The sequence below is a fragment of the Desulfitobacterium sp. PCE1 genome, assembly GCF_000384015.1.
Taxonomy (GTDB): Bacteria; Bacillota; Desulfitobacteriia; order Desulfitobacteriales; family Desulfitobacteriaceae; genus Desulfitobacterium; species Desulfitobacterium dehalogenans.
This window is the reverse complement of the sequence record NZ_KB913023.1, coordinates 2409515-2523328: the sequence shown is the minus strand read 5'-3', so window position 1 is coordinate 2523328 and position 113814 is coordinate 2409515. Positions and strand designations below refer to the sequence as shown.

Sequence of the window (113814 nt, the reverse complement as noted above, 5' to 3'; positions counted from 1 at the left end):
AACTTCAAGGAGAATCCATTGAGGTTCTTGACCGCTCTTATCTGGAAAAAGGCTGTCGGAAAACAGGTCAAATACTCCAAGCAGAGAAGGTCCGTTTGTTGTCACCCGTTGAACCCACCAAGATAGTGTGCATTGGTTTGAATTATGCCAAACATATAGAAGAATTGGGACATACCTTACATGATGACCCGGTCATCTTTCTGAAACCCGTTACTTCCTTAGTGGGGCCGGAGGACGAGATCATCCTTCCTCCCATGAGCCAACAGGTCGAATATGAAGCAGAGCTTGTGGTGGTTATGGGTAAAACGGCTAAGGATATTACTGAAGATCAGGCTGAAGACTATATCTTCGGCTTTACCTGCGGTAATGACGTCACTGCCAGGGATCTACAAAAGAAAGATGGTCAATGGACCCGCAGTAAAAGCTTTGATACTTTTTGTCCCATCGGACCCTGGGTTGTTACAGACCTGGACCATAGAGATGTGAAGATCAGCTCAGTGCTGAATGGGGAGGTAAAGCAGTCTGCCGGGACGAGCAATTTAATTAATTCAGTTCCTAAACTGGTGAGCTATATTTCCCAGATTATGACTCTTAATCCTGGAGATCTGATCATGACTGGGACTCCTGAGGGAGTAGGGCCGATGAAAGCCGGTGATGTGATTGACGTTGAAATCGAAGGCATAGGTCGGCTGCGGAACCTTGTCCGTTAGAAACGCCATGTATTGGGTTTATATTCTTTACTGTGCTGACAATACACTTTACACCGGATCGACTCCAAGGCTGGAACGTAGACTTCAGGAACATAATGAGGGTAAAGGGGCGAAATACACTCGGGGGCGGCGGCCGATATTCCTTAGGCAAGCATGGACTGTCGAGAATCGGAGCCAAGCTCTGCAGCTGGAAGCCTTTATAAAAAGGTTTACCCGTAAAGAAAAGGAACGCTTCATCGACGATCCTCAATGCCTTTTGAGCCTGGCTAAAGAGAAGGGCTATGACTTTGTTATAAAGATCGGGGATAGAATCGATTGAGGATAAAATCCGTATTACACACTACTATAATACAAATTCAGGCATTTTGAAAAGAGTGTTTCCGAGATCATTGCTGGGACAGGAAAGAGAATAGTAAACTGACAAAGATTAAAGGCTGACCGTAGAATTCGCGGTCAGCCTTACTTTTTAACTGCTCTGACAAGCTCCGAAAGCTGATTCTCCAGGATTTTGCTTTAGGCGTTCACTCTATAAGCTGCGCGGAGCAATCTAATCGCTCAAGTCCTCCGCTACGTCGGGTGCCCGGCTAAATCGGCTCCTGCCTCATAGCCGGTTGGAAACGTCCTGTTTCCAACCCGACTCCGCTGCAGTCTTTTCGCGAAGATTGCTTACCTGCTCGATTAGAATCCGTTCTCTGCCTTAAAGCAAAATCCTTGGGCTGCTTTTTGGGCTTGAGCGGCGCGATGTGGGATAAAGTCACACGTCCCGGTCAACCGAGCAGCTTTTTCATCCTCTGCCGCTGCCAGCCCTAGTAGATCCCACCGCCAATAAATTCTCTTAAGATAGAATTAAAGGGTACTTTAGCTATATCCAAGGTTTCAAAATGGTAAAGCAGCCTTAAGAGATGGGAGGCAGTAGAGTAATAGGGGTGATCCTTGGGGATATTGATGAGAAGAGGTTCAGCATAGGCCTTAAGAGCGTTCAATTCATAGAGCAGGCTGGAATTAAACATAATGTCCGCTTCTTCTTGGTAAGGAAAAATATTATTGTTCTCCCCGCGCCGAACGCTGGACCATTGATTGAGGGTTTTTTCCGGGTTGATTCCACGGTATTTGTTATCGCGAACCAAGCGGCGAATCAGCCGTACATCCGTGGTGGAGATGCGGTTATGGGTATCAATATTGGGTTGAAAAAGGGCGCTGATATAGATTTTGAAGAGATGGGAGCGTTCCAAGGAAGGCAAAAGCCGGGGATTGAGAGCATGAATCCCTTCCATGACCAATATTTCATCAGGTTCTAATTTCATCCGCGTTCCTTCGGGTTTACGGCGGCCTTCAACAAAGTCGAAAACAGGGCACTCAATCTCCTGGCCGTGGATTAAAGCATTGACATGCTGGTTCAACAAGGGAAGATCAAGAGCTTCGAGAGCTTCAAAGTCATATTGCCCATTCTCATCAAGAGGAGTGTGTTCCCGATCGAAGAAATAATTATCCAAGGATAAGGCAATAGGTCGGATTCCGTTGACCCGAAGCTGTGTGGATAGACGTTGGGCGAAGGTAGTTTTCCCGGAGGAAGATGGACCGGAAATGAGAATAATGCGGGTATTCTTTCGCTGTTCTAGAATGCGATCAGCGATTAAGGAAATTTTTTTCTCATGCAACGCCTCGGCTAAAGAGATCAATTCAGTGGTCTTGCCTTTCTGGATATTGCGGTTAATAGACTCTACCTTATCCAAATGCAGATTTTCTACCCATCGCTGCGATTCCAAGAAAGTAGCGGTTAATTTTTCCGGCGGCACGAAATTTGGTAACTCACAGGGATGCTCAGGATTAGAAAAGAGCAAAATAAAGCCGGGATGATAGAAGATGAGCATAAAAGGGTAATGGGTTCCAGTCGGGCGCATAGCAGGATAAAGGGACTTGACAAAAGTATGATTGACCTTGGTGTGAAAGAAACCATCCTCTTCTTCACAGGACATGATCTCTGGCTTAGAGTTCACCCAGTGATGAAGCTTTTCCTCGATTTGAGCCACTTCCCGGGGAGAAAGAGGTGAGTTCTCTAATTCGCAATAGATGCCATCCAAAATGGAGTATTGAATCTTTATTTCTTCTTGAGGAAAAAGCTCCTCCACAATCCTAATCAACCCAAAAATAAGGGTCTGACGATATTGACGATGGGTAGTTTCCGTTATACTCATGCGAATCCCTCTTTTCTAGATACTCTGTCTTAAGATTAATTCTACGGAGGAATGACACCTTCCTTTTACCTTTGATTATGATGTTTAAAAAGTATAGTACACTGAAGAAGGAGAAATGTCTATCACTGGCGAATACAAACCGGATAATGTCTTGGGGAGTGAAGCATATTGTACGAAAGCACGAGAGGAAATTATCCTGATCAAACAGGAAGAGAAGCAATTGCCTTGGGCATGGTTCCGGTAGGGGGATTATTTGTTCCGAAAGAGTTTCCAAAAATCCACTGGGAAGAAATCCGCGGAATCTCCTATCCTGAACTAGCTCAATTAATTTTTAAACACTATCTTCCTGATTTTCCGGAGGAGAAATGTGTTGAGACTTCAGAAATATATACGAATAAAGTCTTCGATACGGATAATCCTGCCCCCTTGGTGAAGGTGGGGGACATGGGAGTACTTGAGTTATGGCATGGTCCCACTGCTGCCTTTAAAGATATGGCTTTGCAGGCCTTGCCGCACCTTTTAGGAGAAAGCATGCAGGTTCTCACCCACACCGATAAGGTTCTGATTTTAGTCGCTACTTCAGGGGATACCGGCAAGGCTGCGCTGGAAGGCTTTAAGAATGTTAAGGGTACGGAGATCATGGTCTTTTATCCGGAGCATGGCGTGAGCACCGTTCAGGAACAACAGATGACCACCACCGATGGAGCCAATACTAAAGTCGTTCCTGTCACCGGTAATTTTGATCAGTGTCAATCCGCTGTGAAAGAGATTTTTGGTAATCCTGACTTAAGAGACAAGTTTAAGGAACAGAGAATCGCCTTTTCTTCGGCGAACTCCATTAACTGGGGCAGACTTTTACCGCAGATTATCTACTATTATTGGGCTTATTTACAGGGAATGGACTCCCAAAGGATTCGTCCCGGAGAAAAAATGAACGTGGTGGTGCCCACTGGGAACTTTGGCAATATTCTTGCTGCCTATTATGCCAAGGAGATGGGATTACCCATTAATAACCTCATTTGTGCCTCCAATGAGAATAATGTCCTGACGGATTTCTTTAACCAAGGGGTGTATAACCGCAATCGTCCCTTTTTCGTGACATCTTCTCCTTCTATGGATATTCTGATATCCAGTAATTTTGAACGCTTCCTTTACGAAGTTTCCGGAAGGGATGGGGCAAAGATTGGGAAGTGGTATCATGATTTGCAAGACCTTGGGGAATTTACGGTGGATGCGGATACATTAGCCAAAGCCAGAAAGGCAGTCACTGCCGGGTGGGCCGGTGAGGCGGATGTTCTGAGGGTCATACAATCAGTATATAAAGAGTATTCCTATGTTTTGGATCCTCATACTGCCGTAGCGGTGAAAGTCTATCAAGATTATGTTAAGGAATCAGGAGACAACACTTTCACAGTGATTGCTTCTACAGCCAGCCCCTTTAAATTTGCCAAAACTGTTTTAGAGGGCATTGAGCCAAGTGCTATAACCGATGACGAATGGACGAATTTACGAAAACTAAAGGAAATTACCGGCTGGAGTATACCCAAAGGACTTCAAGGGTTAGAGGATAAAGAGACATTCGGCTTGGAACCTGTACGGCCTGAGGAGATTCCAGGGCTCATTCAGAAGGTTTATACTTCCAAGAGATAGGATCCTCCATACAATAAAAGATTCTCGTTAAAGTAAAAACTCTTTGCTTATCGTGAAGATTTCGTATATTGGCATCTTCGGGGTTTATCACCAGATAAGCCCTTTTCTTTTTTTGCACCAACTCTGGTTTTTCGTTGAAAGAAGAATTCAGGGAATAACACTTGGCGATAAAAAGAAAGAGTTTTCAGAAAAAAGGAGATGCTCAATTCATATCGAACAAAGTGATTTGACATAGGAGAAAATCTTAAAAAGGAGAAAGTGGTGATAATATGGGTCCAGCTTTCCAGTTTGTCCTAATCATCATTGCTATTAATATAACATACGTAACGTTAACGACAATACGCTTTATTTTAATGATTAAAGGAATGCGGATCTACGCTTCCCTTTTGTCCGTGATAGAAGTCTTCATCTATATCATGGGACTGTCCATTATTCTGGACAACCTTGATAGCTATTGGAATATTGCGGCCTATTGCTTTGGTTATGGAATGGGAGTATATCTTGGCAGCAGAATCGAAGAACGGCTGGCACTCGGATATATTATGGCGCAGGTCATCGTTGAATGCGAATATCAGGGGCTGGCAGAGGAACTGAGAAACGCTGGCTTTGGTGTGACAAGCTGGCTGGGAGAAGGGAAATCCGGGCCGCGTATGGTCATGATGGTGTTGGCCAAGCGCAATCGCCAGAAAGAACTGTTAAAGCTGATAGACAAATTGTGCGCAAATGCATTTGTAATTTTTGAAGAACCGAAGAATTTCCGCGGGGGATTCTGGGCGAATAAGGTTTTACACTAAATAAAGCACCAACCATGCGTGTAGTTGGTGCTCAAGATGCTAATCAGACGGCTGGGTTATTCCTTCGCAAAAGGCTGTGCTTTGGGATAGGATCCCAGGAGTTTAGTACTGACCCCTTTGTCTTTGAGAGCCCATAAAGCCTCTTGGAGAGATGGAGAGAAGACATATCCATCAATGTCCACGAAGAACACATACTCTCCCAGTTTTTTCTTGGAGGGGCGAGACTCAATACGGCTCAAGTTAATGTTCCTCAGGGCAAATTCCTGAAGGGCACTGGCCAAGGCTCCGGGGGTATCTCCGGTAATGACTAAAAGTGAAGTTTTATCCTCCTCATTCATTTCCGCAAGATGATGACCTACGAAAATGAAACGGGTCGCATTGAGCATGGAGTCCTGGATTCTTTCCGCTTCACAGTGTAAATTATAGATTTCTGCGGCCCGGCGCGGTCCGAGAGCAGCCCAATGCTTACCGGGGCTATTGGCGATTTTCATAACGGCTTCAGCAGTACTGGGACAGGGTAATTGCTCCGCCTGAGGCAGATGAGCTTCAAGAAAATCACGGCATTGTCCTAAGGCTTGCTCATGGGAAAAGACTTGCTCTATCTGACCTAAATCAAGGGGCTTCGCAGTAATCAGGCATTGATCCACAGGGAAAATAAATTCTCTCATGATATATAGACTTTCCGTCTGACCTAACATATCCATGGTTACCCCTACTTGACCTTCGGTGGAATTTTCCAGAGGGACAAAGGCTCCTTCAATCTCGAGGTCTTGGCAGGCCGTTAAGAGTTTGGGAATTGTCGTAAAGGGGACAAGGGTTAGCGGTGGCTCCAATAGATCGGATTGAGTAGTCAGAAAGAGTTGAAGTGCTTCCTCAGAAAAACTGCCCTTAGGCCCCAGATAGCCAATGTTCATAGTCTTATCCTCCTCATCTTGTTCTGATTCTAAATGAAAAAAGACTTAACTCACCCCTAAATAAGGGACGAGCTAAGTCACGCGGTACCACCCTTTTTGCTGTATCTAAAACAGCCTCTTACATGATCATAGAATGAATCAAGGCTCTTAACGGAAGCCGCCGACGCTCCCTACTTTGAGTTCAGGAACGCAACTCCAGAGTGAATCTCTGTTACCAGCAACCACTAAAGCTTCCAGTCTCTGACTTTAGTTCCCTGAAGGTCTGGGCTAACAGATGCTCTCTTTCATCGTTATTAATTAATTTTTGAATTCAATTTTATCAATTATATCAGGAACTTTGCCAATTGAAAAGGAAAACTTTTTAACCAATACATGCTGAGGGGAAAATCTTGCGCCCAGGGGGAATCGTCTTAGTAAATTCTTGATATTTAAGATATTTGTATACTTTGAACTTGCAGAAACCTTACAAGCACGTTAAAATATGTGTGGAAGGTTGGGGAACCTTCCTGGGAGATAGGTGGACGAGGTGGCAGAAACAGGCAGTGGAACGTACGCTGCCTGTTTCACTTTTTATTGCACTATCTGAAAGTATAAACTTGCGTTATATACTTTCTAAGCATAAGGGCAACCAACGACTTCGCCTCACTGGAGGTATGGATCAAAGGCACGGCGAAGCCGGGTTTTCTTTAACAATAATTTTGCTAAATTTTCCCCATCCTGTGTATAATAAGCAGGTAGGGTAAGTCAGTAAGGAGGGAATGATTATGGAACAAGCTAAACTAAAAACACGTTCGGAAATCCCTGAGCAATATAAATGGCATCTTGAGGATATTTTCCCTAGTGATCAAGCTTGGGAAGAAGAATTTCTTAAAGCAGAGAAGCTCTTAGAACGGGCTGAAGCCTTCCAAGGACATTTGGGAGATAGTGTAGAAACTTTGTTGGCCTGCTTTGAATGGATGAATGAAGTGGGGCAAAGTGTAGGTGAAATCTATACCTATGCAAGGATGCGCCGGGATGAAGACAATCGAAACTCTCGTTATCAGGCTTTAACGGATCGGGCCGGTGCTCTTTCTGTCCGAGTGGGGAGCGCCTTAGCTTTTGTCGTTCCGGAAATTCTCGCTTTACCGGAAGGAAGGCTGGAAGGATTTCGTAAAACCAATGAAAAAATAACTCTTTATGACCACGCCTTAGAGGATATCTTGCGTAAACGTGAACATGTATTAAGCTCTCAAGAGGAAAAGTTGCTGGCTGAAATGGGGGAAATAGCTGAAGGTCCCAGCACTATTTTTGGTATGGCCAATAATGCTGACCTTAAATTTCCCAGTATTAAAAATGAGAAGGGTGAGGAAGTCGAACTCACCAAGGGAAATTATATTCAGTTCATGGAAAGCGAAGATCGACGAGTACGTCAGGAAGCTTTCGAAACCTTATATGGCACTTACCAAAAACAAATTAATACCTGGGCAGCTATACTTAATTCCAATATTAAAGGGGACGCCTTTTTTGCCAAGGCCAGACGGTACCCCTCGGCTATAGAGGCTTCCTTACATGATGATAAGGTTCCCCTGACGGTCTATGATGCCTTGATTGATACAGTCCGTGAGTTTTTACCGGAAATGCATCGTTATGTGAAGCTGAGAAAGAAAGCATTGGGGCTGGACGACTTACATATGTATGATATTTATGTTCCCATTGTCTCTGAAGCCAAGATGACGATCCCTTATCAAGAGGCTGTGGATATGTGTTTGGAAGGGCTCAAACCCTTAGGATCTGAATATCGCAAGGTTTTAGAAGAAGGGTTCACTTCTCACTGGATTGATGTCTATGAAAACCAGGGAAAAACCAGTGGCGCTTATTCCTGGGGGACCTACCGCTCCCACCCTTATGTACTGCTTAATCATCAGGATACTTTGGATTCGATGTTTACGATTGCCCATGAGATGGGGCATTCACTCCACACTTATTTTTCCAACCGTACTCAGCCTCATATCTATGCCGGTTACAAGATCTTTGTAGCGGAAGTGGCATCTACTCTCAATGAAGCCTTAGTTATGGAGCACTTGCTCAAAACCACGGAAGATCCCAAATTGCTGGCTTATTTGCTCAATCATTATCTGGAGCAATTCAGAGGTACTGTTTTCCGTCAGACCATGTTTGCTGAATTTGAAAAGAAGACCCATGCCATGGTTGAACAGGGGGAAGCTCTGACTGCTGAATTACTCTCCAGTATATATCTTCAGCTCAATACGGATTACTATGGACCGGATGTGGTGATGGACCCGCAAATTGCGATGGAATGGGCAAGAATTCCTCATTTTTACAATGCATTTTATGTCTATAAATACGCTACAGGATTCTCTGCAGCCACAGCTTTAGCGAGAAAAATTCTTGATGAAGGAGAACCGGCAGTGGAGCGTTACCTTAAATTTCTATCCAGTGGCAGCTCCGACTACCCGATTGAGCTGCTGCGCAAGGCAGGCGTCGATATGGAGACTCCGGTTCCGGTAAGGGAGGCTCTTCAGGTCTTCACCAGTCTGCTGGATCGCTTAGAGGCGCTGCTTTGAGCTGATCTCCAGAGTCTCCAGGATTTTGCTTTCGGCGTTCACTCCATAAGCTGCGCGGAGCAATCTAATCGCTCAAGACCTTCGCTCTGTCGGGTCCACCTGCGCCGCTAAGTAGTCTCTGTGGCAATGGCGGCTTGGGCGAAACCCTCGCCCGGGTTTCGTGGCCAAATCGCTCCTCGAAAGCACTGCTTTCGCACTTGTTCTCAATGGCCGGTTGGAAACGTCCTGTTTCCAACCCGACTCCGCTGCAGTCTTTTCGCGAAGATTGCTTACCTGCTCGCTTAGAATCCGTTCTCTGCCTTAAAGCAAAATCCTTGGGCTGTCTTTCGGGTTTGAGCGGCGCGGATGTAGGATAAGTTACCTGACCTTAGCAGCTTTTTTCATCCTCTGCTGGTGCCGCTCCACGGTATGACCGGCTACTCCGAAAAGACCCCAAAAGGCCTAAAAATAGAGCTGAAAAAGACCCGCAAGCGTAGCTTTGCGCACAAGAGCGAACGGATTTAGCGGAGGGGCGTTCGGGTTAACGAGGCTTTCTTAATATAGCGGAGCCACGGTTCACATCAGGTATTACCCTGAGGTTTGGCGTCGAAAGTGTCCGGTGGACAGTTTCGCTCAAGGCGGCACTCCCCAAAGCATACGCATCCGCCGCAGATGCTGTTAAGAAAGCGAGTTGACCAGCCCTGGAGCTATGGAGAACGTGAGCTCCGATGAAGAAAGCCTCCAGTGGAGGGTTTCAGGAGATCACGCCCGAAGGTGCGTTGTGCGTAAAGCTACACGACCTGGACAAGACTGTCACCCACTGTCGGTGCCACCCATAGGCACGAACGCCCTCTCCAAAATCTATGCTATAATCAAAACCTCAACATATATGCTTATTCTCAGAAAGAAAGGAAGAAAAGATCATGAGTGACGCCTGCGGATCCTGCCCATCGGCAAGTTCCTGTACTACGGGAAGCTGCCCCACACAACCGGAAAAAACAAAAGCCCAACAAGCCAGCAATATCAAAAATGTCATAGCGGTCATGAGTGGCAAAGGAGGAGTGGGGAAATCCTCCGTTACCTCTATGCTTGCGGTGAGTTTAATGCGACAAGGCTTTAAAGTGGGGATATTGGACGCGGATATAACCGGACCCAGCATTCCGAGAATTTTCGGACTGAAGGATAAGGCCAATATGAATGAAGTAGGGGTTATTCCAGGTGAAACCTCACATGGAATTAAAGTGATGTCCCTCAATCTAATGATTCCTAACGAAGATGATCCGGTGATCTGGCGTGGTTCAATCATTACCCAATTGGTGCAGCAGTTCTGGACGGATGTCGTTTGGGGGGAGTTGGATTATCTGCTCATCGATCTACCACCCGGAACAGGAGATGTCCCCATTACTGTCATGCAATCCTTGCCGGTATCCGGAGTGGTTATCGTAACCAGCCCTCAACAGCTGGCGGGAATGATTGTTCGTAAGGCTATCAATATGGTCAAAAAATACGACGCAACCTTATATGGCTTGGTAGAAAATATGGCCTATGTTGCTTGCCCGCAGTGTGAGGAGCAAATTGAGATTTTTGGAAAACCCCATGGGGAAGAGGAAGCCGCCCAAAATGAGATTCCCTATCTCGGTCAATTACCCATTGACCCTGTTTTGGCCACAATGTCGGATCTGGGCAAGATAGAGGATTATGAATCCGCTAACTTTACGCAAATTGCCAGGAATTTGGCTGAGGTTATACAGAAAATACAAAAGTGAAAATGAAAGTAAAAGAGGGGGTGACCTGGCCTAGCCAGGACAATATGGAATCAACGATTCGGGACATAGGATTGGCACCGCAAGGACAATTAAAAATTGATTGGGTACAAGCTCATATGCCGGTTCTCAACACCTTAAGAGAAGAGTTTGAGAAAACGCTGCCCTTTAAGGGTAAAAAAGTGACCATTTGCCTGCATTTAGAAGCAAAGACTGCTTATCTGGCTAAAGTGATTCAAGCTGGCGGAGCGGAAGTTACCGTGGCGGCGAGCAATCCTTTATCCACCCAGGATGATGTGGTCGCTGCCTTGGTAGCCGGCGGTGTTCATGCCCATGCTTGGTATGGTGCCACCGATGAAGAGTACCATCAACATCTTCACAAGGCTTTGGATTTTGAGCCGGATTATATTATTGATGATGGTGGAGATTTGGTATCTACCCTCCACAAAGAGCGCCGGGAATTATTGCCTAAGGTACAGGGAGGCGCTGAAGAGACTACTACAGGCATCCTAAGGTTACGAGCCATGGAGAAGAACGGAGAATTGGCCTTTCCCATGATTGCGGTCAATGATGCTGAGATGAAATACCTTTTTGACAATCGCTATGGCACAGGTCAATCGGTTTGGGATGGTATTATGCGCACAACGAATCTGGTGGTTGCCGGAAAGACCGTTTGTGTGGTGGGCTATGGCTGGTGTGGAAAAGGTGTAGCTTTACGCGCTAAGGGCCTAGGCGCCCGAGTCGTTATCTGTGAAGTGAACCCTATTAAAGCCAATGAAGCTTGGATGGATGGTTTTGAAGTGATGCCCATGTTAGATGCCGCTCCTTTAGGTGATTTTTTCGTCACCGTAACAGGAAATAAGAATGTCATCTCAGGTGAACATTTCCTGGTCATGAAGGACGGGGCAATACTCTCCAATGCAGGTCACTTCGATGTAGAAGTGAACAAAGTTCAATTGGCGGCAATGGCCCAGAGTCACCGTGAGGTTCGTCGCAATATTCAAGAATACTTGCTTCAGGATGGACGAAAGATATACCTTTTAGCAGAAGGCCGCTTGGTCAATTTAGCGGCAGGAGACGGTCATCCCGCAGAAGTTATGGATATGACCTTTGCTTTACAAGCCCTAGCATTGCATTATCTCGCCACAGTTAAAACTCCCTTGGAGCCAAAAGTCTATTCTGTTCCTTCCGAAATGGACACTAGAGTGGCTGAGCTTAAATTAAAAACCCTGGGTTTAAGTATTGATCAACTATCTGAGGAACAAGAACGCTACCTTGCCAGCTGGCAGCACAGTTAAGCAAGACTCTTAAAAATAATAATCTGGTATCAGGGTCCTGATGATAAATAGTCATTAGGACCTTTTTATTATTTAAAAACATTATTAAACAGTGAAAAATATCTTTTGTTCTATTCTGTTATAGTATACAATAGAAAGGATAAATTGTATTAGTATCAGATAAGTCTTTGGTGACTGTAAGGGGGATAGATATACCGATGTTTCTCGTTTATTCCTTAAGCCAAGATATCATCGGAGAGAGCAAAGGATTACGGCAGGCCATTGAGGGATGCCGAAAGGCGGCTAAAGAAAATGATCCGGTTATGTTTCAGGGTGAAGTCAGTACGGGTAAACTACTTTTAGCCGGTTTTCTGCATAAAGAGAGTGAACGCTCCCACCAGCCCTTGCTTATAGTGGATTGTATTAAAGACGAAGATATGATTCGCGAAATACTTGCTCCAGGTTTTGATATCAACCAACTATGTCCTTATGAGGGGGGAAGTATTTATTTTCGTGAAGTGGCGAGTCTCAGCCTTGAAGAGCAGAATCTGCTTTATAGAGCTCTTGAACGAATAGAGAAGAAAAAGTTTAGAATATTTCTTAGTTCATCACAAAATATTCATTTAATGAGATTGGAGAAAGCCTTTGATCCGGATTTATATGACTATGTCAGTCAGTGGGAGATTTCTATTCCACCCCTACGTCTAAGAAAAGAGGATATACTTCCCTTAGTCCATCATTATATCAGGGTATTTAATTTGGAATTGAGAAAGTCTATTCAAGGGCTAACACCGCAGGCCGAGGAAGTTCTCTTATCCTATCGCTGGCCGGGCAATGTAGAAGAATTAAAACAAATTATCAACAGAGCCATGCATGTAGCTAACGAATCCCATATCTCTCAGCGTCATCTTAGCGACAATTTGGGGATATCTAAAGAAGATGGGTTTGGCCATGGAGTGATGCCTTTAGAGCGAATGGAGGAAATTCTTTTACGAAGTGCTTTGGAGCGCTATGGATTTACACTGGAAGGAAAGAAAAGAGCGGCAAGAGCCCTTAACATTTCCTTAGCAACACTGTACAATAAGCTTAAGCGTTATAATCTTAATCCATAACCAAAGTTCCGTAAGGAGGATATAGGGTGAAACAGACCTTTCCGACCCATAAAGGGGAGCTTATTGTTGAAGGGCCGGTTACGGCGGAGAGCTTAAGCCAACTGACTTTAGACGATGATTTGCGGGCATTCCGCCCTCCGAAGCGCCAAAAAGAGGCCTTGATAGAAATCAGTCAAATTCCTAATGGCCGAATTGTTATTGCACGGATCGGGACCGATGTCGTGGGCTACGTGACCTTTCATCCTCCGGATGCTTTTGAACGATGGGCTGAGGGCCCTCCAGAACTCTTGGAATTAGGAGCCATTGAGGTTTCCCCAAAAGTTCGGGGTCTTGGAGTGGGAAAAAAACTGCTTGAAGTAGCTTTTTTAGATCCCACCATGGAGAATCATCTCGTCATAGCCACAGAATATTATTGGCACTGGGACCTGGAAAGGACAGGACTTCGGGTTTGGGAGTACCGTGAGGTGATGGATCGTCTTATGTCAAGCGCAGGTCTGCTCATAAGGGAGACAGATGACGACGAGATATGCTCCCATCCGGCCAATATGCTTACGGCACGCTATGGAAAAAACCTTTCTCAAAAGAGTATCGAGCATTTTGAAAGAATTTTGTTCTTGAATTCTGATCGGGGGTGATTGCCTTGCTGGAGATGAATCAAGACCCTTTAAGCCCGGTAATTAACGCTGTGCAGGGGATTTACGGGCGTAAAGACCAAGCCCATGATCTGGAACATGCCCTTCGGGTCAGAGAATGGGGAAAGAAGATTGGAATACAGGAGAGTGCTGATCTAGTGATTGTGGAGCTGGCAGCTATTCTTCATGATATCGGCCGCTCCGGAACTTTATCGAGAACTCATGCTGAAAGCGGATCGGCTTTGGCAGGTGGAATACTTCAAAAATGCGGTTACCCTGAAAACATTATCGAAGCCGTTAAAACAGCCGTTCTTTCCCACTCACGGGAAGGTTATGAACCGGAAACTTTGGAAGCGAAGATTCTTTATGATGCCGATAAATTGGACTTTGTAGGCCCTATAGGTATAGCAAGGCTTTTTGCGTGGGCAGGAAAAGAAGGAAAACCCTTTTTTGGGCCGGATTCCTGTGAATCCTTTTACCGTGAAAGAATTAGTCACTATCATAAGCATCTCTATACCGAGACAGCCCGGGTACTTTTCGAGCCCCTCTTTTTGTATTCCGAGAATTTTTGGTCCGAATTAGAAAAAATGAGACTTAAAAAGGACTAAGCTGGTTAAACTATGGATATATCTTCTTGGGAAAGGACGGTATATCCATTGCGTTGGTTGAAACGTATTTTAGTCATTCTCATTGTCCTTTTGGTTGCTAAAGGCTTATTTACTCCGGAACAGCCCCAAGCCTATATTTCCTCGCCACGAACCCAACTCTTATTAGAGGAAATTGAATGGCGGTCTGTTCAGATTAAACAAGCTGCACAGGATTTGCCCGGCAGTATCGAAGTGTTGCTGCGGAAGTTTTTTTCTGACGGAAAACCTGGATCTCAAGCGAAATCGGTTTAAATCCGGCAGGAAAAATATATTAAAACATCATTTTATTTGAAAATTTAACGATAAAATGATTTTGATTTTGTTAAATTGTTTTAATAAGGCAAAAGAGAGCGCAAAGCTCTCTTTTTTTGAGTTTGCTCCTTCTTTTCATTCATTATCAAAGAGAATCGTGAATATGAATAGGCAAAGGTTGTTTTAAAAATTGTTCATTTCGGTGTACAATAATCGATGTAATCTTCTTTGAGCTATGGTGCGCAATTCTAGTGCGTAAAATGACAGTCGAAGGCGGGCCTAAGAATCCGCTAAGGGCATACCGATGAAGTTCCTGGTGGTGGCTTTCGACGCCCAGTCGAGGGTTGCTGCTGGGAGTTAAGGATGAGGGGGATCTGCAATGGCATGCGGGCGATACCCTCTTCCGTGGAGGCCTAAGTTCGTGGCTGTTTTCTGGTTATGGCTTAGGGTATGAACCTGCATTAGGAAGGAACTTAGTGCAGTGTAGCCTGCCTTGAGGTGGAGAAGTTGGGAGGGCTGAAGGAACTTCTGTCTATTGGCCGATGGACTTAAGTTGCCTGAAATTCTTTTCTGCAAAAGAGGCTAGACTGTCACGGAGCGTTAAGGAAAACTTCTAGAGCGAAAACTAACGAGGATTAAAGTGCGTTCTTAGTGGCGATCAAGTGCTGGAGCTGGCAACATTCTAGACTGAGGGAAAAGGGAAACCGCCTAACAGGAAACTGAAGGAGCTCAGTGGGAAAACCTACTTGACCTATGGCGCAATATTTATTCGTTGGTGTCCTAAGGCTCAAAGGGCAACACCTCTCGTAAGAGAGGTGTTTTTTGTATAGTATACTTCATGTGCACAGAAAAAAAGCTGTTGAATAGATATAAATAACATCAGTTTCCAAGATTATAGGCTTTTGCCATTATTTACGTGGAGGAATAAGGAAATTTTCGGCGAATACTACATAAGAAATGTGGGCTGAATCTAAACCATATGTTTAGAGCGGGGGACTATCTTTTGGGGTGAATCGCAGTCATGCGTAGGGCTTACACCTTGTTGCCCGAATCCGTCAACTAACCTCGTAAGCGACGAAAGGTGGAAAATTCATGGACTCTTCCTCTAAGAGGGGGTGGATTGCCAGTGTGGTGTTGTCCGGCACCTTATTGGTTAGCAGCCTCCCGGGAACCTATGTGCCGGGAAATGCTGCTGAGCTTGTTACAGGTTCAGAATCTATTCTCTTAAGGAATGCTTCATCGTTTAAGGCACAAATGGTCTCCAGTACATTACTATCCGATATCATCCAAGTAGAGAAAGAGGATATGATCCTGCAGCCTAGGCTAGCAGCGACCTTAGCTTTTTCTTCAGAGCCTATAGTAGCCGATACAGATAACCAAAAGGAATCACTGCAATTTTCAAAGGCGGAGAGTGAAGATACCGTCACGACACCTGAGGAAATGACGATAACGGCCTTAAGAGATCAGGTCTCGAAACAGGCCGCAGCGGCTCCCTCCCAGGAAATCTCTCGTGGCGGCAGTTCCAAAGCTGAGGAGATTGTCAGCAATGCCCAAAGACTTATCGGTATCCCCTATGTGTTTGGAGGAACTACTCCAAATGGTTTTGATTGTTCCGGCTTTACCCAATACGTCTTTGAGGGGTCGGAGATCGACTTGCCACGAACCTCATATTCACAATATGAAATTGGAACAGCCGTCAAGAAAGATGAGCTTCAGATTGGGGATTTGGTATTCTTCTCTACCTATGATAGCGGGGCATCTCATGTGGGAATCTACATAGGTGGTGGAAGCTTTATCCATGCCTCCAGCACCGGCATTAAGACCACAGGCTTATCGGATAGTTATTACGCCGGTCGTTACCTTGGAGCCAGGAGAGTTTTTTAATTCATGGTCTTGTTATAGGGACAAAAGAAGTATCGCATAACTGCTTTCTTTAAAGTAGTTTGCGATACTTCTTTTTACTCTAAGGACCATCTTTTCGGATCTGAACTAAATTACCAACCGATTGGTAATTTAGCTTTAATAAGGTAGCCAAGGCACCAGTCTATAACTCTTGCATTCCCCTCCCGGTTCCGCCGGTGTCCGATTATGGATATAGAGGTCGGTCTTTCCGCATTGTTTCGTCCGCTTATAATAGCATTGACGGCATAGTTCGACACGGTAATTAAGAATCATGGTTTTCCTCCTTATGAGGGTTGAAATGTTCATATACCGCGAGAGCTGCCGGGGAAGGAAGACCGGATTTTTGAAGTTCCTCCACAGTGGCTAGGCGGATAGTATCCATGGATTTAAAATATCTCAAGAGCTGTTGCCTTCTCTTGGGACCGACACCCGGTATTCCATCCAACTCGGAAAGGGTCATGCTTTTAGCCCGTTGTTGCCGATGGAAAGTAATAGCGAATCGATGGACTTCATTTTGAATCCGTTCCATCAAACGAAAACCGGCTGAACGGCGATCCAAGGAATGGATTCGGCCAGCGGAGTCGATTAAAGCCGAAGTTTGATGCTTGTCGTTTTTGACCATGCCGGCAACAGGAATCGCGGCCTTTAAGTTGCGGAGAGCATCCAGGGCTGCATTAATCTGTCCCTTGCCCCCATCCACCAGGATAAGATCAGGAAGAGGAAGGCACTCCTGCTGAAGACGGGCATAGCGGCGCTCAATCACTTGGTGCATGGATGCGGTATCATCTATATTGGGCATGGGTTGAATCTTAAATTTGCGATATTGACTGCGGTTGGGTTTGCCATCAAGAAACTGAATCATTCCGGCCACACTATGGGTGCCGGCGATATTGGAAATATCAAAGGACTCGATGGTGCGGAGGGAAGGAATGCCTAAGGCATTGCCGATTTCCTCCAAAGCTTGTGTGCATTCGGTCAAGTTTCGTATTTCGATGGAAATCTGCTCATGTAAGGTGGTTTGAGCATTTTCCATAGCCATTTGCACCAGATCTCGCTTTTGTCCTTTTTGCGGCACGATCATCGGAAAAAGCTTTGCTAATACACTAATATCCAGAGGAGGGAGGAGAATTTCTTGAGGGAGAGCAGAACTTTCTGTGTAGAACTGAGCCAGAAAGGAGACAAAAGCTTCTTCCGGTTCTTCGTAATAAGGGAAAATGAAATTGTCACGAGACAGAAGTTTTCCCTGGCGCAAATAAAAGATCTGAATACAGAGTTGATCTCGGGTATAAGCATACCCTACCACATCCCGATCCACAAAGTCGTTTAAGGTGATGTTTTGTTTCTCGCCTACTTTTTTGAGATCCTCGATAAGGTCGCGGTATTCTTTTGCCCTTTCAAATTCCAGGTTTTCCGAAGCGTCTTTCATTTTTTTCTCCAGGGACCTAAGAATTGCTCCCTGATCACCTTTAAGAAAAGTAGCCGCTTCTTTACGTATTTTGTCATAAGATTCTTTGGGGACATCCTCCTGACAGGGGCCTAAGCATTGCCCAAGATGGTAATAGAGACAAGGTTTGCCCGGAATCTGCCGGCATTTACGAAAGGGAAAGAGGCGATTGAGCAGTCGGGCAGCTTCTTTAGCCGCTGTAGCATTGGGGTAGGGGCCATAGTATTTCCCCATCCCTTTTTTTACTTGCCGTGTCACCAAAATCCGAGGATGTGCTTCATCGGTAATGGTTATAAAAGGGTATGTTTTATCATCGCGTAATAGAATATTATACTTTGGATTATGCTTTTTAATAAGGTTGCACTCTAAGAGTAAAGCTTCCACCTCAGAATCGGTAATAATCGTTTCAAAACCCGCAATCAAGCTAATCATAAGCTGGGTTTTTCCATTATGGGACCCGGTAAAGTAGGAGCGGACTCTGTTTTTGAGAATCTTCGCTTTCCCTACATATATAATTTGGCCGGATGCATCTTTCATTAGATAGACACCTGGCTTATCCGGTAATAAACTAAGTTTTTCCCGAAGTATCTCCATTTTTTGAACACCTCGGTATTATTCTAGTCGGAGATCACCGGTAATGCAAGTCATCCTTAACAGTATGGGAGCTATCTTTGAACTTTAGTAATCTATCCTGCCCTGGGACAAACATATCGGACATCGTTCATTCGTATAGTTATTAATAAGGTCATGATAAGATAAGGAGGGGTATATATGCCGAATTCTTGGGGGCGGCCTCCGCGGAATGAGCAATGGCAGGATATACAGGCTTTGGCCTTTTGGGTACTCCTTATTGGAGTAGGAGCGTTTATTCTTTTCCCCAATTTTTTTAGTGACGTTTATTCACGTCTTACCGATCCTGCAGCCCAGTTGGTAGATACAACCACTGGAACTTATGATCCCGGTTATGATGGATACACTACGGGTGATTCCTATTCCACAGACCGCTACACGGATACACCCTCCAATTACCTCTATTCCACGGGGAATGCTTACGGGTCTTATGGTTCTTCGACTACGTCACTTTATCTCGGCAATGAAGTTGCCACAGGCTATTGGGTACTTTTTGTGGCGGATGGGGATTTTAAACAACTTTCAGTGACCAGCGAGGCGTATACTTTTCTTTTACGTTTGATCGAAAGAGATCAAACCGGAGAGGGGAAGAATACTCTGATTTTAGCCGCCAATGGTCAGATCCGGAAGTTCACCGTGACCAATGAAATTTATCAGATCGTGACCAATATGGCGGCTATTGAGACACGAGCAAAATCAGGATAAGAGCATGGAAACTCTAATTATTGGGTTAATTAAAAAGAAGTTTTGCTCCAACGGCAAAGAGCAATAACCCAAGAAATTGCCAGGGGTTCAAGGCGAGACGTTCTGCACCAAAAAGTCCTAAATGATCGATAATTAGTGCGGCCCCTACTTGACCTATGATGATAGCTGTAGTTGCATTACTTACCCCAATCTTTGGAATGCTTAAGGCGACTAAACCTACAATGACTACACTAAGAACCCCACCGAGGTAAAAGTACCAAGGAATGGATAGCCAGTTATAATCTAGTAGGGGGACTCTAGTGACCATTACGGCAATTAGCCCGATCACTGTGCCGATGATATGTACAACCAAAGTAGCGGCTAAAATGGAAGTTTTTTGGTAAAGTCCGGAATTCAAAGTGCCTTGAATAGCCATTGCAATGCCGGAAAGTGCAGCTATAACTGCCGGTAGAGATATAAATTTATTCATGAAAACCTCCAAATTTAAATTTTGATGGAAATGGTCATCTTCACCAAGTTCGACAAGAAGTAGTTCGTATTTCAAATTAAGCTCAAGGGGAAAATGAAGTTGTAAAGAAAAATGAAAAGAGGTGGCGTCGTGGAAATCGACTATAATTTGGTACAACGGGCCCAGATGCTGCTTACTCTTGATCATCCTCTTTCTCAAGTACGGGACATTTTACTTAGGGAAGGATATCCTCAAGAACAAGTGATAGAACTGATAGATGCCACTGAAGAGGTGCTCAATTATCTAATTCCTCCGGAATATGATGAAAATAAAATAGGTATTGATATTTTGCACCCCGGTGAAACTAGGTCGGGAAGAAAGCCCGGTGTCGATATCCTGATAGATAAACATACAGGTAAATTAAGCTTAATTACCCCGCAATATCAAGAGACTTGGAAGGTGGCCAATGAAGTACGTAAAGCCATCAAAAAACAACAATCTCTAGGTCGATACTACCACTAGACTTCCTTTAAAGGGCGAGCAAATTGCTACGCCTTTTTTAATATCCTTAGTTAATGTTATTGTTTTCTGTAACTCATTAAATTATGTTATAATTTTTATTAAAGATATGTATCCGGCTGTAAGTACTTCTTGGGGCATCTGCGGCGATGCTCTTTATTTGGTTGAAGTATAATTAGGGTTAATCGAGGTCAGACATGAGAAATTTACCTAGGCATAATTCCTTATATCGAGTATTTCCAGCACTCAGTCATAGCTCATTCCGTTGGTTTTGGGGTGGACAGATTATTTCACTGATTGGGACATGGACCCAAAATATAGGTCAAGCCTGGTTGGTATTGCAGTTAACCAATTCACCTTTTTTGCTTGGGTTGGTAGCCGCCATGCAATTCGTACCTACCATGTTGTTCTCCCTACATGCCGGAGCTTGGATTGATCATTTACCTAAACGTAAAGTACTGATTGCAACACAGACCATTATGATGATTTTAGCCTTTGCTTTAGCTTTTTTAGTGGGTTCGGGTTCGCTTCAATATTGGATGCTTCTAATTATGGCGTTCATTCTTGGCGTGTCCAACACAGTGGATGTTCCAACGCGCCAATCCTTTATTATTGAATTGGTAGGGAGGGAACATTTAGCCAACGCTATTGCCCTGAATTCCGCGATTTTTAATGCTGCTCGTTTAGTAGGCCCTGCCATAGCCGGAGTGATCATGGGAGTATGGGGACCGATGTGGTGTTTCTTGATTAATGGTTTTAGTTTTATTGGGGTTTTAGGAATTTTAATCTTTGTTCCCTCCATTCCTCATCAAGAAAAGGTCGCTCCTAAAAAAGAAACCTTGGGGAAAGATATTCTTAATGGGTTGAACTATATAAGAAAAACCCCCTCTATTTTTATGGTTATCATTATGATGGGCTTTTTGAGCACCGTTGCCATGAATTTCAATGTACTTGTTCCTGTTTTGGCCAAAATTGATTTACAAGAAGGGGCCTTGGGATATGGACTCTTAATGAGCACTTTGGGATTTGGTGCCCTTATCGGCGCTTTAACTGTGGTCATAAAAAGTGCGGAAGGCCCACAACCTCTTTTACTTTTAGTGGGAGCTTTTGGACTGGGGATTTTCAATGTGGTTGTAGGATTGCAGAATACTTATCTTTTAAGTGCATTTTTCTTAGCCTTTCTCGGTTGGTCCATGATTGTTTTTTCTGCTTCAGCTAATTCAATAATCCAAATTACAGTGGACGGTGAATATCGAGGGAGAGTAATGAGTGTTTATAGCCTGGTTTTTGGAGGTATGGTTCCCATAGGAAGTGTTTACGCCGGGACATTATCCGATTTTTGGGGAGCGAAGGTCACCTTTGTAATTAGTGGAATTCTCACATTATTATTTATGTGTGGGATTGTCTTTTTACTAAGGCGTAATCGAAAGGATGAAGGTCATGAGAATAGCGGTCTTATCTGATACCCATCTAAGGGCAGGTCAGACCTTGCCAAGATGGGTATGGGAACAATGTGATGGGGTGGACCTTATTATCCACGCCGGAGATGTAGTGTGCCCAAGTCTCCTGAGTGATTTGGAGCAGATTGCTCCTTTGGAGGCAGTTCAGGGAAATTGTGATGGATGGGAGTTGGCACGCTTACCACATAATAAGATCATCACCTGTGGAGAGATTACTATAGGCGTGACCCATGGAGTGTATGGGCCGGGACGTTCGACTCCAGAGAGAGCTATGCGGACCTTTGATCAGGATAAGGTGGACCTTATAATCTTTGGGCACAGCCATATCCCTTATCAGGAAAAGCAAGGGAGGATATTACTGTTTAATCCTGGATCTCCCACGGATAAACGAAGGCAGCCTAAGTATTCTATGGGAATGATTTGTATTGAAGACAAAGTGATTAAAGCCCAACATATTTATTTTTAAGGAACTAAACCAATGCCTACAAGTTGCCGATATACTATCTGGGGTAATAAAAAAATTCAACGACGGGAAGAAGGACTAATTCATTTGGGAGTGGGATAATTCGTGGAACTACAAGGTCTAGGGTCAATTAATCTACCACTGAAAAATCAAGGGATTCAACCTGGTCAGAGATTTTTTATCGAAGTAATCCAGAAAGATCCCAGTGGAAAAGCACAGATTCGCATTGCAGGACAAGTTGTCCCAGCTTTATTGGAAATCTCTGTTCAACCCGGAGAGAAATTTTGGGCAACAGTACATAAGATTGACGAAAGTGGTATTGTACTTGCAAGGGACAAAAGCACTAATACGGATAAAGCTACCCTACTAGATTCTCAAGGAATAGGGCGCTTATATATTGAGTTCGGACAAAACAAAGAGAATTCACTATCGAATTTGTTGCGCCAATTTCTTAGTGATGGGAAAGGTGTCCCTTCGTCCAGCGATGGAAAGGGCGCTCCGGTGCCCAGCGATGGAAAGGGTGTCCCAGTATCCAGCGATGGAAAGGGCGCTCCGGTGCCCAGCGACGGGAAAGGTGCACCAGTGCCCAGTGATGGGAAGAGTGTCCCAGTGTCCAGTGATGGAAAGGGTGTCCCCGTAGCCAGCGACAAGGGCGCTCCAGTGCCCAGCGATGGGAAGAGTGTCCCCGTATCCAGCGACGGAAAGGGTGCTCCGGTGCCCGGCGATGGAAAGGGTACTTCAGTGCCCAGCGATGGGAAAGGTGTCCCCGTGTCCAGTGATGGAAAGGGGAACCCTATGTCCAATGAGGTAAAGATCATACAGACAAACGAAGGTAAAAGCGTAAATACTCTTGATAGTGCTCAAAATGATTCTAATGACGAGAGAATAAGCCTTACAGGCAAAGAACTCATTACCTCGTTTGTAAATAACACCGTCCCGCAGTGGTCTAATTTAAGCAAAGATGGTTTTATGCAGCTCTTTCTCCTGTTTAGGGGGCTGGGTTTGGATTATGAACGCAGACTTAAGAATTTAGATACTACTAAAGAAAATGAAAAAAGCAATTTACAAGCAGACCTTAAGAAAAGCCTTAAAGGGATTCTCCTTTCCTTACTTACAGGGGATTCCGATGGTGATGAAAAGTCTCATGCCTCCAATCTTCTTGAACGCTTAACCGGGCAGCAGATCCTTTTGCAGAGGGGGAGTTCAGAAGCTCCCTTCTATCTAATGGAAATTCCTCTTCAATCCGACGGAGAACTCTATAATCAAACTTTAGCCATTAAAGCCTCTCGAAAGGGTAAAAAACTGGATTTGGATCATTGCCGCCTGGCCCTTCGTGCCGAGACTCCTACATTGGGTGAACTAGGCATTGAAGGATGGATATATGAAACCCAACTAACTCTTAAAGTGCTGAGTGATAATCCAGACTATCTGCAGTCTTTAGTGGGAGAAAATTTCGCCCATACCCGTGAAATTTTTAGTCAGATGGGAATGAGTCTGCAGCCTATCACCGTGGGACCGCTCAAGACAGCGGATGAATTCCATCGTTTCCTTAAGGGAGAACTGCGTGAGGGGGTGGATTATCAAGTATGAGAGAGAAAGCCGCTGCTCTCGCCTATGACCAAAGTGGTGCACCTAAAGTGGTTGCGAAAGGTACTGGAGAAGTTGCTCGCAAAATTATTGAACAAGCTATCGAACATGGAATTCCTATCCAAAAGGATGAGGTTCTTGTGGAGACTCTCATGAGGGTGGAATATGGTGAAGAAATTCCCCCTCAGCTCTACCAAGTTGTGGCTGAACTTTTAGCTTTCGTTTACCGTCTTGATAAGCTTGCCAGGGGGCATGTAAAGAGTTGACTAGATAAATAATTAAGGCATTCAACCAGTTCATAATCCTGATTGAATGCCTTAATTATTTACACGCCTTAACTTGTTGAGAGTTGGAATTATAATTTTTCTGTATGCAAACTATGCATCGATCGGTTGCTTTTTGAGGTTTAATTGTCGCCTGGCTAAGACGGCAGCTACTTGCTCAGTATCCCCAAGTTGGACTCCGTTAAGACGCCATTCCCGAAATGTTTGCCAAAATTGTTGTTCGGAAATGCGCCGGGTATAACGCTCAGATTCATCATCATATGGCCAAAAAACATCAACCCAAAGGGTTCCCCGATTGGTAAGTACGAGTACAAAATGATTTAATTCAGGGGTTTGGGACTCAGTATTGCGCATGAGGATATGGGATCGACCGTTAGGGAAGTCTGTTTTTAAATAAACTAACTTCATCAGGATCCTCCTTGTCACACATTGATGTGATTCACAAATCAAGTATAGCACTTTAAGAAGCAAAAAACGATGACTGCAAGAATTTTCTTCACCATAATTGAAAACCTTGCAAAATAGTCTATGTGGAACAAGGAAAAAAGTGAAGTGTTCGTAATTTTTTGTATGATCGATTAGGAGTTGGGATAAAATAAAAAATGAATAAAACGTTTGTTCAGGGAGGTACCACCATGCTTACTATCGTTCATACTTTTGATGCCCCCGATCGTGATCGGTTATTATCGGATATTCGCAGCGGTCTGGATACTTTAGAACAAGTCGGAGGATTTAAATACGCCAGCATCAATGAACAAACCAATTCCAATGAGATTATGGTGATGACCAAATGGGAGAATCTCAGTGCCTACGAAAAATGGGCGGCCACAGTTGGAGAAAACAAAGCCTTTAAACAGGCCACCCCGCAGCTGTTTGATATTATTGATGAGAAATCTTAAAAGAATGATGTGAGAATATATCAAAGTAGAAAAGGAGACAAAGCTGGTTCTCCTTTTCTTGATATATAGATAGCCTTCTAAACTTATGGCAATAAAAAAGTAGAATAGGCAGATACGAGCACAAAAATTTTGTAGCAAATTTTTTAAAAATTTAAAATATTATGAGGATTTTTCTTTGGGATTTGTGTATAATATGGATAGACTAGATAGAAAAAATATGGGGGTGTTTAGGTTGAGGATAGCCTTAGATGTCAATCCGGTAAAAGAATGTCAAAGCTGTACCCAACGTGATGAGCGGGAGGTATCAGCTCATATTCTTGCCTACCAAATCGCGCACCAGCTTCTGTCAAGTGTACCGGGACAAATTCAAGTGGATGGAAGTCGGCTCATTCTTAATCTCCAGGAACACGACCCCCTCCATTTTGATTTGCGCTCGGGATCTTTACATGCAAGAAATTTGAATATTCCACTTGAACAACGGTACCGCAATGAAAAAAGTCTTGAAGAATTAGCAAGGCAGATCAAGGAAGAAATTCAAATTACTCCCCTTGATACAAAGCATCAAATCGACCCTTTGGCAACTTTAATCGTCAAACTTATTGAAATTTACCATGCTCGATGTGGACTGCATATTTCGTCAGTACAATGTCAAGAAAACAGAACGATATGGGAAGTTAAATTACACGAAAATGGCCCAAGCGGCTGGATACAAAGTGACGGTGTGTTGCGCAATCGTTTTGGAGAAGAAGTAAACATGTCAGAATGGATGCACCTACGGCCTGAAAAATTAGCGATGTATGTATTTGGATTCAATCGATTCTGTCGCCATTTTCCCAGTCCGGTCAAATCCAATCATTGATGATTTAAATTGTCGTAAATACAACAAGAAGCCGCTGTTAAGCGAGCTTCTTGTTTTTACTATCTTTATCCGATAAATAGAGTCTTAACCTATCCGTTGCCGGGTATTTGTTCGGTTTTCTGCTGCATTTTTAAGAATTCTATGAAAGCCGATTGGAGATTAGGATTAGGAATCCCTTGCAGGATGATGTTTTGATTTAATAGGACGCGACCAGGATACTTCCCTATGACTTCAATCTGAATAGATGTTATATTGAGAGTCTTGATCTCATTATCAATGAGCAGTGCAAAGGGTTTCATCTCGGGAAAAGTTGCTTCCAAAAGGATGGTTTCGGTAGACTCACCGAGCAGGCTGCTGAGGTTTTCATTCAACCTTTCGTCATGGATAACACTACGGGCGGTCTTGACATCCTCTTTGGCCTCAATCAGGTCCTTTGCCGGTTCGAAGGCATTGATAGGGATAAAGGTTCCTTCTCCGGATGGAATAAGAGAGGCTTCTAAGTGTTTAGGTGGGCTTAAGCCGAGGTCATCTTGGACTATGGCTTCACCGGACTCTAAGCTGGGGATAGAATGGAGGTCTCCTAAGACAAAGGAGGCTTCGACCAGAAGCTTCTGCATGACAGCGATATTGGAATTCCATGTTAATTGAATAGGAGTTTTCTGTACCGTTTGATCTGAAGAAATGGAAACGATGCTGTACATGCCATCTTTAGTTAAAAAAGGTCGATCTGCGCAACCGCTTAAAATAAAGACCAATAGCATGATACATATCATTGAAGATATCCTACGGAGCTTATTCAAGGTATACTTCCTCCCGAACCTGTAGAAATACGAGGTATAATTTTTGCTAAAGAATTTTCTTCAAAATGACAATTACTATTAATTCGCTTTATAAAAGCTAAACCCTTCTTTTGAAGTCTTGCATTGATTCCTTGTGCAAATGTGTGTAAAATGACTTTCAGAAAGGGGCTCATTGATGATTAAACGAAAAATAGTAGTTGTTGATATTGAAACCACTGGATTTGATATCTATAACGATGAAATCATAGAATTTGCTGCCTTGAGCATTGAAGAGGGGAAAGAAGCGGAGACTTTTAGCGCTTTAATCTCACCCCGAAGGCAAGTCCCGGAACGAATTTTACGACTAACGGGTATCTCTCAAGAGGAATTAAGGCAAGCCGGTTCCCTTCAGACTTATCGTGATAAGATCCTAAATCTTTTCCAAAATGCCATTATCGTGGGGCATAATGTTGAGTTTGATTTAGGATTTCTTGAGCACGCCTTAAATATTCATTTTGAAAACACTCTCTGGGACACTTTGGAGATTACCCGAATCCTTTACCCTAATATGAATAAGTATAAATTAGGTGATCTAACCAAGAGCCTCGGTTTGACACCCTTGGTAAAGGCCCATCGGGCTTTGTCGGATGCGCAGGCTGCTTGGGAACTATTACAAGCCTGCTGGGAAAAAGGATTGACTTTGGATTTGGGTTTCTATCAAAGAGCCCTTGCCATTGCCGGCAATTCACGGGTAACCGGCTTTCTTCGGGAATTAGAGAAAACCACCAGGAGGAAATTCCCCGAACGGCTGATACCAACCGATTTGGTGCTTTATAATCAGGATTTAGGCCTTTTTGAAGAGCAGAAGGACGAAGAACCCTTCTCAGAAGATATAGGGTGGATTGAGAAGTGCTTTTCTCAAGGGGGAATCTTGGAAAATAAGCTGAAAAGTTATGAAAGCCGTCTTGGTCAGTTGCAGATGGCCAAAGCCGTGGGTGAGTCCTTGATAAGCTCTACCCATATCGTCATAGAAGCCGGAACAGGTACAGGGAAATCCTATGCTTATTTAATTCCCAGCCTTTGGTGGTCTAAAACAACAGGGAAAAAAGTCGTGGTGGCTACTCATACCATTCCTTTACAGGAGCAGATTTTTAAAAAAGATCTCCCTATTCTTGCTCAAGTTTTACCTTTTTCCTTCCGTGGAGTCTTATTAAAAGGAAAATCAAATTATATATGCTTGAAAAGATGGTTGTCAACCCTGAGCATCACTACGGAATTAGACCCAGGTGAGCGTCTGGTCCTCCTGAGCATTATGGTGTGGCTTAGAGAAACCACCACTGGGGATTGGCAGGAGGTCTCACAAATCCCAAACCTGGGAAAGATATGGGGGAGCCTGAATTGCGAGGAAGAGAGCTGTATACCTGGAAAATGCTCTCAAGCCAATCGCTGTTATATGCTGCAGGCCCGCAAGCGTGCTGAAGAGGCTGACTTAATCATCGTCAATCATTCTTTGCTCTTTTCGGATATTAGGACAGATAGGAATATTTTGCCCGAATACCACGAATTGGTCGTAGACGAAGCCCACCATCTCCATCAATCGGCTTTAGAGCAATTAGGGAATGAGATTAGTCTGGAACAGATTTCCCGAGTCCTTAATCTGCTCAGCCGTTCTATGGCAGGAAGTTTCTACGGGAATGTTAAAGCAAGAGCTCAATTGTGGGAACGCATTCTTTCTGTGGCCCTTTGGGAACGTTTTCGTGGATACCTTGAAAAACTACCTGAAGCCTGTGACGAACTCTATCAACAGGCTGAAGAGCTCTTTGCAACCTTTGAACAAATACTAGGGAAGGAACTTTCCTATCGATTAACGGTTCACTGCCATAAGGAAAGATGGTGGCAAACTGTAGCTGTGCAAATCGAAAATTTGTTAGGGCGGCTTAAGGTCATAACTGACTTACTTAAAGCCATGATTAATCTTCTCGATTCTCAAGATGATGAGGACTCAGCAGCTCTAGCCCATGAGATTTCTGGACGAATACGGAACCTTGAAGAGATGAGAGAGTGTTTCGTTCTTGCACAGCTAGTAGACCAACCTACTCGGGTCAGCTGGCTGGAACAAAGCAATCGAATTTTACTGAAAACCTCTCCAGTGGATGTGAGCTCCATTCTTAAGGAGAAACTGTTTGCACCTCTGGATTGTGCCATTTTGACCTCCGCAACCATAAGCATTTCCAATTCATTTCAGCATTTTTTGAGGGAAATTGGTTTAAATGAAAGTACGACATCTTTACTGGTGGATTCTCCCTTCGATTATGATCATCAGATGCAGCTTATGGTCGTAAAGGATTTAGTGGATGTTGAGCAAGATGAATTATTTGATATAGAAAAAGTAGCGCTTTTTATATCAGAGGTATCTGAGCGCATGCAGGGAAGAACTCTGGTGCTTTTTACCTCTCATCGCTTTTTGCGGGAGATTCACTTGCCTTTGAGCCGCTACCTAGAAGGTTCTGGGATTGAACTGCTGGCTCAAGGAATAGATGGAGGACGTCAGGCCATTCTCGAAGCATTTCTTGATAATCCCAAGAGTGTTTTATTGGGAGCCAGCAGCTTTTGGGAAGGTATCGATATCCCAGGGGATAAGTTGTCCTGTGTCATTCTCATAAAATTGCCTTTTGGACCCCCTAATCGCCCACTCATCGCCGCACGGTCAGAATATCTTGAAACACAGGGAAGAAATCCCTTTTATGAGTTTCTTCTTCCCGAGGCTGTACTTCGTTTTAAACAAGGTTTTGGCCGCTTGATTCGCTCCAAATCGGATCGAGGGCTTGTTATTCTATGCGATGGCAGAGTAATTCATAAGCGATATGGGAGATATTTTTTGAGTTCCCTGCCGGTCAGAACTCATATTCGAACCAGTAGGTCGCAGATTCTCGACAAAATAGATAGTTGGTTTGACGAGGAATATCAAAAGGAATTGCTTTAATAATTAAAGAAAAGATGATAAACTTAAGCATGATCACTGTGAAGCTTCGTTACCTTATAATGGAGCCAGGAAAAGATGTAAGATGTTCTCCCATCAGATGGAGATGATAAGATGAGACAAAGTCAGGTTAGAAAATGTTGGGAGAGTGAAGTTGTGTGAGTGGTAAGTCCATTAAAGTGGATATGATCCCCAGTGTTTTTACACTAGGGAATTTGTTTTTTGGATTCTTGGCAATTCTTTGGACCATGAATGGTGAATATAAAATGGCTGCCGGGTTCATTTTATTCTCCGTTCTTATGGATAGTATGGACGGTAAGGTAGCCCGTAAGCTTTCTGTGAGTTCAGATTTTGGCAAGGAACTGGATTCTTTATGTGATGTGGTTTCCTTTGGTGTAGCTCCAGCGGTTTTAACTTATAAAGTCCTGCTGGCAGCGCATATGGGATTTTGGGGTATGCTTCTTGCTGCTGCTTTCGCCATGTGCGGAGCAGTTCGTTTGGCTCGGTTTAATATTCTCAACATAACCACCCATTTTTTGGGCGTACCTATTACTTTTGCCGGCGGGTTCATGGCTTTATTGATCCTTTTTCATAAAAGCCTGCCTTGGGTAATTTTTCCTGTGGCTTTGGCAGTATTGGCATTTCTCATGGTCTCCACAATCAAGGTCCCGAAGCTGGGGAAATAGCTGATTCTGCTGTGATTATCAAGGGACAAGGTTTTAGGTATCGTGCGGGTACAGAGTATTGCTCTGTACCCGTTTTTGTTGTATAAACGAAAACCACCTGCTATGCAGGTGGTTCCAGAAAGCTTTAGCTATGAGTAGAAAAACCTACCCCCCTTTGATAGAATAGTGCAGGTTTCGCCAACCGCACTAGACAAAGAGGAGGTAGATATCCCAATGGATACAGAAAGTTTAGCACATACTCGATGGAACTGTAAATATCATATCGTATTTGCCCCAAAATATCGAAGACAAATCATTTATGGAAAAATCAAAAAGGATATAGGAAAGATAATAAGAACATTGTGCGATTATAAGAAAGTAGAAATCATCGAAGCCAATGCCTGTGCGGATCACATCCATATGCTGGTGTCGATCCCTCCGAAATTAAGTGTATCGGCATTTATGGGATACCTGAAAGGGAAGAGCTCATTGATGATTTTCGATCGACATGCCAATTTAAAGTATAAGTATGGTAACCGGCATTTCTGGTGCAGAGGCTATTACGTTGACACAGTAGGGAGAAATAAAAAAGCGATAGAACAGTATATCCGAAAGCAGTTGCAGGAGGACATTGCAGCAGATCAACTAAGTATCAAGGAATTTGTAGATCCATTTACAGGGGAGGCTATAGAGAAGAAGAAAAAATAGCCCCCCAACCCCTTTAGGGGTAGCACGGGGCAGAGTGCGGTTGGCGGAACTTTCAGTGAGCCTTAAGGCTCAGCCTGTACCCTGCCCTTATAGGGCTAGAGCAAACCACCCGCTGAGCGGGTGGTCATGATTTCGCTATCAGAAAGCATAAACTTGCGTTATATGCTTTCTAAGCATAAGGGCAACCAGCGACTTCGCCCCACTGGAGATATAGGTCAAAGGCTGGGCGAAGCCGGGTTTTCTTTATCACCCATTCAAGGATCTTTGCATATAGTATGGCACGGAAACACTTGTATGGAGGGAAAAGCATGGATAATCAACAAGTGAATTGGGCCAATGTGGGATTAAGAATGGTGCAAGGGTTAACAACCGTTATTGATGCTGCTCGACAACTTGATGCTCAAGAGGCTTCTTTAGTTATGAAATTGTTGGGAAAAACCTGTATGAAAACAATGAAAGAAGGGGTAGGCCATCAATTTGGTATCGCTTTAGTAGAAACCAGTGCTCAATTAGCTATGCGAGATAAACTCGTTGTTGAGGATGTATTAAGAATTATTAGCTCAATTATCGGACGACTTTACTTCACAGCCAGTACTGAAGACGAAAAACTACTTGTTGCTCAATTGGAAGAGGCAGTGAAAAATTACCAAATTATTTAAGTCCCATCAGATGGCCTATCGCATAAACTTATTAAGAAGGAAAGAGGTGATCTGAATGAAGGTTTACTATGTCCGCCTGCCTGAGTTCGTACTCAGCTTCCTCCGCAAGGTATTCAATTAAGTCTAGCAACTATGTTAGTAGGATTAAAAAATAAAAATTACTTAAGACATGACATGAAAGCGGGTTCCCTCCTATAGATATAAAGTAGACTTGTCTTCAGGTGGGGTTGCGCCCCAACTGAAGCTTAGTCGCCCTTATCCTCTGTGAGGATAAAGTAGGAAGACAAGCAAGGAGGGAAAACATGACTCGAAGTCGTTATGTCTGGATCATGGGAGTAACACTCATCTGTTTACTGGGGATAGTTGCCTGGAAATCTCCTCAAGCTGTAATGGTGTCCCTAACTCAACCCCAATATGCCGATTCACCACGGGCGGCAGTACAACGTTTTTGGGGCTATCTGGACACAAGGCAACTGGAATTGGCAGAACAACTGCTTGTAGCAAAGGAACTAAATCCACTCGGGCAACAGGAATTTGAATTATGGAAGACTCAGGTTAGAAATAATCCCTTAATTAGCCTGAAAAAGTTGGGAATAGCAGATTCCCCAGATCCCAATAGTGTGATGGTCAATGTAGAATGGACCTCGCCGATCAAGGAAAAAATTGTTCAAACTTATGTGATGCAAACTCAATCCACTTCCGAAGGATGGAAGATCATTCAAATTCAAAAAGTCGATGTTCAATCCTTAGCCCTTCTATAAGTAACGCGCCTTGGAGCGCGTTTTTTTATACTGTCAGAAAGTATAAGCTTGCGCTATATACTTTCTAAGCATAAGGGCAACCAACGACTTCGCCTTTTGTGAGGCGAAAATATAAAGCTCGGCGAAGCCGGGTTTTCTTTATGCTTATCAGGTTTTCCTGTTTAAGTATATTTCCTCTCAGAAAGGTTTAAACTGAGATGTGAAATGAAAAAAGTGTTCAAAAAAACACACTAAGGAGTGCTGTAGGTCACATTGGAGTGGATAAAGTTCTGCTAGACTTAAGCCATAATTACTAAGGAGGATATGAACATGGCCGATACGAAAAAAGAAAACATCGAGCAGGAATGCTCCCATTGTGGAACAACCAGTGAGCTTACACCCGTCATAACTTATGTACATCAAGGGGATGAGAAGCATGTTTGTGTGCATTGTCTTCCCATGTTAATTCATGGTTAAAAGATATCGAGGTGTTTTAAAATGAAATTTACATTAGAAATGAAACTTAAGGACATCATGGCCACCAACCCCAAAACGGTTGAAGTAATGCAGGAATTAGGGTTGCATTGCCTGGGCTGTCCTTTTTCAGTAAACGAAACCCTGCTTAATGCTGCACAAATGCATAAACTCGACCCTGAAAAGCTTCTGGAGGCTGTTAATTCAGTGGAGCAGGGGGAAATGTCCGAAGCAGCTAAAGCCAAAGCCCAACCTAAGGGTGCTATATTGCAAATGGATAAAAAAACCTACGCCATCGCCCCACATATTCCGGCAGGGGTAGCGACTCCTGAAATATTGCGAAAGATTGCCGATGTGGCGGAAAAATACAATGCTGCAGCAATTAAGGTGACTTCCGCCCAGCGGATTGCCATCGTAGGCTTAGCCCCGGAAATCATCCCTAATGCATGGGAGGATTTGGGTATGGATCCTGGACATGCTGTGGGACTGTGTGTTCGCAGTGTCAAGGTATGTCCGGGTATAACCTTCTGTAAGCGAGGGCTGCAGGAAACTCTGGGCATCGGTATGGAAATTGATAAGCGCTACCATGGTATGTCCCTGCCCGCCAAATTTAAAATAGGGATTGCCGGTTGTCCTAATAAATGTACCGATTCTATGAATGTGGATCTAGGGATTATGGGAACCAGCAAGGGATACCATGTCTATGTGGGTGGCAACGGCGGAGTCAAACCTCGCAGGGGGGATTTGCTTCTGGAGAATCTCCAATCCGATCAACTCGTTCCTGTCATTGATGCGGTAATGGATTATTTTAAAGAGAATGCCAAACCTCAAGAGCGTATAGGTCGGCTTATTGATCGCGTAGGTTTGGAAGAATTGCAAAAAGCTACTCAAAATGTTGTGAACGCCTAAAGCGGATAATAGAAAATTAACAAACAAATGAGAGCAAAAAACAGGGGGCGTATCCAAGTGATACGCCCCCTGTGGTACTATAGAGTAGTATTAGTCAAGATGGATAGCATCTGTTGGGCAACCATCCGCAGCTTCCTGTGCGGATTCTTCCAGCTCACTGGGAACGGGGTTAACATATGCCTCGGCAAGGCCTTCGTCGTTCATGCGGAATACTTCAGGACAAATGGATGCACAAGCACCACAACCAATGCAATTTTCATCTACTGATGCAGTCATTATAAATAGACCTCCTTTGCTAAACTCAACACTAAATGTTCCCTTATTTTAAAGTTGTTATACATAGTTAATGGAGTATATCCCCTGGATTCTCTTTATAAAGACATACTATGAAAGGATGAGAAAGGAATATGGAAGTACGATTTGTCCTGCGCAAAGCCCAATATGAGGATATAGAGCAAATAAACGAAATATATAATTGGGCTGTCTTAAATACGGTAGCAACCTTTGATATGGAAGAGCGTTCTTTTGCGGCAGCAGAAGCCTGGTTTGATATGCATCAAGATCCCTATTATCCGGTGTATGTGGTGGAAAGCCAAGGACAGGTCATAGGGTGGGGGAGTCTATCTCCTTTTCATCCACGGCCGGCCTATAAACAAAGTGGAGAATTTTCCATCTATATTGCTTCTGGGTGGACCGGTCAATCCCTGGGGGATACGCTTCTGAAGGTCCTTTGTAAAGAGGCGAAAGAATTAGGATACCATACTCTATTGGGTCTTATTACTTCGACCAACGAAAAAAGTATTTCTTTAGCCAAAAAGCATGGTTTTTTTGAAGCAGGAAGATATCAGGAAGTCGGGACAAAGTTCGGGCAATGTTTGGATGTCATGGTCTTGCAAAAAATTTTCAACTAAATATTTTGTATGAATTTTCTAGCATATTCGTGAATAATCATGCGGGATTGACTCTTCTGGGGAAATATGGTATAAAATAACGAGATTTAATTTACATAAATATCCAGCAACCCCCTTATTTTTAAGACTTTAAGAATTATTGGTTAATTATGCGGTTTACTTATTTTTTACGATTTCGACATCCTAGCTAACGTATAATAAGGTCACCGGCAGAAGACAAGAGAGAATTGACATTATAGCAAGATATAGGGACCGGAAAATTACCATAAGGCAGGATGATAAGTAAAATGGGAAGAAAAATCAAAATTGTCGTCGCTGACGATAACCGTAATCTATGCCAAATGCTGCAGGATTTTCTCCAAAGTCAGGACGATCTCGAGGTGGTAGGGGTAGCGTATAATGGAGTCGAGGCATGGGATCTGATTCAATCGCAGGAGCCGGATCTTGTCATAATCGATTTGGTTATGCCGAGCTTAGATGGGTTAGGTGTTTTAGAAAGAATAAACGGGCGAACAACGGCTTCACGCCCGAAAGTGATCATGCTTACGGCCTTTGGCCAGGAATCCCTGACCCATCAGGCCATGGTACTCGGCGTAGATTATTTTATTCTGAAGCCCTTTGATCTGGAAATTTTGGGTAAGAGGATCCGTAGTTTAACCCAAAGTGTGCCTTCCTCATCAGCTCCTATGACTTCAACAGTGAATGCTGTGACCAATGCAGGTACAAGTGTTAATTTAGGAGCAGAAGTCACGAATATGATGCATCAAATCGGGATTCCAGCCCATGTCAAGGGCTATCAATACATAAGAGATGCGATTCTCATGGTTGTTGAAGATGTGTCCTTATTGGGAGCGGTAACCAAAGAGCTCTATCCGGCCATTGCGAAAAAGTATGATACAGCTCCCAGCCGTGTGGAACGAGGTATCCGGCATGCCATCGAATTAGCATGGGAACGGGGACATACAGAGACTCTAAAACGTATTTTTGGCTATTCCATGAATATAGAACGGCAAAAACCAACAAATTCAGAATTTGTTGCCCTTCTTGCTGATAAGCTGAGAGTTATGAGCAAGGTGAGTTAGAATTAGTAAGGCTAAGGGTTTCAGGGTTTGGACTAAAAAATTTATCAGCCACATGGAACCAACAAATTATCTATAAGCCAACAACCAATTTCTTTGTAGGTCAACCAATTTCTTGTTCGCTAACACCTTTACATCACTTGTTTGGTCAGGTATGTGGAGGTGTATTTTTTTGAGATTGTCCAATTTTGACTTTAAAATCGAAGAGTTTATTTTGTACTGCACAAGCCGCAATTTGTCTAAGCGAACTATCCAATCATACGAATCCTCATTAAAACTATTTGGTCAATATTTATCGAAGGAATTTAAAATTGATGATATTCAAAATGTTACCAAAAGCCATATCCGACATTATGTAAAACACCTTCAGGAACGAGGAAAGTACACCTGTTCAGAAGAGGGCGTTAATAATAATCCATTGGCTCGCACTGATAGAGGTAAACCTATTAGCGTTAACACTATTAACAACTATGTTAGAAATATTAAGGTGTTTTTTAATTGGCTCAAAGATGAGGAGGATATTGAGAAAAACCCTATGGAAAAAATTAGATTGCTTAAGGGGCATGAGCGTATAAAGCCAAAATTAACACAAGAAGAGATAAGTGCTATTTTGAATTCCTTCGATAAAACCCGCTTTGATGGCTACAGGAGTTACCTTATTACCTTATTTATCCTTGACACTGGGGTGAGAATATCGGAGTGCGTAGAGATTAAAATGGATGATCTCAACTTAAGCAATCAAGCGTGTGTATTACGCTACACTAAAAACAAAAAAGAACGTATCGTCTTTTTTTCATCAAAACTGAAAAGGGAATTAAAGAACTGGATTAAATTTAAAGACCGCTATATGTCGAATGAACTTTTATTCCCATCTAGGCGAGGTAATCTATTGTTAATTACTGGTTACGAAAGAGTTTTGAGGAGAATTGGTGGAAAACTTGAGATAGATTTATATCCACATAGGTTAAGGGCAACCTTTGCTCAATATTATCTGCTCAACGGGGGAGATTTAATTTCCTTAGGTAGGTTACTAGGGCATAGTAGTCCAGAGGTTACAAAAATATATCTGCAATTAGACGAACAAAGCATTGCTGAACAGTATCGAAAGTTTAGCCCTGTAGATCATTTGAAACTAAAATGACTATAAAATAAAAAGAAAGAAATGCCTATTCATTGAGTGGGCATTTCTTTCTTTTTATTTTATGAGGTTAAGCCGTTAAAATCGCTCAAATTAGACACTCAAGACATGGGACAAGGAATTCCTATCTGATACCAGCCTAAGCCACTCAGGAGGTCATTTAAACGTGTCTGGTGTTAATATTTAATAGGTGGGGTAGCAAAGCACGACATAACGGTCAAAGGATTACTACCGCTAACCTGGGATTTAGTCTACTGAACTTCATCATTTTACACAGGATAATATTAGGCACACATTCGACAGGTTTCAACAAAGTATATTGGTAAATGGTGGTATACTTTAAGAAGTATGCATTAGATGCATATTATACTCCCATATCCTTAAAAACCTTAGATACACTAACCCCCAAGGCCGAACAGATTTTATAAATATTTTCCAATGATACGTTCCGATCTCCGCGCTCAACATCAGAAATATATGTTCGATGCAATTCGCACAATTCAGCGAGTTTTTCTTGCGATAAATTGCGCTTCAAGCGATATTCTCTTACGGTTTTACCAAATAATATCTTAATATCCATGATTCCATAGTAGATAGCTGCATACTATGAGTCTACAGATTATAAGTGACATTCGTCTGTTTATATGGTAAAATATTCTTGTTTGTACCATGACAATCACGGAGGATATGGCATTATGATAATTAATCATAATTTACAGTCGCTTAATGCAAACAATAGCTTAAAGAAAAATACCCTGAACACCTCAAAATCTTTGGAAAAGCTTTCTTCAGGGTTGCGTATTAATCGCGCAAGTGATGATAGTGCAGGTCTGGCTATCTCTGAGAAAATGCGTGCTCAAATTAGAGGATTAAGCCAAGCGGTACGAAATATACAGGACGGAATATCCCTTATTCAAACGGCAGAAGGGGGAATAAGCCAAATAATAACCCCACCTCTTCAAAGGATGAGAGAATTGGCTATTCAGGCTGCAAATGGAACACTTACAGATAGTGATAGAAAGAAATTGCAGGATGAAGTCAATCAATTGAAATCAGGTATTAATAATATAGCTCAAAATACGGAATTTAATGGGATTAAGTTGTTGATAGATGAATCGTTGAATACAAATCAAAAAAACTTAATGTCATTTCCAAATAATATCGAATTCACTATTAGAGATTCGAGTATTACAAATCATTTACTCAATGTTGCTTGGAACGGCCATCAGTATGTAGCTGTGGCTAGAGAGGATGGTGTGGTAGTGTCCAATGATGGAATTAACTGGACACAAGTGGATTTAGAAAAAATAAAAGTGGCATTTGGCGTGACAGTTGTTGGGGATAAATTTTATGTTGTCGGAACTAATGCTGGCATTGAAGTATCTACAGACGGAATTAATTGGGAAAGTATACATGCTGGTAATGAAAATATATATCATCAATTTAATTCAATAGCTAGTGATGGAAATAATAAATTTATAGCTGTAGGATTTCTTAGTACTTATTATACATCAAATGATGGAGTAAATTGGGTGGAACACCCATTAAGCAATGGATGGAATTTTGGTGATGTGGTATGGGCAGAAGATAAATTTGTTGCTACTGGTGGGGATGGATTTTCTTCAGAACAAATCGCTTGGACAGATGATTTGGGATTAACATGGCACAACATCACCCTTCCTGAATTAAAACCATCAAAAATCACATATGGAAATGGAGTAATAATAGCTACGGGACAAGATGGTAAAATAGCTTATTCAAGTGATGGGGATAACTGGACAACAGTACAAACCCCTGCAACTAAACCGTTAAATGATATAATATGGGATGGAGAACGTTTTTTAGCTTGTGGTTGGGATGGAAGTTTTGTTTATTCTGAGGACGGGAAGAACTGGACGAATATTGAAAGTGTACTACCCACCAACAAGCAATTACAGGGCATTGTTTTTTCCGGTGATAATAAATATATACTTGTTGGTGAAGATGGATTAATTATAGAGGGAGTCATAGTGCATTTAGAGAATCAACAAAAAAACCTCAAACTCCAAACTGGAGCCAACTCCGGTAATAGTATGGACATTATTTTACAAGACTTACGCACTAGCTCACTAGGTATTGATGATTTAAGCATTCTCACTCAAAAAGATGCAGATGATGCCATTAAAACTATTGATTCAGCAATAGCTAAAGCGTCTTCCTATCGTTCAAGCATGGGAGCTTATCAAAATGCATTAGAACACTTAGCTAGTAACGTAAGTAACGCAGAATTAAACCTTTCATCTGCTGAATCTCGTATCCGTGATGTAGATATGGCAAAAGAAATAATGAACTTTCAGAAGAACAACATTCTATCCCAAGCGGCTCAAGCTATGTTGGCCCAAGCTAATCAAGTTCAAGGGGCTATTTTGCAACTTTTAAAATAATGATAAAAAATAAGGGAGGAAGTGATGTTTGTGAAAAAAACATTCTTTATTTCTATTTTTTTAGTTCTTATATTTCCCATCCTTTTATTAGGATGTTCTGATGAGTTGGCTGAAAAGAAATCAATTGCTTGGGTGGCCGCTGAGCAAGAAGTAAAAAGTAATTTAAAGTCTCCATCTACTGCTAAATTTCAAAGATATAGTGATGAATATGTTGCAGAAACAGATGATGAAAACATATTTATGGTTAAAGGATATGTGGATTCTCAAAATGGATTCGGAGCAATGATAAGAAGTGATTATATTGTAAAAGTTGAGATAATTAATTTAGAAACAGGGAGATATAAGATTAAAGAGATTGCTATAAAGTAATTTTATATTAGAGATTTACCATAAACTTAAATTAGCCTCCGGACGTGTAGGAATCCTGCCGTTGTTTTACAACTTTTAAAACAATGATACATACAAGAAATTTAGCCCTTATAACAATCGCTTATAGCAAGGTAAGGGTTTTACCTTACGCTAGATTCTAATTCAATACAGGCTATTTTAAATTGATTAAGTGAGGGTTTTTGAGTCATCTTAAAGGTGAATTATTTCAGGAGGAAAAAACAGATGGAGAATGAAGCCCTAAAGGACATTTTGGCCGAATTGAAAGACTTTAAAGAATCTGCTGCTAGAGAACTAAAAGAGATTAAGAAATCCATTAAAAATATGGAAACCTCTATCGAAAATATGGAAGCTGATGTCTCAGAGATTAAGATTATTTTAAAAATAGAATAATCTATCTTGCGGAAAGATATAGACCAGCATTGAAAAAATTGGCTGAAGAGAATCAAGGAAAGAGAACAGATTTAACTTCTGGCAGAAATTTTCAAGAAGTTAAACTCATCCACACCCGTGATGGACTAGCCAAAATCGCAGGTGTAAGCCATGATGCATATGGGAAAGGGAGGGTGCAAAGATTTTTGTACCCCTAAGTTTAGATTTTAATTCGAGTCCCTAAAATGGGGACTCATTTTTTGCGTTTTACACCATTATACCCAGAGATTTACATTTGCTTCAATGAGTGTCAGAATCACTGTTTTGGGATTCTATTTTTTTATATTCTTTCAGATACTCTTCAACAAAATCACTTATTTCATTAAATAATAGTTGCTTTGAACTGAGATCTAATTTTTTCATTTCATAAAATGGTAATCGGATAATACCTAGCATAAAGCCAAAATCAAAATCCCTTAGATTTTTCAAAAAGCTATGTAAACTGGAATATGTATAATCTTGTTGACCTTGGTACACGACAATAAAGCCTTCAATTATCTTATCGAGAATCTTTTTGAAGTCTTCCTCCATTATGGCGCTATCGTAAATGTTATATTCAAGAGAATTGGGGCGAGCTTCTTTGAGTGAACTATGTAAAGGTGTCTTTTTGAAATCCGATTTGACGCTATTACTAATTAACTCTTCAAGATAATCACTTAATTGTTGTTGATCTATTTTTAATATATATTGAAAAATCGCTTTTAAATCTTCGTAATCTATAGTCTTAATGTTTCCATTTTCGATATGTGATATATAACTCTCAGATTTTCCTATTTCCTTTCCAAGTTTTGTTCCAATAATTTTATTTTTTTTTCTCTCATTTTTAATGACATTTCTTATATGATCAGTGATTGCAAGTTCATTCATAAAGATCACTCCTAATATTATCTATACTATAGTATAAATAATATAGTCAAAAACGTCAAACAAATTAAAATCAGAAATATAGTATAACGTACTATTTTTGCGATATTTATGATTGACATGAGTTTGGGACAATGTTACTATTATGACATAGTACATCTCAATCAATTATGGGGAGCATTCCTGTAGTAGTCAAAAATGATCTTTGTCAAAAAGAAGACCTCACGTTACAATTTGAAAGGACTGTTGGCCAACAGAATCCAATCAAAATAACGGAGGTCATCCCAAATGAATTTTACACAAAACGAGAAGCTAAAGCAACTATCTGAAAGAAGTATTGTGATCGGAGTGGACATCGCCAGCGAGCTTCATTATGCCAGGGCATTTGACTGGCGAGGAGTCGAGCTGGGCAAGGTATTCAAGTTTGAAAACAACGCTGAAGGATTCAAGGATTTCCATGCATGGATTGAACGTTTAAAAAGGCAAGCACAAAAGGAATGCATAGTGGTAGGCGCAGAACCAACCGGTCATTACTGGTTTAGCCTGGCATCTTACCTAAAAGAGCAAAGTATTAAGCTGGTCCTCGTCAACCCGTTCCATGTAAAGCGTAGTAAGGAGCTTGATGACAACCACCCCAGCAAAACGGATGCTAAGGATCCCAAGACCATCGCTAAGCTGGTCATCGAGGGCAGATACAATGAGCCCTATATCCCGGAAGGAATCTATGCAGAACTGCGAATAGCAATGGCCTGTAGGATGCGCATCCAAAAGGAAATGAACAGTATAAAAAATCGTGTTCAACGGTGGCTGAAAATCTACTTTCCCGAGCATGAAACGGTGTTTGGAAAGTTTGATGCCACGAGTAGCATGCTGGTATTGCAAGTTGCCCCGCTACCTAGGGATGTTGAAAGACTTGGAGCAGAAGGAATCAACCGAATTTGGAGAGACAACAAATTGAGAGCAGTCGGAATGAAAAGGGCTAAGAGCCTGTATGAAGCTGCTCAGAAGAGCATTGGTTGCACCGAAGGAGAGTCTTGTTCCCGAATGGAAATCCAGCTATTACTGCAAGACTATCATACTAAAACAGCACAATATGAGGCAGTCACTGAAACCATCGATGGGTTGTGCCGTCAGATACCCGAAGTAGCCAAGTTGCTTGAAATTAAAGGTGTTGGCCTCGTTACCGTGGCAGGTTTTCTCTCCGAAGTGGGAGATATTAGACGCTTTAATTCTCCAAAGCAAATTCAAAAGCTAGCGGGCCTAGCCTTGCGAGAAAGTAGCTCGGGCAAGCACAAGGGACAGACCACCATCAGTAAGCGAGGTCGAGCGCGGTTGAGGGCGATTCTATTTCAAGCAGTGATGCCGCTAGTCGCCAAAAACGCAGAGTTTGCAGAGATACACACCTACTATACGACAAGGCCCAAGAATCCACTGAAGAAGAAGCAATCGTTAATAGCCTTAAGCTGTAAACTGATTCGGGTGTTCTATGCCCTATTAACAAAGGGTATAGACTATGACCCGAAAAAGCTGATTCAAGATATTCATCGTCCAGTTGAGTATTCAGCAGCGTAACAGAATAGCAGCGAAATCACAAAAACAAACGGTCTGTGAGTAAGCGTCACCGCAGAAGTGAACAATCCAGGTAGCCTAGCAGACAAAAGAGCTGGTAGTCAGTCGGATAAATCACCATTAGAGCAAAGACTCGGTTGAGGAGCATAACTGACACCCAATCATGGATAGGTGGAACGAAGGAATTTAGGGCGGATTTATCATCTTGACCCTGTTAGACATGGGAGGTTTACCACCGTGAGAATAATGGGTTTACAACGGCCAACATATGCTAAAAAAGCAGACGTTTGCTTTGCTATACCCAAATTCTCTGAATTAGGCATTCTATGCGAATTCTATCCGTGGTGAGCTAGTTTGTTTGGTAAGGAATTCTATGAAAAAGCGAGATATTCAAAGAAAATCAAAAGATATTATAGGGAGGAAAATTAAATGAATATCCAAGAACTAAACCATTTAAAAGATGGAAGGGAGTATGCAATATGAAAGAATGGGTAATCAAAGACAATCACGGACACTACGTTCACAAAGAAAGTTTCTGTACAGTAAGGGAAGGTGTATTCGGGTATACCTCCTATCATGTTATTGCGAACGGTGTATATATGAGATGTATAACGAAACAGAAAGCTTTAGATATTGTTGCAAAGCTTAATGAAGATAAAATGAAATATGGATTTCCAGAGTTAAAGTTTCATATTGAGGGGAAGATGAGAAATGAGCTAATTAAAGAAATGGTTAGTTTTAAAGGTGAGAGACGGATTGATGCAGAAAGGGCGTGTGCGGTGTAATGGCCGCTAAAGTCATTCAGTTTCCAATGAATGATAAGATAAAAGATTGGCTGATTGAAGAGGAATATCGAATTTTTTGGGAAGCTGATGATCCTTACAATAATTACGAGGAAGAAGAGGAAAATTATAACTAAATATGTCCCTCACCTGACGAGTGCTGAGAGGGAAATCAGCCAAATCAAGTTTTGACCACCTTAAAACGGTTTGAAATGTCTTGGCGGGATTTTCCTTATGGCGATATTTAAACCGCTTAAAATGTGCTTGTAAATCGTTTTAAGTGTCAATATGATGAATCACTTTCGTTGATAATAAAGATACGTCAAATCTGGGGCAGGGTAGTAATCATGTTAATAGACCAAATTTGACAACAAAAAACCCTGCTTGTAATTTTAAGCAGGGGCAATAAGTCAAAACTCTTGACAAACTAAAATTCGATGATAAAATACAAATACGCAACCCTTTTTGGCTTGCACATAAATACAACATTATATCATCTTTAACAAATTATAAGGGATTTTATATGTGCTGTCAACACATGATTTTTATTTTATTTTTATTCGGCAAGGTTAAAGCATTGAAAAATCTAAAAGGAGGGAGAATTGGCTTAGTGACTGTTGTTTTTGATTGTGATTATGGATAGTGTGTGGGCTAGCCTGCGACCTAAATTAAACTTAGGTCGTTAGGTCTAAGGCTCACGAATATAGAAATAAAAACAAAAAAGAAAGAGGTAAAAAGATGATGAACCAATGTGATAAATATAGATTGCTAATGAGCGTTACAGAAAAGGGAAATAATGAAAAGATTGTTACGCAAGATACTTTTAATTCTGTCGAAGATGCCTATAATGCTGTTAAAAACATTTTAATTGATCTTAAAGACATACATCGGAATTTAATCCATGAAAATATTCAGCTATTTGATGAAGCCATAGAGCAAGAAGATGGTATTAAATATATCGGCGAACTTAAAGGAAGATTCAGGGGTGGGAAATTCTATATCAGAATTATTACAACTGAGGGAGAACCAGGAGATATTTTAGAAGCAGAAGAAATTCAGGGTTATTTTTATGAATTGTCCATTAATAACCTTGGTGAATTTAAGTTTTTGTTCAAAAAGAATGTTTTAGAAGAAACTGCGGAAGAAAATTATCTGATGGAGGTTTTTTGGAATCCTGAAGATTATGGAGTTACTGATTTTATCGTTGGTCAATATGTCGATGATATTGAATTGACAATGGAAAAAGTTAAAAGCAATATGGATTATTACATTGACGGTGCCAGAGTAGCGTGTTTGTGTCGGATAGAATCTGGTCATGATGATGAGGGTGTTTATGAGAGTATTTTGAATGAGTTCTTTGATGAAAAATATGAACAAGAGGAAGAGGTTAGCGATTGTTGTGTATGCAATAATTATGATTCAGATAAAGATGTATGCAAATTGGGTATTATATTGGAAGAGGATCAAGAGGTAGAAGAGTGTGAACGATTCGATTTTTATTTAAAGCTAACCTTGTCCAAAAAGGGACAGCTCAAAGAGGAAATCAAAGAGATCATTGATGGTATTGAGGACGATAATGACCTGGAAACAATCTGGAAATTTATTCAAGAAAATTTTGAAATCGTGATGACTCAAGAAGACAGAAAAGCATTTGAAAGAGGCGAGGAGGAAATCAAAAAGGGAGAATAGAGATTTATTTGAGGTTATAAAAGGCATCAGAATACCTATACCCCGTATATTGGACACTGATTATTAAGAAGAAAGAGTGGGATAAATTGTATGAAAACAATTATTGAAAAAATGACCTATCTTAGCGAGGTCAACGAGGAACTTAACAATAAGTTTAGAAATTTGGATGATAAAATTGAATGGAAAGATATCAAGGGAAATAACCAACTTAAACACTTAAAAGAAGATGGTTGTGAACTCCAAAACGCTCTTATATCTATTTATAACCTTATGGTAGCTCAGCAAACTAAAATTAACAGGCTGGAACATGATTTCCAGATTATGTTCCAACGAATAAATAACCCAAATGAAGAGTTTAGTGATGAAGAGATTTTTGTTTCGTGATGTGCTTTTTGCCCATCCAGAACTTGCGGAGCCAGTTATTAAAAAAATGGCTGGCTCCCCCTCAAATTTGCCGGGCAGACTGGTTAAGCATAAGTAATTGAACTGAATAAAAAACCTTACATTGAAGCGGTTAAGCTGCCATGAGGTCTTTGATAAAAATGGCAGCTTTAAAATTTCGATATTGTTTATAAGGGGGAAAGAATTATAGGATGATTGATCAAAGTAACACATACATCTTGTCAATTGATGGTAAAGACATCATAAATTCTAATTCGACTTATGAAATTAAACCAAAGAAAAAGTATAAGGCTACTCTTGATTTTAGTTCAGATGTAATCCAATTGGATAAAGTAGCCCAGGTGGTATATAAAACCAAAAAGGACAAGAATATTTTTTGTCTAGGTTATCTAGGGGATGATAGTAAGCAATATACTAATTCAATCGTTAACCTTACATTCAAATATGCCGTGAAAGAGTATTATAGAAGAGATGTTGACAAAGAAAAAATATACATTAAATATGGTAAGGGTATCGGAGACTTGAAAGCCTTAGAATTTGAAAATGGATTGTGCAGAGTAGAATCCGAGATAATCGCCATTAAAGTAGATGAATTATTTGAAATTGTTAAAAGTGAATTTATGGATTTATTAATAGATGAGTTAATAGAATTACCAAAAGGCTTTAGCTTTGAAGCAAATGAAAATGATAACACTATTAAATTTACTGTGGATGAAAATGAAATTGTTACGGTTAAATCAAGAGCAAAAATAAGGCAGGATTTATACAAAAATGGGTTTACTCTTAAAGATGTAAAAGGCAAAGAATTTAAAATGGTCAGATCCAAGCGATCATCTGGCAGCAGTAGAGATGGTAACTGTTTATTTATTAATGAAGAGCTTTATAAAGATATGATGAAATGGTCAATGATGGGATTGGAGTATTCAGAATGTGACGAGGTAGACCTTGCTGCCTTGGAGGCATATATTAGCCTTACATGTTCGTCTATCATTGATACTATTGATCTTAATCCTGAAAGTATTTTGCTTATTGATGATTATAAGAGCATATTCAAAAACAAGGCCATGGTGACCAGTATTAAAAAAGTGGATGAAGCAGATAGACTATTCACCGGAGTAAAAGATGAATTTGAAATCACTAATAGTATCTGGGATGGTCAAAGTTTGCTTGAATCTAGTATTTTTGGGAAGTATCCAAATAGATCAATGCTCCTTCTTCGCAATAGATTTTTTAAATCGGCTTGTTTTAACACAAATATCCAAAAGTTTTTTGCAGATAACGGAATAACTGATCTATCACAACTTAACGGGAAAACGATGGCTAAAGACATTAGAGATATTAAGATGATCACTACACCATCAAGCATCAAATATCTTAAGTTTGGATCATGGGAAGATTTTATATCTGAATGCTCTAGCTCCTGGGGAATAGTTAAACATGAGAAGCCAACTAAATTTTTTGGAGGCAATTTAGTCCAAACTCACTATCAATTATTGAACAGCATGATGATGAACAAAACAGGCGTGAAAGAGTTATTGCAACCATCCTTTGATTACCTTAATGCACTTAAAAACGATATCAGAGTTTTTAGAAACCATCTTGGAATTAAAATCAAAGATGATATAGAAGCCGGTGAAATCAATAGCTCTGATGACTTAATGTTTACCATGTTACAGCTCAACAATAAATTTGAGCGTACGGACTTATTTTTTAATTTTAGAGCAGATTTGATCGAAAACTATATTGACAATATAAAAAAGGGACATATTCTTGTTCCTGGTAACTACAGCGTGCTGTTCGGCAATCCTTTAGAGATGCTTAAGGCAACAATCAAGGACCAGGATCATCCGATGGCATTCAAGGGCTTAAGTGTATTAGGCGTTGATGAAATCCATTGTAAAAACTTTAAATACAATCAAAAGCTATTAGGGTGCAGGTCACCACATATTTCAATGGGAAACCTGTGGCTTGCTAATAATGTAGAGTGTAAGATTCTAGATAAATATTTCAATTTGAGCAAGGAAATCGTTTGTATCAATAGCATAGGTAATAACTGCTTAGAACGTCTATCTGGGGCCGATTTTGATTCGGACAGTTTGATTTTGACGGATTCAAAATTACTCATTGATATCACAGAGCTGAATTATAATAATTTCCTTGTTCCAACGGGCAATGTTAAAGCAGAAACAACTAAACGGTTAAATAACGCCAAACAAAAAGCAGAGTTAGATGAAAAAATCCATGAAAGTTCCAGCGAAATTGGCGAGATCGTGAATGTTAGCCAAATATTGAACAGTAAACTGTGGGATATGGTTAATAAAGGGAAAGCGGTTGACAGTAAAGAGGTGCAAGACCTATATACAGCTATCAGTCAACTAAGTGTAATGTCGAATTTATCCATAGACTCTGCGAAAAAGGAGCTAACCATTGATTTAAAACGTGAATTGCAATTAATTAAAGAGCTGAATATAGAAAGGGACTCAAAGACCAAAAAACTAACCAGGCCGTTGTTTTTCGGGATTGTAGGCAAAGGGGAAAACTATTGCTTTAAAAAACATTTTACAACAATGGATTTTTTGCAGGAAATCATAGAAGAAGAAACAAAAGATATCAGGGCAAAACGTAGGCAGGGAGAGGATAAAGACATTGTTACCATTGCGGAAATATTATGTGAAGAAAAAACAATCAAGATGGCTGATGCCGATAGAAACCAGATAAATATACTAATTAAAGATTGTAACCAACTTAAAGCGGCAGAAGCAAAAATCTGGAATGATGAGGAATTATCTAGAGAAGAAAAGTACACCAAAACTAACAGCCTAAAAAATGACTACATAGCAAAGGTAGCAAAACGAAGGATTAAGCCGGCCACAATTAAAACAGTTCTTCACCGAATTGATGAAGAACAAAAGAAGATCAGAGCAAATAAAAATAGCGATATAAAACAAGAAGTTAATACAGCATTGACAGGTATTGCTAGAAAGTTGATAAGTATTTTATATAAATCCCATAAAGACTCATTTGTTGAGTTATTTCAAGAATCAAAGGAAAAAGTTGATACAATTAAAAGGGTGAATAAGGTGAAGGAAGAGGATGAAATTCTTAAATTGTATGGAATAAATCATGTTTTAATAAATAATAATTAAGATTTACACACTTTGGTTTGTTAAATGTAATTAAAATTAAACAAAATCAAGGATTTTAGAAAATTGAGATAGTCCCCTATAGGGAAGAGAGAAGTTTAATAGCACTCTGTCATTAGAGTGCTATTATTAACTGATAAAATCAATGATTATCCTGGTATAGAGTAAAGAAAAAGATAAGTTTACCCAAAATAAATGAAAGGAGTGATGAAGTAATGAATAAACAAGAAGAAATAAGAGAACGGCTTGAGCGTTATATTCGAGATTTGGGCGTGTCACAAAAATTTATTTGCAATCAATTGAACATGCATCAACCTGTTTTGAGTAGCTACAAGCGGGGAAAAATTGACCTATCCCTCGATCAACTTTCTGCTCTTGAACGTTATTTGAATGAAAGAGATCCGAAATGGATTCAAAACTAAAATGAGATAAAAGGAGTCGGACAAAATGCAATACGCAAACACGGATGATGGGAAGTTGATCTTCTCGCCTATGGTAGCGAAGTTTCTACTATCTAGGAACTTCCAGATTATAGATCTCAAATCGGATCGCAATGATAGAAATAGAACTATTTTTGTCTTTAAAAAAGATGATGGAATAATGGACGCGATCCACGATTACTCACGATCAAAGAGAACAGAAAGGGGTACACATGGCGAAGAGGGAGTTAACAGTCGAGAAAGCTAGAAAGGCTGAGTTAGAAAGTAAATTCTTTAGTGAAGATGCTAATGGTAATGAAGTATTCGATGTTGAAAAATCAACGAGATACACATTGGATATATATGATATTGTTCATAACCCTAAGCAAGGTTATTTTCTTTTTAATGAGAAGTACTGGAAAAAAGTAGATGATAACTATTTGGCGCAATTGATATCTAAAGAAATGGACTTAATTTCAAAACCGTACTATACAGATCAGATTCTAAAACAAATAAGTCATAAACAATATATTAAGCTTGAGGAAATTAATAGTGATAGAAAAAGCATAGTATTACAAAATGGGACGCTCAATATTTCAGATTGGAAGAATCCAGTATTCTATGAGAATGAGTTTTTTAGAGAAGATTTTTGTACAATCTATCTTGATTATCCATATGATGTTAATGCTAATTGTCCCAATTTCAGCAAGTATTTATCCTCTACTTTTGAAAGTAATCCAGAAAATATAAAAACTGTTCAAGAAATGTTTGGTTATTGCTTAACGCCAAGTACAATGCATGAAAAGATATTCTTGCTCTATGGGGAAGGTGGCAGCGGAAAATCAGTTTTGATTGATACTTTAAAAACATTGGTTACTGATGCTAACTATGCCAGTGTACCTATGTCTTTGCTGGATAAATCCTTTCTTAGGGCTGGCCTTAAGGATAAGATATTAAATTTTTCAACTGAAGAATGTTCGCGATTGGTTAAAGATACTGCCATTACTTGGCTTAAAGCCATTTCCAGCGGTGATCCGATTGAAGCACAGTTTAAAAATAAAGATACGTTTAATTTTAAGCCGTTCTGTAAACTGGTTTTTGCTATGAATGACTTGCCACAGATTGAGAATTTTGATGATGCTCTACACAGGCGATTTGTCATTATTCAATTCAATAAAAAATTTCGTGGTGATGAGATTGATTTAGATCTTAAAGAAGGTAAGCTTCATAATGAAATGGCTGGTATCCTCCAATTTGCTATCAAAGGTTTGATGAGATTAGCAGAGCAAAGAGATTTTACATATTCGCAAGAATCAAAAGATATGTTAAATCAATATCGATTTGATAGTAATAATGCGGAAAGATTTGCCCATTATTATTTAGATGTCGCTAAAAGCTCTGAATCTTATTTGAAAGTTAATGATGTATACGAAAAGTATATTGAATTTTGCAAAGAAAATACTGAGCAGAATATGAAGAATGCTGAATTCAAGAAGATTATTAAACGAAAGTTTAATTTACCGCAAGCCAGAAAACAAAAGAAAATTAAAGGGAATCCAGAAGAGGTCTATGAAGGACTTGAATATAAAAAAGGTTTATCCCTGGTGGGGTAACATTATTTTAGCCTGGTAACAGTCCTTTGTTACCGCTATAACCCTTTAATTGCAATGGTTTTAGAAGAAAGTAACAAAGTAACAAGGTAACATAAATATTTAATGAGAAAAAATAGATAGGTATATTTTATGGAGTTGAAAATTTTTTGTTACCCTGTTACTGAGCTAAAAATAAGCCTAAAACCCTTTGATACCAACACTTTCAGAGGTAACATATTATTTTGTTACCTTTTTAGTTTTTGTTACCTGAATATAAGAACAAAGAAATCTATCGCATAGGGGGTTTGGGGGGAAATGCGAAACGCAATTTTACGGGGTAGCCCGTAGAGGAAGCAAAATGCGCTTTCCCCCCAACAATGATTATATTAGTTGTAAATTAGCAATTGCTAAGCTCAAGCTTCCTCCCGTCGCTTTCGCTAAGCAATTGACTGAATTTACAACTCCTGTCCGGCGACCGTCGCCGGACAGATATATATTTTTTGTTTTTCTGAATTGTTTTATCTACCAACTAAATTTTGGTTAATTGTCCCTTCTGTACAGGGATATTAACATAGACACTATATTTTTTATATTAATGGCAGCCGTTTAGCCTTTCGTGACGTCAGGTCGTTAGCAGCCTCCAAAGTAATTGCAAAAAGGCTAGTGCCGGGTGAGTATATTCCTGGCTGAGGGGGTGCGTCAAATTTGGGGCATCCCCAATATTATTTTTTTAAATTTATAAGATGAAAAGAAGGGATTGATTTATAAATGGATATTGCGGAGAGTTATAAAATATTTGGTGAAATCCTTACGGAAAAGTATGGAGAAGAATTTGATTACCAAAACATGACAATTAATGAGAGAAAACTATTCAAGGAATTTTTATTGGAATACCGTTCATTTTGTACACAAGTGGGCCAGGAGATCGATCAGGCCATCGAGGTAATTGATCAAGGGGTCAAAGAGATCGATGTTTGGAACGCCTGGGATCAAAGTGTGATAGTTACAGAGAATTAAGAGAACTACGAGAAAAAAGAGAGGCTGAAGTTAAAAGTGGAACAGATATCTAAATCAGAGATGGAGCTATTGATTGGAAGAGGTATTTTGAAATGTGTTAAGGGTAAGTACCCAGGACTTATCACCGGCAGCTCGCAAAAGTCTGGCAGAGCAAAAAAGCGGTGGGTGGAGGAACCTATATATCAGCAATTGTTAAGGATACAGGCAAAATTAAAATAAGAGGTTGAAGGAGAATTTATGATGAGTGAAAATAGGAATATTATTGGAAATGAAGTTGCAGAGCCTAAGCAGCAAAAGAAAAGGCAAAGTGCAGAGGATAAATTAAAGGCGTTACTGGATGAACACTATTTGAGGATTGAGAAAATGGTTAATGAAAAATTAGATGCCAAACTTGAACACATGCAATACAGGATCTATAAGAGCTTTATGATCGAATTGAATAGGGCGATACTGAGGAGGTAAAGGATTTGGAAAAAATAACAAAGTTAGATATGAGTGAAGAGGAATTTGTTTACCAAAGTGGAGACAGCAATTTTTGCGCTTACTTATTTTACCTTGGTTTTGAAGCTGAGGTAAAAGCTGTTGAAGTCGAGAATAGGGAGAAACCCAAGGTATTATTTCTATTTAGAGGGGAATCCAAGAGGCCGTTTATTGATGCCTACAATAATTATAGGTATTACGAGGTAAAAGTTAATTTAGGTAAATATGCTTTTTACAAAGAAGAGGCGTATAAGATGGTTAAGGAGGCATTGAGGGATTATTATAGTAGTAAAAATTAAAGGGTGTCACAAAAAAGAGCAGCCCTTACGACTGCTTAAAGAGATCAGCTGAAGTTAGTTTTTGATAAGTCTTTCTTTTAGACGTTCTTGTAATTCTTGAGAGAAGTTTATTCCAGCTTCATCGCCTAAGACCTTGAGATACTTCGGAACAGAGACGTTAATACGCATCGTTGTCATATCATTGGCTTTGCGGTACTTGTCAAAATCAATATCCACCCAGGTTACTATCTCGTTAGGTTCGTGAACCGGTTCGGATGTGGATGGCTCGGGGATATCCCGTCCATCATCTTGTTCTGTTATTCCCCACAGACCGATTGCATCGCGGGCCATATAGATAGCTTCAGCAATATCGGACCCTTGAGTATTTATATCTAAGTCAGGAACAGTTACAACGTATCCACTATTTGTAGGAGTTAGGATAATGGGATAAGCTTTGATCAATTTAAGCACTCCTTTTTATTTTTATTAGGGACGAGGTTTTATTTCAAACCTCGTCGTTTGATGATTTTCTTTACCAGTATGTCATTGATTTCATTTTGTCTTGAGATTGGTTCATTGTGGATTCCGTTGGTGTAGATTGTGTGATCATGACCTTCTCGCTTGAACCACCAGCCATTCTTTTCAAAGAGCTTGATCAAATCGTTGCGCTTCATCTCTTCACCTCTCAATTATATTATACACACTTGGTGTGTATAAGTCAAGGAGAAAATGAGTATTTACTTAGAAAGGATTGTTATGTCATTAAAAAAATTATGTGGAAGAAGTGGCTGTAGTCAGATTGTTGATTACAGCCTTACATATTGTGATAGGCACCAAGCGGATTATGATGAGAGACAAAAGCAAAGGCATAAGGAATTTAAGGCCGGTAGGAATGACAAGAAGGAGCAAGCTTTTTATTGTTCTGATGCATGGATTAAAACAAGAGACTATGTAAAGACAAAATATAATGGATTGTGTTTATGGAGCTATTATGTTGATAAGCAAATTGTCTTTTGTGACGTGGTTCATCATATTGTGGAGTTAAAAGAAGATTGGGAGAAAAGATTAGAGGTGGATAACCTTATACCTTTGAGTGAATCTGTTCACCTGGAGATACATGTGATGATGAAGGAAAAAGGGAAAAAAGAAAAAGTTCAAATGATGTTGAGGAAATTGAAAGAGAAATGGAAAAGGGAGTTTTTGGATGTCGGGAAATGATTCCATGTAATTTTTGGGGTAGGGGGTAGGTCGAAAAACTCCAACAAAGCCTTGAAAGTCGCTGGTTGCCCTCTCGCTTAAAATAAACTCCCAAATGAGGTCTTTTTAAAAAATAGAAAGGAAAGGTGGATTAATGGCAAGAGCAGCTAAGCCAATTGAGTTACAGACTAAGCATTTAACAAAAGAAGAAATTGCAAAGCGTAAAGATGCAGAACAAAAATTAAAAGGTGATGATGCCTTGGTCTATAAGCCGCCGAAGCATCTAAAACCTGAAGAAAAGAAAATCTACAGATTTCTGGTAAAGGAATTACAAGCAAGTGGAATCTTGTGCAATTTAGATATTATGATTTTAGAACAGACCGTTGATTCAGTCTGCCGATTGAAAGAGTGTAAAGCGCTGATTGATCAATATGGCATACTTCTAAAAAAAGGAAATGATGAGTTTGCAAAAAACCCTGCTTGCACGGCCTACAAGGACTATAATTCGATTTTTAATAAATGTTGTATGGAGTTGGGCCTTTCTCCTTCAGCAAGGGCAAAGTTAGCACAGGTTAATATTAACGCTAAAGAAACTGAGGAAGATCCTTTATTGAAGGCTCTAAGAGGTGATTAGGATTGCTCTTAGATAAAGCCTTACAATATGCTCAAGATGTTATTAAAGGCGAGGAAATAACAACTACAGAAGTAAAGACTCAATGTCAAATCTTTTTGGACGATTACTTTAGTAATCAATACCAAGAAGATTTTTTATTTTACTTCGATTCTTCAGAAATAGAAAAGATAGAGAAGATATTAAATCTGCTCAATTATGCAACAGGCATTGATGTTGTAGGTCAACCGGTACTCAATCATTTATTTAATTTCCAAGCCTTTTTTTTTACTAATATCTTTGGTTGGCGATTTAAAAACGATGTAAAAAAATACCGTTATAGAGATGTCACTTTATTTATCCCTAGGAAAAATGCCAAGACATGGATGGCTGGAGTTATTTTAATTATCCTTTTGCTTACGGAGGATGATTATAGCGAACTCTATAGCATTTGCCTGGATAGAGACTTGGCGGCAGAAGTCAAAAAAGCAATGACACAAATTATTAATGCAAGTCCGGCAATTCGTAAGCATTTTAAAGTATCTACAACTTTAATCGGTAAGATCATTTGCAAGTTGACTCATAGCTTTTATCAGGCTAGGACGGCTGAAGCCAATAAAAACAACTCCATACGTCCATCAGCGTATATCGCCGATGAGATTGGAGCGTTTAAGGATTATAAAAACATAAACGCCATGAAGTCAGGCCAGCTATCTGTTAAAAATCCTTTAAGATTTAAACTGACAACGGCCTACGCAGAGTCTCAATCAATCATGATCGAGGAACTGGAGTATATCCGCAAGGTGTTTAATGGGGTAGTGGTTGATGATCGTATGTTTGCCCTACTTTATTATGCAGAAGATGAACACAAATGGGACGATATAGGGCTAAAGCAAGCAAATCCTTTGAGGGTGGAAGAAAATTACCAAGAAATTAAAGATAATCGCAAAAGTGCCTTAGAGAAGCCTTCAGAGCAGACGGAATTTTTGACCAAACATCTAAATATATTTGTCCATAATGATAGCGAAGAAAAATACTTAGAATACGATTTGTGGAAAAAGTGTCAAACAGACAAGATTGATCTACAAGGTAAAGAAGTAGTGGTTGGAGTCGATCTTGCCCTTACAACGGATCTAACAGCAGTAAGTATTATGTACTTAGAGGATGGCAAATTTTATTTGAAGAGTAAAGGTTTTTTACCGGAAGAGTCTCTAAAAAAACGAAGGGAAAAGCTTGATTATAGAGCGTTTGAGAGACAAGGGCACTGTAAGATTACAAAGGGTCATATCGTGAGCTACAATGCCGTCGAGGACTATATCAGGTCGATTGAAGAAGTTTATAACTGTAAAATTAAGTGCATCGTCAGTGATCCATTTAATGCTCTGCAAATGATGGAGAATCTTGGTGAAGATTATGATGTGATACTTATCAAACAAACATATACAAGCCTGTCTCCGTCCATTAAATCCTTTCGGGATGAAGTTTATTTGAACAATGTTTTTTATGAAAAGAACCCTTTACTTGATTGGTGTGTTGCTAATGCGGTGACGGTTAAAGGGAAAGTAACGGAAGATATTTTATTAGCGAAGGAAAATAAAAATAAACAAAGGATCGATTTACTAGTTGCCAGTATTTTTGCTTATAGCCAATTGTATTTGGATAAAAGCGAGATAAAGATTGAGATCACCGAAGAATATTTAAAATCCCTTGGGTGGTCATAGGATGGTGAAGAAAAAAATGGATAGATTTAAAGTGCTCCTCTTGGATTACCTGGAGGATTTTTTGATTTTTATGGGATTACTTTTAATTATGTTGGCTACTTTCCTGCTTAACAGCATAGCGGGGATATATGCCACAGGAATAATCCTATTTTTGTTAGGGGTTTACTTTATAAGGTTCCCCATAAAGAAAGGTAGGTGAATTAGTTGGGGTTATTTAGAAGTTTGTATGAGACAAGGGGTATGAACGGTTATAGCAATGAGGAGTTTATGAGGCTATTAGGGATCAATAATTTGTCCGTTGATAGAGATAAATTAGGCGAGATTACATATTTTACCTGTGTCAAAATTTTATCTGAATCTGTAGCCAAGCTGCCACTCAAGTTATATAAAGAGAAGAAGCAAGGAACGGAAAAAGCAGTAAATCATTACCTTTATTCTTTGCTAAAACTAAGACCAAATCCCTATGTATCGTCTTGGAATTTTTGGAGTAATGTTGAGTTTCGCAGGAATCATTATGGAAATTGTTTTGTTTACATAGATACAGCTAAGATTGGCAGAGGTTCGGGCAAAGTTAAAGGATTACATATCTTAGATAACAATAATGTACACATTTGGGTAGATGATGCTGGATTAATCGGCAATGAAAATGCAGTTTGGTACATTTATACAGACAGTAAAGGCAAAGAGTACAAATTAAGTCATGATCAAGTTTTGCATTTCCGTACAGCTGTAAGTCTGGATGGGATCACAGGACTTGCGATTCAAGATATTTTAAAAACATCGATAGAGAACTCTCAGAGTGGTCAAAAGTTTATAAACAACTATTTTAAGAATGGTTTAATGGCTGGTGGGATTTTACAGTATTCCGGCGAAATTGACGAGAAAGCCATAAGAAAGATGCAAAGTAAATTCCAAAATTTAGCGAGCGGCCTGGAAAACGCCGGAAAAATCTTGCCCGTACCTTTACCTTTCTCATTTCAAACTATCAGCAATAAACTAGTTGATAGCCAGTTTTTAGAGTTGTCGCAGTATTCAGCTAAACAAATTGCAGCCGCCTTTGGAATAAAAAACAATCAGTTAAACGAACAAGTGAAATACCAGAATATGGAGCTTCAGCAAAAGGAGTTTTATATTGATACGCTTCTACCGATTTTGACGCTGTACGAGGAAGAGTTATCGTATAAATTACTGACTAATCGAGAACGAAACGAAGGAATGTTCTTTAAATTCAATGTCGATTCTATCTTGAGGGGTACATTTAAAGAAAGAATGGAAGGTTATGCTACTGCAATTAATAATGGTATTATGAAGCCGTCAGAGGCAAGGGATAAAGAAGATTTACCATTTGATGGAGATAGTGATAAGTTGATTGTCAACGGAAATTTTATACCTTTGTCTATGGTGGGACAGCAATATACCAATGTTCCCTTGGAGGGAGGTGAAAATATTGAATAAAGAAAAGGAAATAAGAACTATTATTAAAGATATGGAAATCCGTAAAAAGGAAGATGGGACAAGGTCCATAGCGGGCTATGTTGTAAAATGGAACACCAGAAGTGAATTGATTTGGGGTGAGTTTTATGAGAAGGTTGCTAAGGGTGCTTTTGCCAAAAGCCTTGAAGAGAATACCATTAAAGCATTATGGAATCATAGGACTGATTTTGTTTTAGGAAGTACTAAGAATGCTACTTTAAGGCTGAATGAAGATGATATAGGCTTAATCTTTGAGCTGGATTTGCCTAATAATAGTTGGGGTAATGATGCTTTTGAATCAATCTCTAGAGGTGATGTAGACGGAGTAAGTTTTGGATTTTTTACCCGAAATGATAAATGGGAATATCTAAAAGATGAGGATGTTTATGAAAGAACTCTGCTAGATGTGGATTTAAAAGAAATATCTCCTACTCCCTGGCCAGCAAATCCATCCAGCGAGGTTTACAAGAGAAGCCTTGATATGTTACCTAATACCAGAGAACAGAGACACATAGAGCAACAAAATATTTTGCTCAAACGAAAATTACAGTTAGAATTGGAACTTATCTAAAAGATAGGTTCTTTTTTATATTCAAATAAGAAAGGATGAATTTTAAAAATGAGAAAAATTGATGAATTACGCCAGGAGTTAAACGCCAAAAAGGAAGAGGCAAGAGGACTCTTGAAGAGCGATAAGGTAAATGAGGCTGAAGCAAAAATGACAGAGATTAGGGCTTTGGAAAAAAAGATTGGATTACAAGCGGAATTGGACGAACAAGAAGAAAGAGAATTAGATGAAAAGCGAAAGGATGATATAAAAATGGAAAAGAGAACTGTAGATCAAGAAATGGAATATAGAGCAATTGGGAAATATCTTTTGGGGAAGGAGATGAGTACCGAAGAAAGAGCAAGTGTTAGTGTCAATGTAGAAAATTCTAATGCAATCTTACCGCAGGGTTTTGTTAATCAGGTGCAAGTATTAATTGATGGGTTCCCCTCATTGAAAAGGTATTGCCATGTAATTCCCGTAAGCAATCAGAGTGGGAAAATGCCAATTAGTTTAGGTTCAACTAAAAAGCTGGTTAAACTTGCAACGAATACCCAAATTGTTCAGGATATGATCACCACTACACCTATAAATTATTCGGTGGAGGATTATGGTAAGATTATTCCTGTTGAGAATAGTGTATTGCAAGATACAACGGTTGACTTTTTTAACTCTTTAATCGCTCCTGATTTTGCTGAGTGTGCAGTGAACAGCGAAAATGAGGCCATTATTAAAATCGTAGAAGATAATGCGGTGGATTTCGCTGCCACAGATTATAAAGGAATTGCTAAATGTTTGAACACTAAGGTAAAGCCATCTTTGTTAAAGAAAACCATTATTTTAACAAGTCAAAGCGGCTATGATTATTTAGATGGTCTAGAGGATGCCAAAAATAGACCGTTATTAAGCGAATCTCTATCTGTTGAAGGTGGCAAAACCTTTAAAGGTCGGGAAATTGTTGTTTTAGACGATACAGAGCTTGTAGCAGATTCAGATAAAAAGGTGTTTTATGTTGTTAATCTGTACGCCTTGGTTAAATTCTTTGACCGTAAGCAGTACGAAATTAATGTAAGTCGTGAAGCGGGGTTTGTTTACAATCAAACTCTTACTCGTGTTATTGAGCGATTTGATGCAGTAGCTGGTGACAGCCGAGCAGCATTTAAAATCGAGTTTTAAGGGAGGGAGGGAATACCCCTCCTTTTTGATAGGAAGTGAACAGCATGATTTTAGATTTGGTTACAGTAAAAGACTTTTTAAAGGTTGAGCAGGATTTTCATGATGAAGATAATATTATCCAATTATTGATTAACGCTAGTGAAAGTTATCTTTACAATGCCACAGGTATTCAGTTTGATGATAATTACCCTACGGCGAGGCTATTCTGCTTGATCCTTGTTGCTGATTGGTACGATAATCGGCAGATGGTCGGTAAAATATCGGAAAAGGTGAGATATACAGTTGAATCTATGATCACTCAGCTCAAATATTGCTATGGCGGTGATGCACCATGAACGCTGGAGATTTAAGGAAAAGGATAACCTTTCAGGTTTTATCCGATAAAACAACAAATGAGAATGGTTTCCCTTTACCAGAGGATGAAAGGTATCAGGATCATTTAAAAGTTTGGGCAGCTGTATATCCATTAAGGGGAAATGAATTCTGGAGTGCAAAAACTACCTATAACCAAAACACGGTTAAATTTATTTGCCGCTATACTGCTGGAATCAATGCTGATATGCGGATCAAATATGGTGACAGGATATTTAACATTATCGGCGTTATTGATGTGGATGATCGTCATAAGTGGCTACAGATTATGGCTGTGGAGGTGGTTTAAATGGGAACAATTGAGATTGATGGTTTTGAGGAGCTTGAACAGGCTTTACAGGAGATGACGATTACTGAAGCGGACGAAAAAAGAGCCATGAAGAAAGCTCTTGAACCGATTTATGAAGAAGTTATGAGAAATGCTCCTGAGAGTAAAGGAAACCTCAAACGACAAATTAAAACATCGGTTAAGAGGGAGGACTTTAGTACAGTCGGAAAAGTTCGTCTAGGAGTCTGGTACTCCAAATTTAACGAGTTCGGGACAAGTCAATCCAAGAAAAATGTAGGATTTTTTGAACGCTCTGTAAACAGCACAAAAGATCAAGCAATCAAGATTTTAACAGAAGAACTATTAAAATAGGATGAGAATTATGGCAACAAATATCAAACAGTTATTGAATCAGGTGTTATCCAGCCCTGAGATCATCAATCTTCTGCCGGATAAAAGGGTTTACTTTCTTCATGCAGAGGCTCCTAAAGCTCCATATGTGGAATACGAGATTATTAATGAGAATGGTCAGGAGTGGGCTGAAAATAAGGAGATAGCAACAAATTATTATGTCCAGGTGGATATTTTTTCGATGGGTGATTATACAGCAATTGAAAATGCAGTCAAAGAAAAGATGATCAGCCATGGATTTAAACGATCTATGGCTGCTGATCTATATGAGTCGGATACTAAGCTGTATCACAAGGCAATGCGTTTTTTGATTACATTATAAAAATTAATAAGAAAGAGGATGGTAATAGATGGCGATTGTAGGACTGGAAAAATTATACTATGCTAAATTAACTGAGGACAAGATAGCAGGGGCAACCTATGAAACACCTATTTATCTTGAGGGAGTAAAAGAAATTAGTATTGCTCCTAAAGTATCAACAGTTAAAGCTTATGCTGAGAACAGGGCATGGGCGCAAGTTACCTCTTTTGACGATGTTGAGGTGTCTATAGATCTCATCGATCTAACCAATGCTCAACGTGCTGATTTGCTGGGAAGTGATTTAGCAGTAGAAGGTGGGGTCATCTCTAAGGTTAATGATACAGCACCTTATATAGCCTTGCTTTATGTTGCGAATACCTCTGATGGCGGTAAACAGTATGGTGTACTATATAAAGGCAAGATGGAGTTACCAGAGGATTCCGCTAAGGGACAGGAAGGCACAGTGAACTTTCAAAGTTTTTCCATGAAAGCAAGTTTTATGCCTTTGCGTTACAATGGAATGTGGAAGTATCAAGTCAGCGACAAAGATCCGGACTGTCCTGTAGACATTGAAACTAAGTTTTTCGAAGAGGTTATTATCCCTACAGAAAAAGTAGAGACTACTGAGGGGTAAAAAATAAATAGAGTTTTTCAAGGGAGTGCCCAATATTAGGCACCCCCTTTTCATTTTGAAAGTATGGAATATTATAGGAGGATGAAAAACATGAGTAAGATTAATGTTGCGGTAAATGAATTTAAGATTGGACTGGATAGCATTGAATACACCTTTAGATTGGACTTTAGAGCCTTGTTGAAATTTACAAAACGCTATAAAGATGCCTTGGTAATTTTCAACGAATTTTTGACTGGTAAAGATATCTATGGATGTATCGTTAAGATCTTAAGTTGTTCTTGCCTGGAGAAGGAATTTACGGAGGATGAGTTAGTAGAGCAATTAAGCTTTGACTTTAAAACCATGAAACTGATGGATGAGATTACTTTTGCATTGATTGATGGGGTTTTGTCTGAAGATAAAGGTGATAAAAAAAGTAAAAGCGGTAAGGAAAATAAAACCTCAAAAAACTAGAAAACCAGTCAGGATCTAAGGAATTATTAGATTTTGACTGGTTTTATTATATTTCTACGGTATTGCTTCAGATGACAGAAGAAGAATTTTGGAGAAGCACTCCTAGAAAGGTAGGGGCACTTTGGGAAATACACGCTAAGGTCCATGGATTTGATATTGGTGAAGAAAAAGCGGCCAAAGAAGAACGATTGTTTATAGATCAGATTCTATTTTGATAGGAAAGGAGGTAATATATGGCAGATGATTTAGAAAAACGAATAACAGCCAAGATGGTCTTAGACTCAACAGGTTTTAATTCCGGTATCCAAGGTGTAAATCAGCAATTAAAACTTGCCCAATCAGAGTTTAAAGCGAGTTCTGAGCAATTGGGAGTCTTTGGGACAAATAGTGAGAGATTGAAAGCAACTACTGAAGGTCTGAGCAGACAGATCGATCTGCAAAGGCAAAAGGTAGATATTTATCAATCCAGTATTCAGAAGACCACTGAGAAGCTGCAGAACAATATTAAAGCCAGGGATGATCTGAAAAAGAAGCTTGAGGAAGCGACAGCCAAATATAATGATGCGATCAAGCTTTATGGTAAAGAATCAGAAGAAGCTAATAAGGCTAAAGAGTCTGTTGATAAATTAACCGAAGAATATAAGCAAAAAGAAAAGCAAATAGAAAATAATGCTAAGACCATCAACAATTACACTATCAAGATGAACCAAGCTGAAGAAGGCTTAGCTAAAATGCAGGGAGAACTTAAAAAAACCAATGATGAGTTAGCTAAGAGTGAAAATAAATGGCTCAACGCTGGGAAAGCCTTAGAGGAAACGTCACAGAAGCTAAAAACAACAGGTGAAACAATAGGATCTGCTGGGGGAGTTATACTTAAGGCTACGGCACCTTTAGTTGGATTAGGAGCGGCATCATTGAAGTTTGGGATAGATTTCCAGTCTGCGTTCGCCGGAGTCAAGAAAACTGTGGATGCGACAGAAGAACAATTAGCTGGATTAAGTCAAGGTATCCGAGACCTATCTAAGCACATGCCACAAACTGCTAGTGAAATTGCAGGAGTGGCAGAAGCAGCAGGGCAATTAGGGATTAAAACAGAGAGTATCCTTGGGTTTACAAAAACAATGGTTATGCTTGGGGATGCAACTAACCTTACCTCTCAACAGGCAGCTACTGATTTAGCAAGGTTAGCTAATATTACCCAAATGCCTCAAACTGAATTTGATAGGTTGGGTTCAAGCATTGTAGCACTTGGTAACTCAATGGCTACTACGGAATCCGAAATTGTTTCTATGTCCTTAAGATTAGCTGCTCAAGGCAAACAAGTAGGCATGTCGGAAGCGGAAATAGCTGCATTAGCTGGGACTATGTCCAGTTTGGGAATTGAAGCTGAAGCTGGTGGTACAGCCATGACCACAACTCTCAAAAAGATTCAGACAGCCGTTGCCGAAGGTGGAGATGATCTTAAAGCCTTTGCAGATGTTGCTAGGATGTCCAGTCAAGATTTTGCTGATTTATTTAATGAAAATGCGATTTCTGCATTAGATGTTTTTGTCAAAGGCTTAGCTAATTCAAGCACTGAAGGCAAAAACTTAACAACAATCTTATCTGATTTAGGTATTACTGGTATACGTGAATCAGATACTTTGTTACGTATGGCGGGAGCATCGGAATTATTGTCCTCTGCGGTAGAAACATCTACTCAAGCGTGGAAAGATAATGTTGCATTGAGTAATGAGGCAGAGCAAAGATACGCCACCACTGAAAGTAAACTCCTAATGCTCAAAAATCAGTTTATTGATGTAGGAATTAAATTGGGTGATGTTTTAATTCCTTACGTTGAAGCAGCAGCCTTAAAGGTCGGAGAATTTGCTGATTGGCTAGGTCAGCTTGATGAAAAGACCTTAAATACTGCGGTACAGGTTGTAGGCTTAACAGTTGCCTTTGGGGGCATCCTCAAAGTTGGGGGAGGGGCTATTAGTACCATAGGGAGTATTGCCGGGGGTTTAGGCAAATTAAGTACAGCTTTAGGAACGGCAAAACTTGCTACTGCTGGAGTTAGTACGGCTGCAAGTGTAGCTGGTGGGGCTGGTGGTTTAGGGGCTTTAACAGCTGGATTAGGGACTGCAGCAGTTGCAGTGGCTCCCTTTGTGTTAGCTGCTGGTGGTATTGCTGCAGTGGGCTATGGTATAAATAAGGCTATGTCTCAAGAGGCAATTCCGGCAGTAGATTTATTCGCCGATCATGTTGAGATGACAGCTGAGCAAGTTGAATTAGCAAGCCAAACTATGGGAGCCGTAGTAGAGACCACTACTACAAAAATCACTGAGGGAACTAAACAAGCCGTAGGAGCTTATCTGGAGTTGGATAATCGGGCCACTGAAACCTTGTCCAATCTGTATATCAACAGTACAGCTATAACCTCTCAAATAGCTGATGATATGGTAGGTCAATATAATTCGATGACATCTCAGATCGAAGTTGGGATGGATAAGCATTATCAACAACTTACAGATGATATGCAAACCTTTTTCAGTAACTCCCGCACTTTAAGTGATGCTGAAGAGAAAGAAGTTCTTGCAAAATTAGAAAGTGATAATAACGCTAAGAAGACCGAGATAAATAATTACACCAAGCAAATTCAAGAAATTCTTGCTAGAGCCAGTGCGGAAAAGAGGGCTTTAACCTTAGAGGAACAGCAAGAAATCAATGAGATCCAAAATAAGATGAAAGTCAATGCAGTTAAGTCTCTGTCAGATAGTGAAGTGGAATCAAAAGTTATCCTGGAACGGTTGAAAGACTACAGCACAAGAATCACTGCTGAGCAAGCATCTGAAGTTATAAAAAATGCTGAAAAGCAGAGAAGAGAATCTGTTGATAATGCCGAAAAGCAATATCAAGAAACCGTTAAGAATATTATCAGGATGAGGGATGAGACAGGGGTAATCAGTGCCGATCAAGCGGACAGGCTTATTAAAGATGCAACAAGGCAAAAAAATGAGAGCATTGTCAAAGCCCAAGAATTAAAAGACGGTGTGGTTGAAAAGATTCGAACCATGAATAGAGATATCTTAAACGATATTAATATCACAGATGGTTCTATCAAAAGCGGCTGGAATAAGTTAAAGGATTGGTTCAGCAATAATCCAATTACTAGATGGGTTAGGACACAAACGTCAAGTGAGGACAAACTTGACATTGGACAGAATTTTGCAGGTACTAACTCTTGGCGTGGTGGATTGACTACGTTACATGAAAAGGGCTGGGAAATTTATGACCTCCCGAAGGGTACAAGAGTTTACCCACATGAAGCCAGCGTAGAGTTGATTAATAAGATGGCTCAGAATCTTACTAATCAGAGTGGTGTAGGGGCATCTGCTGGTAATATCACAATTAATCTTAATGTTGCAGGTAATCTTGATAAGGATATATTACCAAAGGTTGAAAGAGCCTTAGAAAGTTCATCTCAATTGGTGGTAAAAGAACTTAATAAAATGGGGATTAGGATAAATAGATAGGAGCAGAGTAGGGGGTACCGTAAGACGTTGTGAATAAACGTAGTAAGGTATCCCCCTTTTTTTGCAATTTTTATTGATACGTCATTTGGACGATGCCTGATAAATTACTAATAGTTTGTAGGCATAGAAGTTGACGATGCCCAAAGAATAGCATAAACTTATCTTAAGTAAATCAACAAATATTTATTTTTATACCAACAAACAAATGAATAAAAAGGTGTTAAGCAAAAACTCATGCCATCGAATTAGCATGGGAACGGGGACATACAGAGACTCTAAAACGTATTTTTGGCTATTCCATGAATATAGAACGGCAAAAACCAACAAATTCAGAATTTGTTGCCCTTCTTGCTGATAAGCTGAGAGTTATGAGCAAGGTGAGTTAGAATTAGTAATCAAAATTGCGCTAATGTTAACACAATGTTTTTGCCCGCAAACACTCCTATTCAATTGAATGGGGGTGTTTTTTTATGCCTAATTCTTCACGGCTCCTCAAAACTTATATTTGTAATAGGATAGTTTCAACTGGTTAGCAATTGCTGCTATTCCAAAACCCGCGGTCTTTAATGAATTACCGACTACTAGTAGTTTTGTTCCTCTAGTCAATACGGGGGAGGTCTCTTCGTTTGAGGTTGACTTTAGTTCTTCTAAGCGAATAATCGCTACATGGGTGAAGAGTATACTTGCTAGGAAGAAAAGCCAACTCGCTGCTGTGATAGACAGGGCAGAGTCAACTTCCTTCGTTTTAGCCTTTAATCCTTTTTCTGTGAGAAGTGATTCTTCCCCTTGGTAGTTCGATATGAAGGCCAATATCGTACCTAAAAGAAAGAGAAAATCTCCCGTTCTTTCTTCATAGATTAGGATCAAATCTAGATTTTCATTCGCCACAGCTATCACTTCCTATACTTATAATTATTCATTAGGATATGCTGTGGACTCTGGTGAAGATACCTTTCGCCAGAACAGTTTATTCTTAATTTCATAAAACGAAAATATTAACATGATCAAAGTAATAAAAAAATTATAAAAGACAATAATTGTAAAAAATGATTTGGCGCCATTCCCTCATTTTTAGGGGAATGCCGACTGTCACGCAAAGGTACAAGCTTGTTCTGGCCGTCGATACGATAGGCTTCGAGAGTTTTTTTTCAATGTGTATCTGCTTTAAGGAGAAGCTTCGAGAGGGTTTTTTACGTTTCTATTCTAATTGACAAAATTAACTCTGATTGTTAAAATTGACTCGCGTCTGTGTTAAAATAAAATAAAAGTCGGAGCAAGTGTTGTAATTAAAAATACTTTGTAAATGGGGAAAGGTTTATGAAAAGAGCGAGGGAGTATTAGGGAATGATAAAATACGTTATTAAGCGAATTATTCTGGCAGTGATGACGATCTTTATGGTTGCGACCATAACTTTTTTTCTAATGAACATGGTGCCTGGTGGCCCATTTGTTGCAGAAAAGTCTATTAGTGCACAAGCCCAGGCCGCACTTAATGAGAAATTCGGGTTGGATAAACCACTCATTGTGCAATACAAAAATTATATGCTAAGTGCTGCTCAGGGCGACTTTGGCTTGAGCTTAAAACAACGTGGCCGCACTGTCAGCGATATTATTATCAGCAAGTTTCCGGTATCAGCCAAGCTGGGCGGTATCGCAGTGCTTGCAGCTCTATCGATTGGGATTCCACTGGGAAGCATTGCTGCGCTTAACCGCGGTAAATGGCTCGACGACGTGATCATCGTCATCGCTACCTGCGGCATTGCGTTTCCCAGTTTTGTTATCTGTACCGTAGGCATGTATGTGTTCGGCGTCTACTTAGGGGTATTGCCGACGATGGGCCTCACGACACCGGCCCATTATGTCCTTCCGGTATTTGCCCTTTCCTTCTATCCGACAGCCTATATTACACGACTGATGCGCTCGTCTATGCTTGATGTGATTGGTCAGGACTATATGCGAACAGCTCGTGCCAAAGGTCTTTCCCAGATGAAGAGTCTTTTCAAGCATGCTCTGCGCAACGCGATCCTGCCTGTAATCACTTATGTGGGCCCTATGCTGGCTTTCACCCTGACCGGCAGTTTCATCGTGGAGAAAATCTTTGTCATTCCCGGCTTAGGCGGTCAGTTCGTCAGTTCTATTGTCAACCGCGATTATACGGTTATCATGGGTACGACGATTTTCCTGGCGACACTTGTTATCACCATTAATGCGCTGATAGATATCCTCTATAAATTTATTGACCCGCGCATTCAACTAAAATAAGGAGGGCAGAAAATGACTGAAAAAAATCCGCTTAGCTTACAATTAAAGGTCGAAGATTTTCTGCCTGCAACCGACGCAGAAAAGCAAAGCCTCACTCAGATGCGCCCCGGCGTCAGCTTTTGGAAGGATGCTATGCGCCGACTAAGGAAAAACAAGGTAGCCATGGTAAGCCTTACGGTCATTCTGGTTGTTATGTTTTTTTCTTTTATTGTCCCCAGTTTTTATCCTTATAAATATGAGCAGCAGATTAAGGGTTCCGAGTACCTCAAACCCATGACCTACTCCACCCAAGAACAATTGCGTATTGATGCTGGAGAAAAGGTGTTTCCGCATATTCTGGGAACGGACAACTTGGGCCGCGACTATGCAGTCCGCGTAATGGTAGGCAGCCGTATCTCCTTAATGGTTGGCTTAATCGCTTCCGCAATCATACTGATCATTGGTTCAACCTACGGTGCTGTGTCCGGTTTTTTTGGCGGCTGGGTAGATCTCGCCATGATGCGTATTGTAGATATTATATACACGGTACCGGATATTCTCTTGATCGTACTGATTTCTTTTGCAATTAGAGATCCCTTGAACATCCTGGCCGCAAAGCCCGGTTTCGGGTGGATTCAGACGGTGGGTCCCAATCTCATTAGTATTTTTCTGGTGTTTGCCCTGTTATATTGGGTGGGCATGGCGCGGATTGTCCGCAGCCAGGTGCTTGCCCTTAAGCAGAATGAGTATGTGACCGCGGCCAGAGCCCTGGGTGCCGGTACCGGCCGCATTATCCGTAAACATCTTCTGACCAACTGTATTGGGACGTTGATTGTTACCACTACACTGCAGATTCCTTCTTCTATTTTCACGGAGAGTTTTCTGAGCTTCCTCGGTTTGGGGGTTGCTGTTCCTTTGCCTTCTTTGGGTTCTCTGGCTAGTGATGCCCTCAACGGTCTGAATAGTTATCCTTATTTGCTGATGGCGCCGGCCTTGCTGATCAGCCTCATCATTCTTAGTTTCAACCTATTAGGTGATGGTTTGCGGGATGCATTCGACCCTAAGATGAAGAGTTAAGGAAGGAGAAAGATAATGAATGAGTATTTAGTTGATATACGCAACGAGAGGCTCTCCTTCTTTACCCCTGCAGGTGAGGTGAAGGCACTCAATGATGTGTCTCTGCATGTTCGTGAAGGCGAAGTATTGGGTATTGTAGGGGAGAGTGGTTCCGGAAAATCTGTGACTTCATACAGTCTTATGGGCTTAACGGCTCATCCAGGCCGTCTGATCGGCGGCGATCTCTATTTTAATGGGCACCACATCAATAAGATGACGGAACGGGAGATGCGTGAGATCAGAGGGAACGAGGTTTCCATCATCTTTCAGGACCCCATGACCAGCCTTAACCCGGTCTATACTGTCGGTAACCAGATCCGGGAGGTCATTCTTCTGCATACCAACAAAAGCAGGAAGGAAGCCAACGAGCGCGCCCGGGAACTTTTGCAGTTGGTGGGTATTAATGAGCCTGAAAAGCGCTTAAAACAATACCCTCATGAGTTGTCCGGCGGTATGCGCCAGCGGGTGATGATTGCTATTGCTTTGGCCTGCGAGCCCAAGCTGTTGATTGCTGATGAGCCGACGACCGCTTTGGACGTGACGATTCAGGCTCAGATCATAGAACTCATGATGAATCTGAAGGAAAAATTGGGGATGTCCATTATTCTGATCACCCACGATTTAGGTGTTGTGGCCGGTATGTGCGACCGCATTGCCGTGATGTATGCCGGCAAGGTGATAGAATCCGGCACTACGGATGAAATTTTCTATCAACCATCTCATGAATATACCAAAGGCTTGCTCCAGAGCGTGCCCAATATAAACGACCGAGATCATAAGCAGTTGGTGCCGATTGAAGGTTTGCCGGTGGACATGCTCAATCCTCCGGCGGGGTGTCCTTTTGCTCCCCGCTGTCGTTCATGCATGAAAATCTGTCTGAGTAGTATGCCGGCCTATACCCGACTTAGTGAGGAACATTACAGTGCATGTTGGCTCCTAGATAAAGCAAAATTTGAAGGCCAGTCGGAGGTTCAACATGATTGAAAACAATAAATTGCTGGAAATACAGCACTTGCAACAGTATTTTCCGGTTAAGAGCGAAAAGCTGTTTGAGAAAAAAGTTGTCAAAGCTGTGGACGATGTGTCCTTCCATATCAATAAGGGTGAGACCTTGGGCCTCGTGGGCGAGTCCGGCTGTGGCAAGACGACGACAGGACGAACTTTGCTGCGGCTTCATGAACCCACTGGGGGAAAAATTTTCTATGAGGGAAAAGATATCACCCATGTGAATATGCTGCCTTACCGGCGGAAGATGCAGATCGTCTTTCAAGACCCCTACGCAAGTCTTAATCCTCGCATGACGGTAGGGGACATTGTGGGTGAGGCCATCGACATTCACCGTTTGGCAGCCAATGCCCAGGAACGTAGGGAGCGCATTGTAGAACTTTTAAGTCTGGTTGGCCTTAATACAGAGCATGCCAACCGCTATCCTCATGAATTCTCCGGCGGCCAGCGTCAAAGGGTGGGTATCGCCCGTGCCTTGGCTGTGAATCCCGAGTTTATTGTCTGTGACGAACCTATTTCTGCACTTGATGTATCCATTCAGGCTCAGGTCGTCAATATGTTTGAGGAACTTCAGCAGCGTATGGGGCTCACTTATCTGTTTATTTCCCACAATTTAAGTGTGGTGAAGCATATATCCAACCGCATCGGTGTTATGTACCTGGGCAGATTGGTGGAGCTGGCTGACAGCTATGAGCTGACATTTCACAGTGTGCATCCTTATACCCGTAGTCTGATTTCAGCCATCCCTATTGCCGACCCGAAGATTTCCCGCAGCACCCAACGTATAGTGCTTGAGGGCGATGTGCCCAGCCCCGTCAATCCTCCCTCCGGTTGCCGTTTTCGTACCCGGTGCGTTTACGCCGATGAACGCTGTGCCGCAGAGGAGCCGGAGTGGAGAGAGATCTCTGCCGGCCACTTCGCCGCCTGCCATCATCTGGATCGGGTTCAATGATCCCGTCCTCAAAATTATTTGCCGTGCAAAAACGCGGTGAATGATAAATAGTCAAAAGAAAAAAGGAGGAAAAGAATGTGAAAAAAAAGAGTACCTTACTGTTGGTCATCACCATGATCCTATCCCTAACTCTTACCGCTTGCGGTAAACCGTCCACTCCTGCGCAATCTGGCGGGGACAAACCCAAACAGCTTGTTGCACAGATTGGCCCTAATCCCGAGACCATTGATCCTGCTCTGAACAGTGCCGTGGATGGCGGTAACATGCTCCTGTTTGCCTTTGATTGTCTGCTCAATGTGGACAAAGACAACAAGATCATCCCTGGTGCCGCAGAGGATTGGAAGACCAGTGAAGATGGCCTGACCTGGACCTTCTATCTCCGTGAAGGACTGAAGTGGTCTGATGGATCACCTCTAACTGCCAAGGACTTTGTGTACAGCTGGAAACGGGTCGCAGATCCTGCTACCGCTGCTCCCTACGGTGAAACCGTACTGGGTATGGTAAAGGGATTTAAGGAAGCCGCTGCCGGCAATCCCGATGCGCTGGCTGTTTCAGCACCTGATGACAAAACTTTCGTAGTTGAGCTCTCCAATCCTTGCGCATACTTCGATAAGCTGGCCGCTTTCGCGACATTGAGCCCTGTACAACAGGCTACCATTGAAGCCCACGGCGATGCCTGGGCTACCAAACCGGAAAGCTATATCGGCAACGGTCCCTTCCAAATCTCTGAATGGGTGCCCAGCTCCTATATCCTCTTCACCAAAAATCCTAATTACCGCGATCCGGATTCCATCAAGCTGGATTCCATCAAACTGCTCCTGATCGAAGATTCCAATGCTTCTTACGCTGCTTATAAGACCGGCGAAGCCATGATGATCAAGGATGTGCCGACTGCGGAGATTCCTTCTCTTCAAGGCAAGGATGACTTCTATATTGAACCTCTTCTCGGCACCTATTATCTTGACTTAAACAACACCTTGTCCCAGTTTTCAGACCCCCGCGTCCGCATGGCGCTGAGCTTGGCCATCGACCGCAAATATGTGGCTGAAACCCTGATGCAAGGAACCTATACCCCTGCCTCCAATTTCATCGGCACAGGCGTAGCCGACTGGGATGGCAGCAGCTTCATGGACAATGCCAACGGCGGCAAGCCCTATATTGATGTCAATGATTTTGAGGGTAATCTGGCCAAAGCCAAGGAACTTATGGCTGCGGCAGGCTATCCCGATGGTAAAGGTTTCCCGGCCATCACTTATTCCACTAACGATTCTGCTTATCACAAAGTGGTAGCACAATATCTCCAGCAAGCCTGGAAAGAAATAGGCGTCACAACAAATGTTGAGATCGTCGAGTGGGCCAGCTTCACTCCCCAGCGCCGTGCCGGTGATTATCAAACCAGCCGTGACGGATGGCTGTTTGACTACAATGATGCTTCCAATATGCTGGATCTGATGTACAGCACCAATGGCAACAACAATGCTAAGTATAAGAGCGCTGAATATGATGCGCTGATGAATAAAGCTGCTGCAGAAGTCGATCCTAAGACACGTTCCGGTTACTTGCATCAGGCGGAAGATCTCATGATGGCTGATGCTGCTGTCGTACCGGTCGCTTATTACAACGAGTTCTATCTGCAAAGCCCCAAAATTACAGGCTCCTGGCACTCTCCCTATGGCTACTGGTACTTCCAGTACGCTGACATTGTGGAGTAAAGAATTCTGACTTAAATCATATTTCCTAGAGCAGGGGCCGCCGACTTTCGGCGGCCTCTCGGTTAAAGAGTTCCCTTTGAATCGAGTGTTTAATGTACGGATCGATGAGGACCAGCTCCTCCCCGATCTGACGATATGGAGGATGTATCAGGAATATGGGCAAACTCATTATTATCGAAGGTGGGGATGGGAGCGGCAAGGCGACCCAGACCCGGAAGCTCTGGCAACGTCTTACAGACGAAGGCTTACAAGTAAAGAAAGTAGAGTTCCCCAATTATTCTAGCCCATCCTCTTCTCTGGTCACCATGTACTTGGGAGGGGAGTTTGGTACGGACCCTAATGCGGTGAATCCCTATGCGGCATCTACATTCTATGCTGTGGACCGCTATGCGTCTTACAAAACCCTCTGGGGCGATTTTTACAGCCGGGGTGGGGTAATTCTCTCAGATCGATATACTACTTCGAATATGATCCACCAAGCTGTTAAAATCAAAGATTCAGATGGCTGGGAAAGCTATATTGACTGGCTGAAAGAGTTCGAATATCACTTAATGGGTTTGCCTGAACCGGACATGGTTATTTATCTCAATATGCCTCCTGACCTGAGTATTCATTTTATTGCCAATCGTAAAGACAAGTCCTCTGTTACTCATCAGGACATCCATGAGAAAAACAGGAATTATCTTAATGAATCCTATGAAAATGCCCAAAAAATTCGAATACGAGAAAATTGGATAACTATAAATTGTGTGACTGAAGGAAGATTAAAAACTATTGACGAAATACACGAAGAAATCTATGAAGTAGCCAAAACAATATTATCTGATTGATTCAATTTTTTATGAACATAAAGCAAATAATCGAGATTATAAAAGAGTATTAGTAAATTTGAATGCATATTCGTAATTTACACGAGCTTTTTTAATAAAAAAATTTGTATATTTAAACTTTCAAGTCATGGCTTGACAAATCCAAGTACTTTTAGTAAAGTTATATAGCGGTTGTTTTCGAGCGCTCGTAGCTCAGGGGATAGAGTGACGGTTTCCGAGGCCGGAGGTCGCAGGTTCAAATCCTGCCGGGCGCACCATATGATACAACGACGTCGCAAGGAATTGCGGCGTTTTTTCATTGCACAACCTATTAGCGGGAGTATAATCAAAGGGGATTCTTCCCACTATAAGATGATTATCATAGTATAGAATCATCAATGTTCCCGGTACATAACATAGATTAGGCCTTAGCAATCGAAATGATGAAAATAATCTTTCATGATGGGTGGGGTTTTTATGAGCTGGAGAGAGGATTATCTTCGGGTGTCGTGGGTACATTTTCAAAGAATTGTGGCAATCATTATAGGAGCTTTTATCGTAGCTGCCAGCATCAACTCTATGATCATCCCCAATATGATAGCGGACGGAGGAGTTACGGGGATCGCGATTATTATTTATTATTTATTCGATTTACCCGTCAGTAAAGTCGTTATCCTCTTAAACATACCTTTGTTTCTTATAGGATGGAAAATGGTTGGACGCGTTTTTTTGGTCTATAGCATCGCCGGCGTAGCTGCGTTTTCCTTAGCTTTAGAAATGACTACGACAATCCCTAACCCTACCGGCGATCCCTTGTTGGCTTGTATCTTTGCCGGTGTCGTCAGTGGTATTGGGATGGGCATTATCTTCCGCAGCCGCGGCTCTTTAGGAGGAACAGATATTCTGGCTGTATTTTTCAGCCGCACCACGTCCTTTAGCGTAGGACAAGTTCTCATGGTCATTGACGCTTTGATCTTTATAGCTGCCGCTATTTTTCTTGGCCCGGAAAGAGCCATGTATGCCATGATCTATATGTTTATAGCAACCAAAGTTATCGACATGGTGCAAGAGGGGCTAAACCCCTCTAAAAGTGTCCTTGTCGTCACTGGGGACCCTCACGGGATTGCTCAAGATGTTATGGAAAAGCTGGATCGTGGAGTAACACTTTTTCAAGCGAAAGGAGCTTACTCGAAAGAAAATAAAGAAGTGGTGTACTGTGTCATTAGTCGGACGGAAATGTCTCAAATGAAGGAGATTATCCGTACCCGGGATCCTAAGGCCTTCCTGTCAATTTCTGATGTTCCGGAAGTGGTTGGGGAGGGCTTTTCCACATGGAAAGGACATTAAGTATCTCAAAGTAAATAGACTTTAAGGTTGTGAGTGAGGAAATGTCGAGAAGAAAGAGAGTACCTAAACGGAATAGAAGAAATAAGCAAGCATTGCCAATCCTCATATCAGGAATACTTATTTTAATCTTACTTTTTGCAGGTTTGCCCTATTTTCAACATATTAGTGCTTACCGAAGTGCAGTAGACCGTTATGATTTTACCGCTCTTTCTCAGGAATTAGCCTGGATAGAAGAAAATGGGGTTTGGTTAAAACGAATCCCCTTTATTGAAAAAGGGGAGCTGTGGCTAAGGCTCAATCAAGGTGAGTATGAGGAAATGGAGTTGGAGCTAGTACAATACGGTGATGATGGTCATCGTTTCTGGCTGTTTCAGCTTTATTTATTAAGAGATCGGCCCGAAGAGGCTGAGAAGGTCATTGCTACCCTTCAAAATCCTGCTCTGCAGAAGCTGGCCCAGGGAATGTTGTGGGCTAATGGAGAAGACAATGAAAAGGCAGTGAGTACTCTATTAACCATTAGTGATAGGGATCTAAGCTCAGAGGACCAAGTGCTGAAAAATATTGCTTTATCCAGAAGTTATCTGACTTTGGGAAAACTAGAACAGGCCCAGAAATCGTGGCAAATAGCCGCAGAGATATCCTCAACACATCCTTTGGTGTTGGGAACAGAGTATGACCTAGCCCTTTTCACAGGTCAATGGGGGAGAGCAAAGGAATTAAGCAGTCAAAGCGCACCAGCACATGCGGCCTCATACGGAGAGCAGGTGTTAGTGAAAAAAGCACTTCTTGCCCTTGTGATAGGAGATCGAGAGAGCTATGAGAATACCCTTAAGGCACTGGAGACAAAAGACAAAGGGAAAGCCTGTGTCCAGTATCTAGCGGGGATTAAAATGTATGAACGCGGGGAATTTGCTCAAGCAGCTGAGAATTTAAATGGAGCAATCCAAATGGGACTACCAGATTTTATAGAAAAGGATGCCGCACAGGCCTTGACACAAGCCCAAGAGCGTGTTGAAGCTGAAGGCGCGTTGCAAGCCATAACAGGCAAAAGGTGAACCAGCTAAGCCATCCTAGGCGGTTTAAGAGGCCTCTCTTTGCTCAAGTGGAGGTAGATTACTTTCCGGTGGCCAGGTTTTTGCTGCACTTTTTAGCAATTGCCCTACAGGAACTAATTGATAATTTTTGGCTATCAGTTGATCTATTACCACTGGAAGGGCCTTGATGGTGTCGGGAGCAGAGTCTGAGGCATGAAAGAGGATGATATCTCCTGGTCCAGCGCCATGCCCATTAGGAAGACCATTCAGTACATTACGGATAACTGCTTCCGGTCCGGGGCGTTTCCAATCCAGGGAATCCACACTCCATTGAATGACTTGATAGCCGAGCCTTTGAGAAACACTGATGAGTTTATTATCATAAGCTCCATTAGGTGGCCTTAGTAAGGAAATTTTTTGTCCGGTGATGTGTTGAAGGACTTCGTGGGCAGTCATAATTTCACGTTCAATTTCTCCCGGACTTAACGTGTTTAAATCCACATGTCGATTTCCATGGGAAGCAATTTCATGACCGTCAGCCACCATGCGTTTTACTAAGTCTTCATGTTTGGAAGCCCAAGGACTGGATAAGAAGAAGGTAGCCTTAACTCCTTTTTCTTTCAAAATATCCAGAATCGGTTCCGGAGTTTTTTCTCCCCAGCTGATATCGAATGTCAGACCAATTTCATTGGTGGTAACCTCCGCTGAGTAGACGGGCTTTAGCTTATTAGAAAAGACAGAAATAACATTTTCACGATAAGCAAGAACCACAAATAAGAGAATAGCCCAGAGCATAGCATTACGTAAAGCCGGTCTTTTAAATACAATAAATTTCATGAATATCCCTCCCTTCTCAAAAGATATTCAAAGCCTGGGCAGAACATGTAAATAGAGGCTGTACTAATTCGTAGAATAAAAAAAGCACCATCAGGTGCTTTTAATGTTTTAAAGTATGGATAGTTCTTAACGACTAAATCGCGTTCCCAAGATGAATTTTAAGAGATCATAACCGAACAAGAGCTTAAGAAAGAAATGAAGGACAAGTATACTTGTAACAAAATAGACGGCAATACGAATGACCACAAAAGCAATAGAGAAAAACCATGTAAAAACATGACTCAAGAGTATCGCAGAAAAATAAAGGGCAACAATTAAAAGGATAATTTTCAAAGCAATAACCCAATTGGAAGACGGAGCAGGACGATAAGCGTTCATAACAACACCTCCTACAGCATCAGATTAACATATTTCGACCACACTGTCTAGATTGCTGAACAATTCGCCTATAGGCTTGTTTTCGCGCCAAAAAGCACTTCTCCGCATATGATGACTATGATACGGAGGGGATGCTGATGAACGATAACAGCTTGGAATTTTGGCGAACCCTAATGGAAAAAGGCACGGCCTATTTGGGCCAAACAGACTATATAAAGGCGGAAGACTATTTTAAGAGAGCGGTGAGGATTGCCCATCATCTCGATGTACCTTTAGTGAAAGCTTTTTCCCTACGTTTACTGTCAACGGTTCAGGTAAAGCAAGGAAAGACGGAAGGTGCGGAGAAGGGGTTCCGGGAAGCGCTACAAATCTGCGAAGAAGTCAATAATTATAAAGGGATGTCCGAAGCTTTAGCCGGTTTGGCCAGTGTCGCTGTGGAAAAAGATAATTACGAAAACGCAATAGTTCACTATCGTCGGGCTATAGAAGTGTATCCCGTTGAGTCTCCCCCGCTTCGTTTAGCTATGCTATACAGTGATTTAGGTCAGGCTTATTCGGCGTCGGAATACTGGCAAGAAGCTCAGAAAACCTATATGAAAGCGATGAGTTTGTGCCACAGGTTCAATTATCCCAAAGGGGAAGGGGAATTAAGCGTCCTCATTGGTGAAGTTCATTATAGATTGGATGATAAAGAACAAGCCATACTGTGCATACAACATTCCTGTAAGGTCTTTGCCGGTATCAGAGAAGAACTATCTCTTATCAATAGTCTGCAATACTATGCTTTTATGATGTTCGAACTTCAAAGACTTGAAGAAGCGTTAACAGCCCTGCAAAGGGCGGTCGCCTTGCAGATGAGAAACAATTTGTGGGAGGAAGTCAGTGAATCGGTCTATTTTTTGGCGAAAATTCTTCAAGGATTAGGATACTTGGATGAGACTCAATATTACCTTGAGGTATCGATAAAATGTTGTTCTGATCGAGAGAACAGTTTAGCCCTACGTTTACAAAGCTTAGGGAAACTCATGGTCAGGAAAGAAGAGTACGGTCAAGCTAAAAAGTACTTTTTGGAATCTGCCTCTATTTTTGAGCTCTTGGGAGATGATCTCCGCTTAGGTGAGTGTTATGAATATTTGGCATTTCTTCTCGACGCCTTGGGAGAAGAGGAAGAAAGTGAATACTATCGGAAGGAATCCAAACGCATGATTGTCGGCTATCATGCTCATTCCTTGAATGCAGTGCAGCGATTAGCCGAATATTATGAGCGTAGAAGGCAATATTTGGATGCATTGCAGTGCTATTGGCAATCCATAGAGATTGCTCGAGACATTGGGTATGAGACTGTGGACCTGGAACGAGCGGTACAAAGAGTTTCCCGAAAGGTCCGCCAGAAGAAACATTGATAAATTGTGCCGGAATACTAGGAAAACTTCCATTTTTCGGTTAGAATATGGATATAGCCAAGAGAAGGATATGTGAGGGATTGCAGTGAGATTAGATGACATGCTCCTTTTAGAAAGCTTGGAAGATATCCATCATATGATAGAACAGTCGCTGAAGAAAATTTCTAAGATTCGTTCGGTCCATGTCCATCATTTCGAAGAATGGGCTGAGGAAGTTCGAAACCATCGGAGGATATTCGAAGAAATTTCTATGCCGGCTCGATTAATCATCGAGCATTTAATGCATTGCCGCCATAAATCGGGGCAAGTGTCATTGGAAACAGGTCAAATATCTTCGGCTTTTTCAAGCATCGGCAGTATCAAAGTTGAACCATTCGGGATAATTAAAATAAAATGTGGAGAACTTGAGACCTCGTGGAGAGACAGTAACTACAGCTATTATTTTTATCCCGACAAAGTAGAACTTCGGGCTATAGATGAAAAATCGGCGATAAAGATACTCTTTACTTATGCTTTTACTCAGCAGATCGTCGAGAAGTTTCCGGAACTTATTCGCTGCCCCAATGTGGCGTATATTCACCCTCAGTTAGAACAATGGTCAAGGCAGGTGTAAACAGTTATGGCTAATCTGGAAAAAGGTTTAATTCAGATTTATACCGGGAATAATAAAGGGAAAACGACCGCCGCCTTAGGCTTAGCCCTGAGAGCTGTCGGACATGGATATCACGTTTTTATACTTCAATTTATGAAGGGTCGACAAGATTATGGAGAACTGCAAGGCCTCAAACGCCTAGAGCCGGAATGTCGGATTGAGCAGTATGGATCACCGGGATGGGTCCTTAAAGGGCAGGCTAAGGAAACCGATCGTCGCGAGGCTCACGAAGGTTTGGAGCGAGCCCGTGAGATCATCATGTCAGGCGAATGGGACATAGTCATACTCGATGAAATCATCAATGCGCTCTGGTTTGAACTGATTCCGGAAGAGAAGGTCATGGAGCTTTTGGCACAAAAACCCGAGCATGTAGAAGTTATCATGACAGGCCGCAATGCTTCACCCCAATTGATTGAAAAAGCTCATCTTGTAACAGAGATGGTGGAGATTAAACATCCTTATGAACTGGGTATCCAAGCTCGAAAAGGGATAGAGTATTAGTCCGGCTGGCTTTCCCCTTTTGATGCTCTATTTTGGACAAAACACACGGAAAGGGAGTATCGCTGACTAAAAAGTAGTTTTGCGACACTCCCTTTTAGTTAGCTCAAGAGAATACCAAGGCTTAGAACAATGGTAAATAATTAGAAAGGATAAACTATTTTAAAATTTGCGAAAATTCCCTGCAATTATTACTAGCTTTTAAAAAAAAAGTATGCTAGAATAAGAGCAAGAAATTACTTTCACATAAAACGGAGGTGTAAGTCAAATGTATGTAGCAAGATATGAATCCACAAAGACGGGCATCCCGGATCGCTTACCAAAGTTTAAACGTGGCGACCGCGTGTTAACCTATAATTCGAAAATGGGAACCGTAGTACGTCTGGAAAAAGATGAATACGGCGAATATTTCGTGGTTCAACTGGATGTCTTAACCGGAGAATATGCTTATGACGCTAAGGATCTAACAAGATTACAATAGCATGATAAAGTCTCTTGTAATTAAAAGGTTTATGATAACGCTTGTGAAGCTGAAAAGCTGCAGGCGTTTTTTATTTTATAGTTCAGCAGCGCCTTCATGGTATTTGCCGAGCTTTGGATTTATTATGGCTTCGCTAAGTATTCACAAAGTGAAAAGAAAACAAATGTCTCTTCTTTTTGATCGAGGCATATATTTAGATTAAGCCTTGTAAGGTATAAGTATAGCGAAAAGGAGGGCTACAATGGAAGTAATACAATGGCTTAAAAATTACAGGGATAAAGAAGCTGCCTTAATATGGAATGGAACCTTTGCAGAGTATCTGCTAAAGATTGTAGAGAACCCCAATCTTGCCATGCACGCTCATGCACGGATCTATGAGATGATTCGTAAAGCAGGAATTAAAGAAGAACATGATCATAAAAATTACGCATTCTTTAATAAAGAGCTCTTTGGCATGGAGAAAACCTTGGAGCGATTGGTGGAAGAGTATTTTCATTCAGCGGCTAAACGACTGGATGTCAGGAAGAGGATTCTTCTGTTGATGGGACCCGTCAGTGGAGGGAAGTCAACCATTGTAACCCTGCTGAAAAAGGGCTTGGAAGACTATACCCGTACGGATGAAGGGGCAGTTTATGCTATTGATGGCTGCCCTATGCATGAGGATCCTCTCCATTTGCTTCCCCAGGTTTTGCGGGAAGAATTCGAACAAAAGTACGGAATCCGCATTGAAGGAAATCTTTGTCCAGTCTGCCGCCTAAGAGTCGAAGAAGAGTTCCAGGGGCGCGTGGAGGATGTTCCGGTAAAGAGGATCGTTTTCTCCGAGGAACAGCGGGTAGGAATTGGGACCTTCACTCCCTCTGACCCTAAGTCCCAGGACATCGCTGATTTGACAGGGAGCATCGACTTCTCCACCATCACGGAATACGGTTCGGAATCGGATCCCAGAGCTTATCGCTTTGACGGCGAATTGAACAAAGCCAATAGAGGGCTTATGGAGTTCCAGGAAATGCTGAAAAGCGATGAAAAATTTCTCTGGAACCTCTTGAGCCTATCTCAAGAAGGGAATTTTAAAGCAGGGCGATTTGCTTTAATATCCGCCGACGAATTAATCATCGCTCATACCAACGAAAACGAGTACAAGTCCTTTGTAGCCAATAAAAAGAACGAGGCACTCCAATCTCGTATCATCGTTATTCCAGTCCCCTATAACCTGAAGATCAGCTCAGAAGTTAAAATCTATGAAAAACTTATTCAACAAAGCGATCTCCAGGGAATTCACTTAGCGCCCCACAGCCTTTGGACCGCTTCAGCCTTCAGTATCATCTCCCGGCTAAAACCCTCCAAAAAGCAAGGAATGGATCTGGTCAAGAAAATGCGCCTCTATGATGGGGAAGATGTGGAAGGTTTTAATCAGAAGGATATTAAAGATATCATGACTGAGGGTGAAGAGCAGGGGGAAGGGATGAGCGGTGTCGATCCTCGTTATGTTATCAATCGTATCTCGACAGCCCTCATCCGCGATCACAAAACCTGTATTAATGCCTTGGACATTTTGCGAGCACTTAAGGATGGTCTTTCTCAGCATACTTCCATTACGAAAGAGGAAAGAGAAAACCTGGTCAATCTTATAGCTGTAGCTCGCAAGGAATATGATGAAGTGGCGAAAAAAGAGGTCCAAAAAGCCTTTGTTTATGCCTATGAAGAATCTGCAAAGTCCTTACTTAATAACTATCTGGATAATGTAGAAGCCTATTGTAACTCCAGCAAACTCTACGACCCTATTACAGGTGAGGAATTAGAGCCCGACGAGCAACTTATGCGCAGTATCGAAGAACAGATAGGGGTGTCGGAAAATGCCAAGAAGGCTTTTCGGGAAGAAATACTTATCCGCATCTCCATTTATGCGCGTAAAAATAAGACCTTTCAATACACCTCACATGAGCGATTGAGAGAGGCCATCGAAAAGAAATTATTTGCTGATCTTAAAGATGTGATTAAGGTTACTACTTCAGTATCTCACCCGGACCAAGAACAGTTACGCCGCATTAACGAAGTAACGGATCGTCTGATTCAGCTTCATGGGTACTGCCCGATTTGTGCCAATGAAATTGTAAAATATGTCGGCTCCCTTCTCAATCGTTAAGGGAGGATGAACCATGAGTGACGATATTATTGTCAGCCGGGAAGACTGGAGTCTCCATCGCAAAGGTTATCTGGATCAAAATCGGCACAAAGAGAAAGTCCAAGAGGCCATAAAGAAGCAGTTGGGAGATTTAATTGTTGATGAGAGTATCATTCTCAGTGATGGAAAAAAGGCTATGAAAGTCCCTATGCGTTCCTTAGAAGAATTTCGATTCCGCTTTGATTACAACAAAAAGAATCACACCGGTCAAGGAAACAAAAAGATGAAGAATGGTGATATCCTTGCTCGGGAAAGCCAGCGTAAACAGGGGGCAGGAAAAGATCCGGGTGCCGGAGATGAGCCGGGTATGGATATCTATGAGGCTGAAGTCACTTATGAGGATCTGGCAGCCATCCTTTTTGAGGAATTGCAGCTTCCCAATCTGGATGATAAAAAGCGTCCCTTGATTGCCCAAGATAAACCGGAATTTAAAGATATTCGCAAGAAAGGTCTCATGGCTAATATTGATAAAAAACGTACTCTTATAGAAAGTATCAAGCGGCAGGCATTAGCCGGCAAGGGTAACGATCTTAAAATCATTCCCGAGGATCTGCGCTTTAAAACTTGGGAAACCCACCCTAACTATGAAACAAATGCAGTCATTCTTGCCATGATGGATACCTCAGGTTCCATGGGACAGTTTGAAAAGTATATATCTCGGACCTTCTTCTTCTGGATGGTGCGTTTCTTGAGGGAAAAATACGAAAATGTAGAAATGCGCTTTCTGGCTCACCATACCGAAGCGAAAGAAGTCACGGAAGAGGAATTTTTTACCCGGGGAGAAAGCGGTGGAACCCGCTGTTCATCCGTATATCAACTGGCTTTAGAAATCATCCAGCGAGATTATCCTCCTGCCCACTATAATATTTATCCGGTTCATTTTACAGATGGCGATAATATTGGTTCAGACAACGCCCGGTCCTTGAATCTTATGCAAAAGCTTGTGGACGTGAGTCAGGTTGTTGGATATGGAGAGATTCTAAGAACCCATTACTCCAGTACGTTGATGTCGACTCTAAAACGTATAACCGATCCTAAGCTCCGCTTAGTAACGATACGTGATCGTCAAGAAGTCTATGAAGCTTTAAAAACAGTATTTTCTTAGCCCTGTTGGCGCCGGCAGAAGATGAAAAGTTTTACTCGGGTAGCTTTATGCACAACGCTCTAGAATCAGCTTCCGGGCTTTTGCAGAGCAGGTCTTTTTCAAGGCAGATAACAAAGAGTCAGGAGAGGTGTCTATGGACTATGAGGTGACAGAACTTAGCTATCATGCTCGAGAGATTGCCAATGTGGCCAGATGCCTGGGGCTTGACTTTTACCCAGTGCATTTTGAGGTCTGTCCAGCGGAAGCAATTTATTCTTTCGGGGCATATGGGATGCCGGTGCGCTTCACTCATTGGAGCTTTGGTAAAGCCTTCTATCGCATGAAAATGCAGTATGATTTGAATCTCACCCGAATCTACGAGCTCGTCATCAACTCGAATCCATCTTATGCTTTTTTGTTAGAAGGGAATCGCTTAATTCAGAACAAGCTGGTCATAGGTCACGTCTATGCCCATGTGGATTTTTTTAAAAATAACCGCTATTTCCGCCGAACCCCCCAAGACATGGTGTTACGCATGGAAGCTCATGCACAGCGCATCCGGGATTATGAATTAGAGCATGGCCGGGATAAGGTGGAAAAAACCCTGGATGCAGTATTATCCATTCAAGAGCATGTGAACTTTAGAGCTCATTTAGGCAAAAAAAAAGGCCCCACCTGCAACTCTAACAAGAAAGATGGAGCGGAAAAGAAAATATCCGTCCACCGAACTGAATACACAGACCTTTGGGATCAAGAACCTGATAACGAAATTGAGGAAAAATTACCGGATGAAGATCTGATGCTTTATTTGATGACCTATTCTTCCAGCCTTGAAGATTGGCAACGAGATATTCTGAGCATGATCCGTGAAGAATCTCTATATTTCTACCCTCAAATCGAAACAAAAATCATCAATGAAGGGTGGGCCACCTTTTGGCATTCACGAATCATGCGAGAACTGAACCTCACTGCTGCAGAAGCGGTGGATTTTGCAGTAATGCATAGTCAAGTCGTACAGCCTTCAAGACTGCAGCTGAATCCCTATTATCTTGGTGTTAAGATATGGGATCATCTTGCCGGGCGTTATGATTGGGAAACATTGTTTGAAATACGGGAGATGGAGAATGATATCTCCTTTGTGCGCAATTATCTCAATCAAGAACTGGTTGAGGACCTCAACCTCTTTAATTATCGTAAAGTAGGTGCCCACTGGCAAGTTACGGATACAGCATGGGAAAAGGTACGTGATAACCTCGTTAAACAATTGATCCATGGAGGTCATCCGCGTATTTTAGTCATGGATGGGGATTACGAGGGGAAAGGTGGGCTATATCTTGTTCATGGGCATGAGGGGGTGGATTTGGATCTTGTTTATCTGGAAAAAACCTTGCAGTTAATACAAACATTATGGGGAAAAGGTGTTTATCTGGAAACTGTGGTGGATGGCAAAAAGATTCTTTTCGAATGCACGAGCAACACAATTTCCCGGAAGGGTATGGCAAGAGTTCAGGATGGACAGAGGTATGAAAGGGTATGAACAGCGTCGTCCGGGTTGTGTAGCTTTACGCACAACACGTACTCCATAGCTCCAGGGCTGGTCAACGAAGCTTTCTTAACAGACGAGCCAAACCCCGCTGTTTTCTGAATGTTAACCAGTGGCTCGTCTAAGTTAAGAAAGCTTCGTTGACCTAGCCGCCCTTCCGCTTAAAGAAAGCTTGGCTTATGGTGAGTGAAGCGAAGCAGAAGCCTTAGCTGCCTTATACACAGTGAAATCCGTCCGCTTTTGTACGTAAAGCTACGCTCACGGGTCCTCTTTAGCACTGCTTTTGGAACTCTTGTGGACATTTTGGGGGGGCACCTTCAGGGCCGTTCCCAGAGCAGCCGACCATGCCGCTCAAGCGGCGTCGGTAAAGACGGAAAAAGCCGCTCGGATCGCGTAACTTATTTCACAAAGCCTTGCATGCACGCACAGACCCGAAAAGCAGCCTAAGGATTTTGCTTTACAGAAGAGAGCGAATTTAAGCGAGCGGAAACAAAACTTCGCGAAAAGCAAACAGCGGAGAAAGGTTGGAAACAGGACGTTTCCAACCGGCTATGAGAACAAGTGCGAAAGCAGTGCTTTCGAGGAGCCGATTTAGCCACGAAACCCGGGTGAGGGTTTCGCCCAAGCCGCCATACCACTGAGACTACTTAGCGGCGCAGGTGCACCTTTCGGAGCGAAGGCTTTGAGCGTTAGTTTTGTCCGCTTAGCTTATGGAGCGAACGGTGTAAAGCAAAATCCTGGAGACTTAACCTTCGGACCTTTTTCAAGTTAGCTATGGAGATAGGAGGAGAACCCTTGTTAGAACAATTGCTAAGCCTTCTGGGAGAATTCGTGGTCGAATTGATCTCCAGTTTGGGCTATTTTGGAGTGTTTTTGGCGATGGCCATCGAAAGCGCCTGTATTCCTTTACCCAGTGAAATTATTCTCCCTTTCACAGGATATATGGTGTATTTGGGTCATTTTGATTTTTGGACAGCCACTTTAGCAGCTACCTTAGGCAATCTTTTTGGGGGTATCGTAGCGTATTATGTGGGCGTTCGAGGAGGAAGGCCTTTCATTCAACGCTATGGACATTATTTTTTTATGAAAGAAAAGGAGCTCCAGTGGACTGAGAGATTATTTAGCAAGCATGGGGAAATCACCGTCTTAGTGGGACGTATGCTGCCTATTATACGAACCTTCATATCCCTGCCTGCCGGTATAGCAAAAATGAATGCTGTAAAAATGGCTATCTATACAGTATTAGGAGCATTGCCTTGGTGCATGTTCCTAATCATCGTCGGAGAAAAACTCGGCGCTAACTGGAATTCATTAAAGCCATTATTCCACCGCATGGATATAGTCATCGGTGTGCTTATCTTAGCAGGTATAGGGTATTTTCTTTTTAAGCGCAATCGGAGAAATAGACGATAAATGGATTCTATTCTTTGCGGCAAAACGGACATACTCCAAAAAATCTGAGCCAATGCTCCTCGATTTGATACCCGCTGTCTTGCTCAAGTTTTTCTGCGATGTTGGAGATGGGGCAATCTCCTATCCATTCTTCAGTACGGCCGCATTGGGAGCAGATCAACTGGTGGGAATGATGGTGATGAGAGTCCGAACTTTCCAGACGATATTTTTCGCCGCCTACGCTGAATTCTTCGGATTTTAGCAGACCTAAGCTTTTTAGCAAACTCAGCACTCGATAGATGGATGCGACACCAATATTAATATTTTCCTGCTGAAGAAGATTATGAATATCGTAGGCACCCAAAAATTCAGAATGGGTGGTCAATATGCTGACGACTTTTTTACGAGGGTCGGTAAGGCGATATCCCTTTTCTTGAATGAGTTGGATGATCTCATTGTACTCCATTTTTGTTCATCCTTTCTCAGAGGTTTTGACTCGGCCAAAGCTGCGACGCAGACTGACTCGTTTGGGAGAACAGAGAAAGCTCAGCAGAAAGAGTAGTGCTGCTGTCAGAGCGATACTGGCCCCGGAAGCCACATTTAAATAATAGGAGAGATAAAGGCCAAGGATGGCGCTGATTAATCCAAAACATACAGAGAGAAGTACTAATTTTTTCAGGGAATGAGTCCATTGAAAAGCCGACGCGGCAGGAATGGTCAGCAGTGCTGTGACAAGAATTATGCCAACGGTTTGAGATGCCACCACTACGGTCACAGCTATCATAGCCAACATGGCATAATGCAAGCGAGCACGAGGTAATCCCGCCACTTCTGCCATTTCCGGATCAAAGGCATAATAAACGAACTCTTTGTAGAATATCGTAAGAATGAAAAGAATCACGCATGTTGAACTAACGATGATAACCAAGTCAAAAGAACCGATGGATAATACTGAACCGAAAAGATAGCCGGTTAAATTAGTTGAATAGAATTTTAAGGAGCTAATTAATGCTACCCCTAAAGCCATGGAAGTGGAGAAGAGAATACCGATGGCTGTATCTAAGCTGACTTTGGCTTTCTCATGGAGTACACCAATAAGGAGGGCAAGGCCTATGGTATAGATATTGCCGGCAATATACAAATTCCAATCCAGGAGATAGCCAATGGCTAATCCTGCTAAAGAACCATGAGCTAAACCTTCCCCGATAAAGGCCAGACGTCTTAAGATCACAAAAGTCCCCACCACTGCGGTGAGCACTGCCACAGCAATGGTACCAATGAGGGCCCGCTGCATAAAAGCATATTGCAAGGGATCAGTAAGTAGATGCATACGGAATGACTCCTCCCTGGCTTCCCATGAAAGTACGCTCCAGAATATGAGGAACCAAAACCTCTTCTGGAGGACCAAAGGCGATAACCGTTTGATTAAGGCAGAGAATCAAATCAAAATGATGATACTTCAATGCTGCTAAATCATGGGTGGTGGTAAGGATAGTTATCCCATCTCCGTGGAGATCCTCGATCAGGCGAAAAATACTTTGTTGAGAAGGAATATCTAACCCTGTAGCTGGCTCATCCAATAGTAATAGACGAGATTCCGTGGCCAGGGCTCTAGCTATCAGAACTCTTTGCTGTTGGCCTCCGGAAAGCTGGCCAATAGGGCGATCTTTAAGATTCAACATATTGACTTTTTTTAAAGCCTGTTCCACCAGACCATGATCTTCAGATCGGGGACGTTTAAACCAACCTAATCGACCAGTCCGGCCTAAAAGAACCACTTCGTAGACCGAAATAGGAAAATCTTTATCCATGGTTTTCAGTTGTGGAACATAACCTAACTGCATTTTACGGCGCCATTCTTGTGTCGGTGGCTGCCCAAAGACCTTAACGCTTCCCTTTGTGCTTTGATTTAAGCCCACAATACTTTTCATCAGGGTGGATTTTCCAGAGCCATTGGGGCCAATGATTCCAACGCAGGAACCGCAAGGAATGCGCAGATTAATATCCCACAGAATGTCCCGCTGGGGAAGTGTATAGGAAAATGAATCAAACTCAACGGCTAACATTAAATATCCTTCTTCCTTATAGGTATGATGTAGTGACTCAGACGGAATGCTTATTCAAGTGCTGAGACAATAGCCTTGGTATTGTGCTTCATGATTTCGATATAGCTGTCGGTTTCCGGTGTAACCCCAAGGGTATCATTGTACAGATCATCCACCATCTTAATCCCGGCTTCCTGGGCCAATTGGATAATAAGCTTGGTATTAAAACCCACTTCGCCAAAAATAGCTTTGATCTTATACTCCTTAATCAGTTCGATAAGCTGAGCGTAATCCTTTGCCGAAGGTTCAGACTCATCTCCACGAACTACCGGTCGAAGGACGGTAAGCCCATACCGTTCTGTATAATACCTCCAGGCATCATGGTAGACAATTAAATTCCGGTTCTCTGGGGGAATAGTTTGAATTTCTTTCGCTATCCATTGATCTAAAGCTTCCAGTTCTTGAAGATAGTTTTCTGCATTGGCTTTAAAGAGCTCTTGATCCTGTGGATAGGCCTCAATCAAGGCATCACGAATACACTCAACATAATGTTGCGCATTTTTTACATCCAACCAAAGGTGGGGGTTGCCTTGGGAATGGTCATGACCATTTCCTTCTATATGGGCCTCATCTTCGTGATGCTCGGCTTCTTCATCATGGTTGTCTTTATGGCCTTCGTTTCCCAGTATTTCTAATCCGTCGGACAAAATCACAGTGCGTAGATCCTTATTCTGAGAATTAGCGATGAGCTTTTCCAAATAGGCTTCTTGACCGACACCATTGGCAAAGAACAGTTTTCCCATGGCCACCTGGCGCACTGCGTCGGGAGTAGGCTCGTAAGTATGGGGATCACTCCCTGTAGGAACCAAACTGATCACTTGGATACTATCTCCACCGACGTTTCTGATCAGATCGGCCAGAGGGGAGATACTGGTAATGACGACCTTTTGATTCATGGTGCTGACGGGCTTTTCTGCGGTGCATCCAGTTATAAATAAGGCAAGGGAAACTGCCAGGATTATCTTCATCCAATTTAGACGATTGCTGAACGTATACATAGGTTCCTCCCTTATTGATATAGTATTTCAATAAGAAAGTGTACTTGAAAATAGTGCGAATGTCAAATTATTCTCCATGCAAAATGTAGAAGTGGTAAATGAGGCGAAAAATGGTTATAATCAGGAGGGAATTGTTTTACAAGGAGGATGCGCAGTGAGTGAACAAGATTTAAATGAAAAGAAACCGGTAGTAACTATTGAAATGGAAAGCGGCAACACAATTAAAGTTGAGCTTTACCCCGATGTTGCGCCTGAGACAGTGAAGAATTTTGTTTCTTTAGTTGAAAAAGGCTTTTATGACGGAATCATCTTCCATCGGGTTATTCCGGGCTTTATGATTCAAGGAGGAGACCCCCAGGGCAATGGTATGGGCGGATGCGGTTATAGCATCAAAGGAGAATTTACATCCAATGGCTTCCGTAACGATCTAAAGCATGATCGGGGAGTTATTTCCATGGCACGTACCGCCAATCCCAATTCAGCCGGGTCTCAGTTTTTCCTTATGCACGCTGACTCCCCCCACTTAGATGGTCAATATGCTTCATTTGGTCGTATCATTGAGGGAATTGAGGAAGTGGATCGAATTGCCAATGTCAAGCGGGACTATCGGGATAAACCTGTAGAAGACCAACAGATGAAGAAGGTTACGGTGGAGTTTGTCTAAAGGGAAAAACCATAAGAATGGCGTGGAAAAGAGAGGGTATACCCCTCTTTTTCCTTCTGGTTAATTATCTTATTGCAGCAGGGTAAATCCATTCAGTGCAAAAGGAGGGGGAATGATGTGGCTTTCATCAGAATTTAACCGTATGGCAGAACAGACACTTAAGGTCTATGAACCGGAGGAGGCCTTTTTTTCTACATTGATTTACGGTCCGGCAGGGGTCGGTAAATCAACGCTCCTCTTGAAATGCTACAAACGGTTAAAGAATAAAAAACCTATCCTTTATATAGATGCTCAAGATTTTGTTAAGAATTATGCTTTTGCTGCTCAAGAAGGAACCCTATCGCGATTTCGCCTTCGGCTCCGTACCCCTACATTGTTAATACTGGATCATATTGAAATGTTAAAAGGAAAGACTCACAGCATTGAAGAGTTCTATCACACTTATGAAGCTCTTTTTCAAGGGAATAGTCGTATCATCTGTGGTTTTCGCGGGGAGCCTTCCCAATTGGAATTTCTCGGTGATAAACTCAGCTCGCGATTACTTGGGGGCTTAGCCGTTCCTATTTTCCAGCCCACTCCGGAGGATAGGCTGAACTACCTACGGCTTATGGCTTATCGTAAATTCTTAATTGTGGAGGATTTGGTTTTAGAATTAATGGCTGAGGAAGTTGCAAATTTTCCAGAAGCACAAAGTCTTATGAATGGCTTCATAGAATTTGCCAATAGATCGGACAGTGCTCTTGACCGTGATGCTTTATCCTTCTATCTCCAGGAACGCAGGCACAAAGAGAAACTTCGTCCTTCTCCACAAAATATTGTTCAGAAAGCTGCCGAGTTAACCGGGATTGCAGCAGAAGATATCTATGGTACCACCCGAACTTCAGAGGTTCGCCAAGCTCGACAGTTAGCTATTTATGTGATGCGTAGCCTTAGTCGGCTTTCCTATCCGGAAATCGGTACATTCTTGAATAAATCCCACAGCAGTATTATGAAATCCTATCAGCAATTTCAGGAAGGGATAAAGAAGAGTCCTGAGCTAAAGGAAAAGCTTGAGTCGCTATTGAAGTATTTTAATTCCCGGGAGGACGTAAATTAAAAGGATGAGGAGGATAAACGATGAGCCGTATAATCAAGAAGATCGCTGTTCTCACCAGTGGAGGCGATGCACCGGGAATGAATGCAGCCATTCGGTCAGTGGTCCGCAAGGGAATTTATCATGGACTCGAGGTTTTTGGGATTCGCAAAGGGTATGAAGGCCTAATTCATGGAGAATTTATAGCCATGAATTTAGGAGCTGTAGCGGATATCATTCATAGAGGGGGTACCATGCTCATGACCGCTCGTTCCCAAGAAATGACCACTCCTGAGGGACAAAAAAATGCCGCGGCTCAATTGCGTTATCGTGAGATCGATGCCCTTATTGTTATAGGGGGAGACGGTTCTTTTCGGGGAGCACAGACCCTGTCTGCTCAAGGAATACCTATCGTCGGTATACCCGGTACCATTGATAACGATATTACCGGGACGGATTTAACCATAGGATTTGATACTGCTGTGAATAATGTGGTTCAAGCGGTCAGTAAAATTCGGGATACGGCAACTTCCCATGATCGAACTTTCTTAGTGGAAGTCATGGGACGGGATTGCGGGAACATCGCTCTGCAATCCGGCGTAGCCTGCGGTGCAGAATCCATCCTTGTGCCGGAAATCCAACCGGATATTGATGATATTGTAGCAAAATTGGAACGTGGTCACCAACGAGGAAAGCATCACAGTATCATTATGGTAGCAGAGGGTGCCACAAGTGCCTGGAATTTAGGGGAAGAACTACGGCGGAGGACAGGCTTCGAAACTCGGGTCACCATCTTGGGGCATATTCAAAGAGGAGGCAATCCGAGTGCCCTCGATGTGGTCCTGGCCTCGCAAATGGGTGGGAAAGCAGTAGAAATACTCTGTGCAGGGGAAACGGATCGTATGACAGCTTGTGTCAATCAGGAAATCCTGTCTCTGCCTTTGGAAGTGGCTTATGGTGAACGTAAACCCTTCAATAAAGGCCTTTATGATTTGGCGAATCAATTGGCCATATAAAAGAAATCATAGGGATCATAGAGGAAATAGGGGAGTACAGGTAGAATTCTTGCCTTTGAGGTGATCGACGTGGAACAAGTATTTGCATTGGATATAGGGACACGTTTGGTAATGGGTCTCATTATGGAAAAGGCTCCAGAGGGTTATCAAATTATTGCCAGAGCTCAAATAGAGCATCGTCAGCGAGCGATGTATGACGGACAGATTCATGACATTGAAGAAGTCGCTCGAGCGGTGCAACTGGTCAAGGAGGAGCTTGAAGAGAAGATTAAAGATAAATTACACTATGTATCGGTGGCGGCAGCTGGTCGGGCTTTGAAGACAGCTGTGGCCTCTGTTCAGAAGTCCGAGCTCATGCCCGTAGTTTGGGAACGAGAAGATGTTTTCGCTTTGGAGATGGAAGCTGTTCAACAAGCGTTGCGAGAGATCTCATCCGAAGATGAAATCATCCCATACCATTGTGTCGGATACAGTGTCATAGAATCCTTCTTAGAAGGACAAAATCTTTCAAGTCTCATCGGCCAAAGAGGAAAAGAAGCTCAAGTTAGGGTTATTGCAACATTCTTACCCCGAACGGTTATTGATGGCTTAACCAGGGTGATCTCTAAAGTGGGTCTGGAAATGAGAGAGTTGACTTTAGAGCCAATCGCGGCAGGAAGAGCTGCTATACCACCGGATATGCGGCGTATGAATCTTGCTCTGGTGGATGTGGGAGCAGGAACCTCAGATATAGCTTTAACCAAGTCCGGTTCCTTTTTTGCCTATGGCATGGTGCCCATGGCTGGGGATGAAATTACGGAGAGAATTTGCCAACATTTCCTGGTGGACTTTCAGACGGGGGAAAAGATCAAACGCGGCTTAAGGGGAAAGGCCAAAGTGACCTTTACGGACTTTCTGGGAACGAAAACGGCGGTGGATAAGGAAGAGGTTTTGGAGCAAATCCAACCGGTCGTCTTTGAATTGGCGCAAAAACTAGCGGATGAAATCCTGCGCTTGAATCAAGGAAATCCCCATGCAATTATTCTTATCGGGGGGGGAAGTCTCACCCCTCTATTAGTAGAGGCTTTGTCCGATCTTCTTGAATTGCCCAGGAACAGAGTAGGGGTTCAGGTTCGTGAGCGAATCCAAGGAGTATCGGGTGAAAAATCCCTTAAAGGACCGGATGCCATCACCCCTATAGGAATCGGCATTTCTACCATAGAAGGGGAAGGGTTGCAGTACTTTTCCGTTTTCGTCAATCATATCCCTGTGCAGATTTTTGAGTTGCAATTAGCTACAGTATCTGATGCTTTGCTGGCGGCTGGAATTACCCCAAGACTTCTTGTGGGCAGGCCAGGTTCGGCCTTAACCATTGAGCTGAACGGAGAAATCAAAGTCAGCAAAGGACAATTCAGTAAACCTGCTCAGTTTTTTCTGAACGAGCAGGAAGTGAAATTGGATCATGAATTAAAACCGGGTGATAGGATTCAATTCCTACCGGCAAAGGATGGGGAAAATGCCAAGGCTGCCTTTGCAGATTTGATACCGGCAGTTCCGGAAAAGAAAATCAAAGTGAATGGAGAACCCATTGTTTTTACCGCTCAAATTTTTTGTAATGGGCATCCTGTAACAATGGACGGGGATGTTCCTGATGGAGCAAAAATCACAGTGTTCAAAAATCAAACCCTCAAGGATCTGCTGCATTTTTTAAACGACAAACGGTATAGTTTATCTGAAATCCGGTTCAAAATAAACGGTGAAGACATGATTATCCCCATTCAGAAAGAGTTTTGCATTAATCAGCAAAAAGCTGATCTTGAGCAAGTGATTAAAGACGGGGATGATGTTCTTATCCTGGTAAAGAAACTCTATATCAGAGATTTGCAGCTTAAGCCCACTCCCATGGTGTTTTACGTTAATGGGAAAGAAGTTCACTATCCGCCCCAAATTTTCCGTGTGCTCTCTCGAGGCAAAACTCTCTCCGAACTGGACAAAGTAGTAGAAGGTATGGAGCTCATTGTTGAGGGATATGATACCATGCCTTTGCTTTCGGAATTATTACCCTATGTCACTATATCCCAAGATGTCCCCTCTAACGCTCGCCTCTCTTTAAAAAGAAACAATCAGGAGGCTGAGTTTACTACTCCCCTTATACCGGGAGATCGTATTGAGGTCCATTGGGAAAGGGTAGCGAGTGCCCAATAAGTTTAAAATAAAAAAAACCCCTCATCTTTCTGGATGGGGGAATGGGCTATTGCCCGGGTGGAAAAGGGTAGAGGAGTGTTTGAACTTAGTATAAGTGACCGCAAGCTTATTGTCAGCAAAAAATCCTTCAACGGTATGTAATTTTCGGTGAATGGTTGATTTTGCACTCTTGACATTCTGGCTTTAGGCCATAAAATGATAGTGGAGGTGTCATTTTTATGTTATTTCAATGGATTATGGGCATAGTTGCTCTTGCTGCTCTCATTGTTTTCCTACTTTCTGACAAATGGACCAGTAAATCAAGACATTCCAGCTACTACGAGCAAGTGAAAAAGCCACAAGGTAAAGAACCACGTCTCGCTAATCTACCTGATGCATCGAAGCATGATGAATTTTATTCTAGACTGAATGCTCGTTAACTGCAATGAAAGTGAAGGGGCTGTTGCAAAATGAACTGTAAAGTTCGTTAAGCAACAGCCTCTTTGCCTGGGCGGAATTTTTACTAAAGATTAAAGCTTCCTAAGCTCACCTGGGATTTTGTCATATTGACAAAAAGCTGATTCCTCTAAAGTGAGCACGTATTGAACCCCTTCCAATACCTTATTCTGTCTTTCACGGGGGCTTAAATCCGGATGCTGCAAGGCCTTCAGGTGGTCCAGAACATCCGAGGAAACTGTAAATTGATGAATTTCCTGGGTACCCGTAAAATGGAATTGATAAATATGGTGTTGAATTTCCTCGATAATCAGTGCACGACGTCCAATGGTGGCTTTATTTAATACCTGTACGGCATCTAGAGCACAGGATTGGGTATAGGCTTTCACAAGGCATTCCGAGTCTGGAGCGGGACGTATTCCCATCTCCCTTTGAGCTAACTGAGCGACCCGATAACCGAGAGCAATATCTGGACAAGTATGTCCGTGAAAGTCTATGACAAGTTCCCAAGGAGTTTTTTCTACGCACATAAAAATTCCCTCCCGTTTGCTTTTGTTAGTTTTGTCCTCACAGAGGATAAGTGCGACTAAGCTTCAGATGGAGTTAAAAAACTCCACCTGAATCAAGTCTTACTTTATTCTAACGCTAAAAGGAGGGATTTGAAAGGAAATTATCGCAGTTCTTAAAAAACACTTATCACAAATGGGGATTATCCTCGGGCTACTACTCCGATTATTCCGCCCACAGCTCCAGCAGCTAGGATAATGATGGACTTCTCGCCGAAACTCAGCCAGGAGGGAGTGTCAGGGCTTAAGACAGTAAATGAGAAGAGTAGTAACAGTATAAAGCCGACTCCAATACCAATGCCGTAAAAGAGTCCTTTCATACCGGCATGATGGGCGCTAATTGCCGCAGCAATAAAAACGCTGATGCCAAGAATTATGTTATACACCAGGGATGATTCTTGAAGTTGAGTTAAGGTGAGAAGTAAACCGAGAATGAAGGAAAGAAGTAGGGCAATTCCAGAAGCAAGCAAAATGCCTTTGAATACTATCCCGAAGTGAAAGGATTTGGGCATGTTTCATACCTCCTTTGACTAATAGAATCTATGCATTAAATGGATAGAGTATGCGAAGGAAAATAAAATGGGGATTAATTGTGAAAAAGAATAAATAATCCGTTGATATAATTGGATTTTTCTAGAAAAAAGGTTTATAATAAGATAAGAATTACCGGTATACCCGGCAGGGGAGATGGTTTCTTGGCCTTAAGAGATAAAACCAATCAAAGATTTAAGGAGTTTTTCGAGAAACAGTCTAAAAGGAATGATGGAAAAGAATTTGAAATCCCCTTTTCTGAAATTCAACGGGAGACTGGAGCGGCGAACAGCACCATGAAACGAGCTATTGAGACCTTAGCAAAAGAAGGTTGGCTTGAGGTAAAACCAGGTCGCAATTCTCGCTATGGATTGTTCAAGCTACTACACGAGGAAGCTGAAAAGGCTGAAGAATTACCTGGAGCCCCGGAACCCTCCTCACAAACGTGTGAGTCTGCCCCGGATTTCTCGCCTGTTCTAACCGGGGATTCGGACGATGGTTCTAACCTATCTAATGAGTCAAGAATACATGAACTGGAACATCTTATTGACGGTCTACGCCGTAGATTAAGAGCACATGAAATGACCATCGCACTACTTCAGGATCGTATGGCAGAAATTGAAGACAAGCTGTATAAAAAATAAATTTCCAACTCTTTCATGATGTTTTTTGAAGTATTAGTGATATAATAAATGTGAATCCTGCGTTGTTCGTAGAATATCTTGGTTTTGATCCTATTTATGACAAGGGAACTGATATGATGAGTTCAGTACATCAAGCCCACTTGCAGGGGAAGGTGGAAAGATTCATCTAGGTACCCACCTGCGAGAGCAGGGTCAGAAACCTGGAGTTTTACGGCAAGGCGGGGATGGTAGGGAGTTTCCCTACCATTGTTTTATTTTCAGGCTAATTATGTCATAATAGCTCTAGACTTAATTAAAAAATTCATAAGGGGGACAAAATGATCAAAATAATATTAACTCGACATGGCGAAACCCTCTGGAATATTGAAGGTCGCGTTCAAGGAGCTTTGGATTCTCCACTTACAGAAAAGGGGGTTCAGCAGGCTCGCAAGGTGGGGCAGCGATTACAAAAAGAAGGGATCACTCGTATTTATTCCAGCGATTTACCTCGTGCTCAAGCCACTGCCGATGAAATTCGGAAGGCACTTGGGGTAGAAGAAATCCTTCTTGATCCGGCGTTACGGGAATTATCCTTCGGAGAATGGGAAGGAAAGAACTGGTGGGATTTGCGGCAACGTTATCCTGAGATGTTTACTCTTTGGGACACTGGTCCCCATCAGGTACAGATTCCCGGAGCAGAAAGCATGTGGGAGGTTAGTGAACGGGCTTGGCAGTTCGTTCAGGAATTACCTCGGCTTCATGACGGGGAAACCCTCTGTGTTGTTACCCATGGGATGACTCTGCAGCTCATTGTTAAGAAAGCTCTGGGGATTCCTGTGGAGCAATGGAATGATGTTCCTTGGCAGCATAATACGGCAGTCAATATTTTTGAGTTTTATGAAGACGGCCGCATCCACCCTATTTTACTTGCGGATCACACTCATTTAGATGATGATATTAAGTCAGCCAGTGGGTTTAACCAAAAAAGAAAGCCAGAGTAGTCTGGCTTTCTTTTTTGGTTAATTTTTAATGAGCTTTTTATTCCTAATTCATGCTTAATCCTCTTCTTATCCCGGCTCCTGAACGGGTGGAGTAGCAGAGCTATTTAACCAGTCTTGGTCAAACCTAGTGATTAATTCTTGGCTTGCTACGGGGGAGGGAACTGTAACGGAGACTTCATGGTTCATCACAAAGGCCTTATACCCCCATCCGGAGCTGCTTAAGATAAACGTATTGCGATCGAATATACCTAGATTGATATCTAGAGGAGGATGGGTTACCGAATTATAATATCGAATCTGAATGCCGGCAGCCTTGAAATTTTCGATTGTATTCGGATAATTACTCGGCATGATACCGGAATCCAGGATAACTTTAATATCCAATCCTTTTCCGGTCGCATCCACCAAAGCTTGGACAATATCTGCGTCGGTCACATGGGATGCAATGATACAAATATTCGTGGTGCTCTTTTGTATTTGGTCGAGAAGTTGTGCCTTAACATTGGAATTGGCGGCGACGGCGATATTATCTTCAGCTAATTCAGTGGTTTTGGGGATATCCAGTGAAAGGGTTGTGGTAAAAACCCAATCCCGATTAAACACGCTGGCCAGCTTCCAGACGGAACGACCGGATAAATTAACGGCTAGATTATGAGAACTAAACCCTTTGTCAGACCAGGGGAAAGAATAGACCATGGCCTCTCTTAAATCTACGATCAGGAATTTAGCCTCATCCGTCTGTCCTTTTTGGGCGGGGTAATACTGTACGGAGATATTGTTGCTTTTAAATTCATTGAGAGTTGCCTTGTTGGGAGTTTCAAACTGGTCAAGCAATATTCTTATTTCTATACCGCTTGCAGCTTTTTGGATGATGAGCTCCTTAAGTGCCGGATCAGAAAAAATTTTCTGCTCTATGTATATGGACTTTTGGGCTGAGGTAATCAGCTCTATGGTTTTTTCCCGTGCAGTTTTACCGTCAAAATACAAGGCCTCAGCAGAAAGGTTTGATAGTGGGGCCTCTTCATTTTTTACAAACAGGCTCTTCATATCTATAGAGCATCCTGTAAGGAAAAGGCAAAGAATTAGAATAAGGGGGATGAACCGTTTCCTCATAGATCTTCGACTCCTAAGTACAAATTTTCTAAGCACTTCTTTATTATAACATAAATAAAGCTGTTCAAAAAATCTGGTTGGAATAGATTTTTATCTTTTTACATAGACATTCACAAGCATAGAAATGTAAAGGGGCAGGATCTTGATGAGAAAAAGAAAACACGGATTTCTCTTATTGGTCATAATCCTGTTTGTATTTTGTTCATTAAATTTACCTCGGCCTATAACGCCTTTGGCACACTATAGCACCCCAGCTTCGGGAAAGATGTCAACAGAATTCTCCGCGGATAAAGCTTATGAACATATTCTTCATTTATCGGAGAAGATCGGCCCTCGACCAGCCGGGAGTCAAAATGAAACTAAAGCGGCTCAATATCTGTACTATATGTTGGAACAATATGGATGGAAGGTGCGAGAGCAGCCGTTTAGCAAGATTGTGTCCAATTCCAACCCTCTTAAACCTGAGCATAAAATCCAAGTGATCAATAGTCAAAACATTATAGCCGAATTACCAGGGGCCTTACCGGAAACCATTCTCCTTGGAGCCCATTATGATAGTGCCGATATTTCAGCTCCCGGAGCTATTGATAACGCTTCCGGGGTAGGTGTGCTGTTGGAAATAGCCCGAATATTAGGCCAGGAAAAGCATCAGAAAAGCTATCAAATCGTGTTTTTTGGAGCGGAAGAAAATGGACTGGTGGGTTCACAGTATTTTACTGCTCAAAGTGATTTATCAGCTATACAGTGGATGTTGAATTTGGACATGGTGGGCACTCCTCTAGAGATTGATATCGCCGGCAAGACATCAGCCCCTCCGGAATTGGTTGATAAGGTTGTAACTATCGCCCGTCAAGAACAAATCCCTTTCCATATGAGTCGGGATTTTGTAGTGATGACTCGGGAAGGTTCACAGGGGGGATCTAGTGATTTTAGCCCTTTCCTGGACCAAGGAATACCTGCCCTCGGTCTGGGAATCGCCGGCCGCGCGGAGGGATATTATCATCGGCCTGAGGATCGAATTGAGCAGGTCACCTTACAAAGCTTGGATACTGTGGGGAAGTTCATTCCTAAGCTTATAGATTCTGTGGAAGTGACGGGAAGTGGTCAGAAGACCTGGGACGCCTATTATTTACCTTTCCAGTTGGGATCCTTTGTCTTAATCATTCCGACTTTAGGACTTAGGATACTGTTTATCTTAATTATTTTCTTTACTTTATTCTCTATTTCGCGAAGTTTTCGTGACAAAGAACCCTTCATTCAGGGCGATTTAAAAGAGTACGTACTGATTGGCGTGGGTATTCCTGTTGTTGCTTTTCTAGTGAGTTTCTTAAGTGGCGCCGGAGAGTGGCTATGGCAGTTCATTAAAGAAAGAGTATACCTATGGCAGGCCTATCCGGGGGTATTTTTAACCCTAAGGGTCATCATGGTCCTGTGTGCACTGCTAATCTTCCTAAGACTTTTAAGAAGCTTTCCCCAGCCCAAAGGGGGGAAATTATATTGGTTGGTTGGAGTTTTGATCTTAACCCTTCTCAGCATTATTTTGGGGCTTTATCGAATCGATTTAGCATTCCCCTTCCTTTTCTGGCTTTTTTGTTTTAACCTATTCCTTTATTACCCAAGTATAGTCTTATTGTTTATTGGGCCATATTTTATTTATAAGACCCATTGGGAACTTTTAAATTCGCAACAATGGTCCGGTTTTTATGAAACTATTCATCTTTATCCTATAGTATTTATCGTACTCTATGGATTGCTTTTTATCCCGGTTCTTTTAGGTGGATTATATATCCTTGAAAAAGGAAAAAGGCCTTGGGACCAAATGCTTAAACGCCTGTTTATTCCTGCTCTTATACTCGGTGTTGGTATTGTCCTGGGGACAGGTTTGATCCGGAATTATAATAAAACCAACCCACAACCTATCAGTGTTCAAAAAGTCTGGACAGAATCGGAAGAGGTTGTACTCAGAATATCCAGTACTGATACCCTTTCCAAAAATTTAATCGCAGAGCTTGATTCTAAAGAGACCAAGGTTGGAGAAGATAAAAAAACGCTTGAGTTACCGATACCTTCCGAAAAGCCGCCTTTGCAGGCTAATGTTTCCGTCACAGATACCGGTGGACGTCTCCTGAATTTCAAAATGGCCATGAAATATGGACGAGATCCCTATTTGGTAAGGATAAAACTTGAAAGTAAAAGGCCCTTTAAAATCCGGGAGATGGATGATTTCATTCCTATTGCGAAGCTACCAAAAAAGATTGCCCTAGAAGGTAAGGAGCACAATGGCAGTTACACTCTGCTTCTTGAACGAACGCCACCTCATCAAGGGGTTACACAATGGAAAATTGCAGCTGAGGGTATTGTGAAATGCAGTATAGAAGTGGTGTTCGCTGATCAAAGTCCGCGCTACAGCATCAAATTGCCTCACATCTCCTCCGAATATAAGGAAGTTTATCAAGACGTTTTTGAATTCTAACTACCAAATTTCGTCAGAATAGATTAGGTCCGTCAAGGAAGAATAATTGTGAGGAGGTTGATGTGATGTACAAAAAGATTGCTGTTGAGGATGGCCTCACTAACGTTGTTCAAGAATTACATACTGCAGGATTTCATACGATGCCCTTAGAGGATGATCCTCTAAGGAATGTCAGTGCAATAGTTGTCAAAGGGGATGGAACCGATATTTTAGCGGAAGAAGCCCAATTTCATGTGCCTGTAATCCATGCTTCAGGGCGTAGTGCTGAAGAAGTCGTAGAAATTCTCAGAGACCGATTATCCTAATGACACAAGTTAATCAAAAATCATTATAAGGAAAGCCTAGTGCTTTCCTTTCTTCAATTGTAGATGTATAGTTTTAAGAACATCGTTTAAGTTAAACTAATTCTGGATAATTTGTGTCTATGCAAAATCTAATGGATACACTATAATTTGAAGAGAACACAGGACGGGGGGAGACTATAGTGGTAAAACAAGAAGAGTGGAAAGATGAGTATCAGAAAATATGTGAGCTTTTACGTCATCACTCCTATAAATTAACCCCTCAGCGACAAACTATTTTAAAAGCATTTTTAGAGAATGAGGATCAACACCTTAGTGCAGAAGATACCTTTATGATGGTTAAGCATAACTATCCAGATATTGGACTGGCCACGGTTTACCGCACTTTGGATCTCTTGGCGGAATTAGGTATTCTCCAAAAAAATGATTTTGGAGATGGGAGAAGCCGGTATGAGTTTAACCGTAAGGATGAGCATCACCACCACCATTTAATTTGTATCAAATGTGGAGATGTATCGGAATTTGATGATGATTTGCTGGAGTCTTTAGAAGCTGAGATAGAAAAACGCAATGGTTATCAAGTGGTTGACCATGATTTGAAATTTTACGGATATTGCAATAAATGCAAAAGCACGTTGGACTAACGTGCTTTTTGCCTGATTTTAACTATAAAAGATTACCAATACTAGATTTGAAGTGAAATGTATAGCATCAAAGCACTATTTGACGTATGATTTATGAAAAGAGGAGGAGGAAAAATATACCAGTTGCTCGAAATGTACCCAAAACGAGGTAAAGGAGCGACGCCCTATGTTTCCTCTTACAACTGCAAAAAAAGCGACAAGTGACTATTCATGGCTTTCACGACTCAAGAACTCCACATGGATATTTGCCAATAAAGACAGTGATTCCTTGGAACATTGCTTAATACGTTTGCAGCAAGACTCGGACAAGCCTCTCTTGGAAACCGTTAAGGAGGCTATCGACTTTCAAGCCTATCAGGAAGCGCGGGATTATTTGGAGCGCATCTGGGGCAGATATCCTGGCAAAGAAGGAGAAATTCAACACTTAATGGCTCGCTGCTATTTTGGGCAAGGCTTAATTCAGGAGGCATTAATATGCTTGGATAAAGCATTAGCTAATGGACCCGAAAGTACTGAATACCTAGAATTGCAGGCAGATTGCCTTATGGAAAAAGAGGATTGGCGCGGGGCAGTGGATGCATTGAATAAAGCCATATGGGCTAATCCCAAAAAAGTGGAAAATATCTATCGCTTGGGAACCATTTATTCTTACCATGGCGAACCTCACGAGGCTTTGCGTTGTTTCCAAGGATGTTGTGAACTGAAGCCCCACAATTCTTTGTATTGGGAGATGAAAGGAGAGATCCATCTTCAACTGGAACAGATGCCTCAGGCCATCTTGAGCTTTGAAAAGGCTCTGCGTTATGAATATAACCCGGATCTTAAAGCTCGCTTGGCTTACTGCTACACTCAAACCAATGAACATAAAAAAGGAATTCGTCTCTATCGTCAAGTTTTGAAGTACGATCCGGACCATTACGATTCCCTGTGCAATCTTGCGGCAATGTATCAGAATGAGGGCGAATCCATGGAAGCTCTCAAACTGCAAGAACGGGCTCATGGCTTATGTCAAAATGATCCGGTGTTACTGAACAATATGGCTTATACCCTGGTTCATTTAGGACGGACAAGGAAAGCTACAGAATACTATCAAGAAGCTCTTAAATTAGCCCAAGCCAATCCGGTCATCCTCTATAATCTAGCGGTATGCCATACCCAGAAAGGGAATTGGGATCAAGGCATTGAAATACTCTATCGACTATTGAATATCGATCCGGATCATTCTGAGGGATGGGCACTCCTGGGCAATATTTATGACCACCTCTCGGATCATGAATTAGCTGTAGATTGTTATAATAAAGCTTTGCAATTAGCGTAAACTATAAGGCGTAAAGCCTTTTTTCTTTTTTATATGAAAAAACATTGTCTTTTTCTTTACCATTTTTTAAAGTTTTGTTATGATTTGCTAGGAAGAAGCTGAGTCGATCTGGTATAATGTATGGCAAGCACCTATCAATAGAGAGATAATTCTGATTATTAGTCCTTGTGGGAGGAGTAGTGGAGAATTTGGGTATGGATTTAGAAAAAATAGAAGAAGCAGTGACCATGATCCTGGAAGCCATTGGTGAAGATCCGAGGCGGGAAGGATTATTGGATACCCCGAAACGAGTGGCCAGGATGTATCAGGAAGTTTTTGCCGGACTACATGAAGACCCCAGTCAGCATTTAAAAGTGCAGTTTTCTGAAGATCATGAGGAGATGATCATTGTTAAGGATATTCCGGTTTATTCCATGTGTGAGCATCATCTGGTTCCTTTTTACGGGAAAGCCCATGTGGCTTATATACCACGTAAAGGAAAAGTAACAGGTTTATCAAAAATTGCCCGGGTTGTGGAAGGGTATGCGAAACGTCCTCAACTTCAGGAACGATTAACGGGACAGATCGCCGATTCAGTGATGAGTATGCTTAATGCCCGCGGAGTCCTTGTGGTAATCGAGGCAGAGCATATGTGTATGACTATGCGGGGGGTTAAAAAGCCGGGATCTATGACCTTAACCTCTGCAGTCCGTGGGATATTTAAAACCAATGAAATCACTCGATCGGAAGGGTTTGCTTTGATTAAGCAGTAATCAATCACTATAGAAGATGGACCAAATACAAAGGATGAGAGTTATGGATCAAAAAACAGGAAAAATAGAGCTTATAGGTACTCAAAAAATTAAAGTTAATCCAGAATTATATAAAGTGGTGGATTTTCTCAATAAAAACCTTAAAGAGTATAATCTGATGTTCGGCCTTAGCAAAAAAGAAAATATTATGACCATATCGGTCTATGAAGTTGAGTAATTGGAGTAAACAATGCATATTTTATTGACAAATGATGATGGGTATTTTGCACCTGGGCTCCAAACCCTATATACAACCTTAGCTGAAGAAGGATACGATGTCTCCATCGTGGCACCGGATAGTCAAAAATCTGCAACAGGTCATTCTATCACTTTATTTGAACCTTTGTTTATTACGAAGTATTCTTTAAATAATGGTATAGGATATGCTGTCAGTGGGAAACCGGCTGACTGTGTAAAAATAGCGATACAAGGTAATATTATCCCCAAGCCTGATTTAGTCATCTCCGGAATTAACAATGGTCCTAATTTGGGAACCGATGTCTTCTATTCGGGGACAGTATCCGCTGCTATGGAAGGGGTGCTTTTGGGAATGCCCGCTATTGCGGTATCCTTAGCCTCTTTTTCTGCGACCGATTACAAACCGGCGGCCCAATTTGTGGCCAAATGGTTGCAGAAACTTCACCTCGGACCCGGATTAATAAACATCAATATTCCACCCTTGCCGGAAAAGGAATGGAAAGGTGTCCGTGTCACAAAGCTTGGCAAAGCAGTTTATGAAAATGTCTTCGAACATCGGCAAACTCCCACTGGTCGAGACTACTACTGGCAAGCAGGCACTGTATCACCGGAAGTCGACCAGGAAACGGATCTCTATGCCGTACAAGAAGGGTATGTGTCCATAACTCCCATGCATAGTGATTTAACTGATTATATGAAGATTGAGGAATTACGACAGAGTCTATCTCTTGAGATGAACGCAAATAAATAGGAGTACAGCATACTGTACTCCTATTTTCCATGGTATCTGAGGATGCTTTAAAGATTACCGTTTTTTAAGCTTTCCTCTGCGCGACGAATCATGGCTTTAACCATACTTCCACCGATTCGACCGCCTACATGGCCGCAATCCCGGGATGTCATGTTAGCCCATCCCTTAGTTTGGATTTGTTCGGTTAAACCTAATTCGGAGGCAACCTCCATTTTAAACTCGTCCAAAACAGATTTGGGCAAAATGCCGGCGGAGCGATTTCTTCGACCCATAGATATCCATCTCCTTTCATCTGTTTAATCGAGACAATTCTATTTTTTACAGACTGCATTATAAATATAGTACAGAAAATCTGGAGAATTTAAGCTTAATTGTTAAGGGAGGAAACAGAGTTGATTATTGGGACCTTTTTGTTTTACTTCATTTTATTCCTTTTTGTTTTTTCCTCCCCGGAAAAACTTAAACAAAGGGATAAACGCTGGACAAAAATCTTGGTTTTACCGGCAGTCTTTGCTTTGATTTTAGCTTTTTTAACTGTGATTAAAGTATTCTTTATCTATAAGATTATCCTAATTATTATTCTTGGCCTTACCACGCTCTTGACCTATTGGCAGTATGGAGAGCGAATTAAACACTGGTTGGACTAGTGTATTCCAATGAAATTAGCTTAAAAACTTCCCAATCCATGGAATTCTTTGTAGGTCTTCACGATTGATACCGCCATTAAGGAATAGAATAGTGAAGTAAAGGATAGCCCCAAGAATGATCTCCAGGAGAAAGGCCAAGGGATGGAAGCCAAAGAAAGGATGAAGGAAGCGAAAGGCCAACATCATACCAATACCACCCATGAGGGGGTGCAGAAGAAACTCGCGGAGGTCTACAGGCATCCCTGTAAAATGTACAATGGCGGCCAGATTTAATGTCGAAGAGATAAAAAAACCAACGACATAAGCTATAGCGGTTCCTTTAAGTCCCCACTGAGGTGAAGCAGTTAAAATGAAGAGTATCGGTATACGAATGATGGCAGAAATGATGGTATGGATCACAGGGAGCTGGACCTTGCCTAATCCTTGAAGAATTCCTGTAGAAGTTTGTTGAAGGTAGGAAAATATACCCCCAAAGGCAAGTATACGTAAGACGCCGCTGGTATTTTCACTTTTAAAAAAGGCGCTGAAGGGCTCGGCAAAGAAAAAAATGATAACTAAACTAGGAATTCCAATAAAAATGGTCATCCGTAAGGCCTGGGCACTGCGAAGTTTTACCGTTTGGAATTGCTTTCTGGCTGCCGCTTCAGAAATAGCAGGGACCAAAGAGGTCGCTAAAGCAAAGGTGAAGACGCTGGGAAAATTAAGAAGGGTGAAGACAGCCCCACCCAATTGTCCGAAAAGAGTTGTGGCTTCACGGGCTGTATAACCTGCTATTTGCAGTCGCTGTGGTATCAACATAGCATCCAGTGTGGATAACCCGCTAGAAAAAAGTCTTCCGATCGTCACAGGATAAGATAAATAGAAAAGTTCTTTCATGGTTTGAATCGGATGTAGGGATTCATCCTGCTGAGAGGACTTTTTTGTTTTTTGGAGTTTATACTGAAGGATAATGATACATAACCCGATAATTTCTCCTGATAACATCCCCAATGCCAATCCGGAGGCCGCCCATTCGATCCCCCTAGGTAATAAGGTATAAGCAGAAAAAAAACCCACACTAACCCGCACCAGCTGTTCACAGATTTGGCTGAGTGCGGTGGGAAGCATATTCTGCATTCCTTGAAAATAACCGCGAAAGGCTGAGGAAACAGACACCACAAAGATTGCCGGTGTGCATATTAAAAAGAGCCTTAAAACACGGGGATCTGGAAAGAGACGCTCTGCCAGGAAAGGGGAAATAATGTAGAGAGCTACGGATATAGCTGCCCCTGAGCAGGTCAAAAAAAGAAGGGCAGTACGAAATATGGAGCGGGCTCGAGTGTAATTATTCAAAGATACTGCCTCGGAGATCATTTTCGAGACGGCCAAGGGTATGCCCGCTGTGGTAAAGACCAAGGCAAGCATATACATAGGAAAGACCATATTGAATAATCCAAAGGCTTCTCCGCCGATATGAGTCATAATTAAGTATTGATAGACAAAGCCCAAAACCCGATTTAAAAAGTTTGCCGCCAAGAGTATGATAGCTCCATAGATAAATGTTCTTTTGGCCATATTCTTCCCAACTCCCCTAGTCCCACTTATCCTGACTAACTTTATGCCAGAAGAAGAAAAGAGATGACAATTATTCTAAGGAGTAGGGAAGGGAGAGAATTCTTCTGAGGGCTTAAAGTTTTTATTGGCGGGTAAGCAAAAGCTACTAAAACTTATCGCCAGTTAAGTTTTCTTTAGAGTTATGGAATATTTGAAAAGGATTTTTATAGTTAGTGGAGAAATATCTAGTATTGTTTATTCTTAGTAAAGTTTTGTAAAAATTGAATACCATCCTAAAAAGTGGGCATTCTACCTCCGAATGGAGGGGTTACCCATGTGGACATTAATCAAAAATGCCAGAATATTCGCTCCGGAACTGCTGCAGGAGCGGGATCTTCTTCTTGTGGGAAATCGGGTTGCAGCACTGGGCGATGACCTATCCCTTCCTCCCTATGTGAATGGTGAGGTATATGATCTTCATGGACACTATCTTGTACCTGGCTTTATTGACGCTCATGTCCATATCTGCGGGGGAGGGGGAGAAGCGGGACCCAGCTCCAGGACTCCCGAGGTTCAGCTTTCTCAACTGACTCAGGCCGGAATAACCACTGTAGTAGGATGTTTGGGAACGGATTCTATCTCTCGTTCTATGGAGGAACTTCTAGTTAAGGCTAATGCCCTGGAAGAAGAAGGATTAACGTGCTTTGTCTATAGCGGCGGTTATCAAGCAGATAGAATGATTTTTGATACCTTGCGCAAGGACTTAGTCTTAATCGATAAAGTGATTGGGGCGGGTGAGATTGCAATTTCTGACCATCGTTCCGCCCAACCCCAAAAATCTGAGCTGGAGCATCTTGCTGCTGAAGCTCGAGTAGGAGGGATGCTAGGACATAAAGCGGGAGTCATTCATATTCACCTGGGTGAAGGGAAGAGAGGTTTGTCCCCAATCATTAAGATAATTGAGGAGACTGAAATCCCTATTAGCCAATTTATGCCAACTCATATCAATCGAAAGGAAACGCTCTTAGAGCAAGGAGTAGAGTTTCTCAAAGCAGGTGGCACAATTGATTTAACAGCAGGTTGCGATGATTTTGAACCGCATTTACAGGTTCCTTTCGTTTTAAAATCTCTTTACGAACAGGGATTACTCAACGACCGTGTGACGGTTACTTCAGACGGAAATGGCAGCCTTCCACAATTTAGCGAGGCTGGGATCCTTGTCGGTATGGGAATAGGTTCCGTTTATGTTCTTTGGCGCGATATTCGGGAGGCCATACTTCGGTATAAAATACCCCTTGACATCGCACTGAGAACGATTACTTCTAATCCCGCCCGTATTCTTCAACTAAAAAACAAAGGCATGATTCGGGAAGGCTATGACGGTGATTTGGTTGCCTTGTCCGATGACTTGATGATTGAGAAGGTGTGGGCTAAGGGAAGAATTATGATTCATGACCGTAAACCTGTTGTTTTTGGGGTATACGAGACATCATTGGCGAGTCATCTTCAGACTGTAGAAACTCCACGATTAGTCAAAGGTTAGACTTTTTCTAATACATTTTAAGGAGGTTGATTTGTCTTGAAGACCTATGACACTATGAATCTACGCAACATTTGCCTAGTAGGGCACGGAGGGGCAGGGAAGACGTCTTTGGCGGAAGCTTGTCTCTTTAACTCAGGCGCGATTACCCGCATGGGAAAAGTGTCTGAAGGGAATACTATGTCGGATTCTTTGCCAGAAGAAATTAAACACAAGGTTTCGATCAGTACCAGTCTTATTCCTGTTGAATGGCAGGGCTATAAAATCAATATCCTTGATACTCCAGGATATTCTGATTTTTTTGGTGAGGTTAAGTCTGCCCTTAGAGTGGTAGAGAGCGGGGTTGCTGTTCTGTGCGGCGTATCAGGTCTTGAAGTACAAGCTGAGCTTATTCTTGACTTGATGGAAGAGCAGAAGTTACCCCGCGTTATTTTTATTAATAAATTAGAGCGTGAGAATGCTAATTTTGAAAAAGTTTTAAGTCAACTTATAGAAACCTTCCCCAATATGCGTTTTGCCCCGCTAACTCTTCCTATAGGTCATGAAGATCAATTTCAGGGTGTCGTAGATATCATAGAACGTAAGGCTTATATCTATGAAAACAACGCCAGCGGGAAATACACAGTTAAAGATATCCCATCAGATCTTCTTGCAGATGTCGAACACTATCGAGAAATATTAGCTGAGGCGGTAGCCGAAGCTGATGATGATATATTGTCAAAATATCTTGATGGAGAAACTTTAAGTGATGACGACCTTCGTCAAGCCTTGAAAAGTGCTTTAGAACAGGATTTAACCGTTCCGGTCCTTGCGGGTTCAGCCTTCAAAAATGTAGGAATTGGGAATTTGCTTGACTTCTTTGTTCAATACGCCCCGGTTCCCCAAGTTAAAGAAGAGAAAAGTGCCCTTATCTTTAAAACTCTGGCCGACCCCTATGTCGGTAAGATGAGTTTTATCAGGGTCTATGGAGGAAAGCTCCAAGGGGACAGTATGGTGTATAATGCTCAAAAAGAAAAAGAAGAAAAAATAAGTACTCCCTTTATTCTGCGGGGAAAAAATCAGGACCCAGTTCAAATCGTTCCGGCAGGAGATATCGCCGTAGTGGCTAAGCTTCAGGAAGCAGCTACAGGAGATACTCTATGTTCCAAGGACAATTCCGTGCATTTAGAGGGTATAGATTTACCTGTTCCTCGTTTGCCTGTAGCCATCGCCCCCAAAAGCAAGGGAGATGAAGATAAACTGGGGAGTGCTCTCGCTCGATTGGCGGAGGAAGACCCCACTATGCGTGTGGAGAAGAATGTAGAGACTAAAGAACTGATTCTCTATGGTATGGGCGAAATGCATGTTGAGATCCTCATGGAGAAGCTGCAAAGGAAATTTGGCGTTGGGGTAGAGATGAAAATCCCTCGGGTTCCCTATCGGGAAACCATTAAAAAGCCTGTTAAAGTGGAAGGAAAGCACAAAAAGCAAAGTGGCGGACATGGACAATATGGTCATGTCTGGATAAGCATGGAGCCTCTCATGGACGGCGAGTTTGAATTTGCAGAGGAAGTGTTCGGGGGCGCTGTACCCAGGCAATACTTCCCAGCTGTAGAAAAGGGAATTCGTGAAGCTATGGTGGAAGGAGTGCTGGCCGGATATCCTGTCACCGGATTTAAGGTGACCTTGACCGATGGCTCATACCATAGTGTGGATTCTTCCGAAATGGCCTTCAAGCTGGCTTCCATTATTGCCTTCCGTAAAGGAGCAGAAATGGCGAAACCCACTTTGCTGGAGCCGATTTCAGAGGTTGAGATCCGGGTGCCGGAAGCCTATATGGGTGATGTTATCGGTGACATCAACGGCAAACGAGGTAGGGTCTTGGGAATGGAGGCCGATGGTAAATTCCAAGTGATAAAAGCTCATGTGCCCCAATCGGAAATGATGCGTTACGCCATTGACTTAAAATCCATGACCCAAGGACGAGGCAGTTTTGATATCCGATTCTTGAAATATGATGAAGTACCTACTAAAATCAGTGAAGGAATTATCAGTGAGCTTAAAGCAGCTCAGGGAAATTAATGAGTATTTTAACTCAACAGTCAGGTGTACCTGACTGTTTTCTTTTTTTTGTTAATAAGAACTAAAGATTAATAAAAAATTCCTAATTTTAAGAAGGTTATTTACCGAATGCGTTGAATATTCAAATTATTGTATAAATCATATAAATTGAGGGACAAGAGTGGAGGGCTCAACTGTGGTACAACAACTAAAAAGAGTGGAGATGAGGGATAGTAGACGGATAGAAGAAGAACTCAAAGCACTCTATAATTCGATTCAAGAAGCCATAGAAGTCGCAGGAAAAGACGGTACTATTCAATATGTCAACCCATATTTCAGCCGTTTGACAGGCATATCCCCTTATGAAAGAGTCGGCAAGAATATATTCGAACTCTCACCTGAAGGAACACTGGCAAGAGTACTGAGGACCCATGAACCAATATATGCTCATCGGTCCATTATGGAAGAGTGTGATATTGAAATTATTGCCAATGCTTATCCTATAGTTATTGAGGGGAATATCGAAGCGGCACTTGTAGTTTTTCAGCAACTGACGGAAGCTTCTAAGCTCGGCGAGGAGATTGTAGCGTCAAAACAAATGATTCAGGCCCTTACAGCCCGAGTAGATCAGATGGCATCCAGTTCATATACCTTTGACGATGTTCTAGGGAGTCACCCGGATTTTGCTTTTATCCGGAATAAGGCACGTCGCTCTGCAGAGACCCATTCACCCATTATCATTATGGGTGAAAGTGGTTCCGGAAAAGAGCTTTTTGCCCATGCTATTCATAGTGGCAGTATGCGCAGTCATAAACCCTTTATAAAAGTGGATTGCGCTAATATACCGGAAAGTCTTCTGGAAGTCGAATTACTGGGCTACGAGAAAAAGAGCCAGGACAGGGCTTCCGAGCGCAAGCTGGGAAAATTGGAATGTGCCAGCGGAGGAACCCTGTTTCTTGATGAAATAGGGCTGCTCAATGACTATTTACAAGATAAATTGCTTCATATTCTCCTTGAAAAGAAGTTCCAACCCGTCGATGGGACTCAGACCATTGAGCTGGATATTCGAATCATTACAGCGACTAACCGCGATTTAAGAGATATGGTGGAGAAAGGACAATTCTCAGCGGATTTATATCATCTGCTCAACGGCATTGAAATCCAAATACCCCCCTTAAGAATGCATAAAGAAGACGCCTTAACCTACGCTCAGAGCTTCATTTATAAAGCCAATCGAAAGCTTGGCAAACATGTAATTGGCATAACGACTCAGGCAGAGCAACTTTTATTGGACTACCATTGGCCGGGAAATATACGTGAGTTGAAAAAAGTTATCGAAATGGCGATGGATTCCGTGGAAGGAGATATGCTCAATATTAAAGATTTTGCCAGCCTGGTAGATATTGTTAACAAGACGGAAGAGATTCACTATCGTGAGCCTATGGCCCTTGATGAATTAGAAAAAAGAATGATCCGCTTGGCTTTAGATCGCTATGGTAATTCTGTGGAAGGTAAAAAGCGGGCAGCGGGTGTCCTGAATATCTCCTTAGCCACCCTCTACAATAAGCTGAAAACCCTCGAGGATAATGCTTAAACCTAAGGTCTAAGGTATGCTTTATGAGGAATCTGCTCATCCTATATATAAAGGAGGGATTTCCATGGCATTATTCGGGAGAAAGGGCAGGGACCCTAAGAAAAAACCGGAACCCAACAAAAAGCAGCATCATCGCGGAGATGCTCTTGGCGAAGATATGGAGGGGTTCAAGGACTTATACTGGCCATAAAGACTATAAAGGGTATGCCAAAAAAGCTCTCAACCGCGTCGGTGAGAGCTTTCAAGTTAATCAGTAGGATTCAGGAGTAAACAGATTGGATAGACATTATTCTTCGCAGTCCGTAATAAAAACTCCTCCTCTAAAATATATTTTCATTTCTTTTTAAATATTTTAGGAACTTAAGGTTGACACTTCTCCTGCCTTCAAGTATAATTTCTTTTGTCGCCAGTTAATAAAGTGACTTAGGGGATTAGTTTAATGGTAGAACAGCGGTCTCCAAAACCGTTAGTGTGGGTTCAACTCCTGCATCCCCTGCCAACACGAAATCCGTTCCCTGCAAAATTTGCAGGGATTTTTTATTTTTAAATTTCTTTCCTTTTAATTTTTTTGGGGAGGATTTGGGGAGTTTACGATTTTTTATGACGGAGCTGTTGTGGCTCCGTTATTTTATTCATAATGGACTCCGGCAAAAAGCTCTTTTTCGACAGCATGGCCATAGACTCTCCAAAGCATTTCGGCATTGGAATGACCGACCATTCTAGCCACCTCCAAAGGATTTGCACCGGTTGCTATCAACAGGCTGATACAGGTGTGCCTGAGGCTGTGAAATGCTTAATAGGGAGGCCGGTTTTTTTGATCCATCCCCTCCACCAGCAGGAGGCCCACACGGCATTAACCTGTTTCCCGTTCCAAGCCGTAAATACTGCCCCACTATCTACCCACTTTGTGCCTCGCTCTTCGGCATTGCTTTCTTGCTCACCTTTTAGCTGGCGCAGTAGGAATATAGTACTTGCTGATAGCCGGACTTTGCGATTACTGCTCTTATTCTTTGTAAGTTTTTCGAAGGAACCCTTGCCCGGAATATACTGCCAGGACTTAGAGATGTCCACTAACCTGGATTCGAAGTCAATATCTGTCCATTTTAGGGCTTGATCATCAGTGAACTTTGTATAGGTCTTAACTCCCATTATTCTTGCAAAATCATCCATTAGAGAAGGCTCACCTTGCATCCTTCTTAAGTCGCTCACATAGCCCATAACTTCTACATTGAAATCGTTAATATCATCATTCATATATTCCCACATGAACTCTAGAGCATCCTCGCCTATCTACTTATCAGGGTCAAGAGTCCTAATATAATCGCGGGTGTAAAAATAATCCTTAAACTCCCATTTGTGGCCCTTAAATTCTTTGCTTATGGGGAATAGTTCCATAAAGTCTGACGGTGTTAAAACTCCTATAAGGTGAATGATCGAATCCGCGAATTGAAAAATATACTGAGATTCCTCCCATGTCTTAACTTCCAAAGCGCGGGGTCCTTTTCCATTGCCTTTCTTCATGGGAAATGTCACTTTGTCCTCGTGACAAGCATAGATTATATCAGGTCCGCTTAGCCAGCCAGAAGCCTAAACGTATTAGTTTTCCTCTTTTTCACTTAAAGCGGCTAGGTGAAATATATACTAGCCGCATATGACAACAAAAAGGCCAGGGCAATTCGCCTGGCCTTTCTTTTATCGATTTAGAAGATTACGCCTAACGCAATAAGAATCAAAATTGCAATAGCTATGATCCCAACGCCGACAAAACCGCCCATACCGCCGCCAGGGCAACATGCGCCTCCCATTCCGAAAGAACCCATTCCGTACATGATATGACCTCCTTATAATTCTTTGATTTAATTAGGCTTAGAATACGATGCCCAAAGCAATGAGCAAAAGAATGATTACAACTACGATTGCAATACCTTCAAATCTCTCTTCACGGCGTTCACAGCCTCCGTCAAAACCAAGTGCCATTTGAATTCCTCCTTTACCCGAAGATACTATAGCTTATGATTTGTCTAAAGAAATTGCCACAATATGGGAGTGTGCAAGGCGGTGATGCAATGTGCAGACTATATGATCTGATAGATAAGGCGGCTAAGGCAAATTGTATCAACTGC

Annotated in this window: 120 protein-coding genes, 2 tRNA genes, 1 other RNA gene, 1 pseudogene, 1 riboswitch and 1 other annotated feature (1 of these 126 running past the window's edge); of the genes and pseudogenes, 98 read left to right on the top strand and 26 right to left on the bottom strand. The window is 41.7% G+C overall.

The annotated features are described in order from the left end of the window. On the top strand, positions 1 to 710 hold the 3' portion of the coding sequence (locus DESPCE1_RS0112555) for a fumarylacetoacetate hydrolase family protein (protein WP_019850677.1). Its footprint begins 46 nt before the window's first position; the window shows 710 of its 756 coding nt (coding positions 47-756); its start codon lies off the left edge, out of view; the stop codon is at positions 708 to 710. Positions 711 to 717: 7 nt separating this feature from the next. Beyond that, positions 718 to 1029, top strand: coding sequence for a GIY-YIG nuclease family protein (locus tag DESPCE1_RS0112550; RefSeq protein ID WP_014794337.1), 312 nt, complete (start codon positions 718 to 720; stop codon positions 1027 to 1029). Positions 1030 to 1516: 487 nt separating this feature from the next. Here DESPCE1_RS0112550 and DESPCE1_RS0112545 read toward each other — a convergent pair whose 3' ends face one another. After that, positions 1517 to 2905, bottom strand: a complete 1389-nt coding sequence (locus tag DESPCE1_RS0112545) for a uridine kinase (protein ID WP_019850675.1) — start codon at positions 2903 to 2905, stop codon at positions 1517 to 1519. A gap of 165 nt (positions 2906 to 3070) precedes the next feature. Here DESPCE1_RS0112545 and thrC point away from each other — a divergent pair, with 165 nt between their 5' ends. After that, positions 3071 to 4555 (top strand): threonine synthase, encoded by a 1485-nt coding sequence (gene thrC / locus DESPCE1_RS0112540; RefSeq protein WP_172637659.1) that lies wholly within the window; start codon positions 3071 to 3073, stop codon positions 4553 to 4555. A gap of 269 nt (positions 4556 to 4824) precedes the next feature. Then, positions 4825 to 5349 (top strand): DUF2179 domain-containing protein, encoded by a 525-nt coding sequence (locus DESPCE1_RS0112535; protein WP_014794334.1) that lies wholly within the window; start codon positions 4825 to 4827, stop codon positions 5347 to 5349. Between the two features lie 56 nt (positions 5350 to 5405). On the opposite strand, the gene pheA is transcribed toward DESPCE1_RS0112535, so the two are convergent. Further along, on the bottom strand, positions 5406 to 6263 hold the full coding sequence (gene pheA / locus DESPCE1_RS0112530) for a prephenate dehydratase (protein WP_014794333.1): 858 nt from the start codon (positions 6261 to 6263) through the stop codon (positions 5406 to 5408). Between the two features lie 60 nt (positions 6264 to 6323). Further along, positions 6324 to 6560, bottom strand: a binding site (T-box leader). 467 nt (positions 6561 to 7027) lie between these two features. Between pheA and pepF the strand changes: the two genes are divergently transcribed. The 8 genes from pepF (at position 7028) to DESPCE1_RS0112485 (ending at position 16373) form a co-directional block, all read left to right on the top strand. Beyond that, positions 7028 to 8827 (top strand): oligoendopeptidase F, encoded by a 1800-nt coding sequence (gene pepF, locus DESPCE1_RS0112520; protein ID WP_019850672.1) that lies wholly within the window; start codon positions 7028 to 7030, stop codon positions 8825 to 8827. 902 nt (positions 8828 to 9729) lie between these two features. Continuing rightward, complete coding sequence (locus DESPCE1_RS0112515) at positions 9730 to 10572, top strand: Mrp/NBP35 family ATP-binding protein (protein WP_019850671.1); 843 nt, start codon at positions 9730 to 9732, stop codon at positions 10570 to 10572. A 2-nt stretch (positions 10573 to 10574) separates the two neighbouring features. Beyond that, entirely contained in the window at positions 10575 to 11867 is a 1293-nt protein-coding gene (locus DESPCE1_RS0112510; RefSeq protein ID WP_033422453.1) for an adenosylhomocysteinase, read from the top strand. A gap of 197 nt (positions 11868 to 12064) precedes the next feature. After that, complete coding sequence (locus DESPCE1_RS0112505; protein WP_019850670.1) at positions 12065 to 12958, top strand: sigma 54-interacting transcriptional regulator; 894 nt, start codon at positions 12065 to 12067, stop codon at positions 12956 to 12958. Between the two features lie 26 nt (positions 12959 to 12984). Further along, a complete protein-coding gene (locus DESPCE1_RS0112500) occupies positions 12985 to 13593 on the top strand; it encodes a GNAT family N-acetyltransferase (protein ID WP_014794328.1) in 609 nt (202 codons plus the stop codon). 5 nt (positions 13594 to 13598) lie between these two features. Continuing rightward, positions 13599 to 14198 carry an HD domain-containing protein gene (locus DESPCE1_RS0112495; RefSeq protein ID WP_019850669.1) on the top strand — a complete coding sequence of 200 codons (600 nt, stop codon included), beginning with the start codon at positions 13599 to 13601 and terminating at the stop codon, positions 14196 to 14198. A 48-nt stretch (positions 14199 to 14246) separates the two neighbouring features. After that, on the top strand, positions 14247 to 14489 hold the full coding sequence (locus DESPCE1_RS0112490; protein ID WP_014794326.1) for a hypothetical protein: 243 nt from the start codon (positions 14247 to 14249) through the stop codon (positions 14487 to 14489). A gap of 952 nt (positions 14490 to 15441) precedes the next feature. Next, positions 15442 to 15578, top strand: a riboswitch (cyclic di-AMP (ydaO/yuaA leader). 3 nt (positions 15579 to 15581) lie between these two features. Further along, positions 15582 to 16373 (top strand): C40 family peptidase, encoded by a 792-nt coding sequence (locus DESPCE1_RS0112485; RefSeq protein WP_014794325.1) that lies wholly within the window; start codon positions 15582 to 15584, stop codon positions 16371 to 16373. A gap of 135 nt (positions 16374 to 16508) precedes the next feature. On the opposite strand, the gene DESPCE1_RS23330 is transcribed toward DESPCE1_RS0112485, so the two are convergent. Further along, a complete protein-coding gene (locus tag DESPCE1_RS23330) occupies positions 16509 to 16664 on the bottom strand; it encodes a hypothetical protein (RefSeq protein ID WP_014794324.1) in 156 nt (51 codons plus the stop codon). Continuing rightward, on the bottom strand, positions 16654 to 18429 hold the full coding sequence (gene uvrC, locus DESPCE1_RS0112475; protein ID WP_019850667.1) for an excinuclease ABC subunit UvrC: 1776 nt from the start codon (positions 18427 to 18429) through the stop codon (positions 16654 to 16656). The genes DESPCE1_RS23330 and uvrC overlap by 11 nt, the downstream gene beginning before the upstream one ends. A 177-nt stretch (positions 18430 to 18606) precedes the next feature. Between uvrC and DESPCE1_RS0112470 the strand changes: the two genes are divergently transcribed. Next, positions 18607 to 19170: a hypothetical protein gene (locus DESPCE1_RS0112470; protein ID WP_014794322.1), complete on the top strand. Its 564-nt coding sequence runs from the start codon at positions 18607 to 18609 to the stop codon at positions 19168 to 19170. A gap of 25 nt (positions 19171 to 19195) precedes the next feature. Here DESPCE1_RS0112470 and DESPCE1_RS0112465 read toward each other — a convergent pair whose 3' ends face one another. Continuing rightward, positions 19196 to 19639 (bottom strand): DMT family transporter, encoded by a 444-nt coding sequence (locus DESPCE1_RS0112465; RefSeq protein WP_019850666.1) that lies wholly within the window; start codon positions 19637 to 19639, stop codon positions 19196 to 19198. A 129-nt stretch (positions 19640 to 19768) separates the two neighbouring features. Between DESPCE1_RS0112465 and DESPCE1_RS0112460 the strand changes: the two genes are divergently transcribed. From DESPCE1_RS0112460 to DESPCE1_RS0112440, 5 genes are all read left to right on the top strand, one after another. Further along, a complete protein-coding gene (locus tag DESPCE1_RS0112460; RefSeq protein ID WP_014794320.1) occupies positions 19769 to 20140 on the top strand; it encodes a hypothetical protein in 372 nt (123 codons plus the stop codon). 194 nt (positions 20141 to 20334) lie between these two features. Further along, entirely contained in the window at positions 20335 to 21600 is a 1266-nt protein-coding gene (locus DESPCE1_RS0112455) for an MFS transporter (RefSeq protein ID WP_019850665.1), read from the top strand. Continuing rightward, positions 21569 to 22063, top strand: coding sequence for a metallophosphoesterase (locus tag DESPCE1_RS0112450; protein WP_172637618.1), 495 nt, complete (start codon positions 21569 to 21571; stop codon positions 22061 to 22063). Before DESPCE1_RS0112455 ends, DESPCE1_RS0112450 begins: the two co-directional genes overlap by 32 nt. Before the next feature lie 102 nt (positions 22064 to 22165). Continuing rightward, a complete protein-coding gene (locus tag DESPCE1_RS0112445; protein ID WP_019850664.1) occupies positions 22166 to 23650 on the top strand; it encodes a hypothetical protein in 1485 nt (494 codons plus the stop codon). Further along, positions 23647 to 23913, top strand: a complete 267-nt coding sequence (locus DESPCE1_RS0112440) for an EscU/YscU/HrcU family type III secretion system export apparatus switch protein (protein ID WP_014794316.1) — start codon at positions 23647 to 23649, stop codon at positions 23911 to 23913. The genes DESPCE1_RS0112445 and DESPCE1_RS0112440 overlap by 4 nt, the downstream gene beginning before the upstream one ends. 111 nt (positions 23914 to 24024) lie before the next feature. On the opposite strand, the gene DESPCE1_RS0112435 is transcribed toward DESPCE1_RS0112440, so the two are convergent. Then, positions 24025 to 24339 (bottom strand): hypothetical protein, encoded by a 315-nt coding sequence (locus tag DESPCE1_RS0112435; RefSeq protein ID WP_014794315.1) that lies wholly within the window; start codon positions 24337 to 24339, stop codon positions 24025 to 24027. A 227-nt stretch (positions 24340 to 24566) separates the two neighbouring features. Between DESPCE1_RS0112435 and DESPCE1_RS0112430 the strand changes: the two genes are divergently transcribed. After that, positions 24567 to 24830: an antibiotic biosynthesis monooxygenase gene (locus tag DESPCE1_RS0112430; RefSeq protein WP_014794314.1), complete on the top strand. Its 264-nt coding sequence runs from the start codon at positions 24567 to 24569 to the stop codon at positions 24828 to 24830. A 223-nt stretch (positions 24831 to 25053) separates the two neighbouring features. Further along, entirely contained in the window at positions 25054 to 25689 is a 636-nt protein-coding gene (locus DESPCE1_RS0112425) for a hypothetical protein (RefSeq protein ID WP_242835436.1), read from the top strand. 89 nt (positions 25690 to 25778) lie between these two features. Here the strand turns inward: DESPCE1_RS0112425 and DESPCE1_RS0112420 are convergent, their stop codons facing one another. Continuing rightward, on the bottom strand, positions 25779 to 26489 hold the full coding sequence (locus DESPCE1_RS0112420) for a hypothetical protein (RefSeq protein ID WP_028305557.1): 711 nt from the start codon (positions 26487 to 26489) through the stop codon (positions 25779 to 25781). 175 nt (positions 26490 to 26664) lie between these two features. Between DESPCE1_RS0112420 and DESPCE1_RS0112415 the strand changes: the two genes are divergently transcribed. The 7 genes from DESPCE1_RS0112415 to DESPCE1_RS0112385 all read left to right on the top strand — a co-directional run bounded on the left by DESPCE1_RS0112415 (position 26665) and on the right by DESPCE1_RS0112385 (position 33603). Then, positions 26665 to 29451 (top strand): helicase C-terminal domain-containing protein, encoded by a 2787-nt coding sequence (locus tag DESPCE1_RS0112415; RefSeq protein WP_019850661.1) that lies wholly within the window; start codon positions 26665 to 26667, stop codon positions 29449 to 29451. A 155-nt stretch (positions 29452 to 29606) separates the two neighbouring features. Next, positions 29607 to 30134 carry a CDP-diacylglycerol--serine O-phosphatidyltransferase gene (gene pssA, locus DESPCE1_RS0112410; protein ID WP_014794310.1) on the top strand — a complete coding sequence of 176 codons (528 nt, stop codon included), beginning with the start codon at positions 29607 to 29609 and terminating at the stop codon, positions 30132 to 30134. 213 nt (positions 30135 to 30347) lie between these two features. Next, a complete protein-coding gene (tnpA, locus tag DESPCE1_RS0112405) occupies positions 30348 to 30821 on the top strand; it encodes an IS200/IS605 family transposase (RefSeq protein ID WP_019849466.1) in 474 nt (157 codons plus the stop codon). A gap of 308 nt (positions 30822 to 31129) precedes the next feature. Continuing rightward, positions 31130 to 31480 (top strand): hypothetical protein, encoded by a 351-nt coding sequence (locus DESPCE1_RS0112400; protein WP_014794309.1) that lies wholly within the window; start codon positions 31130 to 31132, stop codon positions 31478 to 31480. Positions 31481 to 31782: 302 nt separating this feature from the next. Beyond that, positions 31783 to 32241, top strand: coding sequence for a hypothetical protein (locus DESPCE1_RS0112395; protein ID WP_014794308.1), 459 nt, complete (start codon positions 31783 to 31785; stop codon positions 32239 to 32241). A 309-nt stretch (positions 32242 to 32550) separates the two neighbouring features. After that, a complete protein-coding gene (locus DESPCE1_RS23325) occupies positions 32551 to 32697 on the top strand; it encodes a hypothetical protein (protein ID WP_019850660.1) in 147 nt (48 codons plus the stop codon). A gap of 21 nt (positions 32698 to 32718) precedes the next feature. Next, entirely contained in the window at positions 32719 to 33603 is an 885-nt protein-coding gene (locus DESPCE1_RS0112385; protein WP_014794307.1) for a DUF1858 domain-containing protein, read from the top strand. 90 nt (positions 33604 to 33693) lie between these two features. Here the strand turns inward: DESPCE1_RS0112385 and DESPCE1_RS0112380 are convergent, their stop codons facing one another. After that, positions 33694 to 33879 carry a ferredoxin gene (locus tag DESPCE1_RS0112380; RefSeq protein WP_014794306.1) on the bottom strand — a complete coding sequence of 62 codons (186 nt, stop codon included), beginning with the start codon at positions 33877 to 33879 and terminating at the stop codon, positions 33694 to 33696. A 131-nt stretch (positions 33880 to 34010) separates the two neighbouring features. Here DESPCE1_RS0112380 and DESPCE1_RS0112375 point away from each other — a divergent pair, with 131 nt between their 5' ends. The 3 genes from DESPCE1_RS0112375 to DESPCE1_RS0112365 all read left to right on the top strand — a co-directional run bounded on the left by DESPCE1_RS0112375 (position 34011) and on the right by DESPCE1_RS0112365 (position 36734). Continuing rightward, positions 34011 to 34514 carry a GNAT family N-acetyltransferase gene (locus DESPCE1_RS0112375; RefSeq protein WP_019850659.1) on the top strand — a complete coding sequence of 168 codons (504 nt, stop codon included), beginning with the start codon at positions 34011 to 34013 and terminating at the stop codon, positions 34512 to 34514. Positions 34515 to 34801: 287 nt separating this feature from the next. Beyond that, on the top strand, positions 34802 to 35596 hold the full coding sequence (spo0A, locus tag DESPCE1_RS0112370) for a sporulation transcription factor Spo0A (RefSeq protein WP_019850658.1): 795 nt from the start codon (positions 34802 to 34804) through the stop codon (positions 35594 to 35596). Between the two features lie 169 nt (positions 35597 to 35765). Next, entirely contained in the window at positions 35766 to 36734 is a 969-nt protein-coding gene (locus DESPCE1_RS0112365) for a tyrosine-type recombinase/integrase (RefSeq protein WP_019850657.1), read from the top strand. A gap of 361 nt (positions 36735 to 37095) precedes the next feature. Here DESPCE1_RS0112365 and DESPCE1_RS22615 read toward each other — a convergent pair whose 3' ends face one another. Next, positions 37096 to 37311 carry a helix-turn-helix domain-containing protein gene (locus DESPCE1_RS22615; protein WP_172637617.1) on the bottom strand — a complete coding sequence of 72 codons (216 nt, stop codon included), beginning with the start codon at positions 37309 to 37311 and terminating at the stop codon, positions 37096 to 37098. Between the two features lie 115 nt (positions 37312 to 37426). Here DESPCE1_RS22615 and DESPCE1_RS24095 point away from each other — a divergent pair, with 115 nt between their 5' ends. The 3 genes from DESPCE1_RS24095 (at position 37427) to DESPCE1_RS23015 (ending at position 39934) form a co-directional block, all read left to right on the top strand. Continuing rightward, positions 37427 to 39154 carry a flagellin gene (locus tag DESPCE1_RS24095; RefSeq protein ID WP_019850656.1) on the top strand — a complete coding sequence of 576 codons (1728 nt, stop codon included), beginning with the start codon at positions 37427 to 37429 and terminating at the stop codon, positions 39152 to 39154. Positions 39155 to 39178: 24 nt separating this feature from the next. Next, the gene (locus tag DESPCE1_RS22105; RefSeq protein WP_019850655.1) at positions 39179 to 39523 is read left to right on the top strand and encodes a hypothetical protein; all 345 of its coding nucleotides are present in this window, start codon (positions 39179 to 39181) and stop codon (positions 39521 to 39523) included. A gap of 243 nt (positions 39524 to 39766) precedes the next feature. Continuing rightward, positions 39767 to 39934 carry a hypothetical protein gene (locus tag DESPCE1_RS23015; RefSeq protein ID WP_019850654.1) on the top strand — a complete coding sequence of 56 codons (168 nt, stop codon included), beginning with the start codon at positions 39767 to 39769 and terminating at the stop codon, positions 39932 to 39934. Between the two features lie 279 nt (positions 39935 to 40213). On the opposite strand, the gene DESPCE1_RS0112340 is transcribed toward DESPCE1_RS23015, so the two are convergent. Beyond that, positions 40214 to 40840 carry a helix-turn-helix transcriptional regulator gene (locus DESPCE1_RS0112340; protein WP_019850653.1) on the bottom strand — a complete coding sequence of 209 codons (627 nt, stop codon included), beginning with the start codon at positions 40838 to 40840 and terminating at the stop codon, positions 40214 to 40216. Between the two features lie 285 nt (positions 40841 to 41125). On the opposite strand from DESPCE1_RS0112340, the gene DESPCE1_RS0112335 reads away from it, so the two are divergent. The 12 genes from DESPCE1_RS0112335 (at position 41126) to DESPCE1_RS0112275 (ending at position 52229) form a co-directional block, all read left to right on the top strand. Continuing rightward, positions 41126 to 42409 (top strand): IS110 family transposase, encoded by a 1284-nt coding sequence (locus tag DESPCE1_RS0112335; RefSeq protein WP_019849557.1) that lies wholly within the window; start codon positions 41126 to 41128, stop codon positions 42407 to 42409. A 476-nt stretch (positions 42410 to 42885) separates the two neighbouring features. Then, positions 42886 to 43191, top strand: coding sequence for a hypothetical protein (locus DESPCE1_RS0112330; protein WP_019850652.1), 306 nt, complete (start codon positions 42886 to 42888; stop codon positions 43189 to 43191). Then, entirely contained in the window at positions 43191 to 43325 is a 135-nt protein-coding gene (locus tag DESPCE1_RS24035) for a hypothetical protein (protein ID WP_019850651.1), read from the top strand. Before DESPCE1_RS0112330 ends, DESPCE1_RS24035 begins: the two co-directional genes overlap by 1 nt. Positions 43326 to 43926: 601 nt before the next feature. Continuing rightward, positions 43927 to 44877 (top strand): hypothetical protein, encoded by a 951-nt coding sequence (locus DESPCE1_RS0112320; RefSeq protein WP_019850650.1) that lies wholly within the window; start codon positions 43927 to 43929, stop codon positions 44875 to 44877. 90 nt (positions 44878 to 44967) lie between these two features. After that, positions 44968 to 45261, top strand: a complete 294-nt coding sequence (locus tag DESPCE1_RS0112315; protein WP_019850649.1) for a hypothetical protein — start codon at positions 44968 to 44970, stop codon at positions 45259 to 45261. A 209-nt stretch (positions 45262 to 45470) separates the two neighbouring features. Beyond that, a complete protein-coding gene (locus DESPCE1_RS0112310; protein ID WP_019850648.1) occupies positions 45471 to 48425 on the top strand; it encodes a hypothetical protein in 2955 nt (984 codons plus the stop codon). A gap of 212 nt (positions 48426 to 48637) precedes the next feature. After that, positions 48638 to 48844, top strand: coding sequence for a helix-turn-helix transcriptional regulator (locus tag DESPCE1_RS0112305; RefSeq protein ID WP_019850647.1), 207 nt, complete (start codon positions 48638 to 48640; stop codon positions 48842 to 48844). Between the two features lie 25 nt (positions 48845 to 48869). Next, positions 48870 to 49109 (top strand): DUF5659 domain-containing protein, encoded by a 240-nt coding sequence (locus DESPCE1_RS24190; RefSeq protein ID WP_019850646.1) that lies wholly within the window; start codon positions 48870 to 48872, stop codon positions 49107 to 49109. Next, positions 49075 to 50454: a phage/plasmid primase, P4 family gene (locus DESPCE1_RS0112295; protein ID WP_019850645.1), complete on the top strand. Its 1380-nt coding sequence runs from the start codon at positions 49075 to 49077 to the stop codon at positions 50452 to 50454. The genes DESPCE1_RS24190 and DESPCE1_RS0112295 overlap by 35 nt, the downstream gene beginning before the upstream one ends. 747 nt (positions 50455 to 51201) lie before the next feature. Beyond that, the gene (locus DESPCE1_RS0112290; RefSeq protein WP_019850644.1) at positions 51202 to 51450 is read left to right on the top strand and encodes a hypothetical protein; all 249 of its coding nucleotides are present in this window, start codon (positions 51202 to 51204) and stop codon (positions 51448 to 51450) included. Between the two features lie 237 nt (positions 51451 to 51687). Further along, complete coding sequence (locus DESPCE1_RS0112280) at positions 51688 to 51912, top strand: hypothetical protein (RefSeq protein ID WP_242835393.1); 225 nt, start codon at positions 51688 to 51690, stop codon at positions 51910 to 51912. Between the two features lie 5 nt (positions 51913 to 51917). Then, positions 51918 to 52229, top strand: a complete 312-nt coding sequence (locus DESPCE1_RS0112275) for a hypothetical protein (protein ID WP_019850641.1) — start codon at positions 51918 to 51920, stop codon at positions 52227 to 52229. 54 nt (positions 52230 to 52283) lie between these two features. Here the strand turns inward: DESPCE1_RS0112275 and DESPCE1_RS0112270 are convergent, their stop codons facing one another. Further along, the gene (locus DESPCE1_RS0112270) at positions 52284 to 52679 is read right to left on the bottom strand and encodes a type II toxin-antitoxin system HicB family antitoxin (protein WP_242835392.1); all 396 of its coding nucleotides are present in this window, start codon (positions 52677 to 52679) and stop codon (positions 52284 to 52286) included. Positions 52680 to 52708: 29 nt separating this feature from the next. Then, positions 52709 to 52882: a type II toxin-antitoxin system HicA family toxin gene (locus DESPCE1_RS21390; RefSeq protein WP_019850639.1), complete on the bottom strand. Its 174-nt coding sequence runs from the start codon at positions 52880 to 52882 to the stop codon at positions 52709 to 52711. 55 nt (positions 52883 to 52937) lie between these two features. Between DESPCE1_RS21390 and DESPCE1_RS0112260 the strand changes: the two genes are divergently transcribed. The 15 genes and pseudogenes from DESPCE1_RS0112260 to DESPCE1_RS22605 all read left to right on the top strand — a co-directional run. After that, entirely contained in the window at positions 52938 to 53426 is a 489-nt protein-coding gene (locus tag DESPCE1_RS0112260) for a hypothetical protein (protein WP_019850638.1), read from the top strand. A 133-nt stretch (positions 53427 to 53559) separates the two neighbouring features. Then, entirely contained in the window at positions 53560 to 54039 is a 480-nt protein-coding gene (locus DESPCE1_RS0112255; RefSeq protein WP_019850637.1) for a phage terminase small subunit P27 family, read from the top strand. Between the two features lie 2 nt (positions 54040 to 54041). Beyond that, positions 54042 to 55736 carry a terminase large subunit gene (locus DESPCE1_RS0112250; RefSeq protein ID WP_019850636.1) on the top strand — a complete coding sequence of 565 codons (1695 nt, stop codon included), beginning with the start codon at positions 54042 to 54044 and terminating at the stop codon, positions 55734 to 55736. Position 55737: 1 nt separating this feature from the next. Further along, entirely contained in the window at positions 55738 to 55935 is a 198-nt protein-coding gene (locus DESPCE1_RS0112245) for a hypothetical protein (protein WP_019850635.1), read from the top strand. A gap of 41 nt (positions 55936 to 55976) precedes the next feature. Continuing rightward, the gene (locus tag DESPCE1_RS0112240; RefSeq protein ID WP_019850634.1) at positions 55977 to 57191 is read left to right on the top strand and encodes a phage portal protein; all 1215 of its coding nucleotides are present in this window, start codon (positions 55977 to 55979) and stop codon (positions 57189 to 57191) included. Further along, on the top strand, positions 57184 to 57780 hold the full coding sequence (locus tag DESPCE1_RS0112235; protein WP_019850633.1) for an HK97 family phage prohead protease: 597 nt from the start codon (positions 57184 to 57186) through the stop codon (positions 57778 to 57780). Before DESPCE1_RS0112240 ends, DESPCE1_RS0112235 begins: the two co-directional genes overlap by 8 nt. Before the next feature lie 48 nt (positions 57781 to 57828). Next, positions 57829 to 58932, top strand: a complete 1104-nt coding sequence (locus DESPCE1_RS0112230; protein ID WP_019850632.1) for a phage major capsid protein — start codon at positions 57829 to 57831, stop codon at positions 58930 to 58932. A gap of 44 nt (positions 58933 to 58976) precedes the next feature. Then, positions 58977 to 59267 (top strand): head-tail connector protein, encoded by a 291-nt coding sequence (locus DESPCE1_RS0112225; RefSeq protein ID WP_019850631.1) that lies wholly within the window; start codon positions 58977 to 58979, stop codon positions 59265 to 59267. Then, a complete protein-coding gene (locus DESPCE1_RS0112220; RefSeq protein ID WP_019850630.1) occupies positions 59264 to 59593 on the top strand; it encodes a phage head closure protein in 330 nt (109 codons plus the stop codon). Before DESPCE1_RS0112225 ends, DESPCE1_RS0112220 begins: the two co-directional genes overlap by 4 nt. Then, positions 59594 to 59944, top strand: coding sequence for an HK97-gp10 family putative phage morphogenesis protein (locus tag DESPCE1_RS0112215; RefSeq protein WP_019850629.1), 351 nt, complete (start codon positions 59594 to 59596; stop codon positions 59942 to 59944). It abuts the gene before it with no gap. A 10-nt stretch (positions 59945 to 59954) separates the two neighbouring features. Further along, entirely contained in the window at positions 59955 to 60305 is a 351-nt protein-coding gene (locus tag DESPCE1_RS0112210; RefSeq protein ID WP_019850628.1) for a hypothetical protein, read from the top strand. A 28-nt stretch (positions 60306 to 60333) separates the two neighbouring features. Continuing rightward, positions 60334 to 60918, top strand: a complete 585-nt coding sequence (locus DESPCE1_RS0112205) for a major tail protein (RefSeq protein WP_019850627.1) — start codon at positions 60334 to 60336, stop codon at positions 60916 to 60918. A gap of 90 nt (positions 60919 to 61008) precedes the next feature. Continuing rightward, the gene (locus DESPCE1_RS0112200) at positions 61009 to 61371 is read left to right on the top strand and encodes a hypothetical protein (RefSeq protein WP_019850626.1); all 363 of its coding nucleotides are present in this window, start codon (positions 61009 to 61011) and stop codon (positions 61369 to 61371) included. 233 nt (positions 61372 to 61604) lie between these two features. After that, complete coding sequence (locus DESPCE1_RS0112190; protein WP_019850624.1) at positions 61605 to 64886, top strand: phage tail tape measure protein; 3282 nt, start codon at positions 61605 to 61607, stop codon at positions 64884 to 64886. A gap of 233 nt (positions 64887 to 65119) precedes the next feature. After that, positions 65120 to 65272 (top strand): annotated as a pseudogene (locus DESPCE1_RS22605) (sporulation initiation factor Spo0A C-terminal domain-containing protein); the annotation flags it as partial. A gap of 106 nt (positions 65273 to 65378) precedes the next feature. Here the strand turns inward: DESPCE1_RS22605 and DESPCE1_RS0112185 are convergent. Beyond that, on the bottom strand, positions 65379 to 65774 hold the full coding sequence (locus tag DESPCE1_RS0112185) for a hypothetical protein (protein ID WP_014794303.1): 396 nt from the start codon (positions 65772 to 65774) through the stop codon (positions 65379 to 65381). Between the two features lie 456 nt (positions 65775 to 66230). Between DESPCE1_RS0112185 and DESPCE1_RS0112180 the strand changes: the two genes are divergently transcribed. The 9 genes from DESPCE1_RS0112180 (at position 66231) to DESPCE1_RS0112140 (ending at position 75123) form a co-directional block, all read left to right on the top strand. After that, positions 66231 to 67148, top strand: a complete 918-nt coding sequence (locus DESPCE1_RS0112180) for an ABC transporter permease (protein ID WP_019850623.1) — start codon at positions 66231 to 66233, stop codon at positions 67146 to 67148. A 12-nt stretch (positions 67149 to 67160) separates the two neighbouring features. Next, positions 67161 to 68204, top strand: a complete 1044-nt coding sequence (locus DESPCE1_RS0112175) for an ABC transporter permease (protein WP_014794301.1) — start codon at positions 67161 to 67163, stop codon at positions 68202 to 68204. A 15-nt stretch (positions 68205 to 68219) separates the two neighbouring features. Then, positions 68220 to 69227, top strand: coding sequence for an ABC transporter ATP-binding protein (locus DESPCE1_RS0112170; RefSeq protein WP_014794300.1), 1008 nt, complete (start codon positions 68220 to 68222; stop codon positions 69225 to 69227). Beyond that, positions 69220 to 70200: an ABC transporter ATP-binding protein gene (locus tag DESPCE1_RS0112165; RefSeq protein ID WP_014794299.1), complete on the top strand. Its 981-nt coding sequence runs from the start codon at positions 69220 to 69222 to the stop codon at positions 70198 to 70200. Before DESPCE1_RS0112170 ends, DESPCE1_RS0112165 begins: the two co-directional genes overlap by 8 nt. A 77-nt stretch (positions 70201 to 70277) precedes the next feature. Continuing rightward, positions 70278 to 71912, top strand: a complete 1635-nt coding sequence (locus DESPCE1_RS0112160; protein ID WP_014794298.1) for a peptide ABC transporter substrate-binding protein — start codon at positions 70278 to 70280, stop codon at positions 71910 to 71912. A 155-nt stretch (positions 71913 to 72067) separates the two neighbouring features. Further along, the gene (locus tag DESPCE1_RS0112155) at positions 72068 to 72742 is read left to right on the top strand and encodes a deoxynucleoside kinase (protein WP_014794297.1); all 675 of its coding nucleotides are present in this window, start codon (positions 72068 to 72070) and stop codon (positions 72740 to 72742) included. 181 nt (positions 72743 to 72923) lie between these two features. After that, a tRNA-Arg gene (locus DESPCE1_RS0112150) sits at positions 72924 to 72999 on the top strand. Between the two features lie 199 nt (positions 73000 to 73198). Continuing rightward, complete coding sequence (locus DESPCE1_RS0112145) at positions 73199 to 74068, top strand: YitT family protein (protein ID WP_019850622.1); 870 nt, start codon at positions 73199 to 73201, stop codon at positions 74066 to 74068. Positions 74069 to 74109: 41 nt separating this feature from the next. Continuing rightward, positions 74110 to 75123, top strand: a complete 1014-nt coding sequence (locus tag DESPCE1_RS0112140; RefSeq protein ID WP_028305551.1) for a lipopolysaccharide assembly protein LapB — start codon at positions 74110 to 74112, stop codon at positions 75121 to 75123. A gap of 24 nt (positions 75124 to 75147) precedes the next feature. Here DESPCE1_RS0112140 and DESPCE1_RS0112135 read toward each other — a convergent pair whose 3' ends face one another. Together DESPCE1_RS0112135 and DESPCE1_RS0112130 are read right to left on the bottom strand one after the other, a co-directional pair. Further along, a complete protein-coding gene (locus tag DESPCE1_RS0112135; RefSeq protein ID WP_019850620.1) occupies positions 75148 to 75939 on the bottom strand; it encodes a polysaccharide deacetylase family protein in 792 nt (263 codons plus the stop codon). Between the two features lie 126 nt (positions 75940 to 76065). Further along, positions 76066 to 76317 carry a hypothetical protein gene (locus DESPCE1_RS0112130; protein ID WP_014794293.1) on the bottom strand — a complete coding sequence of 84 codons (252 nt, stop codon included), beginning with the start codon at positions 76315 to 76317 and terminating at the stop codon, positions 76066 to 76068. 131 nt (positions 76318 to 76448) lie between these two features. Here DESPCE1_RS0112130 and DESPCE1_RS0112125 point away from each other — a divergent pair, with 131 nt between their 5' ends. The 8 genes from DESPCE1_RS0112125 to DESPCE1_RS0112090 all read left to right on the top strand — a co-directional run bounded on the left by DESPCE1_RS0112125 (position 76449) and on the right by DESPCE1_RS0112090 (position 85573). After that, positions 76449 to 77720 (top strand): DUF2225 domain-containing protein, encoded by a 1272-nt coding sequence (locus DESPCE1_RS0112125; RefSeq protein WP_172637615.1) that lies wholly within the window; start codon positions 76449 to 76451, stop codon positions 77718 to 77720. An 85-nt stretch (positions 77721 to 77805) separates the two neighbouring features. Beyond that, a complete protein-coding gene (locus tag DESPCE1_RS0112120) occupies positions 77806 to 78333 on the top strand; it encodes a hypothetical protein (RefSeq protein WP_014794291.1) in 528 nt (175 codons plus the stop codon). 6 nt (positions 78334 to 78339) lie between these two features. Further along, the gene (cobO, locus tag DESPCE1_RS0112115; RefSeq protein WP_019850619.1) at positions 78340 to 78873 is read left to right on the top strand and encodes a cob(I)yrinic acid a,c-diamide adenosyltransferase; all 534 of its coding nucleotides are present in this window, start codon (positions 78340 to 78342) and stop codon (positions 78871 to 78873) included. A gap of 265 nt (positions 78874 to 79138) precedes the next feature. Further along, positions 79139 to 79351, top strand: coding sequence for a hypothetical protein (locus tag DESPCE1_RS0112110; RefSeq protein WP_014794289.1), 213 nt, complete (start codon positions 79139 to 79141; stop codon positions 79349 to 79351). Between the two features lie 241 nt (positions 79352 to 79592). Next, positions 79593 to 81494 (top strand): PrkA family serine protein kinase, encoded by a 1902-nt coding sequence (locus DESPCE1_RS0112105; RefSeq protein ID WP_019850618.1) that lies wholly within the window; start codon positions 79593 to 79595, stop codon positions 81492 to 81494. Between the two features lie 13 nt (positions 81495 to 81507). Further along, on the top strand, positions 81508 to 82638 hold the full coding sequence (yhbH, locus tag DESPCE1_RS0112100; protein WP_019850617.1) for a sporulation protein YhbH: 1131 nt from the start codon (positions 81508 to 81510) through the stop codon (positions 82636 to 82638). Between the two features lie 133 nt (positions 82639 to 82771). Then, complete coding sequence (locus tag DESPCE1_RS0112095; protein WP_019850616.1) at positions 82772 to 84154, top strand: SpoVR family protein; 1383 nt, start codon at positions 82772 to 82774, stop codon at positions 84152 to 84154. A gap of 801 nt (positions 84155 to 84955) precedes the next feature. Further along, a complete protein-coding gene (locus tag DESPCE1_RS0112090; RefSeq protein ID WP_019850615.1) occupies positions 84956 to 85573 on the top strand; it encodes a DedA family protein in 618 nt (205 codons plus the stop codon). Between the two features lie 7 nt (positions 85574 to 85580). On the opposite strand, the gene DESPCE1_RS0112085 is transcribed toward DESPCE1_RS0112090, so the two are convergent. The 4 genes from DESPCE1_RS0112085 to DESPCE1_RS0112070 are packed head-to-tail and all read right to left on the bottom strand — an operon-like array spanning position 85581 to position 88655. Further along, a complete protein-coding gene (locus DESPCE1_RS0112085; RefSeq protein WP_014794284.1) occupies positions 85581 to 86018 on the bottom strand; it encodes a Fur family transcriptional regulator in 438 nt (145 codons plus the stop codon). 6 nt (positions 86019 to 86024) lie between these two features. Next, positions 86025 to 86882, bottom strand: a complete 858-nt coding sequence (locus DESPCE1_RS0112080) for a metal ABC transporter permease (RefSeq protein WP_019850614.1) — start codon at positions 86880 to 86882, stop codon at positions 86025 to 86027. Next, the gene (locus tag DESPCE1_RS0112075; protein ID WP_014794282.1) at positions 86866 to 87618 is read right to left on the bottom strand and encodes a metal ABC transporter ATP-binding protein; all 753 of its coding nucleotides are present in this window, start codon (positions 87616 to 87618) and stop codon (positions 86866 to 86868) included. The genes DESPCE1_RS0112080 and DESPCE1_RS0112075 overlap by 17 nt, the downstream gene beginning before the upstream one ends. Positions 87619 to 87668: 50 nt before the next feature. Beyond that, positions 87669 to 88655 (bottom strand): metal ABC transporter substrate-binding protein, encoded by a 987-nt coding sequence (locus DESPCE1_RS0112070; RefSeq protein WP_019850613.1) that lies wholly within the window; start codon positions 88653 to 88655, stop codon positions 87669 to 87671. 154 nt (positions 88656 to 88809) lie between these two features. Between DESPCE1_RS0112070 and DESPCE1_RS0112065 the strand changes: the two genes are divergently transcribed. From DESPCE1_RS0112065 to DESPCE1_RS0112045, 5 genes are all read left to right on the top strand, one after another. Beyond that, positions 88810 to 89319, top strand: a complete 510-nt coding sequence (locus DESPCE1_RS0112065; RefSeq protein ID WP_019850612.1) for a peptidylprolyl isomerase — start codon at positions 88810 to 88812, stop codon at positions 89317 to 89319. Between the two features lie 115 nt (positions 89320 to 89434). Then, positions 89435 to 90415: a DnaA ATPase domain-containing protein gene (locus DESPCE1_RS0112060; RefSeq protein ID WP_019850611.1), complete on the top strand. Its 981-nt coding sequence runs from the start codon at positions 89435 to 89437 to the stop codon at positions 90413 to 90415. Between the two features lie 20 nt (positions 90416 to 90435). Further along, positions 90436 to 91407 (top strand): 6-phosphofructokinase, encoded by a 972-nt coding sequence (gene pfkA / locus DESPCE1_RS0112055; RefSeq protein ID WP_019850610.1) that lies wholly within the window; start codon positions 90436 to 90438, stop codon positions 91405 to 91407. A gap of 69 nt (positions 91408 to 91476) precedes the next feature. Next, on the top strand, positions 91477 to 93591 hold the full coding sequence (locus tag DESPCE1_RS0112050; protein WP_019850609.1) for a cell division FtsA domain-containing protein: 2115 nt from the start codon (positions 91477 to 91479) through the stop codon (positions 93589 to 93591). Positions 93592 to 93809: 218 nt separating this feature from the next. Continuing rightward, positions 93810 to 94010, top strand: coding sequence for a hypothetical protein (locus tag DESPCE1_RS0112045; RefSeq protein WP_014794276.1), 201 nt, complete (start codon positions 93810 to 93812; stop codon positions 94008 to 94010). Positions 94011 to 94100: 90 nt separating this feature from the next. Here DESPCE1_RS0112045 and DESPCE1_RS0112040 read toward each other — a convergent pair whose 3' ends face one another. Together DESPCE1_RS0112040 and DESPCE1_RS0112035 are read right to left on the bottom strand one after the other, a co-directional pair. After that, complete coding sequence (locus DESPCE1_RS0112040) at positions 94101 to 94556, bottom strand: formylmethanofuran dehydrogenase subunit E family protein (RefSeq protein WP_019850608.1); 456 nt, start codon at positions 94554 to 94556, stop codon at positions 94101 to 94103. Between the two features lie 179 nt (positions 94557 to 94735). Next, entirely contained in the window at positions 94736 to 95104 is a 369-nt protein-coding gene (locus DESPCE1_RS0112035; RefSeq protein WP_014794274.1) for a TIGR04086 family membrane protein, read from the bottom strand. 183 nt (positions 95105 to 95287) lie between these two features. Between DESPCE1_RS0112035 and DESPCE1_RS0112030 the strand changes: the two genes are divergently transcribed. From DESPCE1_RS0112030 to DESPCE1_RS0112025, 3 genes are all read left to right on the top strand, one after another. Continuing rightward, positions 95288 to 95767 (top strand): IclR family transcriptional regulator, encoded by a 480-nt coding sequence (locus DESPCE1_RS0112030; protein WP_019850607.1) that lies wholly within the window; start codon positions 95288 to 95290, stop codon positions 95765 to 95767. A 51-nt stretch (positions 95768 to 95818) separates the two neighbouring features. Beyond that, positions 95819 to 95996: non-coding RNA, 6S RNA (ssrS, locus tag DESPCE1_RS22595), on the top strand. Between the two features lie 88 nt (positions 95997 to 96084). Beyond that, positions 96085 to 96747: a histidine phosphatase family protein gene (locus tag DESPCE1_RS0112025; RefSeq protein ID WP_014794272.1), complete on the top strand. Its 663-nt coding sequence runs from the start codon at positions 96085 to 96087 to the stop codon at positions 96745 to 96747. Positions 96748 to 96813: 66 nt separating this feature from the next. Here DESPCE1_RS0112025 and DESPCE1_RS0112020 read toward each other — a convergent pair whose 3' ends face one another. Further along, positions 96814 to 97794: a phosphatidylserine/phosphatidylglycerophosphate/cardiolipin synthase family protein gene (locus tag DESPCE1_RS0112020; protein ID WP_371200524.1), complete on the bottom strand. Its 981-nt coding sequence runs from the start codon at positions 97792 to 97794 to the stop codon at positions 96814 to 96816. 211 nt (positions 97795 to 98005) lie between these two features. On the opposite strand from DESPCE1_RS0112020, the gene DESPCE1_RS0112015 reads away from it, so the two are divergent. The 7 genes from DESPCE1_RS0112015 to surE all read left to right on the top strand — a co-directional run bounded on the left by DESPCE1_RS0112015 (position 98006) and on the right by surE (position 104337). Beyond that, entirely contained in the window at positions 98006 to 100333 is a 2328-nt protein-coding gene (locus DESPCE1_RS0112015) for a M28 family metallopeptidase (RefSeq protein ID WP_019850605.1), read from the top strand. A gap of 65 nt (positions 100334 to 100398) precedes the next feature. Then, positions 100399 to 100638: a YkuS family protein gene (locus tag DESPCE1_RS0112010; protein WP_014794269.1), complete on the top strand. Its 240-nt coding sequence runs from the start codon at positions 100399 to 100401 to the stop codon at positions 100636 to 100638. A 176-nt stretch (positions 100639 to 100814) separates the two neighbouring features. Further along, complete coding sequence (locus DESPCE1_RS0112005; protein ID WP_085938404.1) at positions 100815 to 101279, top strand: Fur family transcriptional regulator; 465 nt, start codon at positions 100815 to 100817, stop codon at positions 101277 to 101279. 166 nt (positions 101280 to 101445) lie between these two features. Beyond that, the gene (locus DESPCE1_RS0112000) at positions 101446 to 102597 is read left to right on the top strand and encodes a tetratricopeptide repeat protein (protein WP_014794267.1); all 1152 of its coding nucleotides are present in this window, start codon (positions 101446 to 101448) and stop codon (positions 102595 to 102597) included. 194 nt (positions 102598 to 102791) lie between these two features. Further along, positions 102792 to 103349, top strand: a complete 558-nt coding sequence (folE, locus tag DESPCE1_RS0111995; protein WP_014794265.1) for a GTP cyclohydrolase I FolE — start codon at positions 102792 to 102794, stop codon at positions 103347 to 103349. Between the two features lie 43 nt (positions 103350 to 103392). Continuing rightward, positions 103393 to 103566: a YpmA family protein gene (locus DESPCE1_RS22590; RefSeq protein ID WP_014794264.1), complete on the top strand. Its 174-nt coding sequence runs from the start codon at positions 103393 to 103395 to the stop codon at positions 103564 to 103566. Between the two features lie 12 nt (positions 103567 to 103578). Continuing rightward, the gene (gene surE / locus DESPCE1_RS0111985) at positions 103579 to 104337 is read left to right on the top strand and encodes a 5'/3'-nucleotidase SurE (protein WP_019850604.1); all 759 of its coding nucleotides are present in this window, start codon (positions 103579 to 103581) and stop codon (positions 104335 to 104337) included. Positions 104338 to 104384: 47 nt separating this feature from the next. Here surE and DESPCE1_RS0111980 read toward each other — a convergent pair whose 3' ends face one another. After that, positions 104385 to 104609, bottom strand: a complete 225-nt coding sequence (locus DESPCE1_RS0111980; protein WP_019850603.1) for an alpha/beta-type small acid-soluble spore protein — start codon at positions 104607 to 104609, stop codon at positions 104385 to 104387. Between the two features lie 120 nt (positions 104610 to 104729). Here DESPCE1_RS0111980 and DESPCE1_RS0111975 point away from each other — a divergent pair, with 120 nt between their 5' ends. Next, positions 104730 to 104984: a hypothetical protein gene (locus DESPCE1_RS0111975; RefSeq protein ID WP_014794261.1), complete on the top strand. Its 255-nt coding sequence runs from the start codon at positions 104730 to 104732 to the stop codon at positions 104982 to 104984. 15 nt (positions 104985 to 104999) lie between these two features. Here the strand turns inward: DESPCE1_RS0111975 and spoVB are convergent, their stop codons facing one another. Beyond that, on the bottom strand, positions 105000 to 106538 hold the full coding sequence (gene spoVB, locus DESPCE1_RS0111970; protein ID WP_014794260.1) for a stage V sporulation protein B: 1539 nt from the start codon (positions 106536 to 106538) through the stop codon (positions 105000 to 105002). Between the two features lie 313 nt (positions 106539 to 106851). On the opposite strand from spoVB, the gene iadA reads away from it, so the two are divergent. From iadA to DESPCE1_RS0111945, 5 genes are all read left to right on the top strand, one after another. Continuing rightward, positions 106852 to 108060 (top strand): beta-aspartyl-peptidase, encoded by a 1209-nt coding sequence (gene iadA / locus DESPCE1_RS0111965; protein WP_014794259.1) that lies wholly within the window; start codon positions 106852 to 106854, stop codon positions 108058 to 108060. Positions 108061 to 108096: 36 nt separating this feature from the next. Next, positions 108097 to 110118, top strand: coding sequence for an elongation factor G (fusA, locus tag DESPCE1_RS0111960; RefSeq protein WP_019850602.1), 2022 nt, complete (start codon positions 108097 to 108099; stop codon positions 110116 to 110118). 175 nt (positions 110119 to 110293) lie between these two features. Further along, a complete protein-coding gene (locus DESPCE1_RS0111955; RefSeq protein ID WP_014794257.1) occupies positions 110294 to 111691 on the top strand; it encodes a sigma-54-dependent Fis family transcriptional regulator in 1398 nt (465 codons plus the stop codon). 64 nt (positions 111692 to 111755) lie between these two features. Continuing rightward, positions 111756 to 111881 carry a hypothetical protein gene (locus DESPCE1_RS24030; protein WP_014794256.1) on the top strand — a complete coding sequence of 42 codons (126 nt, stop codon included), beginning with the start codon at positions 111756 to 111758 and terminating at the stop codon, positions 111879 to 111881. Between the two features lie 235 nt (positions 111882 to 112116). Beyond that, positions 112117 to 112190 (top strand) — tRNA-Trp (locus DESPCE1_RS0111945). 254 nt (positions 112191 to 112444) lie between these two features. On the opposite strand, the gene DESPCE1_RS0111935 is transcribed toward DESPCE1_RS0111945, so the two are convergent. After that, a complete protein-coding gene (locus DESPCE1_RS0111935) occupies positions 112445 to 112957 on the bottom strand; it encodes a hypothetical protein (RefSeq protein WP_028305550.1) in 513 nt (170 codons plus the stop codon). A gap of 434 nt (positions 112958 to 113391) precedes the next feature. Next, a complete protein-coding gene (locus DESPCE1_RS24025; RefSeq protein ID WP_014794253.1) occupies positions 113392 to 113520 on the bottom strand; it encodes a hypothetical protein in 129 nt (42 codons plus the stop codon). Positions 113521 to 113814: the final 294 nt, after the last annotated feature.

Excerpts from the sequence above, each read along its gene's own strand:
- DESPCE1_RS0112550 (WP_014794337.1), top strand. The coding sequence starts at position 718 with ATGTATTGGGTTTATATTCTTTACTGTGCTGACAATACACTTTACACC.
- DESPCE1_RS0112545 (WP_019850675.1), bottom strand. The coding sequence starts at position 2,905 with ATGAGTATAACGGAAACTACCCATCGTCAATATCGTCAGACCCTTATT.
- DESPCE1_RS0112535 (WP_014794334.1), top strand. The coding sequence starts at position 4,825 with ATGGGTCCAGCTTTCCAGTTTGTCCTAATCATCATTGCTATTAATATA.
- pheA (WP_014794333.1), bottom strand. The coding sequence starts at position 6,263 with ATGAACATTGGCTATCTGGGGCCTAAGGGCAGTTTTTCTGAGGAAGCA.
- pepF (WP_019850672.1), top strand. The coding sequence starts at position 7,028 with ATGGAACAAGCTAAACTAAAAACACGTTCGGAAATCCCTGAGCAATAT.
- DESPCE1_RS0112515 (WP_019850671.1), top strand. The coding sequence starts at position 9,730 with ATGAGTGACGCCTGCGGATCCTGCCCATCGGCAAGTTCCTGTACTACG.
- DESPCE1_RS0112510 (WP_033422453.1), top strand. The coding sequence starts at position 10,575 with ATGAAAGTAAAAGAGGGGGTGACCTGGCCTAGCCAGGACAATATGGAA.
- DESPCE1_RS0112505 (WP_019850670.1), top strand. The coding sequence starts at position 12,065 with ATGTTTCTCGTTTATTCCTTAAGCCAAGATATCATCGGAGAGAGCAAA.
- DESPCE1_RS0112485 (WP_014794325.1), top strand. The coding sequence starts at position 15,582 with ATGGACTCTTCCTCTAAGAGGGGGTGGATTGCCAGTGTGGTGTTGTCC.
- DESPCE1_RS23330 (WP_014794324.1), bottom strand. The coding sequence starts at position 16,664 with ATGATTCTTAATTACCGTGTCGAACTATGCCGTCAATGCTATTATAAG.
- uvrC (WP_019850667.1), bottom strand. The coding sequence starts at position 18,429 with ATGGAGATACTTCGGGAAAAACTTAGTTTATTACCGGATAAGCCAGGT.
- DESPCE1_RS0112470 (WP_014794322.1), top strand. The coding sequence starts at position 18,607 with ATGCCGAATTCTTGGGGGCGGCCTCCGCGGAATGAGCAATGGCAGGAT.
- DESPCE1_RS0112465 (WP_019850666.1), bottom strand. The coding sequence starts at position 19,639 with ATGAATAAATTTATATCTCTACCGGCAGTTATAGCTGCACTTTCCGGC.
- DESPCE1_RS0112455 (WP_019850665.1), top strand. The coding sequence starts at position 20,335 with ATGAGAAATTTACCTAGGCATAATTCCTTATATCGAGTATTTCCAGCA.
- DESPCE1_RS0112450 (WP_172637618.1), top strand. The coding sequence starts at position 21,569 with ATGAAGGTCATGAGAATAGCGGTCTTATCTGATACCCATCTAAGGGCA.
- DESPCE1_RS0112440 (WP_014794316.1), top strand. The coding sequence starts at position 23,647 with ATGAGAGAGAAAGCCGCTGCTCTCGCCTATGACCAAAGTGGTGCACCT.
- DESPCE1_RS0112435 (WP_014794315.1), bottom strand. The coding sequence starts at position 24,339 with ATGAAGTTAGTTTATTTAAAAACAGACTTCCCTAACGGTCGATCCCAT.
- DESPCE1_RS0112430 (WP_014794314.1), top strand. The coding sequence starts at position 24,567 with ATGCTTACTATCGTTCATACTTTTGATGCCCCCGATCGTGATCGGTTA.
- DESPCE1_RS0112415 (WP_019850661.1), top strand. The coding sequence starts at position 26,665 with ATGATTAAACGAAAAATAGTAGTTGTTGATATTGAAACCACTGGATTT.
- tnpA (WP_019849466.1), top strand. The coding sequence starts at position 30,348 with ATGGATACAGAAAGTTTAGCACATACTCGATGGAACTGTAAATATCAT.
- DESPCE1_RS0112400 (WP_014794309.1), top strand. The coding sequence starts at position 31,130 with ATGGATAATCAACAAGTGAATTGGGCCAATGTGGGATTAAGAATGGTG.
- DESPCE1_RS0112395 (WP_014794308.1), top strand. The coding sequence starts at position 31,783 with ATGACTCGAAGTCGTTATGTCTGGATCATGGGAGTAACACTCATCTGT.
- DESPCE1_RS23325 (WP_019850660.1), top strand. The coding sequence starts at position 32,551 with ATGGCCGATACGAAAAAAGAAAACATCGAGCAGGAATGCTCCCATTGT.
- DESPCE1_RS0112385 (WP_014794307.1), top strand. The coding sequence starts at position 32,719 with ATGAAATTTACATTAGAAATGAAACTTAAGGACATCATGGCCACCAAC.
- DESPCE1_RS0112380 (WP_014794306.1), bottom strand. The coding sequence starts at position 33,879 with ATGACTGCATCAGTAGATGAAAATTGCATTGGTTGTGGTGCTTGTGCA.
- DESPCE1_RS0112375 (WP_019850659.1), top strand. The coding sequence starts at position 34,011 with ATGGAAGTACGATTTGTCCTGCGCAAAGCCCAATATGAGGATATAGAG.
- spo0A (WP_019850658.1), top strand. The coding sequence starts at position 34,802 with ATGGGAAGAAAAATCAAAATTGTCGTCGCTGACGATAACCGTAATCTA.
- DESPCE1_RS22615 (WP_172637617.1), bottom strand. The coding sequence starts at position 37,311 with ATGGATATTAAGATATTATTTGGTAAAACCGTAAGAGAATATCGCTTG.
- DESPCE1_RS24095 (WP_019850656.1), top strand. The coding sequence starts at position 37,427 with ATGATAATTAATCATAATTTACAGTCGCTTAATGCAAACAATAGCTTA.
- DESPCE1_RS22105 (WP_019850655.1), top strand. The coding sequence starts at position 39,179 with ATGTTTGTGAAAAAAACATTCTTTATTTCTATTTTTTTAGTTCTTATA.
- DESPCE1_RS23015 (WP_019850654.1), top strand. The coding sequence starts at position 39,767 with ATGGAGAATGAAGCCCTAAAGGACATTTTGGCCGAATTGAAAGACTTT.
- DESPCE1_RS0112340 (WP_019850653.1), bottom strand. The coding sequence starts at position 40,840 with ATGAATGAACTTGCAATCACTGATCATATAAGAAATGTCATTAAAAAT.
- DESPCE1_RS0112335 (WP_019849557.1), top strand. The coding sequence starts at position 41,126 with ATGAATTTTACACAAAACGAGAAGCTAAAGCAACTATCTGAAAGAAGT.
- DESPCE1_RS0112330 (WP_019850652.1), top strand. The coding sequence starts at position 42,886 with ATGAAAGAATGGGTAATCAAAGACAATCACGGACACTACGTTCACAAA.
- DESPCE1_RS24035 (WP_019850651.1), top strand. The coding sequence starts at position 43,191 with ATGGCCGCTAAAGTCATTCAGTTTCCAATGAATGATAAGATAAAAGAT.
- DESPCE1_RS0112320 (WP_019850650.1), top strand. The coding sequence starts at position 43,927 with ATGATGAACCAATGTGATAAATATAGATTGCTAATGAGCGTTACAGAA.
- DESPCE1_RS0112315 (WP_019850649.1), top strand. The coding sequence starts at position 44,968 with ATGAAAACAATTATTGAAAAAATGACCTATCTTAGCGAGGTCAACGAG.
- DESPCE1_RS0112310 (WP_019850648.1), top strand. The coding sequence starts at position 45,471 with ATGATTGATCAAAGTAACACATACATCTTGTCAATTGATGGTAAAGAC.
- DESPCE1_RS0112305 (WP_019850647.1), top strand. The coding sequence starts at position 48,638 with ATGAATAAACAAGAAGAAATAAGAGAACGGCTTGAGCGTTATATTCGA.
- DESPCE1_RS24190 (WP_019850646.1), top strand. The coding sequence starts at position 48,870 with ATGCAATACGCAAACACGGATGATGGGAAGTTGATCTTCTCGCCTATG.
- DESPCE1_RS0112295 (WP_019850645.1), top strand. The coding sequence starts at position 49,075 with ATGGCGAAGAGGGAGTTAACAGTCGAGAAAGCTAGAAAGGCTGAGTTA.
- DESPCE1_RS0112290 (WP_019850644.1), top strand. The coding sequence starts at position 51,202 with ATGGATATTGCGGAGAGTTATAAAATATTTGGTGAAATCCTTACGGAA.
- DESPCE1_RS0112280 (WP_242835393.1), top strand. The coding sequence starts at position 51,688 with ATGATGAGTGAAAATAGGAATATTATTGGAAATGAAGTTGCAGAGCCT.
- DESPCE1_RS21390 (WP_019850639.1), bottom strand. The coding sequence starts at position 52,882 with ATGAAGCGCAACGATTTGATCAAGCTCTTTGAAAAGAATGGCTGGTGG.
- DESPCE1_RS0112260 (WP_019850638.1), top strand. The coding sequence starts at position 52,938 with ATGAGTATTTACTTAGAAAGGATTGTTATGTCATTAAAAAAATTATGT.
- DESPCE1_RS0112255 (WP_019850637.1), top strand. The coding sequence starts at position 53,560 with ATGGCAAGAGCAGCTAAGCCAATTGAGTTACAGACTAAGCATTTAACA.
- DESPCE1_RS0112245 (WP_019850635.1), top strand. The coding sequence starts at position 55,738 with ATGGTGAAGAAAAAAATGGATAGATTTAAAGTGCTCCTCTTGGATTAC.
- DESPCE1_RS0112240 (WP_019850634.1), top strand. The coding sequence starts at position 55,977 with ATGAACGGTTATAGCAATGAGGAGTTTATGAGGCTATTAGGGATCAAT.
- DESPCE1_RS0112230 (WP_019850632.1), top strand. The coding sequence starts at position 57,829 with ATGAGAAAAATTGATGAATTACGCCAGGAGTTAAACGCCAAAAAGGAA.
- DESPCE1_RS0112225 (WP_019850631.1), top strand. The coding sequence starts at position 58,977 with ATGATTTTAGATTTGGTTACAGTAAAAGACTTTTTAAAGGTTGAGCAG.
- DESPCE1_RS0112220 (WP_019850630.1), top strand. The coding sequence starts at position 59,264 with ATGAACGCTGGAGATTTAAGGAAAAGGATAACCTTTCAGGTTTTATCC.
- DESPCE1_RS0112215 (WP_019850629.1), top strand. The coding sequence starts at position 59,594 with ATGGGAACAATTGAGATTGATGGTTTTGAGGAGCTTGAACAGGCTTTA.
- DESPCE1_RS0112210 (WP_019850628.1), top strand. The coding sequence starts at position 59,955 with ATGGCAACAAATATCAAACAGTTATTGAATCAGGTGTTATCCAGCCCT.
- DESPCE1_RS0112205 (WP_019850627.1), top strand. The coding sequence starts at position 60,334 with ATGGCGATTGTAGGACTGGAAAAATTATACTATGCTAAATTAACTGAG.
- DESPCE1_RS0112200 (WP_019850626.1), top strand. The coding sequence starts at position 61,009 with ATGAGTAAGATTAATGTTGCGGTAAATGAATTTAAGATTGGACTGGAT.
- DESPCE1_RS0112190 (WP_019850624.1), top strand. The coding sequence starts at position 61,605 with ATGGCAGATGATTTAGAAAAACGAATAACAGCCAAGATGGTCTTAGAC.
- DESPCE1_RS0112180 (WP_019850623.1), top strand. The coding sequence starts at position 66,231 with ATGATAAAATACGTTATTAAGCGAATTATTCTGGCAGTGATGACGATC.
- DESPCE1_RS0112175 (WP_014794301.1), top strand. The coding sequence starts at position 67,161 with ATGACTGAAAAAAATCCGCTTAGCTTACAATTAAAGGTCGAAGATTTT.
- DESPCE1_RS0112170 (WP_014794300.1), top strand. The coding sequence starts at position 68,220 with ATGAATGAGTATTTAGTTGATATACGCAACGAGAGGCTCTCCTTCTTT.
- DESPCE1_RS0112165 (WP_014794299.1), top strand. The coding sequence starts at position 69,220 with ATGATTGAAAACAATAAATTGCTGGAAATACAGCACTTGCAACAGTAT.
- DESPCE1_RS0112155 (WP_014794297.1), top strand. The coding sequence starts at position 72,068 with ATGGGCAAACTCATTATTATCGAAGGTGGGGATGGGAGCGGCAAGGCG.
- DESPCE1_RS0112145 (WP_019850622.1), top strand. The coding sequence starts at position 73,199 with ATGAGCTGGAGAGAGGATTATCTTCGGGTGTCGTGGGTACATTTTCAA.
- DESPCE1_RS0112140 (WP_028305551.1), top strand. The coding sequence starts at position 74,110 with ATGTCGAGAAGAAAGAGAGTACCTAAACGGAATAGAAGAAATAAGCAA.
- DESPCE1_RS0112135 (WP_019850620.1), bottom strand. The coding sequence starts at position 75,939 with ATGAAATTTATTGTATTTAAAAGACCGGCTTTACGTAATGCTATGCTC.
- DESPCE1_RS0112130 (WP_014794293.1), bottom strand. The coding sequence starts at position 76,317 with ATGAACGCTTATCGTCCTGCTCCGTCTTCCAATTGGGTTATTGCTTTG.
- DESPCE1_RS0112125 (WP_172637615.1), top strand. The coding sequence starts at position 76,449 with ATGCTGATGAACGATAACAGCTTGGAATTTTGGCGAACCCTAATGGAA.
- cobO (WP_019850619.1), top strand. The coding sequence starts at position 78,340 with ATGGCTAATCTGGAAAAAGGTTTAATTCAGATTTATACCGGGAATAAT.
- DESPCE1_RS0112110 (WP_014794289.1), top strand. The coding sequence starts at position 79,139 with ATGTATGTAGCAAGATATGAATCCACAAAGACGGGCATCCCGGATCGC.
- DESPCE1_RS0112105 (WP_019850618.1), top strand. The coding sequence starts at position 79,593 with ATGGAAGTAATACAATGGCTTAAAAATTACAGGGATAAAGAAGCTGCC.
- yhbH (WP_019850617.1), top strand. The coding sequence starts at position 81,508 with ATGAGTGACGATATTATTGTCAGCCGGGAAGACTGGAGTCTCCATCGC.
- DESPCE1_RS0112095 (WP_019850616.1), top strand. The coding sequence starts at position 82,772 with ATGGACTATGAGGTGACAGAACTTAGCTATCATGCTCGAGAGATTGCC.
- DESPCE1_RS0112085 (WP_014794284.1), bottom strand. The coding sequence starts at position 86,018 with ATGGAGTACAATGAGATCATCCAACTCATTCAAGAAAAGGGATATCGC.
- DESPCE1_RS0112080 (WP_019850614.1), bottom strand. The coding sequence starts at position 86,882 with ATGCATCTACTTACTGATCCCTTGCAATATGCTTTTATGCAGCGGGCC.
- DESPCE1_RS0112075 (WP_014794282.1), bottom strand. The coding sequence starts at position 87,618 with ATGTTAGCCGTTGAGTTTGATTCATTTTCCTATACACTTCCCCAGCGG.
- DESPCE1_RS0112070 (WP_019850613.1), bottom strand. The coding sequence starts at position 88,655 with ATGTATACGTTCAGCAATCGTCTAAATTGGATGAAGATAATCCTGGCA.
- DESPCE1_RS0112060 (WP_019850611.1), top strand. The coding sequence starts at position 89,435 with ATGTGGCTTTCATCAGAATTTAACCGTATGGCAGAACAGACACTTAAG.
- pfkA (WP_019850610.1), top strand. The coding sequence starts at position 90,436 with ATGAGCCGTATAATCAAGAAGATCGCTGTTCTCACCAGTGGAGGCGAT.
- DESPCE1_RS0112045 (WP_014794276.1), top strand. The coding sequence starts at position 93,810 with ATGTTATTTCAATGGATTATGGGCATAGTTGCTCTTGCTGCTCTCATT.
- DESPCE1_RS0112040 (WP_019850608.1), bottom strand. The coding sequence starts at position 94,556 with ATGTGCGTAGAAAAAACTCCTTGGGAACTTGTCATAGACTTTCACGGA.
- DESPCE1_RS0112035 (WP_014794274.1), bottom strand. The coding sequence starts at position 95,104 with ATGCCCAAATCCTTTCACTTCGGGATAGTATTCAAAGGCATTTTGCTT.
- DESPCE1_RS0112025 (WP_014794272.1), top strand. The coding sequence starts at position 96,085 with ATGATCAAAATAATATTAACTCGACATGGCGAAACCCTCTGGAATATT.
- DESPCE1_RS0112020 (WP_371200524.1), bottom strand. The coding sequence starts at position 97,794 with ATGAAGAGCCTGTTTGTAAAAAATGAAGAGGCCCCACTATCAAACCTT.
- DESPCE1_RS0112015 (WP_019850605.1), top strand. The coding sequence starts at position 98,006 with ATGAGAAAAAGAAAACACGGATTTCTCTTATTGGTCATAATCCTGTTT.
- DESPCE1_RS0112010 (WP_014794269.1), top strand. The coding sequence starts at position 100,399 with ATGTACAAAAAGATTGCTGTTGAGGATGGCCTCACTAACGTTGTTCAA.
- DESPCE1_RS0112000 (WP_014794267.1), top strand. The coding sequence starts at position 101,446 with ATGTTTCCTCTTACAACTGCAAAAAAAGCGACAAGTGACTATTCATGG.
- folE (WP_014794265.1), top strand. The coding sequence starts at position 102,792 with ATGGATTTAGAAAAAATAGAAGAAGCAGTGACCATGATCCTGGAAGCC.
- DESPCE1_RS22590 (WP_014794264.1), top strand. The coding sequence starts at position 103,393 with ATGGATCAAAAAACAGGAAAAATAGAGCTTATAGGTACTCAAAAAATT.
- surE (WP_019850604.1), top strand. The coding sequence starts at position 103,579 with ATGCATATTTTATTGACAAATGATGATGGGTATTTTGCACCTGGGCTC.
- DESPCE1_RS0111980 (WP_019850603.1), bottom strand. The coding sequence starts at position 104,609 with ATGGGTCGAAGAAATCGCTCCGCCGGCATTTTGCCCAAATCTGTTTTG.
- spoVB (WP_014794260.1), bottom strand. The coding sequence starts at position 106,538 with ATGGCCAAAAGAACATTTATCTATGGAGCTATCATACTCTTGGCGGCA.
- iadA (WP_014794259.1), top strand. The coding sequence starts at position 106,852 with ATGTGGACATTAATCAAAAATGCCAGAATATTCGCTCCGGAACTGCTG.
- DESPCE1_RS24030 (WP_014794256.1), top strand. The coding sequence starts at position 111,756 with ATGGCATTATTCGGGAGAAAGGGCAGGGACCCTAAGAAAAAACCGGAA.
- DESPCE1_RS0111935 (WP_028305550.1), bottom strand. The coding sequence starts at position 112,957 with ATGTGGGAATATATGAATGATGATATTAACGATTTCAATGTAGAAGTT.
- DESPCE1_RS24025 (WP_014794253.1), bottom strand. The coding sequence starts at position 113,520 with ATGTACGGAATGGGTTCTTTCGGAATGGGAGGCGCATGTTGCCCTGGC.